Raw genomic sequence first — 86,237 nt, 5'->3', positions numbered from 1 at the left:
GCTTTGGCGCGGGCGATAGCGGCTTCCACCGCCGCCTTGCGTGGATCAGCTGCGTCGGTCGACGGGGTTTCCACCGACGCGGCTTGCAGCTGTGCCTTGCGTGCCCGGGCTTCGGCCTTCCGCGCTTCGCGGGCAGCAATCGCCTCGCTGTTATCCGGTTTGGCGCCGGACTGAATCACGATCGGTTGCGCGGCATCACGCTGTTTGTCGCGTACCCGGGCGAGGGCGGCGTTAATCGCATCCTGATCTTTGGCGGCAGGCTGAACGGCAGCTTTTTTATGCCGTTCGGCGCGGGCGGCTTTTTCACGCTCCAGGCGCGCCTGTCGGGCTTCGAATCGCGCTTTAGCTTCTGCGGCGCGCTGCTCTTCCTGGCGAATCGCGCTGATCTCCGCTTTCTCCTGACGGAAGTACTGCACCAGCGGAATATTGCTAGGGCAAACCCACGCGCAGGCGCCGCATTCTATGCAGTCCGCCAGATTGTGCGCGGTGGCTTTATCGTGCTGCTGGCCTTTGCTGAACCAGTACAGCTGCTGCGGCAGCAGATCGGCCGGACAGGCGTCGGCGCAGGCGCTGCAGCGAATGCAGCCTTTCTCTTCCTGCGGCTCGCCCATCTCGCTGGCGGAAGGCGCCAGCAGGCAGTTGGTGATCTTCACCACCGGGACATCCAGCCCCGGCAGGGTAAAGCCCATCAGCGGGCCGCCCATGATCACCATTGGCTCGGCGCTGGCGCAGAAGCCGGCGTCGTTAAGCAGATGGCGTACCGGGGTACCAAGGCGCGCCCAGACGTTGCCCGGCCGCGAGACCGCCTCGCCGGTCAGGGTGACCACGCGCTCCGTTAACGGCTCGCCGTCAATCACCGCGCGTTTTATCGCATAGGCCGTCCCCACGTTCTGCATCAGCACGCCAATATCCGACGAACGACCGCCATGAGGCACCTGCTTGCCGGTGAGAATTTGGGTAAGCTGCTTGGCCCCACCGGAGGGGTATTTAGTGGGGATCACGCGCAGCGAGATGCCATGGGCGTCGCAGAGCACCGCCCGCAGCATCGAAATGGCCTGCGGTTTATTGTCTTCAATGCCGATCAGCACTTCGTCAGGCTGCAGAATATGCGCGAGGATGCGGATCCCGTCGACAATCTGCGCGGCGCAGTCCTGCATCAGGCGGTCGTCCGCCGTGATATAGGGTTCGCATTCGGCGGCGTTAATAATCAGCGTCTTAATTTTATCGCCGCCGCCGCGCAGTTTGCTGCCGGTGGGGAAACCGGCGCCGCCGAGGCCCGCGACGCCAAACTGATGAATGCGTTCGATAAGCGCTTCGCGCGTACGGACCTGATAATCACTCCAGCCATCGCGCTCAATCCAGCGGTCTTCGCCGTCGGCGTCAATGATCACGCTCATCTCCGCCAGCCCCGAAGGATGAGCGGTGGTGTGCGGGGCGATGGCGGTAACGGTACCGGAGGTCGGGGCGTGTACGGGCAGCATTCTTCCCCATCCGCGGGTCAACGGCTGGCCGCGCAGCACCCGATCGCCCACCTTGACGCACAGTTCGCCTTCGGCGCCAATATGCTGCTTGAGCGGAATGATAAGGCGCTGCGGCAGGGACACCTGGCGCAGTGGGGTACCGTTAGACTGGGTTTTCATTTCGGGCGGATGAATACCGCCGTTAAAATCCCAGACTTTATCTTTTCGGAAAGCGGAAAATAACTTAAACATGTTGTTCCACAGGAATATTGCGCACCGGGATCGCATGGAGATCCCATTTCCAGGTTTCCGGGGTGGTCGCCACCGGAACGAGCGAAATGCACTGGGTCGGGCAGGGGGCAACGCACAGATTACAACCGGTGCACAGGTCGTTCATCACGGTATGCATGGCGCGGGTTGCCCCGACAATCGCATCTACCGGACACGCCTGGATGCATTTGGTGCAGCCAATGCAGTTCGGCTCGTCGATTACCGCGAGCATACGAACTGGCTCCGCCTCCTGTTCATCGCCATCGACCGGCTGCGGGTCGACGTTCAGTAAGGCGGCGATTTTTAACATTACGGCTTCGCCACCCGGCGCACAGCGGTTAATTTTTTCACCCTGGGCACCAACAGCTTCCGCATAGGGACGACAGCCGGGGTAGCCGCACTGCCCGCACTGGCTCTGCGGCAACAGTTCATCAATTTTTTCCACCACCGGGTCGTCCTGCACCGCGAAACGGCGGGAGGCATACCCCAGTATTAAGCCGAAAATCAGCCCTAACAGGCTGATGGCGATCACGGCTATCCAGACTGCGCTCATTACAACTTCACCAAACCACTAAAGCCCATAAAGGCCAGAGACATTAAACCGGCGGTAATCAATGCGATGGCATTACCGCGAAACGGCGCGGGCACATCGGCCACCACCAGGCGTTCGCGGATCGCCGCGAACAGCACCATCACCAGCGAGAAACCGACGGCGGCGGCAAAGCCGTACAGCGCGGACTGCAGGAAATTGTGCCCCAGATTAATATTCAGCAGCGCCACCCCGAGTACGGCACAGTTGGTGGTGATCAGCGGCAGAAAGATACCCAGCAGGCGATAGAGCGCCGGGCTGGTTTTACGCACGACCATTTCAGTGAACTGAACCACCACGGCGATGACCAGAATAAAGGCCAGCGTGCGTAAATAGACCAGATTTAAGGGGATCAGGATCCAGGTATCAATCAGCCAGGCGCAAATAGAGGCCAGCGTCATCACGAAGGTGGTGGCAAGCCCCATCCCCATTGCGGTTTCCAGCTTTTTGGAAACCCCCATAAACGGGCACAGACCAAGAAACTTCACCAGAACGAAGTTATTGACCAGGACTGTACCAATAAAGAGCAGTAAATAATCAGCCATCATGCGACCTGAAACGAAAAAAAGCCGCTTATTATCGAATAAAACGATACCGGCGACAACAGGTTAAGTGTGGGGTTATTACGGATGAACAAAGGTCCGTTTTACCCGCTGGGAACGGCGAAAATAGGGCGCCAGGAGCGCGGCAGCCAGGAGTGGAAACAGCAGCTGGCGCAAAGCAAGAACATCCGAGACGGGAGAGAAGGCAAATGCCTTTATCGCCAGCAGCAGGGTGATGAGCAGCCAGATAATATAGTGCTTAGGGACCAGCGAGCGCCGCTTAAAGAACGCGATGGTCAGCCAGAGCGTGTAATACCACATGGCGACGGCAAACAGCAGCGAAGCGAGCCACAGCGCCAGATGTCCGGTGCTCATGGCGCGGAGCAGGGCATACGTCTGCGTCGACATGAGAGCATTAGCAAAAAACAGCAGCGATAAGGAGGCGCTCAGCAGCGCCACCAGCAACCAGGCCAGCGGTGCCAGCAGCCATCCGCCAATGCGTTCTGCAGATTGAGACGTCATGTTACTCCCCTATTCAACGCCAGTAATGAAAATCAGGCCGGGAAGTATAAGCAACTGGCGTGAAGGATGACAGCCTTACTGCACGAATCGCCAAACGGATTTAGGCACCTGGCCCACATCGAACAATTTACCACCGGAGACCAGCTCTGCCCGGCGGTGGTCGGCCGCACGATACATATTCACGATCTCTTCGGTGTCGGTCAGGGAGTAGTTAAGGTGATCAAATAGTTTTTCAAGACTTTCGAGCGAACTGATTTTGCGGAATTTTAATAAATAGTCCAGAACGGTCATTTTCGTATCCATTTTATAATCGGAATAATTATGTTGAATATTATCAGCATTCACTAAACCTACTCTCAACCAACGGCGCCTTCTGAATGGGGCCGGGTGGAATGATTCAGGTTATATAAACCCATGACAAGGGGCGAGAGCCGACCTTGAAGAGCAGGGAGAAGTTTAAGAATATTCTAAAACCAGACCGGGCGCCGAATGGCGCCCGCAAGAGAAGATTAACGCTGTTCGCCGTGACTGGCAATAACAGATTTGTACCAATAAAAACTCTTCTTTCGTTTGCGTGCCAGATTTTGCTGGTGATCGACATAGACAAAGCCGTACTGCTTTTGATATCCGTTGAGCCAGCTCAGCAGATCGATAAACGACCAGGGATAATAGCCGCGCACATCCGCCCCCAGCGCCAGTGCCTTTTCCAGGGCGCCAATATGGCTGCTCAGGTAGTCGATTCGCGGATCGTCGACCACTTCTCCGGCAATTATCGGGTCTTTCGCTCCCAGGCCATTTTCGGTGATATAGATCGGGATATCGCCATAGCGTTCCTTGATCATCATAATGCCGTCCGTCAGCCCCTGCGGCCAGATTTCCCATCCCCATTCGGTATAGGTGCTCTGCGGATTACGCACGAAATAGAACAACCCCTCCACGCCAGGTTCGCCACCGGTGGGGATGTTGGGCGGCTGGGCGGACACCGTTTCCCGGCGATAGTAATTCAGCCCGATAAAGTCACAGCGATTCTCGCGCAGTAGTGTGTCATCGTCCGGGGCAAAGCGTGGTACCCCCCACAGCGCCTGGGTCTGCGCCAGCAGGGCGGCAGGATAGGTGCCTTTTAGTACCGGGTCGTAAAGCCAGTGGGTGTGGATGGCGTCAGCCAGTTCGGTGGCTTTTTTGTCCGCCTCACTGTCGGTGAGCGGAGTATGCGGCTGTAGCACATTGACGAAGCCAATCTCGCCCGCCACGTTCATCTCGCGGAATGCCTTGACCGCCAGCGCATGGGCGATAAACACGTGATGACAGGCCTGAATGGCACGCGCCGGATCGCGCACCGCCGGGGGATGCAGACCGTTAATGTAGCCGTGGCCAATGAACACGATGGTTTCGTTAAAGGTCGCCCACAGCTTCACCCGTGAACCAAAGCGCGCATAGCACAGGCGGGCGTACTCGGCGAAGGCCTCGGCGGTAGTGCGTGCTTCCCAGCCACCCTCATCCTGCAGGGCCTGCGGCAGGTCCCAGTGATAGAGGGTGATCATCGGCTCAATATTGTGCGCCAGCAGTTCGTCGATCAGATCGCTGTAAAACTGTACGCCGGCTTCATTCACTTCGCCGCGCCCGGCGGGCAGCAGCCGGGGCCAGGAGATGGAGAATCGATAACTTTGCAGGCCCATTTCGGCCATTAACGCAACGTCTTCGCGAAAACGGTGATAGTGGTCGACTGCGACATCGCCGGTGGTGCCTTCAAAGGTGGTACCCGGCAGGTGAGAGTAGATGTCCCAGATTGACGGTCCTTTACCGTCTGCGTCGTGCCCACCTTCAACCTGATACGCTGCGGTAGCGGCACCCCATAAAAAATTGTGCGGAAAAGCGGCCATGAAAAAGCTCCCAGTCTGATGATAGGGGGAGTGTAATCAAAGCAAGGATAGCTGTGCAACCGGTTTCTGAAACCGGTTGCACAGTTGCGAGGCGGGTCACTGTTTCACGGCGGCGCTACTTTGTCTGCACCACATCCGCTGGCGGTGGCGACTGGTAGTTATCAATATGGTGGGCGATAACCAAAAGCAGTGCGGAAATCCCAAAAACAATCCAGCCAATAAGTTCTACAATACGGGTAAAAACAGTCGTCATAATACTTCAGTATCCTTTGAACACAGTGGGAAATGTTACTCCATGGTCAGCAGATCACAAGGGGTATCTGTCTGATTTTGCACGCATGCGGGAAAAAAGCTGTGAATCAAATGATAAATTTTGCTCATTGTTTGTAAGATTATTCTCATCTACGCGATATTGACATTAGCTGAATAAGTGAGGCGGTAACATGAGTGACGCGATCCGGGTAGGGCTGATAGGCTACGGTTACGCCAGCAAAACGTTTCACGCGCCGCTGATCGGCGGCACGCCGGGCATGGCGCTGACGAGGGTCTCCAGCAGCGAGGCCGGCAAAGTCCATGCCGACTGGCCGGGGGTCAGGGTGGTGAGTGCGGCAAAGGACTTGCTCAACGATCCTGATATTGATCTGGTGGTCATCGCCACCCCGAACGATACCCACTTTCCGCTGGCGAAAGCGGCGCTGGAAGCGGGCAAACATGTGGTGGTGGATAAACCCTTTACCGTGACACTGTCACAAGCACGCGAGCTGGAGAGTCTGGCGAAGCATTGCGGCCGGGTGCTGTCGGTGTTTCATAACCGCCGCTGGGACAGTGACTTCTTAACCGTCCGGGCGTTAATTAACGAAGGTCAGCTGGGGGAAGTGTGTTACTTTGAGTCGCATTTCGATCGCTTCCGCCCCCAGGTGCGTCAGCGCTGGCGTGAGCAGGGTGGTCCCGGAAGTGGTATTTGGTACGATCTGGGGCCACATCTGCTCGATCAAGCGGTGGTGCTCTTTGGCCTGCCGGTGAGTATCACAGTCGATCTCGCTCAACTTCGCCCCGGCGCGCAATCCACCGACTATTTTCATGCCGTGCTGGCCTATCCCCAGCGGCGGGTGGTGCTGCATGGTACATTGCTCGCTGCGGCGGAGAGTGCGCGCTTTATCGTCCACGGCTCGCGGGCCAGCTATATTAAGTTCGGCCTTGATCCTCAGGAGGAACGGCTAAAAAACGGTGAACGACTGCCGCAGGAGGACTGGGGGTATGATATGCGCGACGGTACTCTGACCCGCGCCGAAGGCGACGAACGAAGCGAGGAGACATGGCTGACGCTGCCGGGCAACTATCCCGCCTACTATGCCGCCATTCGCGACGCGCTTAACGGGGAGGGAGAAAACCCGGTCCCGGCCAGCGAGGCGATTCAGATCATGACGTTGATTGAGCTGGGTCTCGAGTCGGCCAGACATCGCGCCACGCTCAGCCTGGTGTGAGGGGGAGCCCGGCAGCGCTGCCGCCGGGCCGGTGATCAACCTTTCGCCACCCGCTGAATGAGAGCGGCTTTTTCCTGTTCGCTCAGAAACGCCTGGGTCAGACCGTTGATCTGCGCCTGACGGATCTGCTCCCGGCTCAGGCCCGCCGCCGGCGCCGCCACGGTGTACTCATGAATGATATCGACGCCCTGCACCGCCGGATCGTCAGTGTTGAGGCTCGCCAGCACGCCGTGCTCAAGGAACTGCTTCAGCGGATGCTGGGCCAGCGAAGCCACGGTGCTGGTTTGCACATTCGAGGTCAGGCACGATTCAATGCCGATCTGATGTTCGGCCAGGTAGTCCATCAGGGCCGGATCCTCTACCGCTTTGACCCCATGACCGATGCGCTCCGCGCCCAGCTCGCGGATGGCCTGCCAGATACTTTCCGGTCCGGCCGCTTCGCCAGCGTGGACGGTAATATGCCAGCCAGCGTCGCGGGCCTGATTAAAATGGTTGAGGAACAGCGCGCCCGGGAAGCCCAGCTCATCACCGGCCAGATCCAGCGCGGTGATGCCCTCGCGGTGGGCGAGCAGCGCCGCCAGCTCTTCCTGACAGGCCGCTTCACCGAAGGTGCGGCTCAGAATGCCGATCAGGCGGGCGTCGACCTGAAAATCGCGGCTGCCTTCACGTACGCCCGCGATCACCGCCTCTACTACGCCGTCGACAGGAAGCTGGTGGGTCATCGCCATATAGCGGGGAGAGAAGCGCAGCTCAACGTAGTGCAGGCCATTGCGCGCGGCGTCTTCGACGTTCTCGTATGCCACGCGACGGCAGGCTTCCAGTGAGGCAAGGACTTTTACCCCCCAGTCGAGCTTGGCGAGAAAACTGACCAGATCGGGCTCAAGGCTGGTGACCTGGACGTGGGGACGCAGCGTGTCGAGGGTGGAAGCGGGAAGGGCGATATTAAACTCGCGGCCAAGATCGAGGATGGTTTGGGCCCGGATGTTACCGTCAAGGTGGCGGTGAATGTCGGTTAATGGCAATGAAGAATCAATCATGGTCGCACTCTTTTTTTAGTTAAAGTGCACGTCATTATACAACATGTACATAACTGTTTAAAAGCATTGAAAAAATCCATTCGATACAAACAGCTGGGGCTTCTCTGGTCACTTTTCCGCTCTTTTTCGCTGCGCCATTTTACAGCGAGCACGACGTTCATGATTGACGCGATCCTGACCAGACCAGAAAAGCACAGGCGCTGACCGCGGCGCCGGCAAGGCAGACCGCCTGCCATCCCCAGTGAGAATAGAGCTGGGTGGCGACGATAGCGCCTGCCGCGCTGCCCAGCGAATAAAAACACATGTAAGCCCCAACCAGGCGGCTTGCCGCTGCAGGCCTGGCGGCAATAATCAGACTCTGGTTGGTGACATGAACGGCCTGCACCGCAAAGTCCAGTGCGATAACGCCCGCTATCAGCCAGAGCAGAGAAGTTTCGGCAAAGGCGATAGGTAGCCAGGAGAGCGCCAGCAGCGCCAGCGCCAGGCCGGTCGTGCGCTGCGCCCATCCCTGGTCAGCCCATCTGCCCGCCCTTGAGGCGGCCAGCACGCCAGCGATGCCGGCTAAGCCAAACATCCCTGTCTGGGTGTGCGACAGGGAAAGAGCGGTGAGCGGCATGACCATGGTCGTCCACAGCATGCTGAAAGCGGCGAAGATCAGTAGCGCCAGGATCCCGCGCTTTCTCAGTTGCGGTTCAGTGAGGTACAGCTGAAAAACTGACTTCAGTAAGGATAGATAAGTGGGCTTTTGCGGCTGCGGCGGGGGCGAAGGCATGACTTTCCAGACGACGCCGGCAATCAACAACATCAGACAGGCAGCCGTGAGATAAACGGCTCGCCAGCCGGCGATATCAGCGATCGCCCCTGATATAAAACGAGATAAAAGAATGCCTGAAACAATGCCGCTGGTCAGGGTACCTACCGCCTGGCCTCGTTTCTGCGGCGTCGCCAGTATCGCCACCCACGCCACCATCAACTGCACCACCACGGCCATCAGCCCGACGATCAGCATGGCCCCCAGCAGGATCGCGATATTAGGGGATAACCCTGCCACGACTAACGCCGCCACTGACAGCAACAGCTGAGTCAACACCACGTATTTACGGTTCAACCCGTCCCCGAGCGGAACCAGGAACAGCAAACCAATGGCATAGCCCGCCTGCGTTGCCGTGACGACGCTGCCAATCATACCGGGCGACACTTTCAGGCTGACCGCCATCGAGTCGAGTAAAGGCTGAGCTGAATAAACGTTGGCTACCGCCAGCGCGCAGGTCAATGAAAACAGCGTCGTTATCCCCGCGGTCAGCATCGTGACAGGGGCGGAGGCTGTCGGGATCTCGTGCTCGGTACACAAACTTGCCTTGCATTTCATAAGAGGCCTGCGATCTGGTTGCTTTTTAAAACTAGTATGCCTATAAAATTAGCCATAATGGTTTTCTTTTGCAACTGCTACGAGGGGAGATTAAGCTGGCAACAGCAGACTGATTGACGGAGAGCACGCAGATGGCGAAACAGGAATCACTCAGAACCAGTGAATGTCCGGTGGCAAGGACGCTGGAATCAATTGGTGAGCGCTGGTGCCTGATGATTATTCGCGAGGCATTTGACGATGTGCGGCGATTCAGCGAGTTTCAAAAGAATCTAGGGCTGGCCAAAAATATCCTTGCCTCGCGGCTGAAGCACCTGGTCGATATCGGTATTTTCGCGATTTTACCGGCATCGGATGGCAGCGCCTACAAGGAATACGTCCTGACTGAAAAGGGGAGATCTGTGTTTCCCATTGTTGTGGCGATGCGGCAATGGGGAGAGCGTTATATGTTTGATCAGGGGGAAACCTATTCTGTCCTGCTGGATAACGAACACGGTCAGCCGCTTCAGTATCTGGATGTGCGTTCCGCTCAGGGGGATAAACTGCAACCAGGCGACTGCCATCGCCGGCGCGTAGTGTCGGATATCAGCGGCGAATGAAGGTCTGAAGGGGAGCGCGATCCCAGCAAGAGTACGAGCGTACCACTAAGTGGTCCTGGAACCATCCTGACGTCTCTTTTCGTGGCGGCTCCTGATGGCACCCCCAGGACGCCGAGACAGGCGAGCCTCCGTCCGCCGCAGAATGCTGTGCATAATCATTTGCATTTATATTTTATTTGAATGTATTCATGTTACATATTAAATTCTGCTTACTTTATCGACGATGAGGCAAGGATGCGGATGTGGAGAGCGTAATCCATAACAATATTGAGGGTTTTCTGCTGCTGCTATTAAGCATGTGGCCGATTCTGATTGTGGTCTTTATTGGCGTTGCGATTTCATTCTATACCATGCTGTTACGCAAAACGGCGCTGGCCTGCCTGCTGTTCGCCGTCGCTATCGGCGCCGCAGGCTGGAGCCTCGCTTAGCATCCGATCTCAGGGTTTATCCAGCAGACTCATGCTGGAGGTGGCGGCGCCATCATTGAGATTGGACGGTGCATGCCAGTCGCGGCCAGCCAGTGCGCTATCGCCCTGGCCGCTGCTGGCGACCGTATCCTGTTGCGTCGACATCGTCGAGCCTTCCAGCGCTTCATCGGCCCCCGACTGATCGGGCAGGGAGCTGGTATACCCGCCATTGTTTGAGTAAGTATCCATACCATTCACTTCATTCGGTACCGTGTCGGTGGTGGTGCCATCATCGTTTATGCAAAATGATCCGCCAATGCCGTTAGGCTGGCAGTCCGCAGCGAAAGCCGGGACAGCCAGCGACGCCAGCAACAATAGCGTTAAGCCGATTTTCTTCATTCTCATCTCCATGCGCAACGTGGCTCGACAGATGCTCTCTACTATAGAGAAGGACAGGACAGGGGAAGGTGACAAAACTGTTTAATTTTGTAATAGCGTACCGACTGCCGGTTGCCTGTTCGCTTCAGCACGTCGAGGCATGCTGCGCCTTCCCGGGTCGGGAGCGGATCGGCGCAATGCGGTAATCAATTGTTAATTCAACGTAAAGGTTAATGAAAATTTAAGAGAAGGCCGCTATGTTGGCGATATCACTCTTTCCATTAAGGAAATTCCATGCGCGATAAATATTCGGGCCTGCAGATCGGTATTCACTGGTTGGTCTTTTTGCTGGTGGTGGTGGCTTATGCGGCAATGGAGCTACGTGGATTTTTTCCCCGTAGTGACCGGCCGCTGATTAATATGATTCATGTCTCCTGCGGGATCACCATCTGCGCGCTGATGGTGGCGCGTTTGCTGGTGCGGCTGAAGTCGCCAGCGCCGCCGATCGTGCCGAAACCGTCGCCGATGATGACCGGTTTTGCTCATCTCGGCCATCTGGTTATCTATCTGCTATTTATTGCCTTGCCGCTGATCGGGATGGTGATGATGTACTGGCGCGGAAATCCCTGGTACGCCTTTGGCCTGACCATGCCGTATGCCCCACAGAGCGATTTTGAGCGGGTGGATACCCTGAAGGCGATCCATGAATGGTTAGCCAACGCCGGGTACTTCGTCATTGGCCTGCATGCCCTTGCCGCGCTGGTCCATCATTACTGGTGGAAAGATAATACCCTGCTGCGGATGATGCCTCGTAAGCGCTAAATGATCGTTACCCTTTTTGCCTGACCCCGTCCCGCGACGGGGTTTTTTTTGCCTTTATGGGTAATAAAATATAGTATACCCCCCTATATGATACGGAGGCGTAATCGTGCCACATTCACCTGAAGATAAAAAACGGGCGCTCAGTCGCGTACGCCGCATCCGCGGCCAGGTCGAGGCCCTCGAGCGCGCGCTGGAGTCCGGCGAACCCTGCATGACAATCCTGCAGCAGATTGCCTCGATTCGCGGTGCGGCAAATGGCCTGATGGGCGAAATGGTGGAGATCCACCTGCAGGACGAGCTGGTTAGCGGCGAGACCACCCCGGACCAGCGGGCCGCGAGAATGGCAGAGGTCGGTCATTTGCTACGATCCTATTTAAAATAACATCACGACGAGGAAGAGACAGTTATGAAATCACGCGCAGCAGTTGCCTTTGGTCCTGGCCAGCCGTTAAAAATCGTTGAGATTGACGTCGCGCCGCCGAAGAAAGGCGAAGTTCTGGTGAAAATCACCCACACCGGCGTGTGTCACACCGATGCCTTTACCCTCTCCGGCGACGATCCAGAGGGTGTTTTCCCGGCGGTACTGGGCCATGAAGGCGGCGGGATTGTCGTGGAAGTGGGCGAGGGCGTCACCAGCCTTAAGCCGGGCGACCACGTGATCCCGCTGTATACCGCCGAATGCGGCGAGTGCAAGTTCTGTAAGTCGGGTAAAACCAATCTCTGTCAGGCGGTGCGCGCCACCCAGGGCAAAGGGTTGATGCCGGACGGCACCACCCGTTTCTCCTATAACGGCGAACCGATTTATCACTATATGGGCACCAGCACCTTCAGCGAATATACGGTTTGCGCCGAGATCTCGCTGGCGAAAGTCAATCCGCAGGCGCCGCTGGATAAAGTGTGCCTGCTGGGCTGCGGTGTCACCACCGGTATCGGCGCAGTGCACAACACGGCGAAGGTCAAGCCCGGGGATAGCGTCGCGGTCTTTGGTCTGGGCGGCATTGGTCTCGCGGTGATCCAGGGCGCGGTGCAGGCGCAGGCCGGACGGATTCTGGCGGTCGATACCAACCCGGATAAGTTCACCCTGGCAAAAGAGATGGGCGCAACCGACTTTATCAACCCGAACGACTACGATAAGCCGATTCAGGATGTGATTGTCGAACTGACCGACGGCGGGGTGGATTTCAGCTTCGAGTGCATCGGCAATGTCAACGTGATGCGCGCGGCGCTGGAGTGCTGCCATAAAGGCTGGGGTGAGAGCGTGATCATCGGCGTAGCCGGTGCGGGCCAGGAGATCAAGACCCGTCCGTTCCAGCTGGTGACCGGCCGCGTGTGGCGCGGTTCCGCCTTCGGCGGCGTGAAAGGGCGCAGTCAGCTGCCGGGAATGGTGGAGGACGCCATGGCCGGTAAAATTCGCCTCGACCCGTTTATTACCCATCGCCTGCCGCTGGAGCAGATTAACGAGGCCTTTGATCTGATGCATGAAGGCAAATCGATTCGCACCGTGATCCACTTTGGCGACCAGTAATCGCTAACGCTGATGGCGTATCGTCACCGATAAAAAAAGGGCCCGGATGGGCCCTTTTGCTTAGGTCGATCAGTGATGATCCGGGAGCGCGTAGGCGATAATGTAATCGCCGCGATCCGGTGACTGACGGGCGCCGCCAGCATTGATAATAATGTACTGCTTACCGGTTTTCGGTGAGACGTAGGTCATCGGGCCGGACTGGCTACCGACCGGCAGACGCGATTTCCAGATCTCTTTCCCGTTCGCGGTATCAAAGGCGCGCAGGTAGAAATCCTGGGTACCGGCGAAGAACAGCAGTCCGGACTGCGTCGACAGCGACGCGCCAAGGGTCGGCATGCCGATCGGAATGGGCATGTGCATCCGGATCCCCAGCGGCCCGGTATCTTCTACGGTGCCAACCGGTACCTGCCACACCAGTTTCCCGGTTTTCAGATCCACCGCGGACATGGTGCCGAACGGCGGTTTCTGGCACGGAATGCCCAGCGGCGACAGGAAACGTTCGCGCATGGCGCCAAACGGCGTACCTTCCATCGGCACGATGCCCATCTCGATCCCGCTGGCGTCTTTCGCCACCTTCGCGCGCGGCACCATATAGTTGGCGAGACCCAGACGCATATCGTTGACGAACATCAGGCTGTTGTTCGGATCCACCGAAACGCTGCCCCAGTTCATGCCGCCGAGCGAGCCCGGGAACTGCAGGGAACGGTCTTCACCTGGCGGGGTAAAGACGCCCTGATGGCGCATCTCTTTGAACTGAATACGGCACAGCAGCAGGTCGATCGGTGTCGCCCCCCACATATCGGATTCGGTCAACGTCTGGTTGCCGATCATCGGCATCCCTACCGAGTAAGGTTGCGTCGGAGAGTAGCGTTCACCTTTGACGTTGCCCGCCGGTACCGGACGCTCTTCCACTTTGGCCACCGGCTCGCCGGTCTCGCGGTTGAGCATAAAGATCATGCCCTGCTTGCTGGTCTGCACCAGCACCGGGGTGGTACCGCCCTTGCCGTCAGGCAGGTCGTACAGCAGCGGCTGAGACGGCAGGTCAAAGTCCCACAGATCGTGGTGCGTGGTCTGGAAGTGCCAGCGCACCTGGCCGGTGGTGGCATCCACAGCCACGATAGAGGAGCTGTATTTATCATCCAGCGCGGTACGTTCGCCGCCAAAGAAATCTGGCGTGGCGTTGCCGGTTGGCAGATAGATCAGATTCAGCTTCGCGTCGTAGGACATCGCCGACCAGACGTTTGGCGTACCGCGCGTATAGGTCTGGCCTTCCGGCGGAACACCGGTCAGCGCTGGATTGCCGGGATCCCACGCCCACGCCAGTTTGCCGGTGTGGACGTCAAACGCGCGGACCACGCCCGGCGGTTCGCCGGTGGAGTAGTTATCCGCGACGCGGCCGCCCACCACTACCACATTGCCCGCTACCAGCGGGGTGGAGGTCTGCTGATAGTAGCCCGCTTTCACTTCACCCATGCCGACGCTGAGGTCGACAATACCGCCATCGCCGAAGCTTTCGCACAGTTTGCCGGTATCGGCATCAATGGCGATCAGGCGGGCGTCGATCGTCGGCAGGAACAGACGACGGGAACAGGCGGCAGGCTGCGTGCCTGACGCTGGCGCGGTTTGCGCCTGGCTATCTTCGTAATAGCCTAAGCCGCGGCAGCGCTGCCAGTTGGGCGAAGAGGATTTGGAGTCATAGCGCCATTTCTCTTTTCCGCTGTCCACATCCAGCGCCAGCACTTTGCTGTAAGGGGTGCAGACGTAGAGAGTATCGCCAATCTGCAGCGGGGTGTTTTGATCTTCCGCCCCGGAGCCATTGCTCTGCGGGATATCGCCAGTATGCGCCACCCAGGCCACCTGCAGCTGGTTGACGTTCTGTTTGTTGATTTGGTCCAGCGCGGCGAAACGGTCGCCGTGGGTGGTATTACCCCAGTGCGCCCAGTTTTTCTGCTGTTCGCCCGGCGCGACGGGCTTCACTGGCACCGCTTCAGTGGCGCTAACCAGTGGTTCGGATTTGAACATCCAGCCAAAGCTCACCGCCAGCGCCACGGCGAGAACGGCGGCGACGCCATATGCCGGGCCTTTTTTTGCCGGTGGGCTGGCGAGGAAAGGCCAGACCAGGGCGGCAAGGAAGGCCAGGACGCCGAGCGCAAACAGGCGCGAGAAGAGCGGCCAGTAGCTCCAGCCAGCGTCACTAATCGCCCAGATCACCGAGGCGATAAACGCCACGGCGTATAACAGAATACCGCCGCGGCGGTTGCGGAAAATCAACACCGCCGCGATGACCATGACCACGCCCATCAGCGCGAAGTACAGTGTACCGCCGACGAGGGCCAGTTTTGCCCCAAGAATACCCACAGCCAGACCGATGATGAGCATCAGTCCGGCGAGAAGCCACTGCAGGATCCGGGGGAATCCGCGCGGCGCGTTGCCAGTTGCCATGTAATCTCCTTAACCACTCCCGCCACTTCATCGTGAACCAAATGAAACAGGTGTTTTCTGTTTTATTTTTGAATGAAGAGGTTTGTACCTTCATAAACGCAGGTTTATTGCTTGATGTGATTTCAAATGAACCATTTGGTGAAATCGCGATATGATAGATCTGTTAAAGAAATTTACGCAATTGTTAATGAATGATTTCGCACTAAATGATTATTTTGCTAAATGTGTTGCGCCGTCCGTCGCACCACATCGACGTACGTAGGCTCCCCGGCAGGGCTACCGGGGAGAAAGCGGGGTCAGGCAGGCATTGACTTGCGGATGGCGCTGAGCAAGGTTTGCGTACCTGGCGTGAGCGTCGCATCGACGCGGGTCAGAATGCCGATGGGCTCTCCGGCGCCCTGGGTGGCAATCGGCAGGGCGCTCAGCACACCCCGGCGAAGATCGTCTTTCACCGCTCCGGAAGGTACGAACCACACATAGTCAAAATCGACCGTCAGCTGGCGTGACAGCGAAGCCGAGAGGGTCTCGATACAGCCGGCGGGCATTTTACAGCCCTGGCTCTGGAGCAACGTTTCGGCGTTTTGCCGCGGTACGGTGCCCTTCGGCGAAACGACGACGGGCCACTCCATTACCCGGCTCAGGGTCACGGTCTCCTGAAGCAGGGGGTGTCCCGGGCGAACCACCAGTTTCAGGGATTCGAGGAACAGCAGTTCATAGTTGAGTCCACTCATCAGATCCGGGTCGGACATGCGTCCGATACCGATATCGATCTCCCCGGATTTTAACCCCGCCAGCAGCATGGTGTTGTTCATGGTGGCGACCTGCAGCGTGATGTCTTTTTGCTGCTTATGGAACTGGCCGATCACCGTTGGCAGGATCCCCAGCGCGGCGGTAGGCAGCGCGCCGATACGCACAATGTCGTTATTCAGCCCCTCTTTACGGTTCAGCGCCTGACCCGCTGAGTTAAGGGCATCAAGGACCTTAACGGCATGAGTCAGAAACTGTTCGCCGACCAGGGTGAGTTGCGCCCCCAGGCGGCCCCGCTCGAACAGCCGGGTACCGGTTAGCTGTTCAAGCTCGTTAAGCGTTTTCGAGAGTGCAGGCTGGCTCAGATTTAAAGTTTCAGCCGCGCGCCCCAGCGTTCCCTGTTGAGCGACGGCCACGAAGGTGTGTAGATGGCGCAAGCGAATGCGCTGACTGAAGAGACCATTTTTTTCCATAGTAGATGATGTTAAAAACACAGCGGTGAAAGAGACAAGCGGCCTTGTTTAAATTTGATAACCAGATAGCAAAATATTATTAACATTTGACCTGATTACATTACAAGATCTTTCCCCACGGTTTAAAACGCCTTCCCCCCGCAGGACGAGGGGAAGGCGTTTATCGGCGTGGCCGCTAGATATCGAAAAAGACGGTTTCGTTTTCGCCCTGCAGATAAATATCGAAGCGATAGACCACTTCCGAACCACGAACCTCGCGTTCGGCGATTAAGGTTTTGCGTCTCACTTCCCACTCGATCAGATTCAGCACCGGGTCGCTGGCGTTGGCCTCATGTTCATCGGCGAAATACATCCGTGTGTTCAGGCCGATGTTGATCCCCCGGGCGACCACCCACAGGTTGACGTGCGGCGCCATCAGGCGGCCATCGCGGCCGACAACCGGGCCCGGCTTAATGGTGTCAAAGCGCCAGACGCCGGAGGTGAAATCAGAGCAGGTACGCCCCCAGCCGCGGAAGCCCGGGTCGACAGCTTTCTGCTGCTGACGGTCGTCAGGATGGTTATAGCGTCCTGCGGCGTTGGCCTGCCAGATCTCCAGCAGCACATCACGGACCGGTGTTCCGGAGCCGTCGATAACCCGGCCTTCAATGGTGATCCGCTCCCCGGTGGTATCCGCGGTGGTGAGGACCGGGCCAAAGTTTTTCTCAAAAATATGAAAGCCCGCGGCGTCAGGCGCCAGACCGATATGAACATAGGGTCCCGCCGTCTGCGAGGCGGTTTCAGGCAGATACTCTTTCATCGGGCGGCCCCCTGAGTGCGATTTTCAAACAGCGTGGCGCGATGGCCGCGCAGAACAAGGTCAAAGCGGTAGGCCAGACAATCCAGCGGTACGGCGGCGTGCATGTCCAGCTCGGCGATCAGCGTGCGCACGGCGTCGTCATTATTAATGGTTCGGACGATCGGACACTGTTTGATCAGCGGATCGCCTTCGAAATACATCTGAGTGATCAGGCGCTGCGCCCAGGCTTCACCCGAGAGCGAGAAATGAATATGCGCCGGACGCCAGTCGCTGGCCTGGTTACGCCACGGGTAGGGGCCGGGCTTGATAGTGCGAAAACAGTAATAGCCGTTTTCATCGGTCAGCACCCGGCCGCAGCCGCCGAAGTTCGGGTCAATCGGGGCCAGATACTGATCTTTTTTATGTCGGTAGCGGCCGCCGGCATTGGCCTGCCAGACTTCCACCAGGGTGTTTTTCATCGGTCGGCCAAAACCATCGCGCACGTAACCGTGCACAATGATCCGCTCGCCAATCGGCAGGCCTTCTTTGGCGTAATTAAGGATAAGATCGTTATCCAGAGGGCCCAGATCGTCACGGCTAAAGACCGGCCCGGTGATCTCTGACAATGAGTTCTGCAGGGAGATCAGGGCATTCTTCGGTGAGCGCAGGACGCTGGTTTTATAGCCCGGCGCGTAAGCGGGCGGGTGGCTACTGTAATCGCGATGGATAACCTCGCGCGGGGACCATTTGTCGTTCATCGGGTACTCCGTGTAGACGGTAGAGGGGCATGTTGTTGTAATGTCGCCAGAAACAGTGTGTGTAAATGTATTGTTAATTTAAAGTGAAATTACCGGGTGTTTTTCATAACCGTGGGTTATGTTTTGTGCAATGACTGCTAGCGGAAGCAGGTTATCGCCATCACAGTTTGTAAATTCTTCCCCCCGCCAGGAGGCAGCTTTCCTACACTCCAGGAAGTATTCACTGGAGGTAACACATCATGGCGAACACCATCACGGCTGATGAGATTCGGGAGCAGTTTTCGCAGGCCATGTCGGCTATGTACCAGCAGGAAGTTCCGCAATACGGGACGCTGCTGGAGCTGGTGGCTGACGTCAATCTGGCGGTACTGGAAAATAATCCGCAGCTGCATGAACAACTGGCCAATGCCGACGAGCTGGCGCGCTTAAACGTGGAGCGCCACGGCGCAATCCGCGTGGGCACAGCGGAGGAACTGGCGACGCTGCGTCGCATGTTTGCCATCATGGGGATGTATCCCGTCAGCTATTACGATCTCTCACAGGCCGGCGTGCCGGTCCATTCCACGGCCTTTCGTCCCATCGACGATGCCGCGCTGGCGCGCAATCCGTTTCGGGTTTTCACCTCGCTGCTGCGCCTGGAGCTGATTGAAAATCGCGCCCTGCGCGAGCGGGCCGAGGCCATCCTTGCCCGGCGCAAAATCTTTACCCCCCGCTGTCTGGCGCTGATTGCGCAGTATGAAGCTGAGGGCGAATTCACCTCTGCCGACGCGCGCGAGTTTGTGCAGGAGGCGCTGGAGACCTTCCGCTGGCACCGGCATGCCACCGTCGATGAGGAGACCTACCATGCTCTGCATCGCGAGCACCGCCTGATTGCCGATGTGGTCTGCTTTCCGGGATGCCATATCAATCACCTCACGCCGCGGACGCTGGATATTGACCGCGCCCAGGCCCTGATGCCCGAGTGTGGTATTGAACCCAAAGCGCTGATTGAAGGGCCACCGCGCCGGGAGGTCCCGATCCTCCTGCGGCAGACCAGCTTTAAGGCGCTTGAGGAGCCGGTGATGTTCGCCGGTGAGCATAAAGGCACCCACAGCGCCCGCTTTGGCGAAATTGAGCAACGCGGCATTGCGCTAACGCCAAAAGGACGCGCACTGTACGACCGACTGCTGCAGGCGGCAGGGACAGGAAAGGACAATCTCAGCCATCAGCTGCATCTGCAGGAGGTATTCCGCGAATTCCCCGACAGCGAATTTCTGCTTCGTCAGCAGGGGTTGGCCTGGTTTCGCTACCGCCTGACGCCCGCCGGCGAGGCGCATCGCCAGGCGTTTCGCCCGGGGGACGATCCGCAGCCGCTGATTGAGCGCGGGTGGGTGGTCGCCCAGCCGATTATTTATGAAGATTTTTTACCGGTCAGCGCGGCGGGCATTTTTCAGTCTAATCTGGGCAACGAAACGCAGGCGCGCAGCCACGGGAATGCCAGCCGCGAAGCCTTTGAGACGGCGCTGGGCTGCCCGGTGGAGGATGAGTTTGCCCTGTACCGACAGGCGGAGGAGCGCAGCAAACGACGTTGCGGTCTGCTGTAAAATCAGTACCCTGCTGGCATCAGCCTTACAGGGAGCAGGTTATGCAACATCCGTCGAAACCGTTGGCGAAAACCCGCCAGGGAACCGTATCCGGGAGCGCAGAGCAGGGGATCCATATCTGGCGCGGCATTCCGTATGCCGCGCCGCCTGTGGGCCCGCTGCGCTGGCGCGCGCCGCAGCCTCCTGCCCGCTGGCAGGGCGTCCGCCAGGCCGACGCCTTTTCCGCCGCCAGCTGGCAGGACATTGACTACTGCCGTGAGCTCGGCGGCGGCGATCCCGGCGCTTTCAGCGAAGACTGCTTATATCTCAATATCTGGGCACCTGCTGCTGCGGCGCAGCCGCTGCCGGTGATGGTCTGGCTGCACGGCGGCGGGTTTACCATCGGCGCCGGCAGCCTGCCGCCTTACGATGGCAAAGCGTTAGCCAGCCGCGATGTGGTGGTGGTGACGGTCAACTACCGGCTGGGCCATCTCGGCTTTTTCGCCCATCCGGCGCTGGAAGAAGAGGCGGGCGAACGTCTCTATAATTTCGCGCTGCTCGATCAGATTGCCGCCCTGCAGTGGGTTCAGGAGAATATCCACGCCTTCGGCGGGGATGCCGCCAACGTCACGCTGTTTGGCGAATCCGCCGGGGCGCGCAGCGTGCTGTCGCTGATGGCCTCGCCGAAAGCGAAAGGGGTGTTCCATAAAGCGATTATTCAGAGCGGGTATACGTTACCCGACCTGCCGCGAGAGAAGGCGCTGGAGAAAGGCCGCCTGCTGGCGGAACACTTTGCCTTACCGCAAGCCAGCGCTGAGGAATTGCGGGCGATCCCGGCGGAGGCCTTCTGGTCGCTCACCGCGCCGCTGAACACAGGGCCGGCCCCCATCGTCGGCGACGCGGTGCTGCCGCAACCGATGCTGGAGACCTTTTTTGCCGGGCGCCAGCATCCAATGCCGGTGATGATCGGCTCCAACAGCGATGAAGCCAGCGTGATGGCCGTGTTTGGCGTCGATATCGCCGGGCAGATCCAGAAGCTGCGCCGTGAGCGCCGCCTGGGACTGGGGCTGATCAAACTCCTTTATCCCGGCGTGAAGGGCGATGAGGCGCTGGGGCGGGAAGTGTGCCGCGACATGGCCTTCACCACCCTCGGCTATGTGGTGATGCAGGCGCAGCAGCGCGTGGGGCAGCCGTGCTGGCGCTACTGGTTTGATTATGTTGCGGAGGCGGAGCATGACACCTATCCGCACGGCGCCTGGCATGGCAACGAGGTGCCCTACGTGTTTGATAACCTGCGGTTGACCGACCCGGTGTGTCAGTATGCCAGCGAAGCGGATCTGGCCTTCGCCGCTCAGGTGGCTGACTATTGGGCCCAGTTTGCCCGCGTCGCCAGCGGCGACCAGGCGCTTGCCGGCGCGGTACGCTGGCCAGCGTGCCTGCGCGGACGGGATCGTCTGTTGCGCATTGGCCTGCATAAGCGTGCCGGCTTTAAAGTGGAAAATCGCTTTATGCGCGCCCGGCTGGCGCTGTTTCGCCGGGTGATGAAGCATCACGTGACGCTGGAGTAAATGCGCTGAGGTGCGGCTGAGCAACTGCCGCCACCGGTTGGTGGCGGCATTCACTCACATCACAACCACGGGCTTTATCACCTTGCCAGACGCCGAATCGGCGAAAGCCTGGTTGATATCGGCCAGCGGATAGCGAACGATAAGCTTATCGATGGGGAATTTCCCCTGCTTGTACTGCTGCACCAGCAGCGGAATAAACAGCGCCGGGACGGCATCGCCTTCAATCACCCCGACCAGCGACTTGCCCTCCGCCATCAGATCGTTCTGCACGTTAAAGGTGATATCCCCGGTAAAGCCGACGATGGCCACCGTACCTAATGGTTTCACCGCGTGTACGGCCTGCAGCACGATGGCCGATACGCCGGTGGTTTCCACCGCGTAGTGAGCGCCTTTGCCGGTGATCTGTTTGATCAGGTCCACGGCATCCTGTTCCTTGCCATTGATCTGATGGGTGGCGCCCAGTTCGCCCGCCAGGGCGAGGCGACTGGCATGAATATCGACAGCGATGATCTGAGAGCAGCCGGTTAATTTCGCCGCCATGATGGCGCTGAGCCCCACGGCGCCGCAGCCAAACACCACAATGGATTCCCCAATCACCGGTTTCAGGCGGTTGAGCACCGTCCCGCTGCCGGTCTGGATGCCGCAGCCCAGCGGGCCGAGCAGGGTGAGATCGACCTCCGGGTCGACCACCACGGCGTTGCTGGCGCGGGTGACCACATACTGGCTGAAGGACGACTGGCCAAAGAACAGGGACAGATCCTGATCGCCCAGCCGATAGGGGGTGGTGCCATCCTCGCGTCGGCCGCCAAAATTAAGCGTATTAAAATCTTCGCAAGCTGAAGGGTGGTTGCTTAAACAATTTTCGCAATGGTGGCAGGCGGCATAGCTGAGCACCACGTGGTCTCCGACTCTGATACCGCTGACTGCCTCCCCGACGCTGGCGACGATCCCGGCGCCTTCATGGCCGAGGATGGCAGGCATAGGCACCACTCCCGGGTTATCGCGCATCACCGCGTCGGTATGACAGACCCCGGTGGCGACAATTTTCACTAATATCTCATCCTTCCCCGGAAGGGAGACGTCGACATCCTTGATGACGAAAGGTTGCTGGTAGCCCAGCGTGACGGCTGCTTTCACTTGCATGGCATGACTCCTGAATGAATTCCCTGGAGAGCGTGGCGGGACAGCCCGAACGGCTCTCCCGTGTTGGCCGCTAACATGAAGAAATATAGCGGTTACCGGTGAAAAGTTAGCACCGGATGTGGCGGAAATTTGCGCCAATCGTGCCTAAAAAAAACGCAGGGCGGCGGGGCATAGGTGTGATGAATATACCGCAGCGAGGAAGAGCTATCCGCTCAATGGTCAGGCGAAAAAGCGGCCGGCAGTCTGTTCTTTCCCCGGCCGCACGTCGAAGGAAAAGTAAAAAAACGGGTTGTTCCGGTAGACAGGGCTTTTTTACCTTTTTTCTGCGGGCAACAATTGGATTATTAATCGTTTTTGTCTAGAGTGGGCGGAATTTATCACGCAGCGTGATGACGCGTTGCGAATCAATTCACCCGTGCAGAAGGACGCTTTCTCAGGCATGAACCGCAGACGTTTTCTTAAATCTTCCATGGCTGTTGCCGCCGTATGCGGGACGTCAGGAGTCGCTTCCTTATTCAGTCAGGCCGCTTTTGCCGAAGACGCGGGTATTGCCGACGGGCAAACGCGTCGTTTCGATTACACCGTGCTGCAGGCGATGGCCCACGATCTGGCGCGCCAGCCATGGGGCGGCGCCCCGCGCGATCTGCCGCCGACGCTGGCCAATCTGACTCCGCAGGCTTATAACAGCATCCAGTATGACGCCAACCACTCGCTGTGGAACAACATCGAAGAACGCAAACTGGACATCCAGTTTTTCCACGTCGGGATGGGGTTCCGTCGCCGCGTGCGGATGTTCTCTCTTGACGCCGCCACTCAGCAGGCGCGCGAGATCCATTTCCGCCCTGAGCTGTTTAAGTACAATGACGCCGGGGTCGACACCCGCCAGCTGGAAGGGCAGTCCGACCTCGGCTTCGCCGGATTCCGGGTGTTTAAAGCGCCGGAGCTGGCGCGCCGCGATATCGTGGCGTTCCTTGGCGCCAGTTATTTCCGCGCGGTAGACAGCACCTACCAGTACGGCTTGTCGGCTCGTGGGCTGGCGGTAGACACCTTTACCGATACCCCGGAAGAGTTCCCTGATTTCACCTCCTTCTGGTTCGAAACGGTTAAAGGGGACGCCACGGTCTTTACCGTTTACGCGCTGCTGGATAGCCCGAGCATCACCGGGGCCTACAAGTTCACCATCCATTGCCAGGATACCCAGGTCATCATGGACGTGGAAAATCACCTTTATGCCCGCAAGGACATCAAACAGCTGGGTATCGCGCCGATGACCAGTATGTTCAGCTGTGGCAACAACGAGCGCCGGATGTGCGATACCATCCACCCGCAGATCCACGACTCCGATCGGCTGTCGATGTGGCTGGGGAACGGCGAATGGGTCTGCCGGCCGCTGAATAACCCGCAGAAGCTGCAGTTCAACGCCTTCCAGGACAAGAACCCGCGCGGCTTCGGTCTGCTGCAGCTGGACCGCGATTTCTCCCATTACCAGGACGTGATGGGCTGGTATAACAAGCGCCCCAGCCTGTGGGTTGAGCCGCGTAACCAGTGGGGGAAAGGGGCGGTCAGCCTGATGGAGATCCCCACCACCGGCGAAACGCTGGATAATATCGTCTGCTTCTGGCAGCCGGAAAAAGCGGTGAAGGCGGGCGACGAACTGGACTTCCGCTACCGTCTCTACTGGAGCGCGCAGCCGCCGGTGAGCACCCCGCTGGCGCGTGTGCTCGCCACCCGCACCGGGATGGGGGGCTTCCCGGAAGGCTGGGCGCCGGGCGAGCACTATCCGGATAAGTGGGCGCGTCGTTTTGCCATCGATTTTGTCGGCGGCGATCTGAAGGCCGCCGCGCCGCGCGGTATTGAACCGGTGATCACCCTCTCCAGCGGGGAAGCGAAGCAGATTGAGATCCTCTACGTCGAGCCGTTCGATGGCTACCGGATCCTCTTCGACTGGTATCCGACCTCCGACTCGACCGACCCGGTGGAGATGCGCCTGTTCCTGCGCTGTCAGGGCGAAGCCATCAGCGAAACCTGGCTCTATCAGTACTTCCCGCCGGCGCCGGATAAACGTAACTACGTTGACGACCGGATCATGAAATAATCCCGTGACAGCCGCGGCCCGCAAGCAACGCCTGCGGGCCAGTAGAGAGCCCCATGACTACAGATATTCCCGCAGTACCTGAGACGATCCCGGTGACCGACGCACTGACGCTTATCGCGATTGATGAGCGCTACGTCAGCGATCTGCACCAGCTGGTGGTGAAAAACCGCCACTGGCTGCAGCAATCGCTCAACTGGCCCGCCGAAGTGAACAGCGAAGAGGAGACCCGCCGCCATGTGCAGGGTAACGTGATTCTGCATCAGCGGGATTACGCCAAAATGTTTTTGCTGTTTCTCGACCATCGACTCGTTGGCGTTCTGTCGTTCAACCAGATCGAGCCGCAGAACAAAACGGCCTATATCGGTTACTGGATCGATGAAGATCACCAGGGGCAGGGGCTGCTTTCCCGCTCCCTGCAGGCCTTTATCCACCATTATGCCCACAGCGGGCTGGTGCGCCGGTTTGTGATCAAATGCCGGGTGGCCAATACCCGCAGTAACCAGGTGGCGTTGCGCAATGGGTTCGTTCTTGAAGGTTGCCTCAGGCAGGCCGAGTATCTGAACGGCAGCTATGACGATCAGAATATCTATTCGCGCATTATTGACCGCGACGAGGCGCTAGAGGGCGCCTAACAGCGGCGTGCGGGTGATGTGCTGCTGGCCGTCAAGCGTTTTCGGGCCGCGCAGATGAATGGCCTCTCCCTCCTGTGCGGCAATCTGCACCTCGTCATTGATGGAGACCTGGTGCTCAACGATCACATCGCCGATGATGACTGTCCGCCCCTGGATCAGCACATCGTCGTCGAGCAGAATCGGACCACCGCGCAGCTGCGCCTCGCCCCCGACCATCGCCCGGTGCTTTAACAGGCAGTTGCCTTCAATCACCGCATTCTCCGCCACCTGCGAACTGTAGCGCACGGTGGGAATGGCATCCTCTCCGCGACCGGCGATCAGTCGCGCATGACCATAAACCCGGGCGTTATCGCACACCCAGACGTCGTTTTCTTCGTTCCCCTCCAGTCTTGCCTGGTCGAACACTTCTGCCCGATGTTCGACAAAAGCGTGCTCGACAAAGGCATCGCCGTAGATTTGCGCCTGATGAAGAATACGCGAGGCGCTAACGGTGGCTCGCTGATAAATCTGCAGGACTTTGTCGCGATCGGCGGTCAGCCCGCGGGCGGCAATCACCTGGCAGTGGGGCAGGAGACGCGCCTCGTCGGCGAGGCGACAGTAACCGCGCACCAGACTATGATTAATCGTGACGTTGTCACTTATCTGCGCGTGATGGCTAATGTGCGAGGCATGAATGCATGCCCGTCCGCCGATGGCGGCCTCGTGGCTGACCACGCAGGGCCCGGTTAAGCGAGCGTCGTCGCGGATACTTGCCCCGGCGAAAACCACGCTGTTGGCATCGTAGATCCAGCACTCTCCCTGTTGGCTGAGAGCGCTTTCCGCGTCCACCCAACCGCCTTCGCTGCCTGCTTTGACGTCAGCGAAATCGATAAGCGCCACTATCTGGCGCAGGGTGACGCTCTGTTTGCCAGCCTCTTCCTGGTAACAATACTGCCGGGTCTGTTCGCTGAGACGGTATTTACGCATTCCCGATCCTCATTACTTATGGTTAACATAAACATAGCAAAGATCGCCGTAGCGCGCGGGATAAGGTTCCTTTAAAATGCAACTTCAAATTAAATTGATATCATCAACAAAATGAAGAGCAAGCAAACGCCGCGGCAGGCGCTGAACCTGCCGGCAGGCTATTTTGGTATGGTGCTCGGCACCATCGGAATGGGCTTCGCCTGGCGCTACGCCAGCACGCTCTGGCCGGTTAGCCGCAGCATCGGCGATGGTCTGGTGATGCTGGCGATCGCGATGTGGACTCTGCTCAGCATGGCGTTTATCAGCCGGGCAATTCGCTTTCCGGCGAGCGTGCTACGGGAGATGCGTCATCCGGTCAGCAGCAGCTTTGTCAGCCTGTTTCCGGCCACCACGCTGCTGGTGGCGATCGGGCTGGTGCCCTGGTGGCGACCGCTGGCGCTGGGATTGTTTGTGCCGGGGGTGGCGCTGCAGCTTGCCTATGCCGCCTGGCAAAGTGGCGGCTTGTGGCGGGGGACGCATCCTCACGAGGCCACCACGCCGGGGCTCTATCTGCCCACGGTGGCCAATAATTTCATTAGCGCGATGGCCTGCGGCGCGCTGGGATTTACCGACGCCGGGCTGGTGTTCCTCGGCGCCGGGGTCTTTTCCTGGTTGAGCCTCGAGCCGGCGATCCTCCAGCGTCTGCGCAGCGCGGGCGAGCTGCCGACGCCGCTGCGCACCTCGCTGGGGATCCAACTGGCGCCTGCGCTGGTGGCCTGCAGCGCCTGGCTCAGCGTCAACGGTGGGGAAGCGGATACCTTCGCGAAGCTGCTGTTTGGTTACGGCCTGCTGCAGCTACTGTTCATGCTGCGCCTGATGCCCTGGTATCTTCGCCAGCCGTTCAATGCTTCCTTCTGGAGCTTCTCGTTCGGTATTTCCGCGCTGGCCACTACCGGCCTGCATCTCGGCCAGGCCAGGGCGGACGGCTTTTTTCACCATCTGGCAATGCCGCTGTTTATTTTTAGCAATCTGGTTGTCGGCCTGCTGTTACTGCGCACAATTTTGCTGTTGGTGAGCGGGAAACTGCTGGTACAGGTCGACCGGGAAACACTCCTGAATAAGAAGGAAGGATCATGACAACGCGTGACGCGGATTATTTTAGTGATAAATATGGCCTGACACGCACCCATTCCGAGGTGCTGCATGCTGCGACAGTGGTGCCGCCGGGGCGGGCGCTGGATCTGGGCTGTGGCAACGGGCGTAACAGCCTTTATCTGGCGGCGAACGGATTCACGGTGACGGCGTGGGATAAAAATCCGGTGAGCATCAATAATCTGGAAAGTATTCGCGCTGCCGAGGCGCTGGAAAATCTCCGCACCGCGGTAAAAGACCTCAATAGCCTGACCTTTGATGGGGAATATGACCTGATCCTCTCCACCGTGGTGATGATGTTCCTGGAGCCTGACACCATCCCGGGCCTGATCGCCAATATGCAGCGCTGCACCGCTGCCGGCGGCTTTAACCTGATTGTGGCGGCAATGGATACCGAAGATTATCCCTGCGCCGTCGGCTTCCCGTTTGCCTTTAAACCCGATGAGCTTAGTGATTATTACCAGGGCTGGGAGCTGCTGAAATACAATGAGGACGTCGGCGAGCTGCATCGCACCGACGCCAATGGCAATCGCATCAAATTGCGCTTCGCCACCCTGTTGGCGCGCAAGCCTGCCTGAGACGCGGCGGCGTGGGGAGTCAGGACGTTGCCCGCGCCGCGTAGTAAGGTGAAGAGCAGGGAAAATAAGCGAGGAAGTCCCCGTATAAAAGAGGGATAAAAAGCAGCCTTCTGCCTGTTTTAAGTGATTATTTAATAACGTAATGTTCATCCTATCAATATTTATAAATCTTCCTTGACGAAGCCTTTTTTTTGTCACAAAACTAGTGGGTCCTATTTGCTATAACGTCTGCCGAAAAAAAACTGCATTTACAGGGATCTCTCTATGCGTACTCGCGTTTTACTGAAAGTCGCCGCTCTGGCGGGAATATTGGCGTTGACCGGCTGTGCGGCGAAAGTGGCGCAACCGAATCAGTATTCGGGCTTCTTAAAAGATTATTCCAACCTGAAAGAAACGACCTCTGCCTCCGGCAAGCCGGAGCTGCGCTGGATCGATCCGAACTTCAATCCAGCCAACTATGACAATATCGTTTATCACCCGGTGACCTACTATCCGGTACCGAAGCCGACCACCCAGGTAGGGGAAAAGGCGCTGCAGGATATTCTTAACTACACCAACAAAGAGCTGAAACAGGCTATTTCCGAGCGTAAACCGCTGGCCACTACCGCCGGCAAGCGCAGCCTCATCTTCCGCGGGGCGATCACCGGGGTGGACTCCAGCAAAGAGGGGCTGCAGTTCTATGAAGTGATCCCGGTCGCTATGATTGTCGCCGGCACCCAGGCCGCCACCGGCCATCGTACCATGGACACCGATCTGTACTTTGAGGCGGAGGTCATTGACGCCAGCACCAATAAGCCGGTGATCAAGGTTGTTCGTAAAGGGGAAGGCAAAACCCTGGCGAATGAGAATACGCCGCTGACCGTCGATACCCTGAAGCAGGTGATCGATGATATGGCGGTCGACGCCGTCAAATTCGATCCCTCTCAGCGTTAATCGTGCCAGCGCCGTCTGACGACGGCGCTGTTTCTCTTCTGTCTCCTCAGGCCAGCCTTCGGCGCAGCAGCAGCTGTTCCGGTTTGGCAAACATCACCAGGTTACCCAGCAGGATCAGCGCCAGCCCGATCACAGCGTTGCTGTGCCAGACATACCCTTCATAGACGGTGGAAATGGATAACGCCACCAGCGGAAACAGCAGCGTACTGTAGGCGGCTTTGCTGGCGCCAATGCGCCCCACCAGAGTGAAATAGGCCCCAAAGGCAATGACCGAGCCGAACAGCGCCAGGTAAAGCAGGGCGCCGAGGTAACTGACGGTCCACTCCGGCATAAAATTATCGCCACGTAGCAGGGCGATCGCGCCCATCACCAGCGTCCCGTAGAGCATCGCCCAACTGTTGGTGGAGAGGGTTTCCAGCCCTCGCCGCTGGTGGCGAATGCTGAACATATTGCCCAGTGAAAAGCCGTAGGTGCCCAGGGCGCTCAGACCGATCCCCCACAGCAGCGAGGCGTTTAGCCCATTGGCCAGCAGGTCATCCCAGAACAGGGTGACGATACCGGCGAGGCCCAGCGCGGCGGCGGCCCAGAAGCGGCCCGGCGGCTGCTGGCGAAAAAAAAGAAAGCTGTTAATGGCGTTAAACAGTACGGCCATGGAAAAGATCACCGATTCCAGACCGGTGTTGATCCAGGCCGCGGCGGTATAAAAACACCAGAAATTGAAGCAGAAGACGCAGCAGCCCTGCAGCAGGCAGCAAAAGTGATCTTTCGCGCCCAGCGGCCGTAGCCGTCGCGTGACAAGCAGAATCGTCAGCATCGTGATGCTGGCCACGGCAAAGCGCCAAAAAATGGATACCGGCGCCGCCACCGGCCCTTGTTGTAAAAAAATCGCAATCCACGTTGTCCCCCAGATCACGACAACGAGTGCATAAAGTAATGCGTTCACCCTGACTCTCCTCTGCTTGTTGAAGGGAGTAGTATGCCGCCTGTCGCAACCGGCAGCTTTCACCCGCTTGTTGTCGGCTTGCAAATTCTTGCGCTTATTTGTCATTCGCCTGCGGTGAGGACTGGAAACCGCGCCGGAGTCTCCCTAGACTAGAGCTTTTACGGGCAGATGCGTGAAGGCAATGGGTTACGGGACGTTTGAAACATTACGGCGACAGAACGCGGTGCTGCGGGGCACGGTGGAGCTGAATTCCGGAATTCAACTGGCCGCCTGGTACAACAATTGCGATACCGTGACGGTGCGCAGCGATCACCATACGTTGAGCCTGTACGTCGCCGATGGCTATGAAAGCTATCAAAAGACGCCGCACGGCTGGAAAAATGGCGGCGGCCCGGATCGCTTTTGTCTGATGCCGAAAGGCGATGAGAGCGTCTGGGATATCCGCGGCGATCTGTCTTTTGTGCATCTCTACTGTACCGATGAGCACCTGCGCCGCGTCGGCGAAGAGGTGTGGGATCGTAGCCCGGCAAACTTCACCCTGCAGGAAAAAACCTTCGCCAGCGATGATAAAATCACCGCGGTGTACCGCCAGTTTTTACTGGCCAATGACTGGCGACAGCCGGCGAACCAGTTGACCCTCAGCGCCGCCAGCAGCTTACTGCTCACCCATCTGATCCAGCACTACTCCACCGTGCAGTGGCGTTTGCCGACGGTCACCGGAGGGCTGGCGCCGGGCGTGAAGCGTCACGTGCTGGCCTGGATCGATGCCCACCTCGATCAGCCGCTGACCCTGGCCGACCTGGCGCAGCAGGCGGGACTCAGTGAGTTCCATTTTGCCCGCATGTTCCGCCAGTCGTTGAATATGGCCCCGCATCAATATGTGATGCAGCAGCGAATGGCCAGGGCGCAAAATCTGCTCTGCCACAGCGCGCTGCCGTTAACGGAGATTGCGCTGGCCTGCGGCTTCAGCTCCGCCAGCCATTTCAGCCATCGGGTGAAAGCGGCCACCGGCCTGACGCCGTCCCAGCTAAGGGCGGCGCAGCGCGGATAACACGCCATAGCTTACCCCACCAAGCACCACGCCCCAGAAGGCCGAACCAATTCCCGCCAGCGTCACGCCGCTGGCGGTGACCAGGAAGGTCAGCACCGCCGCATCGCGCTCACTGGCCTGATGTACCGCCTGAAACAGGCTGCCGCCGATGGTGCCGAGCAGCGCCAGGCCGGCCAGCATCTGGATCCACGCCGCGGGTAAAGCCGACATCAGGGCGGTGATCGATCCGCCGAACAGACCTGCCAGCAGATAAAAACCGCCTGCGGCCATGGCCGCCAGCCAGCGCTGTTGCGGATCCGGGTGCGCCTCCGGACTCTGGCAAATCGCAGCGGTGATCGCCGCGATGCAGATGGAGTAGACCCCAAACGGCGCCAGCAACAACGCCAGACCCCCACAGGCGACGAGCAGTGCCGATACCGGTACGGTGTAGCCGGATGCCTGCAGCGTGGCGAACCCGGGGGCGTTCTGCGAGGCCATGGTGACGAGGAAAAACGGCAGGCCGACACTGAGCAGCAGCGCCGGGGTAAACTGCGGCGCGATCCACTCCGGTGCCGCGAAGGCCAGCGGTACGGCCGTCCTGGCGACGTCCCCGGAGGCCGCCGCGATCAGCGCCCCCACCACCAGCGCGGCGACTACCGCGAAGCGGGGCCACAGCGCTTTACAGAGAAGCCAGGCGGCGAGCATGCCGCCGCACAGCAGCAGATGGTCCTGCAAGCCGGCGAAGGCCTGCAAACCGAAACGCAGCAGGATCCCGGCCAGCATCGCGGCGGCCAGTGAATGGGGAATGATCTTCATCAGCCGGGCAAAGAGGCCCGTCACGCCGCATAGGACGATCAGCGCGTTGGCGAAGATAAACACCCCCACGGCCTCGGCGAGGGTGACTCCCTGTAGACCGCTGACCAGCAGCGCGGCGCCCGGCGTTGACCAGGCGGTGAGCACAGGAACTTTACGCCAGCCGCTCAGCGCAAGGGTGCTGATACCCATGGCGAGGCCAAGGGCCGTCATCCAGCCGGCGATCTGCCCGGGGGTAGCGCCAGCAGACGCAGCAGCCTGCCAGATAATGGCGGCTGAACTGGCGTAGCCCACCAGTACAGCGACGAAACCCGCCAACAGAGTAGGAAGAGGAAGGGTAAACGAGCGCATAGGATTCTCTTGTGCGTTATAACATACGAATACTCTATCACTGTGCGTTATAGCGCACAAGGTGCGGATGTGGAGAGCGTAAGACACCTGTTCTCACGGTGATATGCCGAGAAACGCCCTGTAGAATCAGGCAAATGGGGATATACTCTTGCCTGTACAAGTCAGGAGGTAGGATGAATATTGCGCAACATCTGGCGGCAACGCTCAAAACCCTGCGCCAGCAGCGTGGCTGGAGTCTCTCGCGTCTGGCAGAAGAGACGGGGGTGTCGAAAGCCATGCTGGGGCAGATTGAGCGTAATGAATCGAGCCCGACGGTGGCGACGCTGTGGAAGATTGCCACCGGGCTGAACGTGCCGTTTTCGGCGTTTATCGTTCCGGACGCCAGCGCAGCGCCTTCCGCTTTTGATCCGCAGCAGCAGGCGATGGTGGTGACCCCGGTCTTCCCGTGGGACCCGGAGCTGCGCTTTGACCATTTTTCGATAACCCTTGCCCCCGGTGCGTTGAGCGAATCGACGCCGCATGAGAAAGGGGTGATTGAACATGTGGTGGTGATTAGCGGTGCCCTGGATCTCTGTTTACAGGGGGAGTGGCATTTACTGCAGCCAGGGGAGGGACGGCGCTTCGCCGGCGATGAGGCGCATGCGTATCGTAACCGCGGCGTTCAGGCGGCCCATTTCCATTCTCTTATCCATTATCCAAAAGAAAAAACCGCGGGCGAACCCGCGGCCAGACAAGATGACTGATGATAACCACTCACAACGTGACGAGGAAAATCCGGAATACGAGATGACAGTACGCTGCGCGAGGATGTGAAGGAACTATCTTTTCCGTCAATACTTTGCTGAAAAATGAAAATTCGTCGTCGCGCGACGGTGGAAAAGGTTTTCGTCTGTGCCCGGTTCTGACTACAATAGCCGCCATTTCGACCCCCTTATACTGGATAACAACACGCGTATGCGCCTGCACAATCATCGTCTTGAACTTCTTAGTCCTGCCCGCGACGCCGGTATCGCTCGCGAAGCGATCCTCCACGGCGCCGACGCCGTTTATATCGGTGGGCCTGACTTTGGCGCTCGTCACAATGCCAGCAACAGCCTGAGCGACATCGCCGGTCTGGTGCCTTTTGCCCATCGCTATGGCGCCAAAATCTTTGTCACGCTGAACACCATTCTGCATGATGATGAGCTGGAGCCGGCGCAGCGGCTGATTACCGATCTTTATGAGGCGGGCGTTGACGCGCTGATTGTGCAGGATATGGGGATCATGGAGCTGGATCTGCCGCCGATTGAGCTGCACGCCAGCACCCAGTGTGATATCCGCAGCGTGGAAAAAGCGAAATTTCTCTCCGACGCCGGCTTCAGCCAGATCGTGCTGGCGCGTGAACTGAATCTCAGTCAGATCAAAGCTATTTATGACCATACCGACGCTACCATTGAATTCTTTATTCATGGCGCGCTGTGCGTGGCCTATTCCGGGCAGTGCAACATTTCGCACGCCCAGACCGGACGTAGCGCCAACCGGGGCGACTGCTCGCAGGCTTGCCGCCTGCCGTATACCCTGAAAGACGATCAGGGACGGGTGGTGGCCTATGAAAAACATCTCCTGTCGATGAAGGACAACGATCAGACCGCCAACCTGGCGGCGCTGATCGACGCCGGGGTACGTTCCTTCAAAATTGAAGGCCGTTACAAAGACATGAGTTATGTGAAAAACATCACTGCGCACTACCGTCAAATGCTGGATGCCATTATCGAAGACCGCGGCGATCTGGCGCGCGCCTCGGCAGGGCTCACCGAGCACTTCTTCATTCCCTCTACCGATAAAACCTTCCATCGCGGCAGTACCGACTACTTCGTCAATGCCCGCAAAGGCGATATCGGCGCGTTTGATTCGCCGAAATTTATCGGGCTGCCGGTGGGCGAAGTCTTGAAGGTGGGGAAAGACCATCTTGATGTCGAAGTGAGCGAACCGTTAACCAACGGCGATGGCCTTAACGTGATGATCAAGCGTGAAGTGGTGGGCTTCCGTGCCAATACGGTGGAGAAAACCGGCGAAAATCGCTATCGGGTGTGGCCGAACGAGATGCCGGCGGATCTGCACAAAGCGCGTCCGCACCAGGCGCTCAACCGTAACCTCGATCACAACTGGCAGCAGGCGCTTCTGAAGACTTCCAGCGAACGCCGCATCGCCGTGGACGTTACGCTGAGCGGCTGGCAGGAACAGCTGGTTCTGACCATGACCTGTGAAGATGGCGTCAGCGTGACCCATACTCTCGACGGAGCGTTCGCCGAAGCCAATCAGGCAGAAAAAGCGCTGGCCAATTTGCGTGACGGCGTCACAAAACTGGGGCAGACCATTTACTACCCACGCGACGTGCAGGTCAACCTGCCGCCACTGTTTGTCCCCAACAGTCTGCTCAACCAGCTGCGTCGTGAAACGGCTGAAATGCTGGACGAAGCGCGCCTCAACGCCTGGCAACGCGGCACCCGCAAGCCGGTCTCCGTACCGCCGCCGGTCTATCCGGAGACCCATCTCTCCTTCCTCGCCAACGTCTATAACCATAAGGCGCGGGCCTTTTACCAGCGCTATGGCGTGCAGCTGATTGACGCCGCCTATGAAGCGCACGAAGAGAAGGGCGATGTGCCGGTGATGATCACCAAACACTGCCTGCGGTTTGCGTTTAATCTTTGTCCGAAACAGGCGAAAGGCTCCATCAAGAGCTGGAAAGCCACGCCGATGCAGCTGATCCACGGCGATGAAGTGCTGACCCTGAAGTTTGACTGTCGCCCGTGCGAAATGCATGTCGTCGGGAAGATTAAAAACCACATCCTCAAAATGCCGCTTCCCGGGAGCATCGTCGCCTCCGTCAGCCCGGATGAGCTGATGAAGACCCTGCCGAAGCGCAAAGGAGCCTGATCCAGCGCGACGCTACGGGCAATGCGGCGCCCGCGGTTTGCGGGCATCCTGCCAGCGGTGATGCTCGTTCAGATCGGCGGCGGCCTCCTCGCACTGGCTGCGAAGCTCGTCGCTGTCCGCCTCGTGCAGCAGTTGCTGTTCGAGGCTCTGCACCGGAAAGTAATCGTGCCCCTGGCGGTGGGCCAGCAGATGTCCTGAAAACAGCGCGCACAGCAACAGCAGCGCGCTCATGCTTCTCCTCAACATACCTTTTCTCTGCGAATCAATGGGGTGGGCTTACTATGCCAGGCGTTGTGCAGGTTTTTTTCTCGGCTTCTCAAAGAAGGGCAAGAGTTTGTCAATGTCAGCTGAAAGAAGGTGAAAAAAAGCCTGGCGCAGAAGGCCAGGCCTGAGGGGTTATGCTTTTGGCGGCAGCGGTTTCCCGCTGTGCTCGCCGCCTTTTGGCGGCTGCTTGCCGTCACGCTGCGGCTGCTTGCCACCATGCTGCGGCTGTTTGCCATCATGCTGCGGCTGTTTGCCATCTCGTTGTGGCTGCTTGCCGTTGTGTTGCGCTTGCTTACCATCGTGTTGGCCGTTTTTCGCCAGCGGTTTACCCTGATGCTGCGCGCCTTTTTCTGCCGGCGGTGGCGGGTTGTCGGCAGCGAACGCCCATGACGATATTCCCAGCGTCATCACGGCGGACAGTAAAGCTAACTTCTTCATAGCAATATCCTTTCTTCTGATGTATCGCCGTATTTCATCAGGCAAAAGTGAAGATAAGATGGAGAAATCCCTTTTCGGACTTCTCTGCATCCCACTCAGACTTTTAGCCCTGCGGCGGTCATCAGCAGGCGAAACAGCAGGCTGATGGCGGCCAGCGTCAGTACGCTGCCTCCCCAGAGCGCGATCAGCCACAGCAGACGTTTAGGCCAGGCAGTATGCATCAGTGATATCCCTCCCCGGGCTGAACTTTGCCGCGGAACACGTAATAGCTCCAGCAGGTGTAGCCAAGAATGACCGGAATAATCAGCAGTGCGCCCACCAGCATAAAGCCCTGGCTTTGCGGGGGAGCGGCAGCCTGCCACAGCGTGATGGCCGGCGGGATAATATGCGGCCAGATGCTGATCCCCAGTCCGCTAAAGCCGAGAAAGACCAGGCCCAGCGTCAGCGTGAAGGGCGAAACATGGCGGTCGCGCTGATGCAGCGTACGCCACAGCCAGCCGCTGATGAGGATCACCAGCAGCGGCACCGGCAGCAGGAAATAGAGATTCGGCAGGCTGAACCAGCGGGCGGCAATTGCCGGGTGCGCCAGCGGAGTCCACAGGCTGATGACGGCAAACACCGCCAGCAGGGCAACCAGCAGCTGCCGCGATGCGCTGCGCATCCGCTGCTGCAGCGCGCCTTCGCTTTTCATCACCAGCCAGGTGGCGCCGAGCAGCGCATAGGCCACGCACAGCCCGAGTCCGCAAAACAGGCTGAACGGGGTCAGCCAGTCAAACATGCCGCCGCTGAAGGCGCGACCGCTGACGGTGAAACCGTTGATCACCGCCCCGACCACCACGCCCTGGCTGAAGGTCGCCAGCAAGGAACCGCCAAAAAAGGCACGGTCCCAGAATGGCCGGTGCGACGGGGTGGCCTGGAAGCGAAACTCAAAGGCGACGCCGCGAAAAATCAGGCCGATCAGCATCAGGGTCAGGGGGATCGACAGGGCGTCGATTATCACCGCGTAGGCGAGGGGAAAAGCGCCAAACAGACCAGCGCCGCCCAGTACCAGCCAGGTCTCATTGCCATCCCACACCGGGGCGACGCTGTTGACCATTACGTCGCGCTCGGTGCTGCCCCGTACTGTGCCGAACAACATCCCGATGCCCAGATCAAAGCCATCCATTACAATGTACATCAGCGTGGCAAAGACGATAATCACGAACCAGATCACCGATAATTCGATACCCATTAGCGGGACTCCTTCTGCAGATAACCTTCAGTGGCGGCGGACAGCGGGCGGGCTGGCGTACCGGTTGTCGCGGGCTGCACCTCCTGCGGCCCCTTGCGGATCAGGCGCAGCATATAGCTGTAGCCGACGCCGAAGACGGCGCTGTAGACCACGATAAAGGTCAATAAACTGACCGACATATGCAGATCGCCGTGGGCGGAAACGGCGTCTGCAGTGCGCTGAACGCCATACACCACCCATGGCTGACGGCCCACTTCGGTGGTTACCCAGCCGGCGAGAATAGCAATCAGTCCTGAAGGGCCCATCCATAGCGCAAAGCGCAGAAATGGCCGTGAATGGTACAGTCGGCCGCCGCGACGCAGCCACAGGGCCAGTACGCCGAGCAGGAGCATTAGCATGCCAAGACCGGCCATCAGGCGAAACGACCAGAACACCACGGTTGCGTTCGGGCGATCCTCAGGAGCGAACTCCTTCAAGGCCGGCACCTGTTTATCAAGGCTGTGGGTGAGGATCAGGCTGCCCAGGGCCGGGATCTCAAGCCCGTAGCGGGTGCGCTCCTGCGCCATATCAGGCCAGCCAAACAGCAGCAACGGCGTTGCCTCGCCCGGCGGGTTTTCCCAGTGGCCCTCAATGGCGGCTATTTTCGCCGGCTGGTGTTTCAGGGTATTCAGACCATGCATATCGCCGATCAGCGCCTGGATGGGGGCAACCAGCAGCGTCATCCAGAGCGCCATCGAGAACATCTTACGGATCGCCGGCGACTGATTGCCGCGCAGCAGATGCCAGGCCGCCGAGGCGCCGACAAACAGCGCGCTACTGAGAAACGCCGCCACTGTCATATGCAGTAAGCGGTAGGGGAACGACGGGTTAAAGATCACTGCCAGCCAGTCGACGGGCACCACCTGGCCGTCAACGATCTCAAACCCCTGCGGGGTCTGCATCCAGCTGTTGGAGGCGAGGATCCAGAAGGTCGAGATGATGGTGCCCAGCGCCACCATGCAGGTGGCGAAAAAATGCAGCCCCGGCCCTACCCGGTTCCAGCCGAAGAGCATCACCCCGAGAAAGCCCGCTTCCAGAAAGAACGCTGTCAGGACTTCATAGGTCAGCAGGGGGCCGGTAATGCTCCCCGCGAACTGAGAGAAACCGCTCCAGTTGGTGCCGAACTGATAGGCCATCACCAGCCCGGAAACCACCCCCATGCCGAAGTTGACGGCGAAGATTTTCGACCAGAAGTGGTACAGCGAGCGCCAGGTGGGATTTTTGCTTTTTAGCCACAGACCTTCGAGTACCGCCAGGTAGCTGGCCAGCCCAATAGTAATGGCGGGAAAGATAATATGAAATGAGACCGTAAAGGCGAATTGAATTCGCGCAAGATGGAATGCATCAAGACCGAACATGCAGGACTCCACTACAAAATTGATTCAGCGCAATTTTAGGCAGGGTGGTGGCTGGGGGGCAGAGGCAGTCGCGCCATTTTTTATCATAACAGTTGGCCGCTGTTATGATTTTTCACCTCGCGTCCCAATCATCGGCCGGCACGAATAAATACCGATGGGGTGGGTCGCTTAACCAACAGACCAGCGGAGATTTGGCCGTTATCCCGGGAGCGGTTGATCGGCGGACTCGGCCGCCGGCACGGCACTGTTTCTGGCCGGAATAATATATCCCGAATATCACACGGTGCTGTATTAATTCTTGCGATAATGCACAACGAGTTTTAGCGTCATTTATTCTCACGCATTAGTATGAGAATAAGTAAAAACGCTGAGCGGGTTAATCGTAAATTAAATAATAATAAATTGTCGACTCCGTGGGTAATTTGTACTGTATGCGCTCGGGAATAAATAAAAAGGAATGCCCATGTCTGAAAAAGGATTACAGAGTTTGTGCATTACGCTCGGCGTGATGATTATCTTCTGGTTTGCGTTAATCTCACTATTCTGGGTGGTGATATTTTAAACCTATCCCGTGCTATGACGGGACGCGACTGCCGCTGCAGATATAACAGTTACAGCAAACTATGATTTTTTTATAACTGATATATGATAATGGGAGGTTATCGTACGGGGACGGCCGCAATGAAAAAGTATCAACAGCTGGCGCAACAGCTGACCGAACAGATCGCGCTTGGCGTCTGGTTGCCTGGCGATCGGCTGCCGTCGCTGCGCGAGCAGGTGATCAGCAGCGGCATGAGCTTTATGACCGTCAGCCATGCCTATCAGCTGCTGGAAAGCCAGGGGCGCATCGTCGCCCGTCCGCAGTCGGGTTATTATGTCGCCCCTCAGCCGGTGAAGCTTAGACAGCCGGCGCCGCCTGCCCAGGTGACCCGCGATGAAGCTGTCGATATCAATACCTATATCTTTGAGGTGCTACAGGCCAGCCGCCAGGCGTCGATGCTGCCCTTTGCCTCGGCCTTTCCGGACCCGCGTCTCTTCCCGCTGCAGCAGCTTAACCGCTCGCTGGCGCAGGTGAGCAAAACCGCCACCGCTATGAGCGTCATTGAGAACCTGCCGCCGGGCAATGCGGAGTTGCGGCACGCCATTGCCCGACGCTATGCCCTGCAGGGGATGAACATCTCGCCGGACGAGATCGTGATTACCGCCGGGGCGCTGGAGGCGCTTAACCTCAGTCTGCAGGCAGTGACCGAGCCGGGCGACTGGGTGGTGGTGGAAAACCCCTGTTTCTACGGCGCCCTGCAGGCGCTGGAGAGGCTGCGCCTGAAGGCGCTGTCGGTGGCGACCGACGTCAAAGAGGGCATTGACCTGACGGCGCTGGAAGCGGCCCTGCAAAATTACCCGGTCAAGGCCTGCTGGCTAATGACTAACGGACAAAACCCGCTCGGCTTCACCCTTAGCCCCGAAAAAAAAGCGGCGCTGGTGGCGCTGCTGGCGCGCTATAACGTGATGCTGATAGAAGATGATGTCTACAGCGAGCTTTACTTTGGTCGCGAGAAACCGCTCCCGGCGAAATACTGGGACCATCAGGATATGACGCTGCACTGCAGCTCATTTTCAAAATGTCTGGTGCCCGGGTTTCGTATCGGCTGGGTGGCGGCCGGCAAACAGGCGCGGCGGATCCAGCAACTGCAGCTGATGAGTACGCTCTCCACCAGCTCGCCGATGCAGCTAGCCCTGGTGGATTATCTGTCCACCAAGCGCTATGACGCCCACCTGCGCCGTTTGCGCCGCCAGCTGGCGGAGCGTAAACAGCTGGCCTGGCAGGCGCTGCTGCGCCATCTGCCGCCAGAGGTTATCGTCCACCACAGCGACAGCGGCTACTTTCTGTGGATTGAACTGCCGGAAGGGGCCGACGCCAGTGAGCTAAGCGCCCGGGCGCTGGCCTCGCACATCAGCATTGCCCCAGGAAAAATGTTCTCCACCTCCGCCAGCTGGACCTCATTTTTCCGTTTTAATACCGCCTGGGGCTGGGGGGAACGCGAAGAGCAGGGGGTGAGGCGGTTGGGTGAACTTATTCGTGAGCAGCTTACCTGACGACTCAGGCTATTTTCCGTCGCCATAAACTCTCGGCAAAAATAAACGAGGGTGAGTTTTTATTGAGGCCGGTCATTATTTTACCGGCGCTCATCATAGGAAATACGCATACCCCTCCTTTTTCTCTAACTCGTTGTCTATAATCCATAAAGTCCTGCTTGTGTTGGCGATTTTTGCGTAATGCGTCCCGGGTCACAACCTGAATAAATTCCCCAGGGGGCGTTAATCCGCTGACTACCCTTATTTCAGGAGATATTTTTACGGCACGGCTGCCGCTAATTACCTTGTGACAGGAGTAACACCTGATGAGCAAAAAATTTGCCCGTTGCAGCCTTTATGTGCTGAGCATGGCCTGTTTGACCGTGCAGGCGGCAGAGCCACTCACCTCGCTGGATAAACCGGAAGGGCGGCTCGATATTATTGCCTGGCCGGGGTATATCGAACGCGGCCAGACTGACAAGCAGTACGACTGGGTCACCCAGTTTGAAAAAGAGACCGGGTGTCAGGTTAATGTCAAAACCGCCGCTACCTCTGACGAGATGGTCAGCCTGATGGCCAAGGGGGGCTACGATCTGGTGACCGCGTCGGGCGATGCCTCGCTGCGTCTGATCATGGGCAAACGCGTTCAGCCGATTAACACCGCGCTGATTGCCGGCTGGCGCACCCTCGACCCACGCATTGCGCAAGGGGCATGGTTTAACGTCGGCGGTAAAGCCTACGGCACGCCGTATCAGTGGGGGCCGAACCTGCTGATGTACAACACCCGCGTATTCCCGACGCCGCCGGACAGCTGGGGCGTGGTCTTCGTTAAACAGAACCTGCCGGACGGCAAAACCAATCAGGGACGCGTGCAGGCCTATGATGGCCCGATCTATATCGCTGACGCCGCGCTGTTTGTCAAAGCCACCCAGCCGCAGCTGGGGATCGAAGATCCCTATCAACTGACCGAAACCCAGTATAACGCGGTGCTGAAAGTACTGCGCGACCAGCAGCCGCTGATCCATCGCTACTGGCATGACGCCACCGTACAGATGAACGACTTCAAAAACGAAGGGGTGGCCGCCTCCAGCTCGTGGCCCTATCAGGCCAACGGCCTGAAGGCTGAAGGCCAGCCCATCGCCACCGTGTTTCCGAAGGAGGGGGTGACCGGCTGGGCGGATACCACCATGTTGCACAGCGAAGCGAAGCATCCGGTCTGCGCCTACAAATGGATGAACTGGTCGCTCACGCCGAAGGTGCAGGGCGATGTGGCGGCGTGGTTCGGCTCGCTCCCGGTGGTGCCAGAGGGGTGTAAAGCCAGCGCGCTGCTCGGTGACAAAGGCTGTGAAACCAACGGCTATGACCAGTTTACCCGGATCCATTTCTGGAAAACGCCGGTTGCCGAAGGCGGGAAATACGTACCCTACAGCAGATGGACTCAGGACTATATTGCGATAATGGGCGGCCGCTAAGGACGGGAGGCAGACAATGACGTACGCGGTCGAGTTTCAGAATGTATCGCGCCTGTACGGCGATGTGCGGGCCGTAGATGGGGTTAGCATAGGCATTCGCGATGGGGAATTTTTCTCAATGCTGGGGCCATCCGGCTCGGGCAAGACCACCTGCCTGCGGCTGATTGCCGGTTTCGAGCAGCTCTCCGGCGGCACCATTCGTATTTTCGGTCAGCCGGCCAGCGAACTGCCGCCCTGGCAGCGGGATGTGAATACGGTGTTCCAGGACTATGCGCTGTTTCCCCATATGTCGATCCTCGACAACGTCGCCTACGGTCTGATGGTCAAAGGCATGGCGAAGAAAGCGCGCCATGCCCGCGCCCAGGAAGCGCTGGAAAAGGTGGCCCTTGGCTTTGCTCATCATCGTAAGCCTTCTCAGCTCTCCGGCGGCCAGCGGCAGCGGGTCGCTATTGCCCGGGCGCTGGTGAACCAGCCGCGGGTGCTGCTGCTCGATGAGCCGCTGGGTGCGCTGGATTTGAAGCTGCGCGAGCAGATGCAGGTGGAGCTGAAAAAGCTGCAGCAGTCGCTGGGGATAACTTTTATCTTCGTGACCCACGACCAGAGCGAAGCGTTGTCGATGTCAGACCGCGTGGCGGTGTTTAACAATGGGCGCATCGAACAGGTGGATGCGCCGCAGGATCTCTATCTGCATCCGAAGACCGCGTTTGTCGCTGGCTTTGTCGGCACCGCCAACGTTTTTGAAGCCGAGGCGGCCCGGCGATTGTGCGGCATGCCGGGCAGCTGGTCGCTGCGTCCGGAGCATGTTCGCCTGCAGGGCGGCGGCGAGGTTCAGGTTCAGGGCGTAGTGCAGGCGGTACAGTATCAGGGGGCGGCGACGCGGATTGAGCTCAGGCTGGCGGAGGGGGACAAGCTGCTGGTCAGCCAGGCGAATATCGATGGCACGGCGGCAGCCAGCGCCCCGCGAATGGGGCAAACGGTACTGGCGTCATGGTCGCGGTCGGCGATGACCCCGCTGGAAAGCGGAGGCTGAGATGACCATGGCGATGATTCCTGCGCAGGCCGGGCGCGTATCCGGGATCTTCTGGCGTCGGCCAGCATTGGGCCTGTTTTTACTGCTGATCGGGCCGCTGATGTGGTTTGGTATCGTCTATCTGGGATCGCTCCTGACCCTGCTGTGGCAGAGTATTTATACCTTTGACGACTTCACCATGTCGGTGACCAGCGACTTTACGCTGGCCAACCTGCGGGCGCTGTTCAATCCCGCCAATTACGACATTATTGTCCGTACCCTGGTAATGGCCCTGAGTGTGACGCTCGCCAGCGCCATGCTGGCGCTGCCGATGGCCTGGTACATGGCTCGCTATACCAGCGGCAAAATGAAGGCTTTCTTTTATATCGCGGTGATGCTGCCGATGTGGGCCAGCTATATCGTCAAAGCCTACGCGTGGGTACTGCTGCTGGCCAAAGATGGTGTGGCGCAGTGGTTTCTGGGCCATCTTGGACTGGAAGGGGCGCTGAATGCGCTTCTGACCGTCCCGGCGATCGGCGGCAACACCTTGTCCACCTCCGGGCTGGGACGCTTTCTGGTGTTCGTCTACATCTGGCTGCCGTTTATGATCCTGCCGGTGCAGGCGGCGCTGGAGCGCATTCCGGGCTCCTTGCTGCAGGCGTCGGCCGATCTTGGCGCCGGGCCACGACAGACCTTCCGCTATGTGGTTCTGCCGCTGGCTATCCCTGGTATTGCCGCCGGATCGATTTTCACCTTCTCGCTGACGCTGGGCGACTTTATCGTGCCGCAGCTGGTCGGGCCTCCGGGGTACTTTATCGGCAACATGGTCTACTCGCAGCAGGGGGCGATAGGCAATATGCCGATGGCGGCGGCGTTCACCCTCGTGCCGATCGTGCTGATTGCCCTTTATCTGGCGTTCGTGAAACGTCTGGGAGCCTTCGATGCACTCTGAACGCGCACCCTGGTATCTGCAACTGGCGACCTGGGGCGGCGTGGTGTTCCTCCACTTCCCGCTGCTGATCATTGCCATCTATGCTTTTAATACGGAGGATGCGGCCTTCAGCTTTCCGCCGCAGGGGCTGACGCTACGCTGGTTTAGCGAGGCAGCAGGGCGTAGCGATATTCTCGAATCCGTGACGTTGTCACTTAAAATTGCCGCCCTGTCGACGGCCATTGCCTTAGTACTTGGCACGCTGGCTGCAGGTGCCCTGTGGCGCAGCACTTTTTTTGGTAAGAATGCAGTATCGCTACTGCTGCTGTTACCGATCGCCCTGCCGGGGATCATTACCGGCCTGGCGCTGCTGACGGCGTTTAAAGCCGTCGGTCTCGAGCCGGGGCTACTGACCATTGTGGTGGGGCACGCGACCTTTTGTGTGGTGGTGGTCTTTAACAACGTCATTGCCCGCTTTCGTCGGACCTCGTGGAGCCTGGTGGAAGCCTCGATGGACCTGGGCGCGACCGGCTGGCAGACCTTTCGCTACGTGGTGTTGCCCAATCTGGGATCGGCGCTGCTGGCGGGGGGAATGCTGGCCTTCGCCCTGTCGTTTGATGAAATTATCGTCACCACTTTTACCGCGGGGCATGAGCGAACATTGCCGCTGTGGTTACTGAATCAGCTGGGGCGGCCGCGCGATGTGCCCGTCACCAACGTTGTCGCGCTGTTGGTGATGCTGGTAACGACGATACCAATCTTAGGGGCCTGGTGGCTCACCCGCGACGGCGATAACGACGCCGGAAACGGGAAATAAAACCATGAAACAGGATAATGCTATGCAACACAACCTTTTGATAAACGGTAAGTTAGTGGCAGGTGAAGGCGAAAAGGTGCCGGTATACAACCCTGCGACCGGCGATGTGATCCTGGAGATTGCCGAAGCGACAGCGGCCCAGGTCGATGCCGCCGTTGAGGCGGCGGATCGGGCGTTCGATGCCTGGAGCCAGACAACGCCGAAAACGCGCTCGGAATGCTTGCTGAAGCTGGCGGACGCCATCGCGGCGCAGGCGGAGACCCTGGCGCAGCTGGAGTCGCTGAACTGTGGCAAGCCGTTGCACTGCGTGATTAACGATGAGATGCCGGCCATTGCGGACGTCTTCCGCTTCTTCGCCGGCGCCGCCCGCTGCCTGCCGGGAATGGCCGCCGGAGAGTATCTCGAAGGGCATACCTCAATGATCCGCCGCGACCCGGTGGGCGTGGTGGCCTCTATCGCCCCCTGGAATTATCCCCTGATGATGGCGGCCTGGAAGCTGGCCCCGGCGCTGGCGGCAGGCAATTGCGTGGTGATAAAACCCTCGGAGATCACCCCCCTGACGGCGCTGAAGCTGGCGGAGCTGGCAAAAGATATCTTCCCCGAAGGGGTGATCAACGTGCTGTTTGGCCGCGGCAAAACGGTAGGCGACCCGCTGACCTCGCATGCCAAAGTGCGAATGGTGTCGCTGACCGGGTCGATTGCCACCGGGGCCCATATCATCAGCCATACCGCCTCGTCGATCAAACGCACCCACATGGAGCTGGGCGGCAAGGCGCCGGTGATTGTGTTTGACGACGCGGATATCGATGCGGTAGTCGATGGGGTACGAACCTTCGGTTTCTATAACGCCGGCCAGGACTGCACGGCTGCCTGCCGGATCTACGCTCAGCAGGGGATTTACGACCAACTGGTGGAGAAACTTGGGGCGGCGGTGGCCAGCCTGAAAATGGGCGCGCCAGAGGATGCCTCTACCGAGCTGGGACCGCTGAGCTCGCTGGCGCATCTTGAAAGGGTTAGCGCCGCAGTGGAAGCCGCAAAGGCACTGCCGCATATTAAGGTGGTCACCGGCGGTCGCCGGGCTGACGGCGCGGGCTATTACTTCCAGCCGACGCTGCTTGCCGGCGCCCGGCAGGAAGACGCCATTGTGCAGCGCGAAGTGTTTGGCCCGGTGGTCAGTGTGACGCCTTTCAGCGATGAAGCGCAGGCCCTGAGCTGGGCGAATGATTCCCAGTATGGTCTGGCGTCCTCAGTATGGACGAAAGATGTAGGCCGTGCCCACCGGCTTAGTGCCAGGCTGCAGTATGGCTGCACCTGGGTCAACACCCACTTTATGCTGGTGAGCGAAATGCCGCACGGCGGCCAGAAACTGTCGGGCTACGGAAAGGACATGTCGATGTATGGCCTTGAGGATTACACGGTGGTCCGCCATGTCATGGTTAAGCATGGCTAAAGCATTGACCCTTTAGTGGCTGGCGATGATTGCGCGACGGTTGTGTTAGTTCGCTAATAGTCACAATGGCAAAAATTGTCAAAACTCTGCGAGGGGGATATGAGATTATTCTGATGCCCCTTCAAGAGCTAAGCCAATGTGAGTGCCGGAGATAAGCGCCGGATGGGGTCCGCCAGTCACCCTGGGCGCGTCGCGCCCGGCGGGTGAGGCGACAGCGTCGCGGTTCGCGACCGTATACTGGCCTCTGCCTGTTGGCAGGGGCTTTTTTATGCCCGCCGCATCGCGGGATGAAGACCGAATGACCATCAGGAAACGCATCGCTGGCCGCCATTCAGCGCTTGGTTTTTTTGCTCGGTAAACTGGCGCTACGACGGTCACGAATATAGGAAATAAGATTATACACCGCCGCGACCAGCAGGATCAGCGCGATGACCAGCGTGATGATTCCGGACATATCCACCTCGAAATATAAAAAGCGCCCTGGCGCCAAAACATTACTAATAGTTATGAATGTAAGTATTATCTGAATGGAAGGCAAATGATATTTGTTGTCATTTAGCGCTATTTTTGGCGATTAACCGCGAGATCCACAATGAAGGGGTTATGTAACAACGGCTTGTAGCGGCCTTTTATCGTATTAAGATGGAGGCCCTGCGCGGAATATCGCATTTTTGGTGAATGCGGCGACAATCTTTTCCCCCTGAGAACGGAGACATATTATCTTTATCAGACCGATGGAATTGCCCTGAACCGAAATTATTTCACGACTATAAATAAGGATTTAATATTTGCTGTTATTGCATGATATTTGTTCTGAATATTAAATATTCCGTGAGTCCGGCCAAAATGCGGGCTGCAGGCGGGTTGCGGGTGCTCCCGGGTTTGACTTTCCGTCGCTGCTCATGCGATCATTTAGCGCATATTAGGTTTTAACGTTGATGTCGTTGTGAAAATTTTGGCTTTTATTCTGCTGGCTATCGGCGCTGTGACGCTGAGCTATGGTAACGCCCCGGCAAAACGCATTCAGGGCTGTGAGAGCGCGGGAGTGGGGCAGGCCGTCTGCGCTGCCGCCGAATGGGATAGCGAACAGATGAATTTTCTGCCGCACTATAACCCGGAGTTTAATAAGGTTATTGCGGCAGGCCAGGCAGCACCTGTCGCTTATAACCTTTATAATATTGCCCGTGTTCGCGCGTAAAAAAGCAGCCCCTGGGGCTGCTTTTTTAGGTTTCGTTGCTGAGTAAAATCATTAAAACCAGCCAAATCTCACGGACAGCAGGCTGATAAGTACGCACGCGGCGCAGACATTAATCAGAATGACGGTTTTGCTGGAGACATCCATAACGCCACCTTAATGAGTAAGTCCATAAAGGTATAGTACGGCACCTGCGGTTGCGCTATCGGATTAAGACGAATCAGGCTTTATTCTCAATATTCAGCCCGTTTCAGAATTTGTTATACAGGTATCTCTGAATCACGACGTCATGGCAGATAATCATCCCACCATGGAACGCCCCTCAGGGAAGGAAGAGTAAGAATGACGTTATATCAAAAAATGCTGGTGTTTTACGCCATTATGGGCGTGATATGCGCCGTGATTAGCTGGTTTTTGACCAAAGAGAGCCGGGTGATCCGCCTGCTGGCGGCCCTGTTGATCGGCGCCACCTGGCCGTTCAGCTTTCCGATGGCGCTGCTCGTCTCGCTGTTTTAACCCTCAGATGCCGGACGGCAGAAAAGGGTGGCGGAAAGGGTAAGGTTACTGTATAAAAAACCAGTAACCTTATCATGGAGGCATACAGGTGAACGGTTTCTTTTCTTCCGTCGCAGGCGCCACGCTGCGTTGGCTCGATCTTCCGGGAGATGGCCTCCCGGTGGTGTTTATCCTCGGTCTCGGCTGTGCGTCATCCTACGATTATCCCCGCGTCGCCAGCGATCCTGCGCTGAACGGACGGCGTAAAATACTCATCGATCTGCCAGGCTTCGGCTACAGCGATAAACCGCACGACTTTAGTTACAACATACATATTCAAGCGCGGGTCGTGGAGCAGCTACTTAACCACCTGCGTCTGCAGCGCTTCGCGCTGTTCGGTCATAGCATGGGAGGAAGCATCGCCATCGAAGCGGCGGGGCTGTTGGGCGAGCGCGTGACCACGCTGCTGGTCTCTGAACCCAATCTGTTTGCCGGCGGCGGTGAGTACAGCAGGCGCATTGCGGCGCAGACAGAGGCGGCCTTTATTGCCGAAGGCTATGCCAGAATGCTGGCTGAGGAGCGCTCGCCATGGGCTGGCTGTTTGCAAAACAGCGCGCCCTGGGCCGTCTGGCGGGCCGCCAGCAGCCTGATGCGTGGCAGCGATACCCCCTGGTTTACTCAGCTCTGCCAGCTGCACTGTCAAAAAAGGCTCATCGTCGGTGAGCTCTCCCTGCCTTATGCCGATATTGACCTGGCTGAGGCGCAAGGGATCCCGGTCGGGATTGTGCCCCGCGGGGGGCACTCGATGGCGTGGGAGAATCCGCAAGGGCTGGCGCAGATCATTGCCAGCCAGGGTTAAAAGAATACCGGCTCAGAAAGGGAGTTCGCGGGGCTGGGTCTGGAGTGTTATCCAGCGCAGCTCGGTGAATTCCGCGATGCCGGCCCGACCCCCAAAGCGGCCATAGCCCGAGGCTTTGCAGCCGCCAAACGGCATTTGCGCTTCATCATGCACCGTTGGGCCATTGATATGGCAAATGCCCGTTTGCAGACGTTGCGCCACGTTCCACGCTCTGGCGCTGTCGCGGCTGTAGACCGCAGCGGAAAGACCGTATTCACTGTCGTTGGCTACCGTCAGCGCCTCTTCTTCATTCTTAACCCGAATAATCGCTTTTACCGGGCCGAAGGACTCTTCGTTCCACAGCCGCATCTCGCGGGTCACGCCGTCCAGCAAGGTCGGCGCCATGTGGGTATCGCTGGCTTTACCACCGGTTAGCAGGCGAGCGCCTTTGGCTAACGCATCGTCGATTAAGGCGTTGCAGCGGATGATGGTGTTCATATCAACCACCGGCCCCGTCAGGCTGGCGGGCAGGGCGGCGGCGCGCCTGGCCAGCAGCGGGATAAACACCTCTGCTACGGCGTTGTCGACAATAATGCGCTCGGTGGACATGCAGATCTGGCCGGCATTCGCGAAGGCGCCAAAAACCGCGCCCGCCGCCGCTTGCTCGATATCAGCATCGTCCAGCACCAGCAGCGGCGCTTTACCGCCGAGCTCCAGCACCGCCGGTTTAAGATATTGCCCGCAGGTGCGGGCGATAATCCGCCCCACCGGCGTGGATCCGGTAAAGTTAACGCGCCGCACCGCCGGGTGGGCGATCAGCGATTCCACCAGCGCCGGCGCATCTTCAGGCGCACAGGTAAGATAGTTCACCACCCCCGGTGGGAAGCCCGCCGCGTCAAGGGCGTCGATAATCAGTCCCTGAGTGGCCGGCGACAGCTCCGCGCCCTTGAGGATCACTGCGTTGCCGCAGGCCAGCGGCGTTGCCAGCGCCCGGGTAGCCAGAATCAGCGGTGCGTTCCACGGCGCCATGCCCAGTACCACCCCCGCCCCCTGGCGGACGCCCATCGCCAGGTTGCCCGGCACGTTGGAAGGAATAATTTGCCCTTCAATTTGGGTGGTCAGCGCCGCCGCTTCACGCAGGATATCGGCCGCCAGATGAACGTTAAAGCCGGCCCAGTGCGCAGTCGCGCCGGTCTCCGCCGCCATGGCGGCGATAAATTTAGCCTCCCGCAACAGCATATGTTCCGCCGCGTCGAGCAGTAAACGGCGTCGTTCCGCCGGAGAGGTATCACGCCACAGCGGGAAGGCTTTGGCCGCGGCTTCGACGCAGCGTTTGCCGTCGGCGAGACTGGCGGCCGCGGCCATCGAGGCGACGTCGTCGTGGGCCGGGTGGCGTCGGGTAAAGGTGCGGCGGCCTTCGGCATCGTGCCACTGGCCGTCAATGTACAGATTGCAGGTGATTGTCATGGTGGAAACCTCTTGTTCTGCGGTTCCCCCAGTGTACCGGGCACTACTGATGGTGAGCGTGAGCAGGGCGGTTATCGCACATTTTTTTGCAGGAATTATGTGTGGCTCACAACATCCCGACACTTGCTGGCGTAAAAAACAGCGCTACGCCGATTAAACCAGCGATTTCAGCGTGATTTGCATAAGGTGATAGCCATTGATTATTTGCCGGGGGCGGGCGCCTGTGCTGATATTACGGTTCTTATAATCAATAATCAGGACTTATAACCATGTCTACAGGGAAAACCACGCTGGCGCTGCTGCTGAGCGCACTGCTGCCGGCCGGCACCGCCTGGGCCGCAGGCAATGACACACTGGTCTACTGCTCAGAAGCCTCTCCGGAGTCCTTTAATCCGCAAATCGCCAGCTCCGGCCCGTCGTTCGTCGCCAGCTCGCAGGTGCTGTATAACCGCCTGGTCACCTTTGACCCGGTGAAGAACACGCCGATCCCGTCGCTGGCCACCGAGTGGCACGTCTCTGAGGATGGCAAAACCTGGACCTTTACTCTGCGTCAGGGGGTGAAGTTCAACAGCAACAAATTCTTCAAACCAACCCGCGATTTTAACGCCGACGACGTCCTGTTTTCCGTGCTGCGCCAGATGGATCCTCAGCATCCCTATCACAAGGTGTCGCAGGGGAATTATGAGTACTTCCATGACGTGGGCCTCGATAAGTTGATTAAGTCGGTGAAAAAGGTCGATGACTATCACGTCCAGTTCGTGCTTAACGAGCCGAACGCGGCGTTTCTTGCCGACTGGGGCATGGACTTCGCCTCTATTCTGTCGGCGGAGTATGGCGAGGCGATGCTGAAGAAAGGGACGCCGGAGAATGTTGATAACTGGCCTGTCGGTACCGGGCCGTATGCCCTGCAGCAGTATAAAGTGGATTCCCAAATCCGCTATATCGCCAATCCCCACTACTGGGAAGGCGAGGTGCCGACTAAGCACCTGATCTTCTCCATTACGCCGAACGTCGAGACCCGTCTGGCGAAACTGCAGACCAACGAGTGCCAGATTATTCCTGCGCCTTCGCCGGTTCAGTTCCCGGTGATTAAGGGCAATAAAGATCTGGCGCTGCATGCGGTTGAGGCGCTGAACGTCGGCTATCTGGCGTTCAACACGGAGAAAAAACCGTTTGATAATGTGCTGGTGCGCCAGGCATTAAACTATGCCACCGACAAGCAGGCGATCGTCAAGGCGGTATTCCTCGATTCCGGCAGCGTGGCGAAATCACCGATCCCGTCGACGATGCTCGGGTATAAGAAAGATCTCCCGGACTATGACTACGATCCGCAGAAAGCCAAAGCGCTGCTCAAGCAGGCGGGTCTGGAGCAAGGAGCGGAAGTGACCCTGTGGTCGATGCCGGTCCAACGTCCGTACAACCCGAACTCGAAGCGGATCGCCGAAATGATCCAAAACGACTGGGCTAAAGTGGGCGTCAAAGCGAAGATTGTCAGCTACGAATGGGGCGAATACCTTGCCGGTATGCGCAAAGGGGAGCACGACAGCGCCCTGTATGGCTGGATGTCGGACAACGGCGACCCGGACAACTTTGCCGGCACGCTGCTCAGCTGTGATAATATCCAGACCGGCTCCAACGCCGCTCGCTGGTGCGATAAGTCCTATGACGCGCTGGTGAAGAAAGCGCTGCTGGTGAGCGATCCGCAGGCGCGTGCCAAACTCTATGAACAGGCGCAAGAGATCTTCTACCAGCAGGCGCCGTGGATCACCCTGGCGACCGGCAAGACCTTCTATGCCACCCGTAGCAACGTCAGCGGCTACCGCGTGAGCATGATGGGGAGCGATTTTTCCAAAGCGAAGCTGAATTAAGCGAAGCTGAATTAAGCGAAAGGAGAACCGGATGGCACATCTGGATGAGGTTATCGTCAAAGTCGATGACACCCTTGCCGAGGGCGTTATCACTCATATGAATGAGCTGCTGATCGCCCTGAGCGATGATCCACAACTCAGCCGTGAGGAACGCTATACCCAGCAGCAGCGCCTGCGCACTGCCATCGCCCACCATGGGCGACAGCATCAGGAAGAGCAGGACGCGCGCCGCGAGCAGTTGACGAAAGGCGGCGCGATCCTCTGAAGATGCGCTCAGAACTGGCGCCTGGCCACCAGCCAGGCGCCCACCACCAGCATCACCGCGCCGCATACCGGCCCGATCAGCGCCCGCACCGGCACGCCGTGGGCGCGAACTAAATCCATGATCAACCCGCCAACCAGCTGGCTGGCGACCAGTACCGCAATGGTGGTGGCCGCGCCCACGGTCTGATAGCCGCTGATGCTGGCGAAGACGAAAAAGGACCCCAGCAGGCCGGGGATCAGCGTCCACCACTTCACGCTCAGGGCCAGCTCCTGAAAGCCGGCGACGCCCTGGCGCAGCAGTAACATCGTCACGAAAATAACAATTCCCACCAGCGAATTGAGCAGCATGGCGATAAGGATCGTCGACGCCGACTGGGTGATGCGCACCATCAGGGTATTCTGCACCACGAGACCAACGCCGGCGGCAACCAGACAGGCGAGGGTGAGCGACGCATTCATGCCTTGCCGTCCGGGTCCTGACGCTCATCCAGCTGCAGCTGCATAAAGGTGAGATCCAGCCAGCGACCAAATTTGGTTCCTACCTGCGGCATCTGCCCGGTGGTGATAAAGCCCAGCGTTTCATGCAGATGCAGCGAAGCGTGGTTCTGCGATTCAATACCGGCGACCATCACATGTTTATTCAGCCGACGCGCTTCGGCGATCAGCGCAACCAGCAGTTTGCGACCCAGCCCTTTCCCCTGATGATCGGGGTGAACGTACACCGAATGCTCCACGGTGTGGCGGAAACCGTCAAACGCGCGCCAGTCGCCAAACGAGGAATAGCCGGTGATGACGCCGTTTTCCTCGTTCACCAGCACCGGAAAGCCGGCCAGCTGGCGGGCTTCAAACCACGCGATACGGTTGTCGGTATCCACGGTTTTATCATTCCAGATAGCGGCGGTATGCACGACGGCGTGGTTATAGATTTCGGCGATCGCTGCACAGTCGTCTTTAATGGCAGGGCGGATGGACATAGCAAACCTCAGTTTTTTGTACACTATAGTAGTACGATATTATTACAATAATGAACATCGCGCTGTCATCCGTTTTCCGCATAATTTTTACGGATGACCCGGTAAGCACGCGGCCCGACGGGCAGTTGTGTAATGGGTGGGTGCACACTATAGTATTACGTTATGAATACTATAGAAGACAACCTCAATCAGCGCATCAGTGCGCGCATCCGCATCGAGCGTGAGTCCCGCGGTTGGTCGCTGAACGACCTTGCCGAACGGGCCGGCGCCTCGCGGGCGATGATCCATAAAATCGAGCGCGGCGAAAGCAGCCCGACGGCCTCGATGCTGGGCCGTCTTTCCGGCGCCTTCGGCATCAGTATGTCGACGCTGATCGCCCGGGCGGAAATGCAGGAGGGTAAGCTGCTGCGCTTTGCCAGCCAGCCGGTGTGGCACGACCCGCAAAGCCACTATCTCCGCCGCCACGTCTCGCCGCGCAGCGATCTGCCGATCGATCTGGTGCAGATTGAGCTGCCGCCCGGCAGCGATGTGCCCATGCCGGCCTCTTCCTATGCGCTCGCCCGCCAGCTGATCTGGCTGCAGCAGGGCGAGCTGGTGTTTGTCGAAGGGACTACCCGTCATGAGATGCAGAAGGGGGATTGTCTGGAGCTTGGCCCGCCCAACGATTGTCGCTTTATCAATGAATCCGCGGAGACCTGCGTCTATCTGGTGGTTCGCCTTAATCAATCGCCATCCGGCTCTTAATGGTAAAGCACGTTGCGCATAAAGCAGCTAGCCTCAGTACTGTCTGCTAACAAGAGGAGTTTGCTATGACAGATCAACCGCAACGCCATCGCCGCTGGGTACTGGCTTCCCGCCCCCATGGTGAACCGACGGCAGAGAATTTCCGCCTGGAAGAGAGCGAGGTGCCGACGCCGGGGCCGGGGCAGGTTCTGCTGCGTACCGTTTATTTATCGCTCGATCCCTATATGCGCGGGCGCATGAGCGATGCGCCTTCTTATTCGCCACCGGTGGCCATTGGCGCGGTGATGGTAGGAGGGACCGTGAGTCGCGTGGTCAGCTCAAATCATGCCGATTATCAACCCGGCGACTGGGTGCTGGGCTACAGCGGCTGGCAGGATTATGAACTCTCCGACGGCAACGGACTGGTGAAGCTGGGTGACGACCCGAAACACCCGTCCTGGTCGCTGGGAGTTCTGGGGATGCCGGGCTTCACCGCCTACATGGGATTGCTGGACATCGGCCAGCCGAAGGCGGGCGAAACGCTGGTGGTCGCTGCGGCGACCGGGCCGGTTGGCGCCACGGTCGGACAGATCGGCAAAATTAAGGGCTGCCGCACCGTCGGCATCGCTGGAGGCGCGGAGAAGTGTCGGTATGCGGTTGAGACGTTAGGCTTTGATGTCTGCCTTGACCATCGTGCGGATGATTTTGCCGAACAGCTGGCCCAGGCCTGCCCGCAGGGCATTGACGTTTACTACGAAAACGTCGGCGGCAAGGTTTTTGACGCGGTGCTGCCGCTGCTGAATACCGCAGCGCGGGTACCGGTCTGCGGGCTGGTAAGCGGCTATAACGCCACCGGTTTGCCAGACGGACCGGATCGTCTGCCGCTGCTGATGGCGACCATCCTCAAGAAGCGCATCCGGATGCAGGGCTTTATTATCGGCCAGGATTACGGGCATCGGATCGCGGAATTCCAGCAGCAGATGGGGCGCTGGGTGCAAGAGGGGAAAATTAAATATCGCGAACAGCTGATCGACGGTCTGGATCAGGCGCCGCAGGCGCTGATCGGCCTGTTAAAAGGTGAGAACTTCGGTAAGGTGGTGATCCGCGTCGCGGCGGACGACTAGTCCGGCGGATCCGACTTACTCTGCCCCTTTTCCCGTGAGGGAAAAGGGGCATGGGAGACGTGTCAGGCGTAAAAAGCTAACCGCTGGGCGAGCAGATCGACAAAGGCTTCACGGTCGACATCCAGCATCAGGGTAGTATTGGGCCGATTGCCGGTCAGATGGTAGTAATCGACCACCGTCATCCCCTGGGTATATTTTCCTTCCGTTTCCACGCCGACCCAGCGTTCGATAGTGGTAAAGATCTCCGGCTTGAGGAGCCAGGCGATGGTGCAGGGATCGTGCAGCGGCGCGCCGTCGAAGCCCCACTTTTCATCCTTGTGGTAGGCCATAAAGAAGTCGAGCAGCTCGGCGACAATGGACGACACCGGATTGCCAATCTGGCGGAATCGCTCGATATCGGCAGGAAGGATTTGCGCCTTATGGGTGACGTCAAGGCCCGCCATCACCACCGGGATCCCGGACTGAAAGACCATTTCCGCGGCCTGCGGATCGACGAAAATATTAAACTCCGCCGCCGGCTGCCAGTTGCCCAGCCCCATTGCGCCCCCCATGATCACGATGCGGGCGATTTTCGCGTGCAGCTCCGGGTGGCTGGCGAGCAGCAACGCCACGTTAGTCTGCGGCCCGGTGGCCACCAGAGTCACCGGCTCCTGGCTTTCCCGCAGCACCCTGGCCATCAGCTCGACGGCGGTGCAGTTCTGCGGGGCAAAGGTTGGTTCCGGCAGGCTCGGGCCATCCAGTCCGCTCTCGCCGTGCACGTTATCGGCGATGATCAGATCGCGCATCAACGGCTTCCACGCGCCGCCGGCCACCGGGATATCCGGCCGGTTCAGCAGCGTCAGCATACGCAGCACGTTGCGCAGGGTCTTCTCCGGGGTCTGGTTGCCCGCGGAAGCGGTGACGGCTTTCACCTCCAGCTCCGGAGAGGCGAGGGCGAGGACCAGGGCGATCGCGTCATCATGTCCCGGATCGCAATCAATCATCATCGGCAGTGCCATAGCAGCTCCTTATTGGCGTTGTTCTGTGACCAGACTAACGCTGTGAGGCGAGGCAGACGAGATGGTGTACAGAATAGTGTGATGGAGGCCACGATTGCTGCGATGGCATCGCGTATCGTCAGGCGATCGTCGGCAGTCATATTGCCTCACCTTGCGATGGCGCAAGCTGGCGCCCGCCGCGGCGCGATATAATAGAAAAATTGCTAATCCTTACGGATATTAATGGTTTGCTTTTCGGTGAGCGGATTCTTATCCTTAAGAAAACTCGAGAGGTTATTACGATGAAAGATGTAGTAGATAAATGCAGCACCAAAGGCTGCGCCATTGATGTCGGTACCATCATTGATAACGAGGACTGCGTCTACCGGGCTGAGAAAATGTTCCCGAGCCGCGAAGAAGCGGAATCCACCGTAGCCGCCGTGCGCGAACGTGCTGCCGCCGCGGCGCCGGCCAGTGAACCGCCGCAGGTCGATTACACCATCGCCGCCGCTGGCGACGAGGTTAAACTCGACCTCTCCATCGCTTTCTCCTGCCAGGCGGAAAAGATCATTTTCGAGTTATCCCTGCGAAATCTGCTTTAACCCGCGTCCGTGGGGAAAACGCCACATCGTTAAGCCTTCCCCGCCAATCACCGCCGGCGGGGAAGGGGCGTGCTATTCGAAGCGCCAGGCGAGGTTCAGGCCGATGCCGTAGTTGCGTCCGGGAGCAGGCTCGTAGTAGCGCCCGTTGGACTCATTAACGATAACGGACCCGACGTACTCCCGGTCGAACAGGTTGTCGACCCGGCCGAACAGATCCATGTCCATCCTGCCGTAGCTCCATTTATAGCCGGTCGTCAGGCCAACCACCGTCCAGGAAGGCGCTTTAGCCGTGTTTTCGTCATTGGCCATGATGTCGCTCATGTAGCGAATATCGCTGCCGGCGTACCAGCCCTGCTCCGGCTGATAGCCAAAGGAGGCGTAGCCCATATTGCGTGCGATCCCCGGAATGCGGTTGCCGTTGCAGCTGGCGTCGTCGCAGACGTTGGTGCGATAGGTCGCGTCCAGCCAGGTCCAGGCCGCCTTCAGACGCCAGCTCTCGCCAAACTGCTGATCCAGCCCCAGCTCCATCCCCTGACGACGGGTTTTGCCGGCGTTTTTATAGCTGGTGCGCCCGCCGCTGCTGCTGTCGACCACGATCTCATTATCGGTATTGGTCTGGAACAGGGCGGCGGTGAGCAGCCCATTGCCGATCCGCGTCTTACTGCCGATCTCCACTGTGTCGTTGGTGGAGGGCTTCAGGCCGAAATTAAGGCCGCTCTGGTTATCGGAGCGGTATGACAGCTCGTTAATGGTCGGCGTCTCGAAGCCGCGGCCAGCGGAGAGGTAGACGTTCCACGCGTCGGTCAGAGCATACTTCAGCGAGCCTGCAGGCAGCCACTTGTGATAGCTGGCATCACCGCTGTCATCGCCATTGCCTGGGGTGATGTAGTAGTCATTCGAGTCGAACCATACTGAGCTGTAGCGAACCCCGGCATCGAGCGAGAGTTTGTCCGTTAACTGCCACTGGGTCTGCAGGTAGGGGTCGACGTTCCACATCAGGTTGCGTTCGTTACGGCGCAGCGCACCCTGTTCGCCATACTGCGGCGCGCCGTTGACCATCACAAAGTTTTCATACCCTTTACGGCGCTCGCTCATGTTCTCGTAATCGAGACCGGCGGTCAGGGTGACGGGCACCAGCAGCTCTCCGCGATGGGTCAGGCGGGTATCGATTCCCTGGTAGTGACGGGTGAGGTCGATCACCCCGCCGGCATGGCTCGGTTTCAGCTGCGGCGCGCGCGGGATCGACTGGAACTGCGTGGTTTCACGTTCACCGGCGTACATCATGACGCTGAGATCGTCCTGGGCGCTCAGCTGGCGCTCGTAGCGCAGGCCGGCCTGGGTCTGCCGGGTATTCTTGCGGGTATTATACTGGTCGCCGCGCGGCGACTGGCGCGGGTTATCGCGCCATTCGTCGGCGGTTAAGCCGCCGGCGTCATTGGCTTTGATATCCACGCTGTTCAGCAGCAGCGTCAGCTTACTGACATCGTTGATGCGCACCCCCAGTCGGGCGTTCGCCAGATTTTTGCGTGCGCCGCTGTGATCGCGATAGCCATGAGTGGTGAAGCGGTTGGTCGAGACCGTGTAATCCACATCGCCTGCATGGCTGCCGTCGCCAACGGCGCCAGTGGCCTTCATCCCGTAGTGCCAGGTACCGAAGCTGCCATAGTAGCTGCTGGCTTCCACGGTGGGCGGCTGGGTGCCGGTCTGGCTGGTGACGTTGATCACCCCGCCGGACGAGTTACCGTACAGGGCAGAGAAGGGGCCGCGCAGCACCTCAATGGTGTCGACGCTGCCAATATCGATATTCGAGGTCTGCCCCTGGCCGTCTGGCATGGTCGCCGGAATACCATCGACATAGATGCGTAGCCCGCGCACGCCATAGGTGGAGCGAGAGCCAAAGCCACGAATCGACAGTTGCAGATCCTGGGCATAGTTTTGCCGGTTCTGCACCTGCAGGCCCGGTACGGCGCCCAGTGATTCAGAGAGATTGACGCGCGGGGCGGCCTGGCGCATTTCATCCCCATTGACCACGCTGACGGCAGCGGGGGTATCCAGTTCAGAAACAGTGGTTGGCGCGGCGGTCACCACCATGGTTTGTTCATCAGCGGTCTGGGCCGCGGCAATCAGCGGTAGCAGCAGCGCCGGCAGGGCGGCGTGACGCACGGACAGGATTTTCATCGATAGTACTCGGGAGACGAACCAAATGGAACATATGTAGATATGTTACCCCGTTTGTAAAACATTTGAAAATTATTAACCGCCGTTGGTTAACGGATAGTGCTTCTTGCTGATGAATTTACCGAACAACAACAATTAGCGCTCCACTTTGAGATAAATAATGATTACTATTCGCATTCAAAAATAAGGGTAAAGCCAGGACTTTACCGCCGGAAGCGATGTCGGGTCAGCACATACTGGTTTATCAAAGGGAGTCGTCATGTCACTACGTCATTTTGCCGCGCCGCGTCTGCGCCATTCACTGTTATTCACCTCTCTGCTGCTGGCAGGTAGCTTTAGCGCCCACGCTGCGGATGAGATGCTGCGTAAGGCCGTCGGGAAAGGGGCCTACGAAATGGCCTACAGCCAGCAGGAGAACGCGTTATGGGTCGCCACGTCGCAGAGTCGCTCACTGGACAAGGGCGGTATTGTTTATCGTCTTGACCCCACCACCCTGGACGTGACGCAGATTATTCACAACGATCTGAAGCCGTTCGGCGCTGCTATCAACCATGCCACCGGCACGCTGTGGTTTGGCAATACCGTCGACAGCACCGTCACCGCCATTGACGCCAAAACCGGCGCCGTGAAAGGGCGTCTGGTGCTGGACGAGCGTCAGCGCAGTGAAACCGTACGCCCACTGCAACCGCGCGAGCTGGCGGTCAATGAGCAGACCAACACGGTCTACATTACCGGTCTGGGCAAAGAGAGCGTGATTTGGGTGGTAGATGGCGCGACCCTGAAGCTGAAAACCACTATTACCGGCACCGGGGCAATGGCGACGGGTCTGGCGATCGATCCGCAGGCGAAACGCCTCTATACCACCAATGCCGACGGCGAACTGCTGACCATCGACAGCGAGAGCAACACCATTGTGTCGCGCAAAAAATTGCAGGATGACGGCAAAGCGCATTTCTACTTAAACCTGAGCCTTGATACCGCCGGTCACCGCGCCTTTATTACCGACAGCAAGCAGCCGGAAGTGCTGGTGGTCGATACCCGCGATGGTAAGGTGCTGGAGAAAATCGCCGCGCCGGAATCGCTGGCGGTGCTGTTTAACCCGACGCGTAATGAAGCCTATGTGACGCACCGTAAGGCCGGGGAAGTCAGCGTTATCGACGGTAAGCGCTACAAGATCGTGAAGACCTTTAAAACGCCGACTCACCCCAACAGCCTGGCGCTCTCTGATGACGGCAAAACGCTGTATGTCAGCGTGAAACAGGCTTCCAGCCGTGAGAAAGAGGCCACCGCGCCGGACGACGTGATCCGCATCGCGCTGTAAGATGCCCGGGGCGACGACGATCGGTCAAGGTCGCGCCCCGCATGCCGCCCGGCACCTCACCCTCTGTTACAAACGCGTATTGGCCTGATAAACCAGATGGTTATACACTTAACGCTTTCCCGCCTTGCGCGGGCAGTGGTAATCAGTGGAGATAAAATGAAAAAGCCATTTATGGTGATTTGCGCCGGTGCGATGCTGGCGCTGCTGGCAGGCTGTTCGTCCAACTACGTTATGACCACCAAAAGCGGTCAGACGATCGTCACCCACGGCAAGCCGCAGCTGGATAAAGAAACGGGGATGACCAGCTATATCGATGAGTCTGGTAATAAGCGGGAAATTAACAGTAGCGACGTGTCGCAGCTGGTTGAGGATAACTAAATCCTGACCTCCCGGTTTGTCCGTCGCGGGCAAACCGGGAGTCCTGCCAGTTACTTCCTGAGCGTCGGCGCCGTACTGTGGATCGCATGCACGCGTTTACGCACGCCAAACCAGCCAGCTACCAGCAGCACCGCCAGCAGTGGAATTGAGCCAATGGTGTAAGTGCCGTTCGGATAATCGAAGGCCATCAGCACCAGCACACTGAACAGGAACAGCAGCGTCAGCCAGGAGGTGAATGGCGCCCCCGGCATTCTGAAGCTCACCTTCGCCGCTTTTCCTTCCTTGATCGCTTTGCGCAGACGCATCTGACACACCACGATAAAGCCCCAGGAAGCAATGATCCCCAGCGACGCGACGTTCAGCACGATCTCAAACACCTGCGACGGCACCAGATAGTTGAGGAACACCCCCACCACATACACCCCCAGCGTCGCCAGGATCCCGGCGTAAGGGACGTGGTGACGGCTCATCTTCGACATAAACTTCGGCGCGGAGCCCCCCATCGACATGGAGCGCAGGATACGTCCGGTGCTGTAGAGGCCGGAGTTGAGGCTGGAGAGGGCGGCGGTTAACACCACGATGTTCATTACGCTGCCGATATACGGTACGCCCAGTTTGGAGAAGAAGGTGACGAACGGGCTCTGTCCTGCCTGGTAGGCGGTCCACGGCAGGAGCAGCACCAGCAGCACCACCGAACCGACGTAGAACAGGCCGATACGCCAGATCACGCTGTTGATGGCCTTCGGTACCATCGACTCCGGATCTTTACACTCACCGGCCGCGGTGCCCACCAGTTCAATGGAGGCGAAGGCAAAGACCACGCCCTGCACCAGCACCAGCGCCGGCAGAAGGCCGTGAGGGAAGAAGCCGCCGTTATCGGTGATCAGATGGAAGCCGGTGGCATTGCCGTCCAGCGGCTTACCGGAGCCGAGGAAAATGGTGCCGACCACGAGGAACGCAACAATCGCCAGCACTTTGACCAGCGCGAACCAGAACTCCATCTCGGCGAACCATTTTACGCCGATCATGTTCATGGTACCGACGATCGCCAGCGCGCCGAGGGCGAAGACCCACTGTGGCACATCGCCAAACGCGCCCCAGTAGTGCATATACAGCGCCACGGCGGTGATATCGACGATCCCGGTCATGGCCCAGTTAACGAAGTACATCCAGCCGGCCACGTAAGCGGCCTTTTCACCGAGGAATTCCCTGGCATAGGAGACGAAGCTGCCGCTCGAGGGGCGGTGGAGAACCAGTTCGCCGAGGGCGCGAAGAATAAAGAAGGAGAAGATGCCGCAGACCAGATAGACCAGGGCGAGCGCTGGCCCTGCCATTTGTAAACGTGCCCCGGCGCCGAGGAACAAACCGGTACCGATAGCGCCGCCGATGGCGATCATCTGTACCTGACGGTTGCCCATCGCTTTGTGATAACCCGCTTCATGTGAGTTGAGCCAGTGGCGTTTCGCAGCATGGTGCTCCGCTGCAGTGTCGTGTTTCGTATTCATTGATGTATCAGTTTCCTGTCAATGCCCATGTTTGCAGCCGGAGTGGATGACGGCTGGCACATTATGCTGGCTTTCTCATCATTCTGACGTAGGAGATAAGCTCAGACATGGCGCTGAATCCTACACGTAACGTAATAGTTACGCACCTAAAACATTTACCGATAGCATTTGACAGATTTATCAATGAGATCAGCGTCGCAGAGTTTCCAGCAACAGAGTGAAAGCGCTGGTATGCTGGCGTCGACTGGGGTAGTAGAGATGGTAGCCGGGGAAGGTGGGGGTCCAGTCCGCCAGCACTTGCACCAGCCGGCCACTGGCTAAGGCCTCCGCCACGCAGTCATCCGGAACGTAGGCCAGACCGAGGCCCGCCTCCGCCGCATCGATGCGCTGCGGCAGGCTGTTGAGGATCACTTGCCCCTCCACCCGGACCTGGATATCCCGGCCGTCGCGGGCAAACTCCCAGGCGTAAAGTCCACCTCGTGTCGGCAGGCGCAGATTGATGCAGCGATGCTGCGCAAGATCCCAGGGCGTCTGCGGCGTACCGGCCTGCTGCAGATAGGCTGGCGAACCCACTACCGCCATCCGCATATCCGGGGCAATGCGCACGGCAATCATCTCTTTCGCCACCTGTTCGCCGAGTCGCACCCCGGCATCAAACCGGCCATCCACGATATCCGTGAGGCCATTATCAACAGTGATTTCGATGTTAATATCCGGATATTGCAGCATAAATGGCTTTAGCGCCGGCCAGAGTACAGTACTGGTGGCATGCTCCCCGGCGGTGATGCGCAGGTTGCCCGCCGGGCGTTCGCGCGTATCGCGCAGCGCGGTCAGCGCCCGCTCCATCTCCTCCAGATGCGGACCGAGGCGCTGAATGAGTCGCGCACCCGCCTCGGTCGGTACCACGCTGCGGGTGGTGCGGGTCAGCAGCCGCACATCGAGACGCGCTTCGAGATGGCGCATGGCATGGCTGAGCGCCGACTGCGACACGCCGAGCTGGGCCGCTGCGCGGGTAAAGCTGCGCTCACGCGCTACCACCATAAAGGAGAGCAGATCGTTTACGTTTTCTTTTAGCATAATCTTTCCGGATTGATGAATACCGCTCACAGGTACGCAGAGTGTAAGCCCGACGGAGGGGAGGCGCCAGTCTGATAGCCGGACGCAGTGGAGCAGAATGATCACGACGGTTAACAACGCAGGGTTTAATTCATCAAGACGGTGAATGTAATGTAAGATGTCCAAAAAACTGCAGCGCCAGGCGAACCCACACAATGACACCCTTACACTTTCATAAATATCACGGGCTGGGTAATGATTACCTGGTATGCCATCGCGACGTTGCCGAACAGTTGAGCAACGAGCATATTCAAATTCTGTGCCATCGCCACTATGGCGTGGGATCGGATGGTCTGCTGATCGACAGCGGCGATCAGATCAATCCCACACTGCGTATTATCAATCCGGACGGCTCTGAGGCGGAGAAAAGCGGTAACGGGCTACGGATCTATGCGCGTTATCTTTTTGATATCGGTCGTGTTGGCCATGAGCCCTTTCTGGTACACACGGCGGGCGGTGACGTTTATTGCACTGTGCATGGCGATGTTCATCAGATTAGCGTCGACATGGGGCGGGCGAATTTCAATCCGGCGGCGCTGCCCGCCTTAGTGAATTTGCCTGAGGCGGTGAATTATCCTTTGCCGCTGGCGGATGAAACCCTGTCCGTCGTGCTGGTCTCCATGGGCAATCCCCACTGCGTTGTTCTCGTCGATAAGCTCGACCTGGCGCAGGTTCATCGTTTAGGGCCGCAAATCGAAAACCATTCCTTGTTCCCCAAACGCACCAATGTCCAGTTCGTGGAAGTTATCGATCGCCATACGCTAAAGATTGGTATCTGGGAGCGGGGCGCCGGGTTCACGATGGCCTCCGGGAGCAGCAGTTGCGCGGCTGCCAGCGCGATGCGCCGGTTAGGGAAGGTGGACGATCGGGTGGATGTCAACATGCCTGGTGGTCAGCTGCACATCACCTTCGACGCGGATTTTCAGGTCCGTATGCGTGGCCCGGTGCATAAAATCGCCAGCCTGACGCTGGATAAAGACTGCTTTGTTGGCGGCAGCGCCATCTTCACTGGCGCTGCATAACAGATGGCGCGGTCAGCCTGAAATTAACTCTCCTGAGGATCAGCCGACGGCCCGTTTGCCGAACAAACGATGGTGGCATGATCCCACCAGGCATTGTGCTTAACATCGGTGGCAAGGACGCTAAACTGCGCCTGCTGTATCTCATTCAGTAAAGCCGGGAGGGGTTTAAGCGTACGCCAGGGCTGCCCCTCTTTCAGGAGATGATGCTTGACAGGATCGTAAGTGGCGAGGTCTTCAGCATAACGAGGAAGCCCGCACATCGAGCCGATCACCAGCCGGCCTGCGGGTTTCAGCAATCTTCTCGCCTCGGCGAAAAAACGGCGACGCTCATCTTCCAGCAGACAATGTAGACAGCTGCCATCAATGATTAAGGCAAACTGGGCATCCTCACATTGAGAAAGATGACAGACGTTGCCGACGAAAAATGTGGCGTCCAGACCCGCTTGCTGAAAACGGTCTTCTGCCCAGCGGATCGCCGTTTCGGACACATCAACACCCGATACGGCATAGCCTCTTTCCGCCAGATACTGGGCAGCCATGGCACCATTGCCACATCCCAGTTCAAGTACCGGCGCGCCGGGAGCGGGTAAATAGCCATGGGCATCCAGCCAATGAAATGTTTTTTCTTGTTGTATCTTTGCCCTGGCAAAACCATCACCCGCCCAGGCGCTGGCTCCGTTGGCTAACAGTTGTCTGTAGCGGGCTTCATAGGGGTTCATCCTGAAAACACCTTTTATCATTGATAAACATCACTACTATATACGCCATTTAACATTGAAATAAGTATTCGTTTGGCTACCAGGGAGAAACAGAGATGAACATCAACGTGGTCGGCACCAGCGGCTCAGGCAAATCCACTCTGGCCCGGCGCCTGGCGCACAGGCTGGGACTACCCTGGATCGAGCTCGATCGCCTGTACTGGCGGCCGAACTGGCAGGGCACGCCGGATGAGGCGTTTTTCGCCGCTATTGCCGCCGCTACGGCCTCGCCGGGCTGGGTGCTGGATGGCAATTACAATCGCAGCCGCAGCGTCAAATGGCGTGAGGTGGATCTGGTGATCTGGGTCGACTATAGCCTCTGGCGGACGCTGCGCCAGGCGGTGTGGCGGGCGGCGAGCCGGGCGTGGCGGCATCAGGAGCTGTGGCCGGGCACGGGCAACCGCGAGAGCTTTCGCCGTTCGTTCTGCAGCCGGGAATCCATTATCCTCTGGACGCTGAAAACCTGGCGGCAGAATCGCCGACGCTATCTGGCCGACATGCAGGATCCGCAATATCGTCATATTCGCTTCGTCCGGGTGCGCAGTCCGCGGCAGGCTGAGGCGCTGCTCCGCGAGCTGGAAGCGCAGCGGCCAGGCGGGCATATCTAATTTTCAGCAGTACACATGTGAATTAATTGTTTCTCAATAGTTAGCTGAGATTTTAATAATGCAGGCACGTACTTTCATATGAGCCTGCGAAATGTCTTATCGAATCAGTATCCTGGATAAAAGTCCGCTTGCCGCCGGGGAAACCGCCGCGCAGGCGCTGGCGCGTACATTAACGCTGGCGCAACACGCCGAAGCCTGGGGCTATCACCGCTTCTGGGTCGCCGAACACCACAATACCGATCAGCTGGCGAGCCCCTCGCCGGAGCTGGTTATCGCCTGGCTGCTGGGCCACACCCGGCGCATTCGTCTTGGGTCCGGCGGCGTCATGCTCCAGCACTACAGCCCCTATAAAGTCGCGGAAAACTTTAACCTGCTGGCTGCCCTCGCGCCGGGTCGCATCGATCTCGGGGTGGGCAAGGCGCCTGGCGGCCTGCCGCTCTCCACCCGCGCCCTGCAGCAGGGCCTGCATCAGGAGGAGAAAGGGACCTTTGCCGATCAGCTGGCGCAGCTGGATAACTGGCTGTCACTGACTGAGCCAGGGGGAGAGGAGAGCCTGCGCGCCACGCCGATCCCGCCGCGCCGGGCCGACGGATTTCTGCTCGGCGCCAGCCTGGAGAGTGCGGAACTGGCCGCCCGTCTTGACTGGAACTTCGTGTTTGCGGCCCATCTCAATGGCGACAGCGCGCTGCGCCGCACGGTGATCAACCGCTGGCGCGAGCTCAGCCCGCGTGAGGCGATCGTCGCCGTGCAGGTGGTGGTGGCTGACGATCCGGCCACCGCCGCCGCGCTGGCGCAGCAGGTCGAGGTGTGGGGCGTCGAGCTGGAGAACGGCCAGCGGGTGACCGTCGGCAGTGAGGCTCAGGCCGTCGCCTTTGCCCGCCAGGCTGGCAGCCGGCCGACACGCATCCACCGCCGCGAATCCTCACTGATCTCCGGTACTCCCGAACAGGTTAAAGCCCGGCTTGACGCGCTGCAGGCGGAAGATCAGCTGGATGAACTCATCATTGATACCCCTATTAGCGACGGGCCAGCGCGCCTGCACTCCCTGCGCCTGCTGGCGCAGGCTCACTACGGCAAGGAGGTGCTGAATGTCCTTTGAACAACAACTGATTAGCTGGCGGCGCGAGCTGCACCAGAACCCGGAGCTCTCCCTGCAGGAGGTAGCCACCACCGCGCGGATCCGCGACTGGCTGCAGAGCGGCGGGCTGACTCTGCTGCCCTTCGATCTGAAAACCGGGCTGGTCGCCGAAGTCGGCAGCGGCGACAAGGTGGTTGCCCTGCGGGCGGACATCGACGCGTTGCCCATCGAGGAGGCGACCGGTCTGCCTTACCGCTCGCAAAATGAAGGGGTGATGCATGCCTGCGGCCATGATATTCACACCAGCGTGATGCTGGGGGCGGCGCTGCTGCTGAAGGAGCGGGAAGCGGAACTCCCGGGGCGGGTACGGATCCTGTTTCAGCCGGCGGAGGAAAATTTTGGCGGCGCGAAAACCCTGATCCGCGCCGGGGCGCTGGAGGACGTGTCGGCGATCTTTGGCATGCACAATGAGCCCGGCCTGCCGGTGGGCGAATTTGCCACCCGCGGCGGCGCGTTCTACGCCAACGTCGACTGCTTCGTCTTCAAAGTGACCGGGAAGGGGGCGCATGCCGCCCGCCCACATGAAGGAAAGGATGCGATCCTGCTGGCCAGCCAACTGGTGACGGTGCTGCAGAGCGTGGCCAGCCGGGAAGTGAACACCCTCGACTCGGTGGTGCTCAGCGTGACGCGGATCCAGGGAGGCAATACCTGGAACGTGCTGCCGGAGAGCGTCGAGCTGGAAGGAACACTGCGCACTCACAGCAGTGAAGTGCAGCAGCGGGTCAAGGCCCGGGTCAGCGAGATCGCGGCCGGTTTCGCCAGCGCCTTTGGCGCACAGATTGACGTCTTCTGGTATGCCGGCCCGACGGCGCTGGTCAATGACGCCCGCTGGGCCGACTTCGCCAGCGACGTGGCGGCCCAGGCCGGGTACCGCACCCATCACGCCGATCTGCATCTCGGTGGCGAAGATTTTGCGGTCTATCTTCAGCATATTCCCGGGGCGTTCGTCAGCATCGGCAGCGCCAGCGAATATGGTCTGCACCATCCGGCATTTAATCCGGACGAACGGCTTATTGCGCCCGCAGCACACTATTTCGCTCAGCTGGCGGAACAGGCATTACAACACATTTAATGGATGACAGGGGAAGGGGTAGCTATGTCTGAAAATCGACAATTGCGTCTGGGAACGATATTACATGGCGCATCGGGAAATATGTCCGCCTGGCGTCATCCGGCGGCGCAGGCGGACGCCAGTATTAATTTTAACTTTGTCACGCAGACGGCGTTAAAAGCGGAAGAGGGGAAGCTGGATTTTATTTTTGTCGCCGACGGGTTATATATCAATGAAAAATCGATTCCCCATTTTTTAAATCGCTTCGAACCTTTAACGGTACTTTCCGCGCTGGCCGCGGTCACCCGGCGTCTGGGACTGGTGGGGACCTTATCGACGTCGTACAGCGAGCCGTTTACTACCGCCCGTCAGTTCGCCAGCCTCGACCATTTAAGCCAGGGACGGGCGGGGTGGAACGTGGTCACTTCGCCGCTGGAAGGGTCGGCGAAAAACTTCTCCCGGGCCCAGCATCCGGATCATGCGCTGCGCTATCGCATTGCCGATGAATATCTGCAGGTGGTGAAAGGCTTATGGGATTCATGGGAAGAAGACGCCTTTGTGCGCAATAAGGAGACTGGCCAGTTTTTTGATAAAAATAAACTGCATACGCTCGATCACCATGGCGATTTCTTTAAAGTGGCCGGGCCGCTAAATATTGCCCGCACGCCGCAGGGACGGCCGATTATTTTCCAGGCCGGCGCGTCGGACGATGGTAAGAAATTAGCTGCACGCCACGCCGATGCCATTTTTACCCATCAGGAATCGCTGGCCGAGGCGCAGGCATTTTATCAGGATGTCAAAAGCCAACTCAGCGCATATCAGCGCACCCCGGACCAACTGCATATCTTCCAGGGCGTCAGCGTCATCGTCGGGGATGACGCCGAGGATGCGGAACGTCAGTACCAGACTACCGCGGCGCTGGTTTCCATCGAGGATGCGCTGAATTATCTGGGGCGGTATTTCGAACATCATGATTTTTCGCAGTATCCGCTTGATGAACCGTTCCCGGATATTGGCGATTTGGGACAAAACAGCTTCCGCAGCACCACCGACGAGATTAAACGTCACGCCCGCGAGCGGGGATTAACCCTGCGCCAGGTGGCCCTGGAGGCAGCGAGTCCGCGTCCGCGCTTTACCGGCACCGCCAGCGATGTCGCCGATGGCCTGCAATTGTGGTTCGAACAGCACGCGGCGGACGGTTTCATTATTCAGGGCGGCACGCCGGAAACCTTCCCGCGCTTTGTGGATGAGGTGGTTCCGCTGTTACAGGCGCGCGGCCTGTTCCGTCGCGACTATCCGGGCACCACCCTGCGGGAAAGTCTGGGTCTGGCGCTACCTGCTAACCAATTCCAAAAATAATAAAAGAGAATCACGCTATGCAGAAAACAACACTCTTGCTGGCCGTCGCGTTGGCATTTAGCGCCTCGTCGTGGGCCCAGGACGTCAAGATCAATGGCACCGGGGTGAGCCTGGAGGCCAACAAAACGCCGATTCACACAGCGAAAAATCCACAGGCCATTGCGCTGTTGCCGAAAGATCTGCATCTGGCGGTGCCGGGGAAATTCACCGTCGCGGTGGCAGCCCTGAACTCACCGCCGCTGACGGTCTTCGCCGATGACAATAAAACCCTGCTCGGTAGCGAGACGGATATCGCCCGGCTGGTGGCGGAGAGCCTCGGGCTGGAAGTAAACGTGGTTCCCACTTCATGGGAAGACTGGCCGCTGGGGGTTATCTCCGGCAAATATGATGCCGCGATCAGCAATATTACCGTCACCAAAGAGCGCAAAGAGAAGTTCGATTTCGCCACCTACCGCAAAGATTCGCTGGGCTTCTACGTCAAAAGCACCAGTCCGCTGAGCAAAATTGACAAGGCGGAGGACATCGCCGGGCTGAAGATTATTGTCGGCTCCGGTACTAACCAGGAGGCGATCCTGCTGGCGTGGAACGCGGAGAACGTCAAGAAGGGGCTGAAGCCGTTTACCCCGGTCTACACCAAGGATGACGCCGCCCAGACGCTGGCCCTGCAGACCGGGCGCGCCGACGCCTTTTTCGGCCCCAACGTGATAGGCGCGTGGAAGGCGGCGCTGACCGGCAAAACCAAACTGGTGGGCAGCGTCGATGGCGGCTGGCCGAAAGCGGCGCATATCGCGGTGACGCTGAAAAAAGACAGCGGGCTGGTGAATGCCGTCCAGGCGGCGCTGAACGGCGCTATCGCCAGCGGCGATTACGCCAAAGTGCTTAACCGCTGGGGCGAAGGGGTGGAGAGTATTCCGCAATCAGAAATCAACCCACCCGGACTGGGCGACTGACAGGAGGCGCGATGAGCGAAGCATTCCGCGATATTTCTCCGGACGCACCGGAGCTGCAGCCGATTATTAGCGGGCTGTTTGCCGAATATGCCGCCCGCTACGGCGACTATTTTTCCCGCGATGCGGAAGTGGAGTTGACTGAGTGGTATTTGCCGCCGCAGGGGCTGTTTATCGTCCTTGAGCGTGAGGGAGAAATTATCGCCACCGGCGCTTATAAACCGAAAGATCGCCACACCGCGGAGATCAAACGTATCTGGACGCACCGCCGTCTGCGCCAGCAGGGGCTGGCGGCGAAGGTGGTCCAGGAGCTGGAACGGCGGGCGGTGCTGGCCGGGTACAGCCATATCTACCTGACCACTGGCTTCCGTCAGCCGGAGGCGGTAAAGCTCTATCTCAGCCAGGGATATGAGGCGCAGTTTGACCTCACGCGAGACCCGGAAGAGTACAGTCAGCCGCCGTACGATGGCCGGCTGCGGTTCACTAAAGCGCTGGCGGTGAGCGCCTTCAGTCACAGCGCTTGAGGAGGCATGATGCATTCATCTGAAACAATAAAAGTGGTGCCGGCGCGCTATCCGCTGCGGGTGGTCGGGGCCCTGGTCGCCCTGCTGGTGCTGGCGGTGGTGATCCAGTCGGTGGCCTTTAACCCGCGCTGGGAGTGGGGCGTCTTCGCCCGCTGGTTCTTCGACCCGGTGATCCTCGAGGGGCTGGGGCAAACCCTGCTCCTTACCCTGCTCGGCACGGTGCTGAGCGTGATCTTCGGCGGCCTGCTGGCGCTGGCCCGCTTATCCTCATCGTGGCTGCTCAGCAGCCTCGCCTGGGGCTATATCTGGCTGTTTCGCTCGCTGCCGCTGATTGTGGTGCTGATTATTCTGTACAACTTTTCCTATCTCTACGACACCCTGTCGCTGGGGATCCCGTTTACCGGCGTCACCTGGGCCAGCTATCAGACCATTAACGTGCTGGGGCAATTCTCCACGGCGGTGGTGGGCCTGACGCTGGTGCAGAGCGCCTATACCGCGGAGATCATTCGCGGTGGCTTTTTGGGGGTCGACCATGGGCAGTATGAAGCCGCCGCTGCACTGGGGCTTCCCGCCTGGCGACGTACGCTGCGCATTATTCTGCCGCAGGCGCTGCGCACCATCCTGCCCTCCGGCTTCAATGAGATCATCAGTCTGGCCAAGGGAACGGCGATGGTGTACGTCCTGGCGATGCCGGAACTGTTCTACACCATCCAGATGATCTACAACCGTACCCAGGAGGTGATCCCGCTGTTGATGGTTGGCGCCGCCTGGTATCTGGCGATCACCAGCGTCCTCTCCGCCATTCAGTATCTGGTGGAACGCGCCCTGGCGCGCAGCGAGCGCCGCTCGGCGGTAAACAGCGCCCGCAGCAGTCGTCTGAATCAACCCGCACGTCAACCACAGCCGCAGGAGGCCGTTCATGCCCAGCTCTCATAATGGCCATATCTCTATCACCGGGGTCAGCAAATACTATGGCCGCCACAAGGCGCTGGACGATGTGTCGCTGGAGATCCCTCCGGGCACGGTGACGGTGATCCTCGGCCCTTCCGGCTCGGGCAAGTCGACGCTGCTGCGCACCATCAATCACCTCGAACGTGTCGATGAGGGATTTATTCAGATTGACGGCGACTATATTGGTTATCGCCGCAAAGGCGACAAGCTGTATGAGATGAAAGAGAAGGAGATCCTCCGCCAGCGGATCAACGTCGGCTACGTGTTCCAGAACTTTAACCTGTTTCCGCACCTGACGGTGCTGGAGAACCTGATAGAAGCGCCGATCGCCCACAAGCAGGTCACGCGCAAAGAGGCCATTGCCCGCGCCTATGAGCTGCTGGACGTCGTCGGCCTGCGCAATAAAGCCGACGCCTGGTCGCGGCATCTCTCCGGCGGCCAGCAGCAGCGTATCGCGATTGCCCGGGCGCTGGCGCTGGACCCGCGGGTGATCCTGTTTGATGAGCCCACCTCGGCGCTGGATCCCGAGCTGGTGGGCGAGGTACTGGATGTCATCAAGAAGCTGGCGCGCTCCGGTACCACCCTGGTGGTGGTGACCCACGAGGTAGGCTTTGCCCGCGAGGTGGCCGACCAGGTGGTGTTTATGGTCGACGGCAGGATCGTCGAGCAGGGCAGCAGCGACGAGGTACTCAACCATCCGCAGCATCCGCGTACCCGACAGTTTTTATCCAGGGTGCTGCCGTCATGAACAGAGCGCTAATGACCCTTGTTCTCAGCGCTTTTGCCATGAGCGCTCACGCGGCGCTGGATCTGCGTGCCAATGAGCAGCCATTGCCGGTCACCCGCGACCCGCAGGCGATAGCGAAAATTCCGCCGGGCTATCGCTTCGTCGAGCCGGGGACGCTAACGGTGGCGATCTCTGCGCTCAATTCGCCGCCGCTGGCGCTGCTGGCCAGCGACAACCGCACGCGGATCGGCAGCGACCCGGATATGGCCCGCCTGCTGGCCGGAAGCCTTGGCCTGAAGCTCAGGCTGGTGCCCACCGCGTGGGAGGACTGGCCGCTGGGCATCGCCTCCGGCCGCTACGATGTGGCGCTGATCAATATCGCGGTGACCGAGAAGCGCAAAGAGAAGTTCGATTTTGCGACTTACCGGGTGGACTCCCTGGCCTTCTCGGTGAAATCCACCAGCGACATCGCCGCGGTAAACGGACCCGCCGACCTCGCCGGGCGCAAAGTGATCGTCGGGTCCGGCACCAATCAGGAGCGGATCCTGCTGGGCTGGAATGAGGACAACCGTGCCGCCGGACGGCCGCAGGCCCAGCCGGTCTACCTGACCGATGATGCCTCCGGCAACCTCTATATCCAGTCCGGGCGAGCGGATATCTTTTTCGGCCCGCAGTCGGTGGCAGCCTATAAGGCCGCCCTTAACGGCCAGACCCGGGTGGTGGGCCTGGGGCCGAAAAAAGCGTGGGTGGCGACGACCACTAAAAAAGGCAACGGCCTGGTCTTTGCCCTGCAGGCAGCCCTCGACGGGGCGATTGCCCGCGGTGAATATCAGCAGGTGCTGGCGCGCTGGGGAGAGCAGGGCGAGGCGGTGGCGCAGTCGGTGGTCAACCCGCCGGGGATAACCTACTAAAAAACCGCTGTTTCGCCGGAGTACGACGCGAAACAGCGGAGGCGAATGCTCGCCAGGGTCTTCAATCAAACGGTGCGCGGAGTGAGCGTCAAGCGATCCAGCGGCCCAACGATAAACAGATAGGAGAACAGGCCAAGCACGCCCATGGAACCGACGTAGAGGATGGCGTAATCAAACGAGTGGGTGTTGGCGAGGATCACCCCGATGACCAGCGGGGTAATGATGCTCGCCAGGTTGCCGCACATATTGAACACGCCACCGGCAATACCGAGCATCTCTTTCGGCGAGGTGTCGCTCAGCACGCACCAGCCGAGGTTCCCGAAACCTTTGGCAAAGAACGCCAGACTCATGGCGGCGATCACCACCACTTCCGAAGAGGTGTAGTTGGCGACGACAATGACGCAGGAGAGCAGCATGCCGCAGATCACCGGGAGCTTACGGGCGGTGGTCAGACTGTAACCGCGTTTCAGCAGCCAGTCCGAAAATACGCCGCCCAGCAGGCCGCCGATAAATCCAGCTATGGCCGGGATACTGGCGACAAACCCGACCTTGAGGATTGACATGCCTTTGGCCTGGTAGAGGTAAGTCGGAAACCAGGTGAGGAAGAACCAGGTAATCGATGTGACGCAGAACTGGCCGATATAAACCCCGATCATCATGCGATTGACGCAGATGCTTTTAATCTGCGCGAGAGTTAATTTTTGCGGCGTTTTTTGGCTACCTAATTCCGGTACGCCGCCGCCTTCACGAATATAATCGAGCTCCTGCGGGTTAATTTTAGGATGATGTGAAGGATCCTTCACTTTTACCAGCCAGAATATTCCCAGCACCACCCCGATAGCGCCAATATAATAAAAAACATAGTGCCAGCTTAAATTATGCAGAATGATGGTCATCAGCGGCGTAATAATGCCCAGCGAAATATACTGCGCGGCCTGATAGACCGAGGTGACAAATCCACGCTCTTTATTGGGGAACCACTGGACGCTCAGGCGACTGTTGGCCGGAAAAGCGGGTGCTTCAATGGCCCCCATCATCAGACGCAGGAGCACCAGCACCACCAGCGGACTGGCAAACAGATAAACAGTGCCCTGAAACATAGTGACGACCGACCAGCCAATCAGCGCGCAGCCGTAGACCAACCGCGAACCATATTTATCCAGCAGCCAGCCGCCGGGGATTTGCATAATGACGTAGGAAATACCAAACACCGAAAAGGCCAGGCCCATTGCTTCAGGGTCAAAACCTAACTCTTTACTCATCATCGGCGCGACAACGGACAGGGTGGCCCGGTCAGCATAATTAAATACGGTCGCGAGAAATAAAAAAACCAATATACCGTAACGCACGTTGCTGCGTTTTATTTGCTGTTGCATGTTATTCAACTCCTTTGCAGGGTTGTGAAGACACGTCATCTTTCAGGCCGCTTTGATGCTTGCTGACGGATTTCGTGTATTGCGAGTACAGCGGGTCAGAGGTTTATTCCCGGTGACGCTGCGCTTACCGGGGCTACGGGTTCTCAGTGGTCTGCGGACCGGTAGCCCGGATAAGGCGTGGACGCCGTCATCCGGGAGAAGTCATTACGGGCGTTTTCCAAACTCGCAGCTTTGCTGGGTCCAGCGGCGAGCCTGCTCGCTGAGGGTGAAGCCCAGACCATGGCGTTCGGAAACCCACATCCGGCCATCGCGCAGTTCTAGCTGCTCGTTAAACAGCGGGTTCAGCCACTCGAAGTGCTCCAGCCATGGCTCCAGCGGGTAGGCGGCGGCGAGATGCAGGTGCACCTCCATGGCAAAGTGCGGAGCCAGTTTGCGACCGTGCTTCGCGGCCAGATCCATTATTTTCAGGAACGGGGAGATCCCACCGACGCGCGGGGCGTCCGGTTGCACGAAGTCGCTGGCGTTGCCGAGGATCAATTGCTCATGTTCGCGGAAGCTGGTCAGCATCTCGCCGGTGGCAATCGGCGTATCCAGCGCGGCAGCCAGCTGCGCGTGGCCTTCGACGTCATAGGCATCCAGCGGCTCCTCAATCCAGATCAGATTGAACGGCTCCATTTTGCGCCCCATGCGGATGGCGGTTTCGCGATCCCACTGCTGGTTGGCATCGACCATCAGCGGGAAGTCATCACCCAGCACTTCGCGCACCGCCGTCAGACGACGGATATCCTCGGCAGTATTAGGCTGACCGACTTTCAGTTTAATCCCGCCGATGCCGTTTTCACGGGAGATAGCCACGTTTTTCAACACCTGATCCAGGGGGGTATGCAGGAAGCCGCCGGAAGTGTTGTAGCACTGCACGGAATCACGATGTGAACCCAGCAGTTTGGCCAGCGGTAGACCGGCGCGTTTGGCTTTCATATCCCACAGGGCAATATCGATAGGGGAGATAGCTTGTACCGCCATGCCGCTCCGGCCGACGGAAGCCCCGGCCCACAGCAGTTTGGTGTAGATCTTGTCGATGTCGTTCGGATCTTCGCCAAGCAGATTATCGGCTATCTCTTTGGCGTGAGCGTAAATACCCTGGCCGCCCGCACGTTTCGAGTAGCTAAAGCCGACGCCGGTGAATCCATCCCGGGAGTGAATTTCCGCGATGATAATCGCCACTTCGGTCAGCGGTTTTTGGCGACCGGTCAGCACTTTGGCATCGCTGACGGGGGTGGCCAGCGGCAGAAAAGCCAGCGACAGTTTAACGTGGTCAATGCGGTCACCGGTTTCAGCGGCGGTTTTGACGCCGAAAGCTTTGGCGTAGGTTACGGACTCGGAATTGGCGCTTGAGGTCATAGTAGTGTCCTTTTTGATAATAAAATGATTGCGCTATCATTTGTAATGGTGAAATGCTTTTGACGCTACGCTAGTGGTTTTAATTTGTACAAACGATCACAATTGGCCGTTATAAAGGCGAAAACTTTGCTGTGCAGGTCACAATCCAAAACAGTTTGTGAAAAGTGACAAGTCATAATGATAGCGATAACATTTTATATTGCAGGTCGTTGATTCTGTTAGGGGAGACGCGGCGGGCGCTGGCAATTGCGTGGGGCATCATCAATAATGCCCACAGGAAACGACTTAACACAGGGGCTTAGCCGTGAAAAGCAAAAAACCGACGCGGGCGCCGACGCTGGAGGATGTGGCTCGCAGCGCCGGGTTGTCGCCGATGACGGTCAGTCGGGCGCTGAATACGCCCCAGCTGGTCAGGCCAAAAACGGTAGAGAAAGTGATGCAGGCTGTGCAGGCGACGGGCTATATCCCCAATGCGCTGGCCGGCGGCCTCGCCTCCAGGCGCAGCAAGCTGGTGGCGGTCGTGGTACCGCAAATCAATAACAATATGTTTGTCGATACCATCCAGGCGCTGAGCGATACCCTGGCGGCGCGCGGCTACCATATGCTGCTGTGCGTGGCGGGCTATGACCGGCAGACCGAGGCCGAGCTGGTCTCTACCTTGCTTTCGCGGCGCCCTGATGGCGTGGTGTTAACCGGCATCCAGCATGCGCCGCTGTTAAAGAAAACGATTCTTAACGCCGCCACGCCGGTGGTGGAAATCTGGGATCTCACCCCGACGCCGCTGGATATGCTGGTCGGTTTTTCCCATGAAAAAGTTGGCGAAACCATTGGCGAGTATGTACTGGAGAAAGGCTACCAGCGACCAGGCCTGCTGTGGGCGGGCGATGCGCGCGCGATGTTGCGTAAGCAGGGGCTCTGTGCCCGACTGGCTAAAAAAGGGCTGGACGATGCGCCTCAGGTTGAAGTGCCGCTCCCGGCGTCGTTGGCGCTGGGGCGGCGCGGTCTGGCGGAGCTGCTCGCCGCCAGCGAGTTTGATGTGATCATCTGCAGCTCAGACACCCTCGCCCAGGGGGCGATTATGGAAGCCGAAAGCCGGGGGCTACGCGTACCGCAGGATCTGGCGGTGATCGGTTTTGGCGATCTGGATTTCGCCGCCAGCAATCGTCCGGCTATCACTACCGTCAGCGTCGACCGTCATGCCATCGGTGAACGGGCCGCTACGCTGCTGGCTGACCGCATCGAAGGAGGAGAAGACAGCGGGGTGATTATAGATATCGGCTTTCAGCTGGTGGCACGAGAATCGGCGTAGGCCTGCCTTTTCAGGGCATGGTGTGCCGGGTGGGTGAGCGGCGAATTTCTGCCTACACTTAGGCTTTACCCTGGAGGCAGACCATGATTACCGTTTATGGCGTGCCGGGATGGGGCTCGACGATTAGCGAGCTGATGCTCTCCCTGGCCGATATTCCCTACGAGGTGGTTGACGTGGAGGGCTTTGACCAGCCCGGTCCGGCGCGCGAGCGTCTGCGGCAGATTAATCCGCTGTGCCAGGTGCCCACCCTGAGGCTGGCCGATGGGAGCATCATGACCGAAACCGCCGCCATCGCGCTGATGATCCTCGATCAGCGTCCCGATCTGGCCCCCGCGCCGGGGACGCCGCAGCGTCAACAGTTCCAGCGTCTGCTGGTCTGGCTGGTGGCCAACGTCTATCCTACCTTTACCTATGCCGATTATCCGGAACGCTGGGCGCCCGCCGCCGCGGAGCAGCTGGTGGAGAATTGTCGCCAGTACCGGAAAAATCTCTATCTCTGGTTCGAACAGCAGCTGGCTGCCGGGCCGTGGGCGCTGGGCTCGTCGGTAACGTTGCTGGATTGCTATATCGCGGCGATGTACAGCTGGGGGCCGCGACAGGCGTGGTTTGACGACCACGCGCCAAAATTCGCCGCCATCGCCCGGGCGGTCTGTCAGCGACCGGAGCTGGCCGCGGCGCTACGCCGTAACAAGCTGATTTAACGCACGCGATGGCAACCAGAACGGCCATTCTGTGGTAGCGTTATGGCTCTGACCACAAGGAGTCTTTGCTATGCCGCATGTAGATATTAAATGTTTTCCCCGTGAACTGACTGACGAACAAAAAACCGCGCTGGCCGCCGACATCACAGAGGTGCTGATCCGCCATCTGAACAGCAAAGAGAGCGCCGTCAGCGTCGCGCTGACTCAGGTTGAGCCGGACGCGTGGCAGGCGGTGTGGGACAGTGAGATCGCCCCGCAGATGGCGCAGCTGATAAAGAAGCCGGGTTATAGCATGTAATTGCCACTGGCGGGCATGATGCCCGCCAGTGACGCTCGGTCAGAACCAAATCTCCGTCTGCACGCCGAAGTTCCATGTCCCGCCAGCGGTAAAGCCTTTGCTGCCGAAATCATCGTTGATCGCATAACGATCCAGGTCTTTATCCCAGTTCATCCACGTGACAAAGAAACGTATCTCCGGCCGCGCTTTGATATCAAACACATCGCCCACTTTAAAGGTGGGGGCGAAGGTCAGCTTGTAGAAATCACCGCGGACCGCCTGATACTGATAAACGTTGTCATTATAGCGATAGCTGCGCCCGTTCGGATTGAGATCCATATACTGCCACGAGGCCTCATACAGCAGGGCGAAGTGAGCGGAGATCCCTTGCGATACCCGCAGGTTAAACGTCGCCCAGTCGTAGCGGTCGCCGTCGCGATAGCGGTCTTCGCTGTGCTGGGCTATCACCGACGGCGCCAGCTGCCAGTTTTTCCCCAGCGGCAGGATCCCGTACGACGCAAAGCGCAGGGAGGCCGCGTTCTCGGTCAAGTCGCCATCGCTCCCCGGCTGACGCGCTTCGGCGCCCAGCCCGACGCCGTACTGCAGTGCGCTTTCCGACACCCCTGGCGCCAGGCCGTAGAACTGCTGTTTGTCGTGCAGGGCCAGCATCGCGTAGTAGCCGTTTTTGGCGGTGTTATCGCTGCGCAGGGCATAGCTCCCGGTGGTCGAGGTATTATCTTTCAGGTCATCGTTACCCTGGGCGGTCATCACCGTGGTCATCAGCTGCCAGTTGCCGTAAAAATGGTTGGCGGTGAACAGCAGATTCTGGATGTCATTATCCGCGTAATTATCGCTGCCAAGGTCGCCGAAGTTACGCGCATACACCGAATAATCGCCGCGCAGGCCGCTTCCCCAGTCGACATCATTGATCCCGCCGCCGGTGCCACCGAGGAACATGATGTCGCTATCGGTAAAGTGGATATCGAAGTTATCCCGATCAAAGCGTTTGCCGGCCCAGATCGAGGCGCGTTTTAACGGTCCGGTGAACTCGGCGAAGTCGCCCATCTCGACGTACAGCTGACGAATGTTCAGATGGTGGCTGTCGTTGTCCTGAACCCACGGATCCGGGTTGGTGGCCCCGTCGGCGAGCATGGTCTTAAAGCGCGCCCATGAGCCATCGTTGAAGGTAAGCTTTTTGCCAAAGCTCAGCTCAGCGTAATTATCTTTTTCGTTGCCGAGACGACCGACGTGGGCATCGCCGTTGAGCGAACTGGCCGGGGAGATGCCTGGCCCGCCGCGGGCACCTTTGCCGTGGCTGTTGACTAACATTCCGGAACGGGCGTAGGCGTTAAAGGTAAAGCCGTCGTCCGGGGAGCGCTTCGCCAGCTGCTCGCTCAGCTGCTGATTGGTGGCCTGCTGTTTTTGTTCGCGGGCCGTGGTCTGCTGGCTGAGCGCCTGCACCTGCTGCTCCGCCGCCGCCGCGCGCTGTTCGGCGGCGGCGGTTTGCTGTTCTGCCCGCTGCGCGCGGCGGCTGGCTTCGCTGGCCTGCTGTTCGGCGAGATTGAGGCGCGCTTCAAGTTGCGCCAGCCGTTGTTCGACGCTCAACCCGGCGGCGCTGGTGAGTGGAAAAAGGGCGCAGCACACCGCTGCGCTAATCACAGAGATACGCATAAAAGTCCTTAATTTATCCAGAGGTTAAAGCAGCGGGGCGCCTTACATGGCGGGGGATTCTCCGGTGGCCGGGGCTGGCGAGGCGCCGCGTCCGGCATCGAGGTCGGCACGGATCTGCTCATAGTGATCGTCGAGGCGGTAGAAGCGGCCCATCCACAGCATCGAGGCGAGGATCAACAGCGCCGGAATGTACAGATAGCAGGCCTTGATGGCCAACAGGGCGCTGTCGCTTTGCGCCTGGTTGGCGATATAGCCGCCGGAGGAGAGCAGTGCCCCGGTGATCGCCCCGGCGCCGGCCATCGCCACCTTGCCGAGAAAGCCGTTTATCGAGGTCAGGATACCCGCGGTATTAATGCCGGTTTTCCACACGCCGTAATCCACCGGGTCGGCCTGCATCGAGAAATAGATAGCCGTGCGCTGACCGGCGCCAAGGGAGAGGATCACCGCCCCGACGATCAGCCCCAGCGCGTAGGTGCCAGACAGCATCATCATCCCCATCCCGAGCAGATTGACCGCGCTGGCCACCAGATAGACATGACGTTTTTTCATGCGTCGGGCCAGCAGCGGGACGGTGAGGGTGCCGAGCAGGGGAACGAAGGTGGAGACCCCGGCGATAACCGCCGTCAGCTCGGTATTCCCGACGTAATAGTGGAAGAAGTACACCAGCGCTCCGGTCTGAAAGAAAAAGGCCCCCCACATCAGAAAGATATTGCTGGCGAAGATCCACCACGGACGATTGGCGCGCAGGCTAATCCAGGCGCGTTTCAGGGTCATGCGCTCCCCGGTGAGGGTGATCTTTTCTTCGACGTTGCGAAAGCTCACCAGCAGGAAAAAGGCCGCCAGTACGCCAAAAATCACTGCGGTATAGAGGAACCCCTGCTGCTGGTCGCCTTTGCCCAGCATGCCGACCAGCGGCAGGGTGGCCACGGCGACGATGGTGGCCCCGAGGGATCCCAGCAGAATACGTACCGCCGACAGCGTGGTGCGCTCTGCGGAATCACTGGTTAAAAACGGCAGCATGGCGCAGAACGGAATGTTCACCAGGGTGTAGAGGAACGACAGACACAGATAGGTGATAAAGGCGTACAGCAGTTTGCCAGTGGTGCCGAAATCCGGCACATAAAAGGCCAGAATACACAGCAGACCAAAAGGCAGGGCGCCGATCAGCAGCCAGGGACGGCAGCGCCCCCAGCGGGTGGCAGTATTGTCGATTACCAGCCCCATCAGCACGTCGGCCACGCCGTCCACCAGCCGGGTAACCAGGAACATCAGCCCGACGTAATAGGCCGGGAGACCCATCACGTCGGTGTAAAAGAACATCAGATACAGAGAGATCATTTGCCACACAAGGTTGCAGGAGAGATCGGCAATGCCATAGCCAAGGCGCTGCCGCCACAGGGTAAACGTTGTTTCTGCCATAAATCACTCGCTTATCGTTGTTGTTAAAGTCCGTACTGGCGAATAAACCAGGCCGGGGTACAGCTCCACGCATGGCAGTAACTGTTAATGAGCTTACTGCCATACGGGGAAAAGTCAGGATGCTGTGGGTCGAAAATTTCCCAGAAGGTATCGGCGCCGGAGTCAACCATCGCCCCCCAGTAGGCTTTGATCTCCGCCACCGCCTCCTCGCGCAGGCCGCACTGCAGCAGGGCGACAATGTGATGATGGCGCAAGTACGGGGTATTCATGGCAATGGCGGGCGGCTGTTGCTGCAGGCGGCGCATCAGCGCTTGCCGCTGCCCGGCGGTGCCAACTTCCGCCAGTACCAGCCAGATCTGCGACGCCCATGAGACCTGGCGCGCGGCGCCGCTGATAAACACCTGCCGCTCGCTGTCCCACAGGTGCTGCTGAGCGGCCTCTTTCAGCTGCGCGAGCGTAGCGGTGTAGTCGGCTACCCGCTGCGGTTCAAAACGCTGCGCCAGCCAGAGGGCGCGCTGCAGGCAGTGGATGAGCACCCCCTGCGCCGCCGCCTGTTTATTCAGATCCGCCTGCCAGTCGATAAATACCCACCAGTCATCGCTGTCGCGCACCAGGCCGTGGGGATCGCAGCGGGTCAGCGCCAGCTCGATTTGCCGCCGCGCCGTGGGCCACAGCTCACCGACGGTTTCCGTGTCGCCGGTGCTTTGCAGGTAGTTATAAAGTACGTCGATAAAAAATAATGAATAATCAAAGAGAAAGGTGTCATCGGCGCGCACATCAGGCTGGACAAAGACATTGGCGGAGACCATGCCGTCTTCCCGGGTATGGCCGGCAAACAAGTACAGGCAGCGGCGGACCAGATCGTGGTGGCCGAAGGTCACGTCATTGACCAACGCCTGCAGGCGCAGGTCGCCGAGCCACAGCCGACGGTCGCGTTTCGGCCCATCCTCAAATACCTCCTGCATGCAGTTTTGCAGGGTGCGAACCGCGACGCTATCAATGGCTTTCAACTGCGGATCGGCGATGACCGCCGGCTGCGGGCTGCCGGCTGAGGTAACGGTTTCCAGGGCTATCTCATCGAACTGCAGACGAAATTTGCGCGACAGCGCTTTGACCTCCACCTTCAGGTAGCGCAGGCAGTAGCGACGCGGCAGGTCAACCCGGGCGGGCAGGACGTCGAGCCACAGATCCTGTTGCTGCAACCAGCTACTGCTCAGCCACCCCTGGTACTCGCTGAACGGCTCGCAGACTTCGCTCAGCGTTTCGCCGAAGGTGAAGTGCAGATGGGCCGGGGCATCCGGCGGGCTGCCGACGCTGCGGCAGCTGAACTGCAGGTAGCCAACAAAATGGCTGCCAAAATCAATGATGATGCTGTCGCCGACGCGAAGCGGCTGCTGATAAAACTGCTCAGGCGTGCAGACGGTGTGTCCCCGCCAGCCGTTCAGCGCCGCCGGATCGGCGACGGCCTCGACGATGGCCTGCGGCGTCTGGCGCTGACGATGTAGCGCGGGCGTCAGGGCGGCCGCACGCTGTAATAAATGCGGATGGCGGGTCATCGCCACACTGGAATTGTATTGAATTGCCTGTGACATACTGCGTCCTCTCCATTAGGTTAGGCGCAGCATAGGCCGTCGTCTGGCGGCGCCACCACTCTGGCAATGCCAAACCGTCAGTGAAAATGGCAGGAATAATGAGGTGGGGGCGCTGGCGATCACAAATCCGCACATCGGGCGCGTGGCGAAGGTCGGAATAGATTATCGTGCCCCTGCGCACCAGGCTGTTCAGGATTTGCTGTAATGATGACACTGACCGTTGAGTATTATTTCACCCATCCCCAGGATAAGCTCGGCATGTACGCCAGCGACCCGGAAGATAATAGCCAGGAGCATGGCCACGAGTTTGCTGAGCTGGTGATCGTCGAGGAGGGGCATGGATTACACGTTATTAATGGCCGCCCGCTGTACATCCAGCAGGGCGATGTATTTTACGTCCAGCCTGGCGATGTCCACTATTATGATGAACTGGGGACGCTGAAGCTGATTAATGTCTTAATTAATCCGGCGGTGGCCTTTCGCTATTTACAGCAGATGGAGGGATTGCTGCAGCAATTATCGGCGCAGCGTGCCGCCTGCTATGGCTGGCTGGCGCCGGAGACCCGCAGCTATTGTCGGGAACTGGTGGAAAAGATATTTTCCCCGGCGCTGAGGGCGGCGGATAATACCCCGCAACGGGAGTCTCTCTTTTTCCAGCTGGTGACCACCATTCTCACAGCCGAGTCGGAAGCCGAATATAGCAGCACCCGCTATAAACTGCATAAATTACTCACCTGGCTGCAGGAGCACTGTTTCGAAGAACATAACTGGCAGCAACTGGCGGAGCAATTTCATCTCACCACCCGCACGGCGTTTCGCCATATTAAAGAGGCCACGGGCTTAACGCCGGATAATTATCTGAAACGTCTGCGACTGGTCTCCGCGCGGGTCAAATTACGTGAAACGGAGATGTCCATTACCGAAGTGGCTTATCTGTGCGGCTTCGCCAACAGCAACCACTTTACCACTCTGTATAAAAAAGTGTTTGGCCTGACCCCCAGCGCCGATCGCCGCCGCCCACCGGGTTAAAAGGGGGGCCGCAGGCCGGGCAGGGGAAAAATCTGCCACCCGCGGCAGGTCACGCTTATTCGTCGAGGGAGTTTGCCCGCACATGACGACCGCTGGCGACAAAATTGCCGGTGCCAAGATGATGCAGGGTATTGAGCTTATCGTCGTCGAACTGCCAGCGTCCGGTGACGAACGCGCGTTCATCGGCGGCGGCAGACACCACCTCCCCGAACAGGGTGTCGTACTGGGTCTGGGCCGCCGTCGCCGGCAGCAGTCGGCACTCCATCCATGCCAGACACTTCTCCTCGATCAGCGGCAACCCCAGCTCCGGGCCGGTCACTACCGGGATCCCCCAGGCATTGAATTTGTCCTCATCGCGGCCGCTGACGCTGCCGACGGCGTAGGTCCAGCTGGCGGCGGCGACGCCGGGGACCACAATGCCGAAGGTGCCGTTGCGCTCGATGATCTCCCGCGTCCAGGTACTTTTATCCACCACGATAGCCACCCGCGGCGGGGCGAATTCCACCGGCATTGACCAGGCGGCGGCCATGACGTTGCGCCGGTCAGACGGGGCATCGTAGCTGGTGATCAAAATGGTCGGGCCGTGGTTGAGCAGGCGGCTGGCGTACTGCAGTTCAACGTGGCGAAAGCGGCTCATAGGCGTTCCTTGAATAATGGGTCGGTTGGCAGGTAACACGTTAAGCCGCAATGAAAATGTAATCAATACGTCATCTCGTCTGACTATAGTCGCCAGCACTAAGTCCCAAAGAGGATCACAATATGTTGGCTCCCCTGATGTTATCCCAGGTGAGCGTGCCCCGTCGGATGTCGGCCGCCGGGCAGGTCTCGCTGTCCCGAAAGGGAGGGCGATGATGCGCACGCTGACCCCTATCACCCTGCAGGAGGTCTCTTTTGCCTTCGCAGAGACTCCCGTTCTTGACCGTTTCTCGTTGCATATCGAACCCGGCCGCATCGTGGCGCTACTGGGTCCGTCCGGCTGCGGCAAAAGCACTTTGCTGCGTCTGCTGGCCGGGCTGAGCGTGCCGGCCAGCGGCGAAATCCGCTTTGGCGACAGGCTGGTCGCCCGCGCAGGATGGGGATTGCCCCCGGAGCAGCGCGATATCGGCATGGTTTTTCAGGATTACGCCCTCTGGCCGCATATGAGCGTGGCGCAGAACGTCGCCTTTCCGCTGCGCATGCGCGGCGTCTCCCGTAGCGAACGCGAGCGCCGGGTCAGCGAGGCGCTGGCGCGGGTAGGCCTCAACGGTTTCGCCGAACGTAAACCCTCTGGTCTTTCTGGCGGTCAGCAGCAGCGGGTGGCGCTGGCGCGGGCGATCGTCGCCGCGCCGCGGGTGCTGCTGTTTGATGAACCGCTCTCCAACCTGGATAGCGAACTGCGCGAATCGCTGTGCGGCGAAATGAGCCGCCTGTTGCGACAGCTCGGCATCACCGCCGTGTATGTCACCCATGATCGACGTGAAGCCGAGCTGTTAGCTGACCAGATTGTCTATTTATCCGCGGGCCGCGTGGCCGCTGTCCGCGCCGTTACGCCAACCTCAGGGGAAGTTGCATGAACACCGTTATGACCGTTAAGAAAGGAGTGGTACTCGCGATGGCTCTTTCCGCCATGATGCTCTCCAGCGCCCATGCGCTGACCGTTTACACCGCCGGACCCGGCTCGCTGGCGAAAAGCCTGGCCAGCGGTTTTGAACAACAGACCGGGGTGAAGGTGACGGTTTTCCAGGCCACCACCGGCAAAGTAATGGCCCGACTGGAGGCCGAGCAGGCCAACCCGCAGGCGGATGTGCTGATCTCCGCCTCGTGGGATACCGCCGAAGATCTGCACCAGCGGGGCTGGTTGCTGCCTTTTGCGAGCGCCAATGCCGACCAGGTACCGGCGAACCTGAAATCGGCGGACTATATCGCCCAGGGCGTCTCCGCCCTGGGCATTGTCTGGAACAGTAAAAGCGGTACCCCGGAACCGAAAGAGTGGCGGGATCTCACCCAGCCGGCGTTTAAAGACAAGGTGACAACCCCCGACCCGGCGCTCTCCGGTGCGTCGCTGGATTTGCTGATCGGGCTGCAAAACAGCATGGGCGACCAGGCCTGGCAACTGTTTGACGATCTGAAAAAGAACGGCATGGTGGTCAGCGGACCCAACGCCCAGGCGGTGACGCCGGTGATGCAGGGGGCGAAAGCGGCGGTATTTGGCGCGGTGGATTATGTCTCCTACGGCAATATTCAGCAGGGCGAGTCGCTGAAGGTGATCTTCCCGGCCAGCGGAACAGTGATTGCCCCGCGCCCGATGATGATCCTCAAAACCAGCCAGCATGCCGACGATGCCAAAGCCTTTATCGATTATGTGCTGTCGCCGGAAGGTCAGGCGAGGGTTGCCGATGCCTGGCTGATGCCCGCCCGCCGCGACGTGGCGGCCAAACGTCCGCTACTGGACGCGCTGAAGGTGCTGCCCACCACCAGCGAAGGCAGCAGCGAACGGGGCGCCGTGCTCGCCCGCTTCAGTCAGCTGTACGCGCAGTAATTGCTCCTGTTCCTCCGGCGCTGGCCGCCGGGGGACCCCTCAGCTTCAGGAACCGGTTGTGAAACAAACATTCCTTTCCGGCGCGACCCTCGCCGCCCTGGTGA

Annotated in this window: 88 protein-coding genes and 1 pseudogene (1 of these 89 running past the window's edge); 49 read left to right on the top strand and 40 right to left on the bottom strand. The window is 58.9% G+C overall.

Annotated elements, in window-relative coordinates; genetic code table 11:
* The 7 genes from rsxC to blr all read right to left on the bottom strand — a co-directional run.
* Positions 1 to 1,712 (bottom strand): electron transport complex subunit RsxC (rsxC, locus tag HMPREF3096_RS12815; RefSeq protein ID WP_070544495.1); only part of this gene is annotated, 1,712 nt, incomplete at its 3' end.
* Positions 1,705 to 2,283 carry an electron transport complex subunit RsxB gene (rsxB, locus tag HMPREF3096_RS12810; protein WP_008804646.1) on the bottom strand — a complete coding sequence of 193 codons (579 nt, stop codon included), beginning with the start codon at positions 2,281 to 2,283 and terminating at the stop codon, positions 1,705 to 1,707. The genes rsxB and rsxC, both read right to left, overlap by 8 nt.
* Positions 2,283 to 2,864, bottom strand: a complete 582-nt coding sequence (gene rsxA / locus HMPREF3096_RS12805) for an electron transport complex subunit RsxA (protein WP_002907658.1) — start codon at positions 2,862 to 2,864, stop codon at positions 2,283 to 2,285. Before rsxA ends, rsxB begins: the two co-directional genes overlap by 1 nt.
* Positions 2,865 to 2,942: 78 nt before the next feature.
* Entirely contained in the window at positions 2,943 to 3,383 is a 441-nt protein-coding gene (locus HMPREF3096_RS12800) for a DUF2569 domain-containing protein (RefSeq protein WP_008804647.1), read from the bottom strand.
* Positions 3,384 to 3,458: 75 nt separating this feature from the next.
* On the bottom strand, positions 3,459 to 3,674 hold the full coding sequence (gene ydgT, locus HMPREF3096_RS12795; protein ID WP_004202843.1) for a transcription modulator YdgT: 216 nt from the start codon (positions 3,672 to 3,674) through the stop codon (positions 3,459 to 3,461).
* Positions 3,675 to 3,892: 218 nt separating this feature from the next.
* Complete coding sequence (locus HMPREF3096_RS12790) at positions 3,893 to 5,263, bottom strand: GH1 family beta-glucosidase (protein ID WP_008804648.1); 1,371 nt, start codon at positions 5,261 to 5,263, stop codon at positions 3,893 to 3,895.
* Between the two features lie 115 nt (positions 5,264 to 5,378).
* Positions 5,379 to 5,516: a division septum protein Blr gene (blr, locus tag HMPREF3096_RS12785; protein WP_012541534.1), complete on the bottom strand. Its 138-nt coding sequence runs from the start codon at positions 5,514 to 5,516 to the stop codon at positions 5,379 to 5,381.
* A 190-nt stretch (positions 5,517 to 5,706) separates the two neighbouring features.
* Between blr and HMPREF3096_RS12780 the strand changes: the two genes are divergently transcribed.
* Positions 5,707 to 6,747, top strand: a complete 1,041-nt coding sequence (locus tag HMPREF3096_RS12780) for an oxidoreductase (protein ID WP_064169274.1) — start codon at positions 5,707 to 5,709, stop codon at positions 6,745 to 6,747.
* A 35-nt stretch (positions 6,748 to 6,782) separates the two neighbouring features.
* Here the strand turns inward: HMPREF3096_RS12780 and add are convergent, their stop codons facing one another.
* Positions 6,783 to 7,784: an adenosine deaminase gene (gene add, locus HMPREF3096_RS12775; RefSeq protein WP_012541536.1), complete on the bottom strand. Its 1,002-nt coding sequence runs from the start codon at positions 7,782 to 7,784 to the stop codon at positions 6,783 to 6,785.
* 157 nt (positions 7,785 to 7,941) lie between these two features.
* Positions 7,942 to 9,090: an MFS transporter gene (locus HMPREF3096_RS12770; RefSeq protein WP_032730522.1), complete on the bottom strand. Its 1,149-nt coding sequence runs from the start codon at positions 9,088 to 9,090 to the stop codon at positions 7,942 to 7,944.
* A gap of 194 nt (positions 9,091 to 9,284) precedes the next feature.
* Here HMPREF3096_RS12770 and HMPREF3096_RS12765 point away from each other — a divergent pair, with 194 nt between their 5' ends.
* Positions 9,285 to 9,749 (top strand): winged helix-turn-helix transcriptional regulator, encoded by a 465-nt coding sequence (locus HMPREF3096_RS12765; protein ID WP_012968054.1) that lies wholly within the window; start codon positions 9,285 to 9,287, stop codon positions 9,747 to 9,749.
* A gap of 242 nt (positions 9,750 to 9,991) precedes the next feature.
* Entirely contained in the window at positions 9,992 to 10,177 is a 186-nt protein-coding gene (locus HMPREF3096_RS12760) for a hypothetical protein (RefSeq protein ID WP_008804653.1), read from the top strand.
* A 9-nt stretch (positions 10,178 to 10,186) separates the two neighbouring features.
* Here the strand turns inward: HMPREF3096_RS12760 and HMPREF3096_RS12755 are convergent, their stop codons facing one another.
* On the bottom strand, positions 10,187 to 10,555 hold the full coding sequence (locus HMPREF3096_RS12755; protein ID WP_008804654.1) for a hypothetical protein: 369 nt from the start codon (positions 10,553 to 10,555) through the stop codon (positions 10,187 to 10,189).
* 273 nt (positions 10,556 to 10,828) lie between these two features.
* Between HMPREF3096_RS12755 and cybB the strand changes: the two genes are divergently transcribed.
* The 3 genes from cybB to HMPREF3096_RS12740 all read left to right on the top strand — a co-directional run bounded on the left by cybB (position 10,829) and on the right by HMPREF3096_RS12740 (position 12,881).
* Complete coding sequence (gene cybB / locus HMPREF3096_RS12750; protein WP_008804655.1) at positions 10,829 to 11,356, top strand: cytochrome b561; 528 nt, start codon at positions 10,829 to 10,831, stop codon at positions 11,354 to 11,356.
* Positions 11,357 to 11,462: 106 nt separating this feature from the next.
* Positions 11,463 to 11,738, top strand: coding sequence for a metal/formaldehyde-sensitive transcriptional repressor (locus tag HMPREF3096_RS12745; RefSeq protein WP_004101746.1), 276 nt, complete (start codon positions 11,463 to 11,465; stop codon positions 11,736 to 11,738).
* Positions 11,739 to 11,762: 24 nt separating this feature from the next.
* Positions 11,763 to 12,881 (top strand): S-(hydroxymethyl)glutathione dehydrogenase/class III alcohol dehydrogenase, encoded by a 1,119-nt coding sequence (locus HMPREF3096_RS12740; RefSeq protein WP_008804656.1) that lies wholly within the window; start codon positions 11,763 to 11,765, stop codon positions 12,879 to 12,881.
* 69 nt (positions 12,882 to 12,950) lie between these two features.
* Here the strand turns inward: HMPREF3096_RS12740 and HMPREF3096_RS12735 are convergent, their stop codons facing one another.
* The 4 genes from HMPREF3096_RS12735 to pcaH all read right to left on the bottom strand — a co-directional run bounded on the left by HMPREF3096_RS12735 (position 12,951) and on the right by pcaH (position 18,076).
* Positions 12,951 to 15,323, bottom strand: a complete 2,373-nt coding sequence (locus HMPREF3096_RS12735) for a glucose/quinate/shikimate family membrane-bound PQQ-dependent dehydrogenase (RefSeq protein WP_012541540.1) — start codon at positions 15,321 to 15,323, stop codon at positions 12,951 to 12,953.
* 296 nt (positions 15,324 to 15,619) lie between these two features.
* Positions 15,620 to 16,543, bottom strand: a complete 924-nt coding sequence (locus HMPREF3096_RS12730; protein ID WP_012541541.1) for a LysR substrate-binding domain-containing protein — start codon at positions 16,541 to 16,543, stop codon at positions 15,620 to 15,622.
* A 175-nt stretch (positions 16,544 to 16,718) separates the two neighbouring features.
* Complete coding sequence (gene pcaG, locus HMPREF3096_RS12725; protein WP_008804659.1) at positions 16,719 to 17,339, bottom strand: protocatechuate 3,4-dioxygenase subunit alpha; 621 nt, start codon at positions 17,337 to 17,339, stop codon at positions 16,719 to 16,721.
* Positions 17,336 to 18,076: a protocatechuate 3,4-dioxygenase subunit beta gene (gene pcaH, locus HMPREF3096_RS12720; protein ID WP_008804660.1), complete on the bottom strand. Its 741-nt coding sequence runs from the start codon at positions 18,074 to 18,076 to the stop codon at positions 17,336 to 17,338. The genes pcaG and pcaH overlap by 4 nt, the downstream gene beginning before the upstream one ends.
* 239 nt (positions 18,077 to 18,315) lie before the next feature.
* Here pcaH and HMPREF3096_RS12715 point away from each other — a divergent pair, with 239 nt between their 5' ends.
* Together HMPREF3096_RS12715 and HMPREF3096_RS12710 are read left to right on the top strand one after the other, a co-directional pair.
* A complete protein-coding gene (locus HMPREF3096_RS12715) occupies positions 18,316 to 19,659 on the top strand; it encodes a 2-oxoadipate dioxygenase/decarboxylase HglS (RefSeq protein WP_008804661.1) in 1,344 nt (447 codons plus the stop codon).
* 41 nt (positions 19,660 to 19,700) lie between these two features.
* A complete protein-coding gene (locus HMPREF3096_RS12710; RefSeq protein WP_012541543.1) occupies positions 19,701 to 21,206 on the top strand; it encodes a carboxylesterase/lipase family protein in 1,506 nt (501 codons plus the stop codon).
* Between the two features lie 54 nt (positions 21,207 to 21,260).
* On the opposite strand, the gene HMPREF3096_RS12705 is transcribed toward HMPREF3096_RS12710, so the two are convergent.
* Positions 21,261 to 22,349 (bottom strand): NAD(P)-dependent alcohol dehydrogenase, encoded by a 1,089-nt coding sequence (locus HMPREF3096_RS12705; protein ID WP_064169272.1) that lies wholly within the window; start codon positions 22,347 to 22,349, stop codon positions 21,261 to 21,263.
* A gap of 439 nt (positions 22,350 to 22,788) precedes the next feature.
* Here HMPREF3096_RS12705 and HMPREF3096_RS12700 point away from each other — a divergent pair, with 439 nt between their 5' ends.
* A complete protein-coding gene (locus HMPREF3096_RS12700) occupies positions 22,789 to 24,444 on the top strand; it encodes a glucan biosynthesis protein D (protein ID WP_012541545.1) in 1,656 nt (551 codons plus the stop codon).
* A gap of 53 nt (positions 24,445 to 24,497) precedes the next feature.
* Positions 24,498 to 25,076, top strand: coding sequence for a 50S ribosomal protein L7/L12-serine acetyltransferase (gene rimL, locus HMPREF3096_RS12695; protein ID WP_032730517.1), 579 nt, complete (start codon positions 24,498 to 24,500; stop codon positions 25,074 to 25,076).
* Here the strand turns inward: rimL and ydcK are convergent.
* Positions 25,062 to 26,042 carry a YdcK family protein gene (gene ydcK / locus HMPREF3096_RS12690; RefSeq protein WP_008804666.1) on the bottom strand — a complete coding sequence of 327 codons (981 nt, stop codon included), beginning with the start codon at positions 26,040 to 26,042 and terminating at the stop codon, positions 25,062 to 25,064. The two genes, rimL and ydcK, sit on opposite strands and share 15 nt — an antisense overlap.
* Positions 26,043 to 26,153: 111 nt before the next feature.
* Between ydcK and tehA the strand changes: the two genes are divergently transcribed.
* The 3 genes from tehA to HMPREF3096_RS12675 all read left to right on the top strand — a co-directional run bounded on the left by tehA (position 26,154) and on the right by HMPREF3096_RS12675 (position 28,684).
* Positions 26,154 to 27,158 (top strand): dicarboxylate transporter/tellurite-resistance protein TehA, encoded by a 1,005-nt coding sequence (gene tehA, locus HMPREF3096_RS12685; RefSeq protein ID WP_039103663.1) that lies wholly within the window; start codon positions 26,154 to 26,156, stop codon positions 27,156 to 27,158.
* Complete coding sequence (gene tehB / locus HMPREF3096_RS12680; protein WP_070544494.1) at positions 27,155 to 27,751, top strand: tellurite resistance methyltransferase TehB; 597 nt, start codon at positions 27,155 to 27,157, stop codon at positions 27,749 to 27,751. The genes tehA and tehB overlap by 4 nt, the downstream gene beginning before the upstream one ends.
* A gap of 264 nt (positions 27,752 to 28,015) precedes the next feature.
* The gene (locus HMPREF3096_RS12675) at positions 28,016 to 28,684 is read left to right on the top strand and encodes a DUF3313 domain-containing protein (RefSeq protein WP_008804669.1); all 669 of its coding nucleotides are present in this window, start codon (positions 28,016 to 28,018) and stop codon (positions 28,682 to 28,684) included.
* 46 nt (positions 28,685 to 28,730) lie between these two features.
* Here the strand turns inward: HMPREF3096_RS12675 and HMPREF3096_RS12670 are convergent, their stop codons facing one another.
* Complete coding sequence (locus HMPREF3096_RS12670; protein ID WP_070544493.1) at positions 28,731 to 29,627, bottom strand: DMT family transporter; 897 nt, start codon at positions 29,625 to 29,627, stop codon at positions 28,731 to 28,733.
* Positions 29,628 to 29,808: 181 nt separating this feature from the next.
* Here HMPREF3096_RS12670 and HMPREF3096_RS12665 point away from each other — a divergent pair, with 181 nt between their 5' ends.
* On the top strand, positions 29,809 to 30,678 hold the full coding sequence (locus HMPREF3096_RS12665) for a helix-turn-helix domain-containing protein (RefSeq protein WP_008804671.1): 870 nt from the start codon (positions 29,809 to 29,811) through the stop codon (positions 30,676 to 30,678).
* On the opposite strand, the gene HMPREF3096_RS12660 is transcribed toward HMPREF3096_RS12665, so the two are convergent.
* Complete coding sequence (locus HMPREF3096_RS12660) at positions 30,655 to 31,821, bottom strand: benzoate/H(+) symporter BenE family transporter (protein ID WP_016161181.1); 1,167 nt, start codon at positions 31,819 to 31,821, stop codon at positions 30,655 to 30,657. The genes HMPREF3096_RS12665 and HMPREF3096_RS12660 overlap by 24 nt on opposite strands.
* A gap of 173 nt (positions 31,822 to 31,994) precedes the next feature.
* On the opposite strand from HMPREF3096_RS12660, the gene HMPREF3096_RS12655 reads away from it, so the two are divergent.
* Positions 31,995 to 32,564 (top strand): helix-turn-helix domain-containing protein, encoded by a 570-nt coding sequence (locus tag HMPREF3096_RS12655; RefSeq protein ID WP_008804673.1) that lies wholly within the window; start codon positions 31,995 to 31,997, stop codon positions 32,562 to 32,564.
* Positions 32,565 to 32,574: 10 nt separating this feature from the next.
* Here HMPREF3096_RS12655 and HMPREF3096_RS29235 read toward each other — a convergent pair whose 3' ends face one another.
* Positions 32,575 to 32,742, bottom strand: coding sequence for a hypothetical protein (locus HMPREF3096_RS29235; protein WP_012541552.1), 168 nt, complete (start codon positions 32,740 to 32,742; stop codon positions 32,575 to 32,577).
* 33 nt (positions 32,743 to 32,775) lie between these two features.
* On the opposite strand from HMPREF3096_RS29235, the gene HMPREF3096_RS12650 reads away from it, so the two are divergent.
* Complete coding sequence (locus HMPREF3096_RS12650) at positions 32,776 to 34,737, top strand: peptidase U32 family protein (RefSeq protein WP_070544492.1); 1,962 nt, start codon at positions 32,776 to 32,778, stop codon at positions 34,735 to 34,737.
* Between the two features lie 12 nt (positions 34,738 to 34,749).
* Here the strand turns inward: HMPREF3096_RS12650 and HMPREF3096_RS12645 are convergent, their stop codons facing one another.
* From HMPREF3096_RS12645 to HMPREF3096_RS12625, 5 genes are all read right to left on the bottom strand, one after another.
* Positions 34,750 to 34,983, bottom strand: a complete 234-nt coding sequence (locus HMPREF3096_RS12645; RefSeq protein WP_012541554.1) for a DUF2554 family protein — start codon at positions 34,981 to 34,983, stop codon at positions 34,750 to 34,752.
* A gap of 150 nt (positions 34,984 to 35,133) precedes the next feature.
* Entirely contained in the window at positions 35,134 to 35,439 is a 306-nt protein-coding gene (locus tag HMPREF3096_RS12640; RefSeq protein WP_023322727.1) for a hypothetical protein, read from the bottom strand.
* A gap of 95 nt (positions 35,440 to 35,534) precedes the next feature.
* Positions 35,535 to 35,660: a DUF2474 domain-containing protein gene (locus HMPREF3096_RS12635; protein WP_002907461.1), complete on the bottom strand. Its 126-nt coding sequence runs from the start codon at positions 35,658 to 35,660 to the stop codon at positions 35,535 to 35,537.
* Positions 35,660 to 36,670: a cytochrome d ubiquinol oxidase subunit II gene (cydB, locus tag HMPREF3096_RS12630; RefSeq protein WP_008804677.1), complete on the bottom strand. Its 1,011-nt coding sequence runs from the start codon at positions 36,668 to 36,670 to the stop codon at positions 35,660 to 35,662. Before cydB ends, HMPREF3096_RS12635 begins: the two co-directional genes overlap by 1 nt.
* Complete coding sequence (locus HMPREF3096_RS12625; protein WP_063266910.1) at positions 36,670 to 38,067, bottom strand: cytochrome ubiquinol oxidase subunit I; 1,398 nt, start codon at positions 38,065 to 38,067, stop codon at positions 36,670 to 36,672. Before HMPREF3096_RS12625 ends, cydB begins: the two co-directional genes overlap by 1 nt.
* A gap of 681 nt (positions 38,068 to 38,748) precedes the next feature.
* Between HMPREF3096_RS12625 and HMPREF3096_RS12620 the strand changes: the two genes are divergently transcribed.
* From HMPREF3096_RS12620 to patD, 6 genes are all read left to right on the top strand, one after another.
* Entirely contained in the window at positions 38,749 to 40,161 is a 1,413-nt protein-coding gene (locus tag HMPREF3096_RS12620; RefSeq protein ID WP_022065566.1) for an aminotransferase-like domain-containing protein, read from the top strand.
* A 305-nt stretch (positions 40,162 to 40,466) separates the two neighbouring features.
* Positions 40,467 to 41,612 carry a putative ABC transporter substrate-binding protein YdcS gene (gene ydcS, locus HMPREF3096_RS12615; protein WP_023322725.1) on the top strand — a complete coding sequence of 382 codons (1,146 nt, stop codon included), beginning with the start codon at positions 40,467 to 40,469 and terminating at the stop codon, positions 41,610 to 41,612.
* Positions 41,613 to 41,628: 16 nt separating this feature from the next.
* Positions 41,629 to 42,642 (top strand): ABC transporter ATP-binding protein, encoded by a 1,014-nt coding sequence (locus tag HMPREF3096_RS12610; RefSeq protein ID WP_023322724.1) that lies wholly within the window; start codon positions 41,629 to 41,631, stop codon positions 42,640 to 42,642.
* Between the two features lies 1 nt (position 42,643).
* Positions 42,644 to 43,573 carry an ABC transporter permease gene (locus HMPREF3096_RS12605; protein WP_012968070.1) on the top strand — a complete coding sequence of 310 codons (930 nt, stop codon included), beginning with the start codon at positions 42,644 to 42,646 and terminating at the stop codon, positions 43,571 to 43,573.
* A complete protein-coding gene (locus HMPREF3096_RS12600; RefSeq protein ID WP_008804683.1) occupies positions 43,563 to 44,369 on the top strand; it encodes an ABC transporter permease in 807 nt (268 codons plus the stop codon). Before HMPREF3096_RS12605 ends, HMPREF3096_RS12600 begins: the two co-directional genes overlap by 11 nt.
* A 22-nt stretch (positions 44,370 to 44,391) precedes the next feature.
* A complete protein-coding gene (gene patD, locus HMPREF3096_RS12595; RefSeq protein ID WP_012541560.1) occupies positions 44,392 to 45,819 on the top strand; it encodes an aminobutyraldehyde dehydrogenase in 1,428 nt (475 codons plus the stop codon).
* Between the two features lie 331 nt (positions 45,820 to 46,150).
* Here patD and HMPREF3096_RS29230 read toward each other — a convergent pair whose 3' ends face one another.
* Positions 46,151 to 46,273, bottom strand: a complete 123-nt coding sequence (locus HMPREF3096_RS29230) for a small membrane protein (RefSeq protein WP_004175940.1) — start codon at positions 46,271 to 46,273, stop codon at positions 46,151 to 46,153.
* A 492-nt stretch (positions 46,274 to 46,765) separates the two neighbouring features.
* Between HMPREF3096_RS29230 and HMPREF3096_RS12590 the strand changes: the two genes are divergently transcribed.
* Positions 46,766 to 47,017, top strand: coding sequence for a hypothetical protein (locus tag HMPREF3096_RS12590; RefSeq protein ID WP_070544491.1), 252 nt, complete (start codon positions 46,766 to 46,768; stop codon positions 47,015 to 47,017).
* 51 nt (positions 47,018 to 47,068) lie between these two features.
* On the opposite strand, the gene yncL is transcribed toward HMPREF3096_RS12590, so the two are convergent.
* The gene (gene yncL / locus HMPREF3096_RS12585; protein ID WP_012968073.1) at positions 47,069 to 47,161 is read right to left on the bottom strand and encodes a stress response membrane protein YncL; all 93 of its coding nucleotides are present in this window, start codon (positions 47,159 to 47,161) and stop codon (positions 47,069 to 47,071) included.
* Between the two features lie 195 nt (positions 47,162 to 47,356).
* Between yncL and HMPREF3096_RS12580 the strand changes: the two genes are divergently transcribed.
* A complete protein-coding gene (locus HMPREF3096_RS12580) occupies positions 47,357 to 47,530 on the top strand; it encodes a GhoT/OrtT family toxin (protein ID WP_008804686.1) in 174 nt (57 codons plus the stop codon).
* Between the two features lie 88 nt (positions 47,531 to 47,618).
* Positions 47,619 to 48,368 carry an alpha/beta fold hydrolase gene (locus HMPREF3096_RS12575; protein WP_070544490.1) on the top strand — a complete coding sequence of 250 codons (750 nt, stop codon included), beginning with the start codon at positions 47,619 to 47,621 and terminating at the stop codon, positions 48,366 to 48,368.
* Positions 48,369 to 48,380: 12 nt separating this feature from the next.
* Here the strand turns inward: HMPREF3096_RS12575 and HMPREF3096_RS12570 are convergent, their stop codons facing one another.
* Entirely contained in the window at positions 48,381 to 49,814 is a 1,434-nt protein-coding gene (locus HMPREF3096_RS12570; RefSeq protein ID WP_070544489.1) for an aldehyde dehydrogenase, read from the bottom strand.
* Between the two features lie 269 nt (positions 49,815 to 50,083).
* On the opposite strand from HMPREF3096_RS12570, the gene HMPREF3096_RS12565 reads away from it, so the two are divergent.
* A complete protein-coding gene (locus HMPREF3096_RS12565) occupies positions 50,084 to 51,682 on the top strand; it encodes an ABC transporter substrate-binding protein (RefSeq protein WP_012541563.1) in 1,599 nt (532 codons plus the stop codon).
* A gap of 31 nt (positions 51,683 to 51,713) precedes the next feature.
* Complete coding sequence (locus tag HMPREF3096_RS12560; RefSeq protein WP_008804690.1) at positions 51,714 to 51,947, top strand: YdcY family protein; 234 nt, start codon at positions 51,714 to 51,716, stop codon at positions 51,945 to 51,947.
* 8 nt (positions 51,948 to 51,955) lie between these two features.
* Here HMPREF3096_RS12560 and HMPREF3096_RS12555 read toward each other — a convergent pair whose 3' ends face one another.
* Complete coding sequence (locus tag HMPREF3096_RS12555) at positions 51,956 to 52,405, bottom strand: DMT family transporter (protein WP_008804691.1); 450 nt, start codon at positions 52,403 to 52,405, stop codon at positions 51,956 to 51,958.
* A complete protein-coding gene (locus HMPREF3096_RS12550) occupies positions 52,402 to 52,920 on the bottom strand; it encodes a GNAT family N-acetyltransferase (RefSeq protein WP_012541564.1) in 519 nt (172 codons plus the stop codon). The genes HMPREF3096_RS12555 and HMPREF3096_RS12550 overlap by 4 nt, the downstream gene beginning before the upstream one ends.
* Positions 52,921 to 53,082: 162 nt before the next feature.
* Between HMPREF3096_RS12550 and HMPREF3096_RS12545 the strand changes: the two genes are divergently transcribed.
* On the top strand, positions 53,083 to 53,664 hold the full coding sequence (locus tag HMPREF3096_RS12545; RefSeq protein WP_008804693.1) for a helix-turn-helix domain-containing protein: 582 nt from the start codon (positions 53,083 to 53,085) through the stop codon (positions 53,662 to 53,664).
* 65 nt (positions 53,665 to 53,729) lie between these two features.
* On the top strand, positions 53,730 to 54,767 hold the full coding sequence (locus HMPREF3096_RS12540) for an NADP-dependent oxidoreductase (protein WP_023322720.1): 1,038 nt from the start codon (positions 53,730 to 53,732) through the stop codon (positions 54,765 to 54,767).
* Positions 54,768 to 54,829: 62 nt separating this feature from the next.
* Here the strand turns inward: HMPREF3096_RS12540 and rihA are convergent, their stop codons facing one another.
* Positions 54,830 to 55,765: a pyrimidine-specific ribonucleoside hydrolase RihA gene (rihA, locus tag HMPREF3096_RS12535; RefSeq protein WP_023322719.1), complete on the bottom strand. Its 936-nt coding sequence runs from the start codon at positions 55,763 to 55,765 to the stop codon at positions 54,830 to 54,832.
* Between rihA and HMPREF3096_RS29225 the strand changes: the two genes are divergently transcribed.
* Together HMPREF3096_RS29225 and HMPREF3096_RS12530 are read left to right on the top strand one after the other, a co-directional pair.
* The gene (locus HMPREF3096_RS29225) at positions 55,727 to 55,957 is read left to right on the top strand and encodes a hypothetical protein (protein ID WP_046620343.1); all 231 of its coding nucleotides are present in this window, start codon (positions 55,727 to 55,729) and stop codon (positions 55,955 to 55,957) included. The two genes, rihA and HMPREF3096_RS29225, sit on opposite strands and share 39 nt — an antisense overlap.
* A gap of 89 nt (positions 55,958 to 56,046) precedes the next feature.
* Entirely contained in the window at positions 56,047 to 56,346 is a 300-nt protein-coding gene (locus tag HMPREF3096_RS12530) for a DUF406 domain-containing protein (RefSeq protein WP_023322718.1), read from the top strand.
* A gap of 72 nt (positions 56,347 to 56,418) precedes the next feature.
* Here HMPREF3096_RS12530 and pqqU read toward each other — a convergent pair whose 3' ends face one another.
* Positions 56,419 to 58,524 carry a TonB-dependent receptor PqqU gene (pqqU, locus tag HMPREF3096_RS12525; protein ID WP_023322717.1) on the bottom strand — a complete coding sequence of 702 codons (2,106 nt, stop codon included), beginning with the start codon at positions 58,522 to 58,524 and terminating at the stop codon, positions 56,419 to 56,421.
* A gap of 259 nt (positions 58,525 to 58,783) precedes the next feature.
* Between pqqU and HMPREF3096_RS12520 the strand changes: the two genes are divergently transcribed.
* On the top strand, positions 58,784 to 59,845 hold the full coding sequence (locus tag HMPREF3096_RS12520) for a 7-bladed beta-propeller protein YncE (RefSeq protein WP_008804698.1): 1,062 nt from the start codon (positions 58,784 to 58,786) through the stop codon (positions 59,843 to 59,845).
* Between the two features lie 156 nt (positions 59,846 to 60,001).
* Positions 60,002 to 60,223 carry a YgdI/YgdR family lipoprotein gene (locus HMPREF3096_RS12515; RefSeq protein WP_002906779.1) on the top strand — a complete coding sequence of 74 codons (222 nt, stop codon included), beginning with the start codon at positions 60,002 to 60,004 and terminating at the stop codon, positions 60,221 to 60,223.
* 50 nt (positions 60,224 to 60,273) lie between these two features.
* On the opposite strand, the gene ansP is transcribed toward HMPREF3096_RS12515, so the two are convergent.
* Both ansP and HMPREF3096_RS12505 read right to left on the bottom strand, forming a co-directional pair.
* Positions 60,274 to 61,728 (bottom strand): L-asparagine permease, encoded by a 1,455-nt coding sequence (ansP, locus tag HMPREF3096_RS12510; protein ID WP_070544488.1) that lies wholly within the window; start codon positions 61,726 to 61,728, stop codon positions 60,274 to 60,276.
* A gap of 189 nt (positions 61,729 to 61,917) precedes the next feature.
* Positions 61,918 to 62,805, bottom strand: a complete 888-nt coding sequence (locus HMPREF3096_RS12505) for a LysR family transcriptional regulator (protein WP_023340239.1) — start codon at positions 62,803 to 62,805, stop codon at positions 61,918 to 61,920.
* A 194-nt stretch (positions 62,806 to 62,999) separates the two neighbouring features.
* On the opposite strand from HMPREF3096_RS12505, the gene dapF reads away from it, so the two are divergent.
* Positions 63,000 to 63,866, top strand: a complete 867-nt coding sequence (gene dapF / locus HMPREF3096_RS12500; protein WP_023297717.1) for a diaminopimelate epimerase — start codon at positions 63,000 to 63,002, stop codon at positions 63,864 to 63,866.
* A 23-nt stretch (positions 63,867 to 63,889) separates the two neighbouring features.
* On the opposite strand, the gene HMPREF3096_RS12495 is transcribed toward dapF, so the two are convergent.
* A complete protein-coding gene (locus HMPREF3096_RS12495; protein WP_012541569.1) occupies positions 63,890 to 64,585 on the bottom strand; it encodes a class I SAM-dependent methyltransferase in 696 nt (231 codons plus the stop codon).
* A gap of 95 nt (positions 64,586 to 64,680) precedes the next feature.
* Here HMPREF3096_RS12495 and HMPREF3096_RS12490 point away from each other — a divergent pair, with 95 nt between their 5' ends.
* The 8 genes and pseudogenes from HMPREF3096_RS12490 (at position 64,681) to HMPREF3096_RS12450 (ending at position 72,840) form a co-directional block, all read left to right on the top strand.
* Entirely contained in the window at positions 64,681 to 65,232 is a 552-nt protein-coding gene (locus HMPREF3096_RS12490) for a P-loop NTPase family protein (RefSeq protein ID WP_008804703.1), read from the top strand.
* A gap of 91 nt (positions 65,233 to 65,323) precedes the next feature.
* A complete protein-coding gene (locus tag HMPREF3096_RS12485; protein ID WP_012541571.1) occupies positions 65,324 to 66,331 on the top strand; it encodes an MsnO8 family LLM class oxidoreductase in 1,008 nt (335 codons plus the stop codon).
* Positions 66,321 to 67,442, top strand: coding sequence for a M20 peptidase aminoacylase family protein (locus tag HMPREF3096_RS12480; RefSeq protein ID WP_070544487.1), 1,122 nt, complete (start codon positions 66,321 to 66,323; stop codon positions 67,440 to 67,442). The genes HMPREF3096_RS12485 and HMPREF3096_RS12480 overlap by 11 nt, the downstream gene beginning before the upstream one ends.
* 24 nt (positions 67,443 to 67,466) lie before the next feature.
* Positions 67,467 to 69,730: pseudogene (locus HMPREF3096_RS31460) on the top strand (NtaA/DmoA family FMN-dependent monooxygenase).
* A gap of 11 nt (positions 69,731 to 69,741) precedes the next feature.
* On the top strand, positions 69,742 to 70,251 hold the full coding sequence (locus HMPREF3096_RS12465; RefSeq protein ID WP_008804708.1) for a GNAT family N-acetyltransferase: 510 nt from the start codon (positions 69,742 to 69,744) through the stop codon (positions 70,249 to 70,251).
* A gap of 9 nt (positions 70,252 to 70,260) precedes the next feature.
* Complete coding sequence (locus HMPREF3096_RS12460; protein ID WP_008804709.1) at positions 70,261 to 71,187, top strand: amino acid ABC transporter permease; 927 nt, start codon at positions 70,261 to 70,263, stop codon at positions 71,185 to 71,187.
* The gene (locus tag HMPREF3096_RS12455) at positions 71,171 to 71,950 is read left to right on the top strand and encodes an amino acid ABC transporter ATP-binding protein (protein WP_008804710.1); all 780 of its coding nucleotides are present in this window, start codon (positions 71,171 to 71,173) and stop codon (positions 71,948 to 71,950) included. Before HMPREF3096_RS12460 ends, HMPREF3096_RS12455 begins: the two co-directional genes overlap by 17 nt.
* A 38-nt stretch (positions 71,951 to 71,988) precedes the next feature.
* Positions 71,989 to 72,840 carry a transporter substrate-binding domain-containing protein gene (locus HMPREF3096_RS12450; protein ID WP_162494483.1) on the top strand — a complete coding sequence of 284 codons (852 nt, stop codon included), beginning with the start codon at positions 71,989 to 71,991 and terminating at the stop codon, positions 72,838 to 72,840.
* Positions 72,841 to 72,905: 65 nt separating this feature from the next.
* On the opposite strand, the gene HMPREF3096_RS12445 is transcribed toward HMPREF3096_RS12450, so the two are convergent.
* Together HMPREF3096_RS12445 and HMPREF3096_RS12440 are read right to left on the bottom strand one after the other, a co-directional pair.
* Entirely contained in the window at positions 72,906 to 74,216 is a 1,311-nt protein-coding gene (locus HMPREF3096_RS12445; protein ID WP_070544485.1) for an MFS transporter, read from the bottom strand.
* A 204-nt stretch (positions 74,217 to 74,420) separates the two neighbouring features.
* Positions 74,421 to 75,617 (bottom strand): L-talarate/galactarate dehydratase, encoded by a 1,197-nt coding sequence (locus HMPREF3096_RS12440; RefSeq protein WP_022066149.1) that lies wholly within the window; start codon positions 75,615 to 75,617, stop codon positions 74,421 to 74,423.
* 304 nt (positions 75,618 to 75,921) lie between these two features.
* Between HMPREF3096_RS12440 and HMPREF3096_RS12435 the strand changes: the two genes are divergently transcribed.
* The 3 genes from HMPREF3096_RS12435 (at position 75,922) to pptA (ending at position 77,925) form a co-directional block, all read left to right on the top strand.
* Positions 75,922 to 76,926, top strand: coding sequence for a LacI family DNA-binding transcriptional regulator (locus HMPREF3096_RS12435; RefSeq protein ID WP_016161162.1), 1,005 nt, complete (start codon positions 75,922 to 75,924; stop codon positions 76,924 to 76,926).
* An 83-nt stretch (positions 76,927 to 77,009) separates the two neighbouring features.
* The gene (locus tag HMPREF3096_RS12430) at positions 77,010 to 77,627 is read left to right on the top strand and encodes a glutathione S-transferase family protein (RefSeq protein WP_008804715.1); all 618 of its coding nucleotides are present in this window, start codon (positions 77,010 to 77,012) and stop codon (positions 77,625 to 77,627) included.
* A gap of 70 nt (positions 77,628 to 77,697) precedes the next feature.
* Entirely contained in the window at positions 77,698 to 77,925 is a 228-nt protein-coding gene (gene pptA, locus HMPREF3096_RS12425) for a tautomerase PptA (protein ID WP_002906690.1), read from the top strand.
* Between the two features lie 39 nt (positions 77,926 to 77,964).
* On the opposite strand, the gene HMPREF3096_RS12420 is transcribed toward pptA, so the two are convergent.
* The 3 genes from HMPREF3096_RS12420 to HMPREF3096_RS12410 are packed head-to-tail and all read right to left on the bottom strand — an operon-like array spanning position 77,965 to position 82,586.
* Complete coding sequence (locus HMPREF3096_RS12420; RefSeq protein WP_070544484.1) at positions 77,965 to 79,575, bottom strand: carbohydrate porin; 1,611 nt, start codon at positions 79,573 to 79,575, stop codon at positions 77,965 to 77,967.
* Positions 79,576 to 79,617: 42 nt separating this feature from the next.
* On the bottom strand, positions 79,618 to 80,994 hold the full coding sequence (locus tag HMPREF3096_RS12415) for an MFS transporter (protein ID WP_070544483.1): 1,377 nt from the start codon (positions 80,992 to 80,994) through the stop codon (positions 79,618 to 79,620).
* Positions 80,995 to 81,017: 23 nt separating this feature from the next.
* The gene (locus HMPREF3096_RS12410; RefSeq protein ID WP_070544482.1) at positions 81,018 to 82,586 is read right to left on the bottom strand and encodes an alpha-L-rhamnosidase-related protein; all 1,569 of its coding nucleotides are present in this window, start codon (positions 82,584 to 82,586) and stop codon (positions 81,018 to 81,020) included.
* Positions 82,587 to 82,790: 204 nt separating this feature from the next.
* Here HMPREF3096_RS12410 and HMPREF3096_RS12405 point away from each other — a divergent pair, with 204 nt between their 5' ends.
* On the top strand, positions 82,791 to 83,615 hold the full coding sequence (locus HMPREF3096_RS12405) for a helix-turn-helix domain-containing protein (RefSeq protein WP_008804719.1): 825 nt from the start codon (positions 82,791 to 82,793) through the stop codon (positions 83,613 to 83,615).
* A gap of 55 nt (positions 83,616 to 83,670) precedes the next feature.
* On the opposite strand, the gene HMPREF3096_RS12400 is transcribed toward HMPREF3096_RS12405, so the two are convergent.
* Entirely contained in the window at positions 83,671 to 84,252 is a 582-nt protein-coding gene (locus tag HMPREF3096_RS12400; protein WP_004151228.1) for a flavin reductase family protein, read from the bottom strand.
* A 211-nt stretch (positions 84,253 to 84,463) separates the two neighbouring features.
* Between HMPREF3096_RS12400 and HMPREF3096_RS12395 the strand changes: the two genes are divergently transcribed.
* The 3 genes in view from HMPREF3096_RS12395 to HMPREF3096_RS12385 are tightly spaced (at most 58 nt apart) and all read left to right on the top strand, a layout consistent with a single transcriptional unit that may run on beyond the window.
* The gene (locus HMPREF3096_RS12395) at positions 84,464 to 85,168 is read left to right on the top strand and encodes an ABC transporter ATP-binding protein (RefSeq protein ID WP_012541582.1); all 705 of its coding nucleotides are present in this window, start codon (positions 84,464 to 84,466) and stop codon (positions 85,166 to 85,168) included.
* Positions 85,165 to 86,133, top strand: a complete 969-nt coding sequence (locus HMPREF3096_RS12390; protein WP_008804721.1) for an ABC transporter substrate-binding protein — start codon at positions 85,165 to 85,167, stop codon at positions 86,131 to 86,133. Before HMPREF3096_RS12395 ends, HMPREF3096_RS12390 begins: the two co-directional genes overlap by 4 nt.
* A 58-nt stretch (positions 86,134 to 86,191) precedes the next feature.
* Positions 86,192 to 86,237, top strand: the 5' portion of a protein-coding gene (locus HMPREF3096_RS12385; RefSeq protein WP_070544481.1) for an ABC transporter permease. Its footprint extends 1,610 nt past the window's final position; 46 of the gene's 1,656 nt are visible here — the first part of the coding sequence; it begins with the start codon at positions 86,192 to 86,194; the stop codon falls past the right edge of the window.

Origin of the sequence: Klebsiella sp. HMSC25G12, from assembly GCF_001807705.1 — a bacterium.
Taxonomy (GTDB): Bacteria; Pseudomonadota; Gammaproteobacteria; order Enterobacterales; family Enterobacteriaceae; genus Klebsiella; species Klebsiella variicola.
This window is presented reverse-complemented; position numbering and strand designations above follow the sequence as displayed.

Excerpts from the sequence above, each read along its gene's own strand:
- HMPREF3096_RS12735 (WP_012541540.1), bottom strand. The coding sequence starts at position 15,323 with ATGGCAACTGGCAACGCGCCGCGCGGATTCCCCCGGATCCTGCAGTGG.
- ydcK (WP_008804666.1), bottom strand. The coding sequence starts at position 26,042 with ATGCGTAAATACCGTCTCAGCGAACAGACCCGGCAGTATTGTTACCAG.
- ydgT (WP_004202843.1), bottom strand. The coding sequence starts at position 3,674 with ATGACCGTTCTGGACTATTTATTAAAATTCCGCAAAATCAGTTCGCTC.
- dapF (WP_023297717.1), top strand. The coding sequence starts at position 63,000 with ATGACACCCTTACACTTTCATAAATATCACGGGCTGGGTAATGATTAC.
- HMPREF3096_RS12405 (WP_008804719.1), top strand. The coding sequence starts at position 82,791 with ATGATGACACTGACCGTTGAGTATTATTTCACCCATCCCCAGGATAAG.
- rsxA (WP_002907658.1), bottom strand. The coding sequence starts at position 2,864 with ATGGCTGATTATTTACTGCTCTTTATTGGTACAGTCCTGGTCAATAAC.
- HMPREF3096_RS12430 (WP_008804715.1), top strand. The coding sequence starts at position 77,010 with ATGATTACCGTTTATGGCGTGCCGGGATGGGGCTCGACGATTAGCGAG.
- HMPREF3096_RS12625 (WP_063266910.1), bottom strand. The coding sequence starts at position 38,067 with ATGTTCGGTCTTGATGCATTCCATCTTGCGCGAATTCAATTCGCCTTT.
- HMPREF3096_RS12490 (WP_008804703.1), top strand. The coding sequence starts at position 64,681 with ATGAACATCAACGTGGTCGGCACCAGCGGCTCAGGCAAATCCACTCTG.
- pcaH (WP_008804660.1), bottom strand. The coding sequence starts at position 18,076 with ATGAACGACAAATGGTCCCCGCGCGAGGTTATCCATCGCGATTACAGT.
- HMPREF3096_RS12445 (WP_070544485.1), bottom strand. The coding sequence starts at position 74,216 with ATGCAACAGCAAATAAAACGCAGCAACGTGCGTTACGGTATATTGGTT.
- HMPREF3096_RS12780 (WP_064169274.1), top strand. The coding sequence starts at position 5,707 with ATGAGTGACGCGATCCGGGTAGGGCTGATAGGCTACGGTTACGCCAGC.
- HMPREF3096_RS12710 (WP_012541543.1), top strand. The coding sequence starts at position 19,701 with ATGCAACATCCGTCGAAACCGTTGGCGAAAACCCGCCAGGGAACCGTA.
- pcaG (WP_008804659.1), bottom strand. The coding sequence starts at position 17,339 with ATGAAAGAGTATCTGCCTGAAACCGCCTCGCAGACGGCGGGACCCTAT.
- ydcS (WP_023322725.1), top strand. The coding sequence starts at position 40,467 with ATGAGCAAAAAATTTGCCCGTTGCAGCCTTTATGTGCTGAGCATGGCC.
- HMPREF3096_RS12740 (WP_008804656.1), top strand. The coding sequence starts at position 11,763 with ATGAAATCACGCGCAGCAGTTGCCTTTGGTCCTGGCCAGCCGTTAAAA.
- HMPREF3096_RS12530 (WP_023322718.1), top strand. The coding sequence starts at position 56,047 with ATGAAAGATGTAGTAGATAAATGCAGCACCAAAGGCTGCGCCATTGAT.
- HMPREF3096_RS12515 (WP_002906779.1), top strand. The coding sequence starts at position 60,002 with ATGAAAAAGCCATTTATGGTGATTTGCGCCGGTGCGATGCTGGCGCTG.
- HMPREF3096_RS12660 (WP_016161181.1), bottom strand. The coding sequence starts at position 31,821 with ATGCGCTCGTTTACCCTTCCTCTTCCTACTCTGTTGGCGGGTTTCGTC.
- HMPREF3096_RS12465 (WP_008804708.1), top strand. The coding sequence starts at position 69,742 with ATGAGCGAAGCATTCCGCGATATTTCTCCGGACGCACCGGAGCTGCAG.
- pqqU (WP_023322717.1), bottom strand. The coding sequence starts at position 58,524 with ATGAAAATCCTGTCCGTGCGTCACGCCGCCCTGCCGGCGCTGCTGCTA.
- HMPREF3096_RS12505 (WP_023340239.1), bottom strand. The coding sequence starts at position 62,805 with ATGCTAAAAGAAAACGTAAACGATCTGCTCTCCTTTATGGTGGTAGCG.
- HMPREF3096_RS12600 (WP_008804683.1), top strand. The coding sequence starts at position 43,563 with ATGCACTCTGAACGCGCACCCTGGTATCTGCAACTGGCGACCTGGGGC.
- HMPREF3096_RS12770 (WP_032730522.1), bottom strand. The coding sequence starts at position 9,090 with ATGCTGACCGCGGGGATAACGACGCTGTTTTCATTGACCTGCGCGCTG.
- tehB (WP_070544494.1), top strand. The coding sequence starts at position 27,155 with ATGACAACGCGTGACGCGGATTATTTTAGTGATAAATATGGCCTGACA.
- HMPREF3096_RS12555 (WP_008804691.1), bottom strand. The coding sequence starts at position 52,405 with ATGAATGCGTCGCTCACCCTCGCCTGTCTGGTTGCCGCCGGCGTTGGT.
- HMPREF3096_RS12610 (WP_023322724.1), top strand. The coding sequence starts at position 41,629 with ATGACGTACGCGGTCGAGTTTCAGAATGTATCGCGCCTGTACGGCGAT.
- HMPREF3096_RS12395 (WP_012541582.1), top strand. The coding sequence starts at position 84,464 with ATGATGCGCACGCTGACCCCTATCACCCTGCAGGAGGTCTCTTTTGCC.
- rihA (WP_023322719.1), bottom strand. The coding sequence starts at position 55,765 with ATGGCACTGCCGATGATGATTGATTGCGATCCGGGACATGATGACGCG.
- HMPREF3096_RS12635 (WP_002907461.1), bottom strand. The coding sequence starts at position 35,660 with ATGCATACTGCCTGGCCTAAACGTCTGCTGTGGCTGATCGCGCTCTGG.
- HMPREF3096_RS29225 (WP_046620343.1), top strand. The coding sequence starts at position 55,727 with ATGTCCCGGATCGCAATCAATCATCATCGGCAGTGCCATAGCAGCTCC.
- HMPREF3096_RS29230 (WP_004175940.1), bottom strand. The coding sequence starts at position 46,273 with ATGTCCGGAATCATCACGCTGGTCATCGCGCTGATCCTGCTGGTCGCG.
- HMPREF3096_RS12655 (WP_008804673.1), top strand. The coding sequence starts at position 31,995 with ATGAATATTGCGCAACATCTGGCGGCAACGCTCAAAACCCTGCGCCAG.
- pptA (WP_002906690.1), top strand. The coding sequence starts at position 77,698 with ATGCCGCATGTAGATATTAAATGTTTTCCCCGTGAACTGACTGACGAA.
- HMPREF3096_RS29235 (WP_012541552.1), bottom strand. The coding sequence starts at position 32,742 with ATGGCGGCTATTGTAGTCAGAACCGGGCACAGACGAAAACCTTTTCCA.
- HMPREF3096_RS12700 (WP_012541545.1), top strand. The coding sequence starts at position 22,789 with ATGAACCGCAGACGTTTTCTTAAATCTTCCATGGCTGTTGCCGCCGTA.
- rimL (WP_032730517.1), top strand. The coding sequence starts at position 24,498 with ATGACTACAGATATTCCCGCAGTACCTGAGACGATCCCGGTGACCGAC.
- HMPREF3096_RS12650 (WP_070544492.1), top strand. The coding sequence starts at position 32,776 with ATGCGCCTGCACAATCATCGTCTTGAACTTCTTAGTCCTGCCCGCGAC.
- HMPREF3096_RS12485 (WP_012541571.1), top strand. The coding sequence starts at position 65,324 with ATGTCTTATCGAATCAGTATCCTGGATAAAAGTCCGCTTGCCGCCGGG.
- HMPREF3096_RS12480 (WP_070544487.1), top strand. The coding sequence starts at position 66,321 with ATGTCCTTTGAACAACAACTGATTAGCTGGCGGCGCGAGCTGCACCAG.
- HMPREF3096_RS12495 (WP_012541569.1), bottom strand. The coding sequence starts at position 64,585 with ATGAACCCCTATGAAGCCCGCTACAGACAACTGTTAGCCAACGGAGCC.
- HMPREF3096_RS12450 (WP_162494483.1), top strand. The coding sequence starts at position 71,989 with ATGAGCGCTCACGCGGCGCTGGATCTGCGTGCCAATGAGCAGCCATTG.
- cybB (WP_008804655.1), top strand. The coding sequence starts at position 10,829 with ATGCGCGATAAATATTCGGGCCTGCAGATCGGTATTCACTGGTTGGTC.
- HMPREF3096_RS12410 (WP_070544482.1), bottom strand. The coding sequence starts at position 82,586 with ATGTCACAGGCAATTCAATACAATTCCAGTGTGGCGATGACCCGCCAT.
- ansP (WP_070544488.1), bottom strand. The coding sequence starts at position 61,728 with ATGAATACGAAACACGACACTGCAGCGGAGCACCATGCTGCGAAACGC.
- add (WP_012541536.1), bottom strand. The coding sequence starts at position 7,784 with ATGATTGATTCTTCATTGCCATTAACCGACATTCACCGCCACCTTGAC.
- HMPREF3096_RS12540 (WP_023322720.1), top strand. The coding sequence starts at position 53,730 with ATGACAGATCAACCGCAACGCCATCGCCGCTGGGTACTGGCTTCCCGC.
- blr (WP_012541534.1), bottom strand. The coding sequence starts at position 5,516 with ATGACGACTGTTTTTACCCGTATTGTAGAACTTATTGGCTGGATTGTT.
- tehA (WP_039103663.1), top strand. The coding sequence starts at position 26,154 with ATGAAGAGCAAGCAAACGCCGCGGCAGGCGCTGAACCTGCCGGCAGGC.
- HMPREF3096_RS12645 (WP_012541554.1), bottom strand. The coding sequence starts at position 34,983 with ATGTTGAGGAGAAGCATGAGCGCGCTGCTGTTGCTGTGCGCGCTGTTT.
- patD (WP_012541560.1), top strand. The coding sequence starts at position 44,392 with ATGCAACACAACCTTTTGATAAACGGTAAGTTAGTGGCAGGTGAAGGC.
- HMPREF3096_RS12520 (WP_008804698.1), top strand. The coding sequence starts at position 58,784 with ATGTCACTACGTCATTTTGCCGCGCCGCGTCTGCGCCATTCACTGTTA.
- HMPREF3096_RS12570 (WP_070544489.1), bottom strand. The coding sequence starts at position 49,814 with ATGACAATCACCTGCAATCTGTACATTGACGGCCAGTGGCACGATGCC.
- HMPREF3096_RS12605 (WP_012968070.1), top strand. The coding sequence starts at position 42,644 with ATGACCATGGCGATGATTCCTGCGCAGGCCGGGCGCGTATCCGGGATC.
- yncL (WP_012968073.1), bottom strand. The coding sequence starts at position 47,161 with ATGGATGTCTCCAGCAAAACCGTCATTCTGATTAATGTCTGCGCCGCG.
- HMPREF3096_RS12730 (WP_012541541.1), bottom strand. The coding sequence starts at position 16,543 with ATGGAAAAAAATGGTCTCTTCAGTCAGCGCATTCGCTTGCGCCATCTA.
- HMPREF3096_RS12755 (WP_008804654.1), bottom strand. The coding sequence starts at position 10,555 with ATGAAGAAAATCGGCTTAACGCTATTGTTGCTGGCGTCGCTGGCTGTC.
- HMPREF3096_RS12765 (WP_012968054.1), top strand. The coding sequence starts at position 9,285 with ATGGCGAAACAGGAATCACTCAGAACCAGTGAATGTCCGGTGGCAAGG.
- HMPREF3096_RS12560 (WP_008804690.1), top strand. The coding sequence starts at position 51,714 with ATGGCACATCTGGATGAGGTTATCGTCAAAGTCGATGACACCCTTGCC.
- HMPREF3096_RS12565 (WP_012541563.1), top strand. The coding sequence starts at position 50,084 with ATGTCTACAGGGAAAACCACGCTGGCGCTGCTGCTGAGCGCACTGCTG.
- HMPREF3096_RS12545 (WP_008804693.1), top strand. The coding sequence starts at position 53,083 with ATGAATACTATAGAAGACAACCTCAATCAGCGCATCAGTGCGCGCATC.
- HMPREF3096_RS12440 (WP_022066149.1), bottom strand. The coding sequence starts at position 75,617 with ATGACCTCAAGCGCCAATTCCGAGTCCGTAACCTACGCCAAAGCTTTC.
- HMPREF3096_RS12665 (WP_008804671.1), top strand. The coding sequence starts at position 29,809 with ATGGGTTACGGGACGTTTGAAACATTACGGCGACAGAACGCGGTGCTG.
- HMPREF3096_RS12640 (WP_023322727.1), bottom strand. The coding sequence starts at position 35,439 with ATGAAGAAGTTAGCTTTACTGTCCGCCGTGATGACGCTGGGAATATCG.
- HMPREF3096_RS12705 (WP_064169272.1), bottom strand. The coding sequence starts at position 22,349 with ATGCAAGTGAAAGCAGCCGTCACGCTGGGCTACCAGCAACCTTTCGTC.
- HMPREF3096_RS12455 (WP_008804710.1), top strand. The coding sequence starts at position 71,171 with ATGCCCAGCTCTCATAATGGCCATATCTCTATCACCGGGGTCAGCAAA.
- HMPREF3096_RS12800 (WP_008804647.1), bottom strand. The coding sequence starts at position 3,383 with ATGACGTCTCAATCTGCAGAACGCATTGGCGGATGGCTGCTGGCACCG.
- HMPREF3096_RS12400 (WP_004151228.1), bottom strand. The coding sequence starts at position 84,252 with ATGAGCCGCTTTCGCCACGTTGAACTGCAGTACGCCAGCCGCCTGCTC.
- HMPREF3096_RS12550 (WP_012541564.1), bottom strand. The coding sequence starts at position 52,920 with ATGTCCATCCGCCCTGCCATTAAAGACGACTGTGCAGCGATCGCCGAA.
- HMPREF3096_RS12620 (WP_022065566.1), top strand. The coding sequence starts at position 38,749 with ATGAAAAAGTATCAACAGCTGGCGCAACAGCTGACCGAACAGATCGCG.
- HMPREF3096_RS12715 (WP_008804661.1), top strand. The coding sequence starts at position 18,316 with ATGGCGAACACCATCACGGCTGATGAGATTCGGGAGCAGTTTTCGCAG.
- HMPREF3096_RS12675 (WP_008804669.1), top strand. The coding sequence starts at position 28,016 with ATGCGTACTCGCGTTTTACTGAAAGTCGCCGCTCTGGCGGGAATATTG.
- HMPREF3096_RS12460 (WP_008804709.1), top strand. The coding sequence starts at position 70,261 with ATGCATTCATCTGAAACAATAAAAGTGGTGCCGGCGCGCTATCCGCTG.
- HMPREF3096_RS12390 (WP_008804721.1), top strand. The coding sequence starts at position 85,165 with ATGAACACCGTTATGACCGTTAAGAAAGGAGTGGTACTCGCGATGGCT.
- cydB (WP_008804677.1), bottom strand. The coding sequence starts at position 36,670 with ATGGGTATCGAATTATCGGTGATCTGGTTCGTGATTATCGTCTTTGCC.
- HMPREF3096_RS12420 (WP_070544484.1), bottom strand. The coding sequence starts at position 79,575 with ATGCGTATCTCTGTGATTAGCGCAGCGGTGTGCTGCGCCCTTTTTCCA.
- HMPREF3096_RS12580 (WP_008804686.1), top strand. The coding sequence starts at position 47,357 with ATGACGTTATATCAAAAAATGCTGGTGTTTTACGCCATTATGGGCGTG.
- HMPREF3096_RS12790 (WP_008804648.1), bottom strand. The coding sequence starts at position 5,263 with ATGGCCGCTTTTCCGCACAATTTTTTATGGGGTGCCGCTACCGCAGCG.
- rsxB (WP_008804646.1), bottom strand. The coding sequence starts at position 2,283 with ATGAGCGCAGTCTGGATAGCCGTGATCGCCATCAGCCTGTTAGGGCTG.
- HMPREF3096_RS12415 (WP_070544483.1), bottom strand. The coding sequence starts at position 80,994 with ATGGCAGAAACAACGTTTACCCTGTGGCGGCAGCGCCTTGGCTATGGC.